This is a genomic window from Streptomyces sp. NPDC003247 (assembly GCF_042888135.1).
In the GTDB taxonomy this organism is placed as follows: Bacteria; Actinomycetota; Actinomycetes; order Streptomycetales; family Streptomycetaceae; genus Streptomyces.
Genome location: NZ_JBIAPF010000018.1, coordinates 57,672 through 164,657 on the forward strand (window position 1 = coordinate 57,672; position 106,986 = coordinate 164,657).

At 72.8% G+C, this 106,986-nt stretch carries 75 protein-coding genes and 3 pseudogenes (1 of these 78 cut by a window edge); 46 read left to right on the plus strand and 32 right to left on the minus strand.

From position 1 onward, the window contains the following. The 4 genes from ACFYWQ_RS39245 to ACFYWQ_RS39260 form a co-directional block, all read left to right on the plus strand. Nucleotides 1-4,042, plus strand: the 3' portion of a protein-coding gene (locus tag ACFYWQ_RS39245) for an amino acid adenylation domain-containing protein (protein ID WP_389524190.1). It extends 2,015 nt beyond the left edge of the window; 4,042 of the gene's 6,057 nt are visible here — the last part of the coding sequence; the start codon falls outside the window, past its left edge; it ends in the stop codon at nucleotides 4,040-4,042. A gap of 46 nt (nucleotides 4,043-4,088) precedes the next feature. Further along, nucleotides 4,089-4,853 (plus strand): thioesterase II family protein, encoded by a 765-nt coding sequence (locus ACFYWQ_RS39250; RefSeq protein ID WP_389524193.1) that lies wholly within the window; start codon nucleotides 4,089-4,091, stop codon nucleotides 4,851-4,853. A gap of 1 nt (nucleotide 4,854) precedes the next feature. After that, nucleotides 4,855-6,006: an LLM class flavin-dependent oxidoreductase gene (locus tag ACFYWQ_RS39255; protein WP_389524196.1), complete on the plus strand. Its 1,152-nt coding sequence runs from the start codon at nucleotides 4,855-4,857 to the stop codon at nucleotides 6,004-6,006. Between the two features lie 392 nt (nucleotides 6,007-6,398). Then, entirely contained in the window at nucleotides 6,399-7,913 is a 1,515-nt protein-coding gene (locus ACFYWQ_RS39260; protein ID WP_389524199.1) for an actin cross-linking domain-containing toxin, read from the plus strand. 144 nt (nucleotides 7,914-8,057) lie between these two features. On the opposite strand, the gene ACFYWQ_RS39265 is transcribed toward ACFYWQ_RS39260, so the two are convergent. After that, the gene (locus ACFYWQ_RS39265) at nucleotides 8,058-9,665 is read right to left on the minus strand and encodes a protein kinase (RefSeq protein WP_389524201.1); all 1,608 of its coding nucleotides are present in this window, start codon (nucleotides 9,663-9,665) and stop codon (nucleotides 8,058-8,060) included. Nucleotides 9,666-9,959: 294 nt separating this feature from the next. Between ACFYWQ_RS39265 and ACFYWQ_RS39270 the strand changes: the two are divergent. The 3 genes and pseudogenes from ACFYWQ_RS39270 to ACFYWQ_RS39280 all read left to right on the plus strand — a co-directional run. Continuing rightward, nucleotides 9,960-10,193: pseudogene (locus ACFYWQ_RS39270) on the plus strand (response regulator); the annotation flags it as partial. Nucleotides 10,194-10,318: 125 nt separating this feature from the next. After that, nucleotides 10,319-10,570 carry a winged helix-turn-helix domain-containing protein gene (locus ACFYWQ_RS39275; RefSeq protein ID WP_389524204.1) on the plus strand — a complete coding sequence of 84 codons (252 nt, stop codon included), beginning with the start codon at nucleotides 10,319-10,321 and terminating at the stop codon, nucleotides 10,568-10,570. Between the two features lie 29 nt (nucleotides 10,571-10,599). Further along, nucleotides 10,600-11,898 (plus strand): sensor histidine kinase, encoded by a 1,299-nt coding sequence (locus tag ACFYWQ_RS39280; protein ID WP_389524207.1) that lies wholly within the window; start codon nucleotides 10,600-10,602, stop codon nucleotides 11,896-11,898. Here ACFYWQ_RS39280 and ACFYWQ_RS39285 read toward each other — a convergent pair. Then, entirely contained in the window at nucleotides 11,804-13,321 is a 1,518-nt protein-coding gene (locus ACFYWQ_RS39285) for an aromatic amino acid ammonia-lyase (RefSeq protein ID WP_389524210.1), read from the minus strand. The two genes, ACFYWQ_RS39280 and ACFYWQ_RS39285, sit on opposite strands and share 95 nt — an antisense overlap. Nucleotides 13,322-13,384: 63 nt before the next feature. Here ACFYWQ_RS39285 and ACFYWQ_RS39290 point away from each other — a divergent pair, with 63 nt between their 5' ends. The 4 genes from ACFYWQ_RS39290 to ACFYWQ_RS39305 are packed head-to-tail and all read left to right on the plus strand — an operon-like array spanning nucleotide 13,385 to nucleotide 18,649. Beyond that, nucleotides 13,385-14,956, plus strand: a complete 1,572-nt coding sequence (locus ACFYWQ_RS39290) for an NAD(P)-binding domain-containing protein (RefSeq protein ID WP_389524213.1) — start codon at nucleotides 13,385-13,387, stop codon at nucleotides 14,954-14,956. Beyond that, nucleotides 14,953-16,023 carry an alpha-hydroxy acid oxidase gene (locus tag ACFYWQ_RS39295; RefSeq protein ID WP_389524215.1) on the plus strand — a complete coding sequence of 357 codons (1,071 nt, stop codon included), beginning with the start codon at nucleotides 14,953-14,955 and terminating at the stop codon, nucleotides 16,021-16,023. Before ACFYWQ_RS39290 ends, ACFYWQ_RS39295 begins: the two co-directional genes overlap by 4 nt. Beyond that, on the plus strand, nucleotides 16,020-17,387 hold the full coding sequence (locus ACFYWQ_RS39300) for a cytochrome P450 (RefSeq protein ID WP_389524217.1): 1,368 nt from the start codon (nucleotides 16,020-16,022) through the stop codon (nucleotides 17,385-17,387). Before ACFYWQ_RS39295 ends, ACFYWQ_RS39300 begins: the two co-directional genes overlap by 4 nt. Further along, a complete protein-coding gene (locus ACFYWQ_RS39305) occupies nucleotides 17,384-18,649 on the plus strand; it encodes a cation:proton antiporter (protein ID WP_389524221.1) in 1,266 nt (421 codons plus the stop codon). The genes ACFYWQ_RS39300 and ACFYWQ_RS39305 overlap by 4 nt, the downstream gene beginning before the upstream one ends. 122 nt (nucleotides 18,650-18,771) lie before the next feature. Here ACFYWQ_RS39305 and ACFYWQ_RS39310 read toward each other — a convergent pair whose 3' ends face one another. Next, nucleotides 18,772-20,247 (minus strand): class I adenylate-forming enzyme family protein, encoded by a 1,476-nt coding sequence (locus tag ACFYWQ_RS39310; RefSeq protein ID WP_389524225.1) that lies wholly within the window; start codon nucleotides 20,245-20,247, stop codon nucleotides 18,772-18,774. Next, the gene (locus ACFYWQ_RS39315; protein ID WP_389524228.1) at nucleotides 20,240-21,784 is read right to left on the minus strand and encodes an NAD(P)-binding domain-containing protein; all 1,545 of its coding nucleotides are present in this window, start codon (nucleotides 21,782-21,784) and stop codon (nucleotides 20,240-20,242) included. Before ACFYWQ_RS39315 ends, ACFYWQ_RS39310 begins: the two co-directional genes overlap by 8 nt. 127 nt (nucleotides 21,785-21,911) lie before the next feature. Between ACFYWQ_RS39315 and ACFYWQ_RS39320 the strand changes: the two are divergent. After that, nucleotides 21,912-21,992: pseudogene (locus tag ACFYWQ_RS39320) on the plus strand (TetR family transcriptional regulator); the annotation flags it as partial. Nucleotides 21,993-22,082: 90 nt separating this feature from the next. Here ACFYWQ_RS39320 and ACFYWQ_RS39325 read toward each other — a convergent pair. Then, nucleotides 22,083-22,919 carry a prephenate dehydratase gene (locus tag ACFYWQ_RS39325; protein ID WP_389524230.1) on the minus strand — a complete coding sequence of 279 codons (837 nt, stop codon included), beginning with the start codon at nucleotides 22,917-22,919 and terminating at the stop codon, nucleotides 22,083-22,085. A gap of 610 nt (nucleotides 22,920-23,529) precedes the next feature. On the opposite strand from ACFYWQ_RS39325, the gene ACFYWQ_RS39330 reads away from it, so the two are divergent. After that, nucleotides 23,530-24,762 carry a cytochrome P450 gene (locus tag ACFYWQ_RS39330; RefSeq protein WP_389524232.1) on the plus strand — a complete coding sequence of 411 codons (1,233 nt, stop codon included), beginning with the start codon at nucleotides 23,530-23,532 and terminating at the stop codon, nucleotides 24,760-24,762. Nucleotides 24,763-25,125: 363 nt separating this feature from the next. Here ACFYWQ_RS39330 and ACFYWQ_RS39335 read toward each other — a convergent pair whose 3' ends face one another. The 9 genes from ACFYWQ_RS39335 to ACFYWQ_RS39375 all read right to left on the minus strand — a co-directional run bounded on the left by ACFYWQ_RS39335 (nucleotide 25,126) and on the right by ACFYWQ_RS39375 (nucleotide 44,223). Beyond that, entirely contained in the window at nucleotides 25,126-29,790 is a 4,665-nt protein-coding gene (locus tag ACFYWQ_RS39335) for a hypothetical protein (protein ID WP_389524235.1), read from the minus strand. A gap of 14 nt (nucleotides 29,791-29,804) precedes the next feature. Then, on the minus strand, nucleotides 29,805-30,239 hold the full coding sequence (locus ACFYWQ_RS39340) for a hypothetical protein (RefSeq protein WP_389524238.1): 435 nt from the start codon (nucleotides 30,237-30,239) through the stop codon (nucleotides 29,805-29,807). Nucleotides 30,240-30,367: 128 nt separating this feature from the next. After that, a complete protein-coding gene (locus ACFYWQ_RS39345) occupies nucleotides 30,368-34,552 on the minus strand; it encodes a trypsin-like peptidase domain-containing protein (RefSeq protein WP_389524240.1) in 4,185 nt (1,394 codons plus the stop codon). Nucleotides 34,553-34,563: 11 nt separating this feature from the next. Then, nucleotides 34,564-34,893, minus strand: coding sequence for a hypothetical protein (locus tag ACFYWQ_RS39350; RefSeq protein ID WP_389524243.1), 330 nt, complete (start codon nucleotides 34,891-34,893; stop codon nucleotides 34,564-34,566). Nucleotides 34,894-35,471: 578 nt separating this feature from the next. Next, a complete protein-coding gene (locus tag ACFYWQ_RS39355) occupies nucleotides 35,472-36,677 on the minus strand; it encodes an MFS transporter (protein ID WP_389524246.1) in 1,206 nt (401 codons plus the stop codon). Nucleotides 36,678-37,154: 477 nt separating this feature from the next. Then, nucleotides 37,155-38,546 carry a GH1 family beta-glucosidase gene (locus tag ACFYWQ_RS39360; protein ID WP_389524248.1) on the minus strand — a complete coding sequence of 464 codons (1,392 nt, stop codon included), beginning with the start codon at nucleotides 38,544-38,546 and terminating at the stop codon, nucleotides 37,155-37,157. Nucleotides 38,547-38,768: 222 nt separating this feature from the next. Continuing rightward, the gene (locus ACFYWQ_RS39365; RefSeq protein WP_389524251.1) at nucleotides 38,769-39,812 is read right to left on the minus strand and encodes an NAD(P)-dependent alcohol dehydrogenase; all 1,044 of its coding nucleotides are present in this window, start codon (nucleotides 39,810-39,812) and stop codon (nucleotides 38,769-38,771) included. Between the two features lie 100 nt (nucleotides 39,813-39,912). After that, nucleotides 39,913-41,994, minus strand: coding sequence for an aldo/keto reductase (locus ACFYWQ_RS39370; protein ID WP_389524254.1), 2,082 nt, complete (start codon nucleotides 41,992-41,994; stop codon nucleotides 39,913-39,915). 312 nt (nucleotides 41,995-42,306) lie between these two features. Next, entirely contained in the window at nucleotides 42,307-44,223 is a 1,917-nt protein-coding gene (locus ACFYWQ_RS39375; RefSeq protein WP_389524256.1) for a glycosyltransferase, read from the minus strand. An 845-nt stretch (nucleotides 44,224-45,068) separates the two neighbouring features. On the opposite strand from ACFYWQ_RS39375, the gene ACFYWQ_RS39380 reads away from it, so the two are divergent. The 8 genes from ACFYWQ_RS39380 (at nucleotide 45,069) to ACFYWQ_RS39415 (ending at nucleotide 53,376) form a co-directional block, all read left to right on the plus strand. After that, nucleotides 45,069-45,428 (plus strand): hypothetical protein, encoded by a 360-nt coding sequence (locus ACFYWQ_RS39380; RefSeq protein ID WP_389524259.1) that lies wholly within the window; start codon nucleotides 45,069-45,071, stop codon nucleotides 45,426-45,428. Nucleotides 45,429-45,627: 199 nt separating this feature from the next. After that, nucleotides 45,628-46,842 (plus strand): sedoheptulose 7-phosphate cyclase, encoded by a 1,215-nt coding sequence (locus ACFYWQ_RS39385; RefSeq protein ID WP_389524262.1) that lies wholly within the window; start codon nucleotides 45,628-45,630, stop codon nucleotides 46,840-46,842. Nucleotide 46,843: 1 nt separating this feature from the next. Then, entirely contained in the window at nucleotides 46,844-47,962 is a 1,119-nt protein-coding gene (locus ACFYWQ_RS39390) for a glucose-1-phosphate adenylyltransferase family protein (RefSeq protein ID WP_389524264.1), read from the plus strand. Beyond that, on the plus strand, nucleotides 47,959-49,023 hold the full coding sequence (locus ACFYWQ_RS39395; protein WP_389524267.1) for an ROK family protein: 1,065 nt from the start codon (nucleotides 47,959-47,961) through the stop codon (nucleotides 49,021-49,023). The genes ACFYWQ_RS39390 and ACFYWQ_RS39395 overlap by 4 nt, the downstream gene beginning before the upstream one ends. After that, nucleotides 49,020-49,946: an SDR family oxidoreductase gene (locus tag ACFYWQ_RS39400; RefSeq protein ID WP_389524270.1), complete on the plus strand. Its 927-nt coding sequence runs from the start codon at nucleotides 49,020-49,022 to the stop codon at nucleotides 49,944-49,946. Before ACFYWQ_RS39395 ends, ACFYWQ_RS39400 begins: the two co-directional genes overlap by 4 nt. After that, complete coding sequence (locus tag ACFYWQ_RS39405) at nucleotides 49,943-51,106, plus strand: VOC family protein (RefSeq protein WP_389524274.1); 1,164 nt, start codon at nucleotides 49,943-49,945, stop codon at nucleotides 51,104-51,106. Before ACFYWQ_RS39400 ends, ACFYWQ_RS39405 begins: the two co-directional genes overlap by 4 nt. Before the next feature lie 58 nt (nucleotides 51,107-51,164). Then, nucleotides 51,165-52,415: a glycosyltransferase gene (locus ACFYWQ_RS39410; RefSeq protein ID WP_389524277.1), complete on the plus strand. Its 1,251-nt coding sequence runs from the start codon at nucleotides 51,165-51,167 to the stop codon at nucleotides 52,413-52,415. After that, complete coding sequence (locus ACFYWQ_RS39415; RefSeq protein WP_389524281.1) at nucleotides 52,405-53,376, plus strand: isopenicillin N synthase family dioxygenase; 972 nt, start codon at nucleotides 52,405-52,407, stop codon at nucleotides 53,374-53,376. The genes ACFYWQ_RS39410 and ACFYWQ_RS39415 overlap by 11 nt, the downstream gene beginning before the upstream one ends. A gap of 268 nt (nucleotides 53,377-53,644) precedes the next feature. Here ACFYWQ_RS39415 and ACFYWQ_RS39420 read toward each other — a convergent pair whose 3' ends face one another. Beyond that, the gene (locus ACFYWQ_RS39420; RefSeq protein WP_389524284.1) at nucleotides 53,645-54,280 is read right to left on the minus strand and encodes a ScbR family autoregulator-binding transcription factor; all 636 of its coding nucleotides are present in this window, start codon (nucleotides 54,278-54,280) and stop codon (nucleotides 53,645-53,647) included. A 167-nt stretch (nucleotides 54,281-54,447) separates the two neighbouring features. On the opposite strand from ACFYWQ_RS39420, the gene ACFYWQ_RS39425 reads away from it, so the two are divergent. The 16 genes and pseudogenes from ACFYWQ_RS39425 (at nucleotide 54,448) to ACFYWQ_RS39500 (ending at nucleotide 72,171) form a co-directional block, all read left to right on the plus strand. Continuing rightward, nucleotides 54,448-55,446, plus strand: coding sequence for a ScbA/BarX family gamma-butyrolactone biosynthesis protein (locus ACFYWQ_RS39425; protein WP_389524287.1), 999 nt, complete (start codon nucleotides 54,448-54,450; stop codon nucleotides 55,444-55,446). A gap of 17 nt (nucleotides 55,447-55,463) precedes the next feature. Next, nucleotides 55,464-55,721 (plus strand): annotated as a pseudogene (locus ACFYWQ_RS39430) (NAD-dependent epimerase/dehydratase family protein); the annotation flags it as partial. A 28-nt stretch (nucleotides 55,722-55,749) separates the two neighbouring features. Beyond that, the gene (locus ACFYWQ_RS39435; protein ID WP_389524402.1) at nucleotides 55,750-55,947 is read left to right on the plus strand and encodes a hypothetical protein; all 198 of its coding nucleotides are present in this window, start codon (nucleotides 55,750-55,752) and stop codon (nucleotides 55,945-55,947) included. Between the two features lie 275 nt (nucleotides 55,948-56,222). Continuing rightward, the gene (locus ACFYWQ_RS39440; RefSeq protein WP_389524290.1) at nucleotides 56,223-57,158 is read left to right on the plus strand and encodes a hydroxyacid dehydrogenase; all 936 of its coding nucleotides are present in this window, start codon (nucleotides 56,223-56,225) and stop codon (nucleotides 57,156-57,158) included. Nucleotides 57,159-57,187: 29 nt separating this feature from the next. Continuing rightward, on the plus strand, nucleotides 57,188-58,627 hold the full coding sequence (locus tag ACFYWQ_RS39445; RefSeq protein ID WP_389524293.1) for a M20/M25/M40 family metallo-hydrolase: 1,440 nt from the start codon (nucleotides 57,188-57,190) through the stop codon (nucleotides 58,625-58,627). Continuing rightward, the gene (sbnA, locus tag ACFYWQ_RS39450) at nucleotides 58,624-59,604 is read left to right on the plus strand and encodes a 2,3-diaminopropionate biosynthesis protein SbnA (protein WP_389524295.1); all 981 of its coding nucleotides are present in this window, start codon (nucleotides 58,624-58,626) and stop codon (nucleotides 59,602-59,604) included. The genes ACFYWQ_RS39445 and sbnA overlap by 4 nt, the downstream gene beginning before the upstream one ends. A 50-nt stretch (nucleotides 59,605-59,654) precedes the next feature. After that, the gene (sbnB, locus tag ACFYWQ_RS39455) at nucleotides 59,655-60,662 is read left to right on the plus strand and encodes a 2,3-diaminopropionate biosynthesis protein SbnB (RefSeq protein WP_389524299.1); all 1,008 of its coding nucleotides are present in this window, start codon (nucleotides 59,655-59,657) and stop codon (nucleotides 60,660-60,662) included. Nucleotides 60,663-60,703: 41 nt separating this feature from the next. Beyond that, a complete protein-coding gene (locus tag ACFYWQ_RS39460) occupies nucleotides 60,704-61,966 on the plus strand; it encodes a hypothetical protein (RefSeq protein WP_389524301.1) in 1,263 nt (420 codons plus the stop codon). Nucleotides 61,967-61,969: 3 nt separating this feature from the next. After that, nucleotides 61,970-63,772: an asparagine synthase (glutamine-hydrolyzing) gene (asnB, locus tag ACFYWQ_RS39465; protein WP_389524303.1), complete on the plus strand. Its 1,803-nt coding sequence runs from the start codon at nucleotides 61,970-61,972 to the stop codon at nucleotides 63,770-63,772. A 245-nt stretch (nucleotides 63,773-64,017) separates the two neighbouring features. Beyond that, nucleotides 64,018-65,022, plus strand: a complete 1,005-nt coding sequence (locus tag ACFYWQ_RS39470; RefSeq protein ID WP_389524306.1) for an aspartyl/asparaginyl beta-hydroxylase domain-containing protein — start codon at nucleotides 64,018-64,020, stop codon at nucleotides 65,020-65,022. Between the two features lie 56 nt (nucleotides 65,023-65,078). Continuing rightward, nucleotides 65,079-66,464: an acetyl-CoA carboxylase biotin carboxylase subunit family protein gene (locus ACFYWQ_RS39475; RefSeq protein ID WP_389524309.1), complete on the plus strand. Its 1,386-nt coding sequence runs from the start codon at nucleotides 65,079-65,081 to the stop codon at nucleotides 66,462-66,464. Further along, nucleotides 66,461-67,768 (plus strand): DUF1116 domain-containing protein, encoded by a 1,308-nt coding sequence (locus tag ACFYWQ_RS39480; RefSeq protein WP_389524311.1) that lies wholly within the window; start codon nucleotides 66,461-66,463, stop codon nucleotides 67,766-67,768. Before ACFYWQ_RS39475 ends, ACFYWQ_RS39480 begins: the two co-directional genes overlap by 4 nt. A 13-nt stretch (nucleotides 67,769-67,781) precedes the next feature. Continuing rightward, entirely contained in the window at nucleotides 67,782-69,056 is a 1,275-nt protein-coding gene (locus ACFYWQ_RS39485) for an MFS transporter (protein ID WP_389524314.1), read from the plus strand. A gap of 75 nt (nucleotides 69,057-69,131) precedes the next feature. Beyond that, nucleotides 69,132-70,169: a GntG family PLP-dependent aldolase gene (locus ACFYWQ_RS39490; RefSeq protein ID WP_389524317.1), complete on the plus strand. Its 1,038-nt coding sequence runs from the start codon at nucleotides 69,132-69,134 to the stop codon at nucleotides 70,167-70,169. Nucleotides 70,170-70,437: 268 nt separating this feature from the next. Further along, complete coding sequence (locus ACFYWQ_RS39495; RefSeq protein ID WP_389524320.1) at nucleotides 70,438-71,517, plus strand: DMT family transporter; 1,080 nt, start codon at nucleotides 70,438-70,440, stop codon at nucleotides 71,515-71,517. 6 nt (nucleotides 71,518-71,523) lie between these two features. Then, nucleotides 71,524-72,171: a ScbR family autoregulator-binding transcription factor gene (locus ACFYWQ_RS39500; protein ID WP_389524322.1), complete on the plus strand. Its 648-nt coding sequence runs from the start codon at nucleotides 71,524-71,526 to the stop codon at nucleotides 72,169-72,171. Between the two features lie 130 nt (nucleotides 72,172-72,301). Here ACFYWQ_RS39500 and ACFYWQ_RS39505 read toward each other — a convergent pair whose 3' ends face one another. Beyond that, nucleotides 72,302-73,138, minus strand: coding sequence for an alpha/beta fold hydrolase (locus ACFYWQ_RS39505; RefSeq protein ID WP_389524325.1), 837 nt, complete (start codon nucleotides 73,136-73,138; stop codon nucleotides 72,302-72,304). Between the two features lie 284 nt (nucleotides 73,139-73,422). Between ACFYWQ_RS39505 and ACFYWQ_RS39510 the strand changes: the two genes are divergently transcribed. Continuing rightward, nucleotides 73,423-74,604, plus strand: coding sequence for a spore photoproduct lyase family protein (locus ACFYWQ_RS39510; RefSeq protein ID WP_389524328.1), 1,182 nt, complete (start codon nucleotides 73,423-73,425; stop codon nucleotides 74,602-74,604). Nucleotides 74,605-74,701: 97 nt separating this feature from the next. Here the strand turns inward: ACFYWQ_RS39510 and ACFYWQ_RS39515 are convergent, their stop codons facing one another. Together ACFYWQ_RS39515 and ACFYWQ_RS39520 are read right to left on the minus strand one after the other, a co-directional pair. After that, on the minus strand, nucleotides 74,702-75,961 hold the full coding sequence (locus ACFYWQ_RS39515; RefSeq protein WP_389524331.1) for an MFS transporter: 1,260 nt from the start codon (nucleotides 75,959-75,961) through the stop codon (nucleotides 74,702-74,704). Between the two features lie 186 nt (nucleotides 75,962-76,147). Next, a complete protein-coding gene (locus ACFYWQ_RS39520; protein ID WP_389524334.1) occupies nucleotides 76,148-76,990 on the minus strand; it encodes an IclR family transcriptional regulator in 843 nt (280 codons plus the stop codon). A gap of 196 nt (nucleotides 76,991-77,186) precedes the next feature. Here ACFYWQ_RS39520 and ACFYWQ_RS39525 point away from each other — a divergent pair, with 196 nt between their 5' ends. Further along, nucleotides 77,187-79,628, plus strand: a complete 2,442-nt coding sequence (locus ACFYWQ_RS39525; protein ID WP_389524337.1) for a SpoIIE family protein phosphatase — start codon at nucleotides 77,187-77,189, stop codon at nucleotides 79,626-79,628. A gap of 143 nt (nucleotides 79,629-79,771) precedes the next feature. Here the strand turns inward: ACFYWQ_RS39525 and ACFYWQ_RS39530 are convergent, their stop codons facing one another. The 7 genes from ACFYWQ_RS39530 to ACFYWQ_RS39560 all read right to left on the minus strand — a co-directional run bounded on the left by ACFYWQ_RS39530 (nucleotide 79,772) and on the right by ACFYWQ_RS39560 (nucleotide 88,577). Continuing rightward, nucleotides 79,772-80,998 carry a lactonase family protein gene (locus tag ACFYWQ_RS39530; protein WP_389524340.1) on the minus strand — a complete coding sequence of 409 codons (1,227 nt, stop codon included), beginning with the start codon at nucleotides 80,996-80,998 and terminating at the stop codon, nucleotides 79,772-79,774. Continuing rightward, complete coding sequence (locus ACFYWQ_RS39535; protein ID WP_389524343.1) at nucleotides 80,995-82,119, minus strand: hypothetical protein; 1,125 nt, start codon at nucleotides 82,117-82,119, stop codon at nucleotides 80,995-80,997. The genes ACFYWQ_RS39530 and ACFYWQ_RS39535 overlap by 4 nt, the downstream gene beginning before the upstream one ends. Then, on the minus strand, nucleotides 82,119-82,586 hold the full coding sequence (locus ACFYWQ_RS39540; protein ID WP_389524346.1) for a DUF6379 domain-containing protein: 468 nt from the start codon (nucleotides 82,584-82,586) through the stop codon (nucleotides 82,119-82,121). Before ACFYWQ_RS39540 ends, ACFYWQ_RS39535 begins: the two co-directional genes overlap by 1 nt. Nucleotides 82,587-82,614: 28 nt before the next feature. Then, nucleotides 82,615-84,159: a GMC oxidoreductase gene (locus ACFYWQ_RS39545; RefSeq protein ID WP_389524348.1), complete on the minus strand. Its 1,545-nt coding sequence runs from the start codon at nucleotides 84,157-84,159 to the stop codon at nucleotides 82,615-82,617. Nucleotides 84,160-84,514: 355 nt separating this feature from the next. After that, the gene (locus ACFYWQ_RS39550; protein ID WP_389524350.1) at nucleotides 84,515-85,897 is read right to left on the minus strand and encodes an MFS transporter; all 1,383 of its coding nucleotides are present in this window, start codon (nucleotides 85,895-85,897) and stop codon (nucleotides 84,515-84,517) included. Nucleotides 85,898-86,210: 313 nt separating this feature from the next. Then, nucleotides 86,211-87,467: an ROK family transcriptional regulator gene (locus ACFYWQ_RS39555; protein WP_389524353.1), complete on the minus strand. Its 1,257-nt coding sequence runs from the start codon at nucleotides 87,465-87,467 to the stop codon at nucleotides 86,211-86,213. Nucleotides 87,468-87,551: 84 nt separating this feature from the next. Continuing rightward, nucleotides 87,552-88,577, minus strand: a complete 1,026-nt coding sequence (locus tag ACFYWQ_RS39560) for a sugar phosphate isomerase/epimerase family protein (RefSeq protein ID WP_389524356.1) — start codon at nucleotides 88,575-88,577, stop codon at nucleotides 87,552-87,554. 135 nt (nucleotides 88,578-88,712) lie between these two features. On the opposite strand from ACFYWQ_RS39560, the gene ACFYWQ_RS39565 reads away from it, so the two are divergent. After that, a complete protein-coding gene (locus ACFYWQ_RS39565; RefSeq protein ID WP_389524358.1) occupies nucleotides 88,713-89,813 on the plus strand; it encodes a Gfo/Idh/MocA family protein in 1,101 nt (366 codons plus the stop codon). A gap of 48 nt (nucleotides 89,814-89,861) precedes the next feature. Here ACFYWQ_RS39565 and ACFYWQ_RS39570 read toward each other — a convergent pair whose 3' ends face one another. Continuing rightward, complete coding sequence (locus tag ACFYWQ_RS39570; protein ID WP_389524361.1) at nucleotides 89,862-91,190, minus strand: ROK family protein; 1,329 nt, start codon at nucleotides 91,188-91,190, stop codon at nucleotides 89,862-89,864. Nucleotides 91,191-91,392: 202 nt separating this feature from the next. On the opposite strand from ACFYWQ_RS39570, the gene ACFYWQ_RS39575 reads away from it, so the two are divergent. Further along, nucleotides 91,393-92,211, plus strand: coding sequence for an IclR family transcriptional regulator (locus tag ACFYWQ_RS39575; protein WP_389524364.1), 819 nt, complete (start codon nucleotides 91,393-91,395; stop codon nucleotides 92,209-92,211). A 75-nt stretch (nucleotides 92,212-92,286) separates the two neighbouring features. On the opposite strand, the gene ACFYWQ_RS39580 is transcribed toward ACFYWQ_RS39575, so the two are convergent. Together ACFYWQ_RS39580 and ACFYWQ_RS39585 are read right to left on the minus strand one after the other, a co-directional pair. Further along, nucleotides 92,287-93,414 carry a Rieske 2Fe-2S domain-containing protein gene (locus ACFYWQ_RS39580; protein WP_389524366.1) on the minus strand — a complete coding sequence of 376 codons (1,128 nt, stop codon included), beginning with the start codon at nucleotides 93,412-93,414 and terminating at the stop codon, nucleotides 92,287-92,289. Between the two features lie 6 nt (nucleotides 93,415-93,420). After that, complete coding sequence (locus ACFYWQ_RS39585; protein ID WP_389524369.1) at nucleotides 93,421-94,410, minus strand: PDR/VanB family oxidoreductase; 990 nt, start codon at nucleotides 94,408-94,410, stop codon at nucleotides 93,421-93,423. Between the two features lie 340 nt (nucleotides 94,411-94,750). On the opposite strand from ACFYWQ_RS39585, the gene ACFYWQ_RS39590 reads away from it, so the two are divergent. Beyond that, nucleotides 94,751-95,236: a hypothetical protein gene (locus tag ACFYWQ_RS39590; protein ID WP_389524372.1), complete on the plus strand. Its 486-nt coding sequence runs from the start codon at nucleotides 94,751-94,753 to the stop codon at nucleotides 95,234-95,236. A gap of 40 nt (nucleotides 95,237-95,276) precedes the next feature. Here ACFYWQ_RS39590 and ACFYWQ_RS39595 read toward each other — a convergent pair whose 3' ends face one another. The 4 genes from ACFYWQ_RS39595 to ACFYWQ_RS39610 all read right to left on the minus strand — a co-directional run bounded on the left by ACFYWQ_RS39595 (nucleotide 95,277) and on the right by ACFYWQ_RS39610 (nucleotide 101,965). After that, nucleotides 95,277-95,888 carry a GNAT family N-acetyltransferase gene (locus ACFYWQ_RS39595; RefSeq protein ID WP_389524375.1) on the minus strand — a complete coding sequence of 204 codons (612 nt, stop codon included), beginning with the start codon at nucleotides 95,886-95,888 and terminating at the stop codon, nucleotides 95,277-95,279. A gap of 72 nt (nucleotides 95,889-95,960) precedes the next feature. After that, nucleotides 95,961-97,670 (minus strand): thiamine pyrophosphate-binding protein, encoded by a 1,710-nt coding sequence (locus ACFYWQ_RS39600; RefSeq protein WP_389524378.1) that lies wholly within the window; start codon nucleotides 97,668-97,670, stop codon nucleotides 95,961-95,963. Between the two features lie 46 nt (nucleotides 97,671-97,716). Continuing rightward, complete coding sequence (locus tag ACFYWQ_RS39605) at nucleotides 97,717-99,090, minus strand: hypothetical protein (protein WP_389524380.1); 1,374 nt, start codon at nucleotides 99,088-99,090, stop codon at nucleotides 97,717-97,719. 13 nt (nucleotides 99,091-99,103) lie between these two features. Continuing rightward, a complete protein-coding gene (locus ACFYWQ_RS39610; protein WP_389524382.1) occupies nucleotides 99,104-101,965 on the minus strand; it encodes a peroxidase family protein in 2,862 nt (953 codons plus the stop codon). Between the two features lie 399 nt (nucleotides 101,966-102,364). On the opposite strand from ACFYWQ_RS39610, the gene ACFYWQ_RS39615 reads away from it, so the two are divergent. The 4 genes from ACFYWQ_RS39615 to ACFYWQ_RS39630 all read left to right on the plus strand — a co-directional run bounded on the left by ACFYWQ_RS39615 (nucleotide 102,365) and on the right by ACFYWQ_RS39630 (nucleotide 106,911). Further along, on the plus strand, nucleotides 102,365-103,486 hold the full coding sequence (locus tag ACFYWQ_RS39615) for a sulfite oxidase (RefSeq protein ID WP_389524385.1): 1,122 nt from the start codon (nucleotides 102,365-102,367) through the stop codon (nucleotides 103,484-103,486). 169 nt (nucleotides 103,487-103,655) lie between these two features. After that, entirely contained in the window at nucleotides 103,656-104,612 is a 957-nt protein-coding gene (locus ACFYWQ_RS39620) for a GlxA family transcriptional regulator (protein WP_389524387.1), read from the plus strand. Between the two features lie 107 nt (nucleotides 104,613-104,719). Beyond that, on the plus strand, nucleotides 104,720-105,718 hold the full coding sequence (gene gap, locus ACFYWQ_RS39625; RefSeq protein ID WP_389524390.1) for a type I glyceraldehyde-3-phosphate dehydrogenase: 999 nt from the start codon (nucleotides 104,720-104,722) through the stop codon (nucleotides 105,716-105,718). 509 nt (nucleotides 105,719-106,227) lie between these two features. After that, the gene (locus ACFYWQ_RS39630) at nucleotides 106,228-106,911 is read left to right on the plus strand and encodes a helix-turn-helix transcriptional regulator (RefSeq protein WP_389524393.1); all 684 of its coding nucleotides are present in this window, start codon (nucleotides 106,228-106,230) and stop codon (nucleotides 106,909-106,911) included. Nucleotides 106,912-106,986 lie beyond the last annotated feature (75 nt).

Sequence of the window (106,986 nt, forward strand, 5' to 3'; positions counted from 1 at the left end):
CGTGCTGCCGCACGAGGACGGCTCGGCCCGGCTGGCGCTGACCGCCCACCAGGCCGTCGCGGACGACCACTCGCTGCGGCTCCTCGCCCGGCAGCTCCTCGGCGACACCCCCGGACCCAGCAGCTTCAGCACCTGGCACGAGCGGATACCGGAAGACGCGCGGCGCGCGGACATCGAGGCACGCGCCGCCGTGCTCAGCCCTCCGGCCGAGCCCCTGCGCCTGCCCGAACGGCGTCGGCGCGACGCCGTCCACGTCTACGAGGAGGCCACGGCCGGCTTCTCGGTCCCGGCGGACACAGCGGTCGGCACCCTCGCCGAAGGGCTCGGCGTGGCCCCCGCCGACGTGCTGCTGGCCGCCTTCACCGCCGTCCTCGGCTGGTACACCGGACAGACCGACCTGGTGCTGGGGCTGACCCACCCGGGACGCCACGACGCCGACCGCGACATCGTCGGCCCCCTGTCCAACCTGCTGCCGCTCCGCTTCGAGGCGCGGCCGGACGTCACCTTCGACCGGCTGGCGACGGCGGTCGCGGCCGAGCGCGCGCACGCCCAGCGGCACGGGCTCGCGCAGTTCGACGAGCTGGTGCGCCGGATCGACCCGGTCAAGGACATGAGCCGCACCGCCCTGTTCGACGTGCTCGTCACGGTCCTCGACGGAACCGGGCCGCGGGAGGAGACCGGCCTCGCGGGCGGCTACGGCAAGTACGACCTCCACCTCGTGCTGCGCGCGGAAGACGGCGGCCACCGGGGCGTCCTCGTCTTCAACGGCCGCTACTTCGACCACGACCAGATCGCCGCCCTCGCGGAGCACTTCACGACGGTCCTGCGGCAGCTCGCGAAGCAACCGCACACCGCGCTCGGCGACCTGGACCCGCTGACCGACGACGAACGCCACACCCAACTGGCGGTCTGGAACGCGACCGACGCCGCGTACCCGGAGACCACCGTCCACGAACTGGTCCGGCAGGCCGCCGGGCGCCGGCCCGAGGCCGTGGCGCTGACGCACGAAGGCACGCAGATCACCTACGGACAGCTCCTCGCCCGGTCCCGGCGGCTCGCGAAGGTCCTCCTCGAACGGGGCGTGGAGCCGGGCGAACTCGTCGCCCTGCTGCTGCCGCGAGGGCCACGGCAGATCGAAGCCATCCTCGCCGTGCTGTTCGCTGGGGCCGCGTACCTGCCGGTCGACCCGGCGGGCCCGCGGGAACGGGCGGCCTTCATCCTCGACGACTCCGGAGCCCGGTTCGCGGTGACCCCGGACGGCGCCGGCATCCCGGGGTTCTCGGGGACCGCCGTCGCCGCCGACGCCGAACCCGGCACCGACCGCGACCTGCCTCCGGTGGCCGCCGACGCGCCCGCCTACTGCATCTACACCTCCGGCACCACCGGAAAGCCGAAGGGTGTGGTGATCACCCACCGGAACCTGGTGCGGCTCGTCACCAACGAGCGCTTCCCGTTCGTGTTCGGACCGAGCGACGTGTGGACGATGTTCCACTCCTACGCCTTCGACTTCTCGGTCTGGGAGGTCTTCGGCGCACTCGTGCACGGCGGCAGGCTGGTGCTCGTGACCGAGGAGCAGACCCGCGACCCGGAGCAGTTCTGGGCGCTGCTGCAACGCGAAGGGGTCACCGTACTCAACCAGACCCCGAGCGCGTTCAGCCGGATCGCGGACCGGGAACCGGCGACGCCCACGGGGCTCAACCGGCTGCGCTACGTGATCTTCGGAGGCGAGGCCCTGCGCCCGGCGGTGCTGGGTGACTGGCTGGAACGCCGTCCCCATGTGCGGCTGGTGAACATGTACGGCATCACCGAGACCACGGTGCACGCCAGCGTCCACACCGTGACCCGGGCGGACGTCGACGCGGACGCCGCTGTCATCGGCCGGCCGATCCCCACCACCCGGCTGCTGCTCCTGGACCGGCTGACGGGCCGTCGGCTGCTGCCGGCCGGCGCGGTCGGTGAGATCCACGTCGGCGGCGACGGAGTCGCGGGCGGCTACGCCAGCAGGCCCGAGCTGACCGCGCAGCGGTTCGTCGAGTCGCCGTTCGGCGACGGGACGCTGTTCCGCAGCGGCGATCTGGCCCGGTACCGACCGGACGGAGCGCTGGAATTCGTCGGCCGGGCCGACGACCAGGTGCAGCTTCGCGGATACCGCGTCGAACCCGGCGAGGTGCGCGCCGCGCTGCTCGAACACCCGCAGGTCCACGACGCCGCGGTGCTGTCCGAGCCGGACCGCCTCGTCGGAGTCGTGGCCACCACCGCCCCGCTCACCCGGCGCGACCTCTACGACCACCTGCTCGCCAAGGTGCCCGGCTACATGATCCCGGGAGAGTTCCGCACCGTCGCGGAGATCCCGTTGACGCCCAACGGAAAAGTGGACAAGGAAGCGCTGCGCCGCCGACCGGGGACACCCCCGGCCGAACCGGCGGCCACGGGACCGGTCGCCACCGGGAGCGGCACGGCGGCGGTCCTCGGGCAGCTGTGGTCGGAGCTGCTCGGTGTCTCCTCGGTGAAACCCGACGACTCGTTCTTCGCGCTGGGCGGGCACTCGATGAACGCGGTCTCGCTGATCGCACGGATCCAGCAGCACTACGGTGTGAAGCTGCCGATGCGCGCCTTGTTCGAGCACCCCCGCCTGGGTGACCTCGCCGCGCTCGTCGACCGCGAGCTCGGCGACGGCGCGTCCGCTGTCACTCCGGGCGCGGCGCCGGCCGCCGACCGACTGCCGTCGGCCGGCCCGTTGCAGCGACAGCTCTGGCTCGCGGAGCAGGTCGAGAAGCGCTCCCGCAACACGGTCCTGCTGTCCTGGAAGGCCGAGGGGCCACTCGGCCTGGCGGTGCTGAACCGTGCGCTGGCCGAGCTGGTCGCGGGGCACGAGATCCTGCGCACCGCGTTCGTGACGGACGGCGGCGCGCTGCGCCAGGTCGTCCGGGAGCCGTGGCGGCCCCGTATCGAGCTGGTGTCCGTCGCCGACCCCGCCGAGCCGGACGAGGAACTGGCCCAATGGCTCGAAGAGAGCGCGGCGCAACCCTTCGACCTGGAGTCCGGGCGTCTGCTGCGGTTCGCCGTAGCGGACCTCGGGGCGCACGCGCACGCGCTGCTGGTGTGCGCACACCACCTCGTCATCGACGGGGAATCGGTCCCGACGCTGCTGTCGGAGCTCGACCGCTACTACCGTGCCGTCGCGGACGGAGTACCCGCCGAGCCGCCGCGCACGCAGTACCGGGAGTTCGTGGCAGCCGGGGAAGCGGCCCGCGGGGGCGAGCGGCAGCGCCGTGACCTCGACTTCTGGGGTGAACGGCTCGACGGCGCCCGGAGCACGGTCGAGTTCCCCGAGCCGCCGGCGGCGCCCGAGCCGGACGGGGCGGTCACGGTGCCGTTGCCGGCCGGCCTGGGACAGCGGCTGCGGCACCTCCAGACCCGCCACTCGGTGTCCTGGTTCATGGTGGTGGGCGCGGCGCTGGTGACCGCTCTGCACCGCTGGACCGGCCAGACGAGTCTGACGGTGGGCGTCCCCGCCGTCCCACCGGACCGGGGCGCTTTCCCGGACCTGCTCGGGCCCTCCCTCAACACCGTCGTGCTGCGGTCCGACGTGACCGCGAACAGCTCGCTCGGCGACGTACTGGCCGCGGTGAGGACCGAGACGCTCGACGCGTTCGTTCACGCCGAGGCCCCGTTCGAGGACGTCCTGGAGCGGCTGGCCCCGGTGCGGCAGCCAGGACGCTCGCCCTACACCGATGTCACGCTGAACATGAATCTGCGCAGCGACCGCACGGCGGAGCTGGGAGGAACGCGTCTGCGGCCGGTCTTCCTCGACCGGCTCGGTGCCAGGGAGGCCAAGACGGGCATCACCCTGACCGTGGCCGAAGAGGACGGTGAGCTGGCCGCCGTGCTGTCCTACCAGGGGACGCGGGTCTCGGCGCAGCAGGCGGGCGTGCTGGCCGCGGCGGTCGGCGACGTGCTCGTCGGCCTGGCGGACGCCCCGGAGCGGGCACTGGCCGACACCGTGGTCCGGCACCGGCCGGGAAAGGGAGCCGCGAGGTGACGCGGGTGTGCCGCGCAACCCGGCCTTCGGGGAAACGGGACGAGCCATGAGCGGACCACGAAGCGGCTGGACCATCGGAAAGCCCCTGGCGGACCGCCCTCTCGTCACCCTGTACTGCTTCCCGCACTCGGGCGCGATCGCCAGCGAGTTCGTCCGGTGGGGCGCGGAGCTCCCGGGGGTGGAGGTCTACGGCATCTGCGCGCCGGGACGGGGTCCCCGCTCGCGCGAGCGGGGACCGGACACCATCGGAGAGTTCGTCAGGGATCTGGTGGACGAGACCGAGTTCGCCGAGCCGGCCGTGTTCTTCGGACACAGTCTCGGCGCCCTGACCGCGTTCGAGACGATCAGAGAACTGCGCGCCCGCGGGAAGCCGCTGCCCCGCAAGCTCATCGCCTCGGCCCACGCCGCCCCGCAGCTCGGGCGCACGGCCACCGGGCTCGCGGGCCTCACCGACCCGCGGCTCATGGCGGAGGTCGAGGCCCGCTACGGCGCGCTGCCCCCGCACGTGACGACCAACCCCGAACTGACCGCCCTGGTCATGCAGACGTTCCGCGCCGACCTGCGGCTGCTCGACTCCTACCGTCACGAACCCGGTGATCCGCTCCCGGTGCCCCTGGAGGTCTTCGGGGGCGAACAGGACACCTCGGTGCCGCCCGATGCCCTCCTGGCCTGGCGGGACCAGACGGCCGGGGAGTTCACCGCCCGGTGGTTCACCGGGGACCACTTCTACTTCCGGCACGATCCGGAACCGGTGTACGCGGCGCTCCGGAACTCGCTGCTCCGACTCCTCCCATCGAAAGCGGGCCGTTGACATGACGACCGACGCCCAGATCCGCCTCCACTGGTACCTGCCGAGCGCCGGGGAGACCCGGCAGTTCCGGCAGGGCGGCACCAACGTCGTACTGCCCGACCGGGACTCCGCCGGACCCGGGGGCTTCCGCGCACCGACCCTGTCCTACCTGACGGAGATCGCCCTGGCGGTGGAGGAGGCCGGGTGCACGTCGGTACTCGTCCCGACCGGGTCCTCCTGTGAGGATCCCTGGATCGTGTCGTCCGTGCTCCTGGCGCACACCCGCACCCTCCGGTTCCTGGTGGCGCTGCACCCCCGCACCCAGCACCCGCTGCTGACCGCGCATCACGCGGCGACCTTCCAGCGGCTCGCCGGCCACGGCCGTCTGGCGCTGAACGTGGTGACCGGTGAACCGGGGTGGGAGGCACGCCGTTACGGCGACCACGGCGACAAGGCCGTGCAGTACGCCCGCACCGAGGAGTTCCTGCGGATCGTCCGGCCGCTGCTGGCGGGTGAGTCGGTCGATCACACCGGGGAGTACTTCGCGACGCGGGACGCCTCCGTGACGGCTCCGGGGCGCGACCTGCCCGCGGAGCCGCCGGAGATCTGGTTCGGCGGGTCCTCGGAGTACGCCCGGCCGGTCGCCGCCCGGCACGCCGACGTCTATCTGAGCTGGCTCGAACCGCTGGACATGATCGCGGAGAAGATCAAGTGGCTGGCCGAGGCGGTGCCCGAGGGCCGGTCGGCGCCGCGGTTCGGCCTGCGCGCCTGGCTGCTCAGCCGGGACACCGCCGAGCAGGCGTTCGCGGACGCCGAGCGGCATCTCGCCGGCATCGACCCGGCCCACGCCGCGCAGGCCCGCGCGCTGCTGGGCGCCCGTGGCTCGGTCGGCCAGGCCAGGGGCCAGAGCCTCCTCGAAGGAGCCGGCATCGAGGACCTGGACAGTCTCCACGTGGCGCCCAATCTCTGGGGCGGTTTCGGGCTCCTGGCCGGAGGCTCGGCGCTGGCGTTCGTAGGCAGTCACTCGGAGGTCGCCGACCGGCTGGAGGAGTACCGCGAGATCGGCGTGAGCGAGTTCATCCTCTCCGGGTTCCCGAACCTGGAGGAGGCCCACTGGCTCTCGGACGGCCTGGCACCGGAGTTGCGGAGGCGGGGGCTGCTGGCATCGGGGTGAGTTTCCGTGCGGAACGGGCGCATCCTTCGCCGTCCGCACCGGAGGAACGGCTCGGCTCAGCCGTCTCCTGACGCGGCCAGCACCCTGCGCCCCGTCCGTGCGCCGCCCCCGTGGCGCCTGGCCGGGAAGGCGTTCCTCGCCTCGATCCAGGTGTCCGGGGCGGCCTGAGCGGGACACCGCACCCGAGGACTGCCCTCCGGGTGCGGCAGTCTGCCCCCGGTCCTGCCCCCGCGGCCCTTCCCGGTGTGCGGGGAGGACGTCAGACTGCGCCTCGGTGCTCGTTTGTCGTCGGGCACGATGACCGGAACGACCTGGAGCACTCCTTGCGACCGCACGAGCTGAGTCCCGACCGTTCTCACCGGGCGCCGCGCAACGTACCCGTGCCGCCCCCCGTGCGCACGTCCGCCGGACCCGCCCGGCCGGACGGGCCGGCCGCCGCCGGTCACCACACCCCCGGTTCGGTCAGGACGCTCCAGGACGCCGCGGGCAACCGTGCGGTGACCGCCGCTCTGGGAGCGGGCGGCCGGACCGGCATGCCCGTGCAGCGGGTGGCCGCACCGGCGTTCGGCAAGAGCTTCGCCGGGTCCTCCATCGGCTCCGAGAGCGAACTGAGCGGTTTCGTCTGTGCGCTGCCGGTGAACGCCAGCCGGACGTTCGCGGTCGTCCGGTCCGAGGACGGCCGGCCCCTCGTCCAGGTCACCAAGGACATGAGCCAGGGCCCGTACCCCAACCCGAACAACCTGCCGATGGCCAAGACCGGGCAGTGGCAGATCCACACCGTCGAACTGGTCACCTATCCCTCGCTCATGGAGAAAGGGCAGGTCCAGGAGCGCAACGACGCGGTGCAGTTCCTGCTCGACGTCTTCCGCGCGCACACCGCCTCGCACAGCCACGAGCCGCTGAAGGCGCAGACCAGCGAGGGCGGCCGGTACAAGCTGGAGGTGACCGGCGCCAAGCACATCGTCGCGGCCGGCACCGGCATGAACGCCGAGGAGCAGGGGTCGGTGCGGATGCCGCCCGGCGGCCAGCAGCTCACCATGGGAGTCGCCGCCAAGGACTTCGGTACCGGGGCCGGCCGCGCGCCCGGGGACGGCGAGGAGCTGAAACTGCTGGAGAGCGCGCCCTGGTACCGGCGTGAGCTGGCCGCCGAGGCGGCCCAGCGGATACCGGAACTGTCCGGGCGGCCCGACGACCCGGCCGCCGTGGCCCGCGTCTACGCCTATCTGGCGTCCATCATCGACTTCACCGCCCATCTGCTGGCCAAGTACCGCCTGCCCATGGAGGGATACGAGCCCCAGGGGGCCCCGGAGGCGTTCGGACTCACCGATCCCAAGGTGAAGAACGAGTGGCAGATCCTGCCGCGCACCCGGCCGAAGAACATGCTGGACACCCTGCAAGGCAGTAGCCGGAGTGCCGCGATGGAGTTGCTGCGCACCATGCAGTCGCGCGGCGGCGACGAGCAGGCGTGGAAGGCCGCGCGGCAGTACATCTTCATCGGCGGCGGCGAGGTCGCCGGCCACGGCATCAACGACGCCAAGGTCACCTCCACGGAAGACGGCGTGGAGACCGAGCACCCCGCGGCGCTGTTCGAGTTCCGTACCGTTCCCGACAAGCTGAAGGACTACGTCCCGCAGCAGCGGCAGGCCGAGGCGCAGGTCTCCGACCCGCTGGCGGAGTTCGGCACCCGGCGGGGCGAGGCCGTGCGGGCCGTCACGGCGTCCGTCAGCTCTCCGGGCAACATGGAGGCGTTCGCCGAGTGGTTCCGCGAGCAGTACCCGCAGCACCACGGCAAGCCGACGGCCCGGCTGCTGAGCCTGGCCACGGCACTCCAGAAGTCCCAGTGGCTCAGGACCGTCAGGCCCGAGCAATGGCAGGAGATCCAGAGCCGCTTCCGCCCCTCCGCCTAGTTCCGACGGCCTTGCCCGCGGGGCGGACACGCACGGCAGCGAAGCGGGACCGCGCCTCTCCTCGCGAGCACTGCCGCCAGGTGAGGGAACTGAACGCCTCCTGCCCGAGGCCGGTCGTGGGCGCCGGGAAGGTGACGACAGGCGTCAGAGCTGTCGTGCCCAGTGCTGGGACGGCTCGTCGGAGCAGGTCGTCGTCAGCAGGCCGCCGAGGGGGTCCAGGTCGAGGCAGCCGTGTTCGCTGCGGAGGCTGCCGCCCGGGCCGGTACGCCACCGGCGGCCGATGTCCTGGGCACAGCCGCCCACGGAGACGTCGAGGCCGAGGCCGTAGGAGTGCAGGCACTGGCCGCTCTGCCGGTTGACGAGCTTGAAGGTGCCGTCCGGGGCGCTCCGGAGGGTCCATACGGCTCCCGGGTCCGCGCAGTCCTCGTCGTCGGCGTCACCGAAGACCTCGACGAGGCAGCCGCCGCTGTCGCCGTTGCGGTAGCGGAAACTGCCGGAGCCGGAGCCGGTGGTCGCCGGGGCCGGGGACGTCGCCGGCCCGGTGTCGTCGCCCCCGCTCCTGTCCTCGTCCGTCGCCTCGTCCCCGCCGGGTCGCTCCCCCGGGGACGCGGTGCCCGACGGGCTGCCGCCCGCCGCCGAGGCGGAGGGTGCCGCCCCCGCCCGGCCCTCCGGGGCCGAACCGTCCGGCAGATAGCGGACGGCGAGGACCGTCCCGCCCACCACGACGGCAACGGCGGCGAGCAGGACGCGGGTACGGCGGCGCCGCGCCGGCCGCCGAGGTGGGTCCGACTGCTCCGCCGCTCGGTCGCCCAGCCGGCGCGTCGGTACGTCGGCCTCCTGTACGCGAGCCGCGAAGGCGGCCCGCTCCGAGAGGCGTTCGGTGACGGCCCGCGGCCACACGGGAGGGCCGGACGGGGCGTACGCCGCGGCGCGTTCGACGAGTTCCGCGGCGGTGGGGCGGCTCTCGGGATCCTTGTCGAGGCAGGCCGCGACGGTCTCGGCGAGGTCCGGTTCCAGTTCCCGCAGCGGCTCCAGGTCGGGCTCCTCGTGGACGATGCGGTACAGCACGCCGTGCCCCGAGTCGTCGCCGAACGGGGGCCGGCCGCACGCGGCGTAGGCGATCATCGAGCCGAGGGCGAACACGTCGGTGGCGCCACTCGACCGGCCTGCCGCCGAGGCCTGTTCGGGTGCCATGTAGGCGGGCGTGCCCACGACCATGCCGGTCCGGGTCAGCCGGCTCTGCTCGGCGGCCCTGGCGATGCCGAAGTCGATGAGGGTGACGCCGTCCAGGGTCAGCATGACATTGGACGGCTTGAGATCGCGGTGCACCATGTCCAGCGCGTGCACCTCGGCCAGGCCCGCCGCGAGCTCCCGCAGCAGCAGCCACAGGACAGGGGCGGGCAGCGGACCGCCGTTCAGGTCGAGGGCCGCGCCCAGGGTGAGGCCGGGCACGTATGCCGTGGCCAGCCACGGGGGCCGGGCGGTGCGGTCGCCGGCGCACAGCGGCGCGGTGATCCGTTCGGGCAGCCGGGCGAGGTTGTCCAGCTCGTGTCCGAAGCGGCGCAGGAAGTCTTCGTCCTGGCCGACGGCGGAAGCCGACAGCTGTTTGACGGCAACGTAGCGGCCCTCGTACACCCCGAGGTACACCTGTCCCATGCCGCCGGCACCGAGCCGGCCCACCAGCGGTATCGGCCCGATCCGGCGCGGAGCGTCCGCCTCCAGCGGCCCGGCCCCGCTCCCCCTCAGATCCACCGCGCCCCCGCAGGATCGGAACCATTCTTCCTCGCAAGGTACTCCACAACTGATCCGGAATCAGCCGAGGAGCCCTACGGGCCGGGAGCGGCGACCGAACGGCACCCGGCCCGTGCCGTCGGCGCGGTTTCCGGCCACGACGAGTTCACGCCCCTCCCGCTCCCCTCAACTCTCCTGTCACTCTGGTGAGTTGAGGCGGTTCACGGGGACGAGGGGAGCGGGGCAGTGGCGCACGGGCGTACGCGGGACCGTCGGCGGCTGCTGCTGGTCGAGGACGACCAGGAGCTCGTGACGATGCTCTCCGAGGTACTGGGCGAGGAGGGTTACGCGGTCGACGTCGCGACCGACGGCCAGCGGGGCCTGCATCTCGGCCTCACCCGGCAGTACGACGTCGTCGTCCTCGACCGGCGTCTGCCGGTGCTGGACGGCCTGGACCTGCTGGGCCGGCTCCGCTCCCGGGCGCTGCGCACCCCGGTGCTGCTGCTGACGGCGATGGGCACCCTGCACGACCGGGTGGACGGGCTCGACGCCGGCGCGGACGACTACCTGGTCAAACCGTTCGAACTCGAGGAACTCATCGCCCGGTTACGGGCGTTGTGCCGGCGGGCGCTGGAGGTCACCGACGTCCTGAGATCGGCTCGGGCCACCTGTACGTGGCGCGCAGGGAGGTCGAGCTGGCCGACGGCGAGCGGATCGCCCTCGCCGCCCGGGAGTTCGCGCTGCTGTGGCTGCTCGCCTCGCGCCCCGACCTCGTGTACTCGCGGACGGAACTGCGCCGGACGGTGTTCCAGGAGGCGCCGGCGTCGTCCATCGTCGACACCTACGTCTACTACCTGCGGCGCAAGCTGGGCCGGCAGGTGGTGTACACGGTCCGCGGACTCGGTTACCGGCTGGGGGCGTTGTGAGGTCGTCGGCCCACGCGGAGTGGTCGGCGGTGCGCCGGGCACGGCTGCGGATCACCGTGATCACCGGGGTGGTCATCACGCTGCTGGTCACGGTCGTCGGCGCCGTCGCGGACCAGGTGATGACGCACGCGCAGCACGAGCAGGTGTGGCGGGAGCTGCGCTACGGCGCCGCGCGCGGCGACCCGTCGAGCCCGCCGGTGTGCACCTGGCTGTACACGCCGGGCGGGACTCCCCTGGTGAACGCCCCGGCCGGGTTCCCGGTGCGCGCCGACCTGGTGCGGGTGCACCGCACCCACGAGCCCATGGAGCGCACCCTGCGCCGGGACGGCACGGTCTACCTGGTGCGCACGCAGGTCAGGGCGGACGGGACCGTGGTGCAGGCGGTGTTCGACATGCGTTTCCAGCTGGCCGACCGCACGCACCTGTGGTTCGCGCTGGGCGTGGCCGAGGCGGTGGGGCTGCTCGCCGCCGCCGTCGCGGGATGGGTCCTCGGTCGCCTGTCGGTGGCACCGTTGGCCGAGGCGCTCTGCCGGCAGCGCCGGTTCGTCACGGACGCCAGTCACGAACTGCGCACGCCGATCACCCAGGTGTACACGCGGGCGCAGGTGCTGTCGCGGCAGGCGGTCGCCGAGGATCTGCCGGCCCCGCACCGCGAGGGGCTGACCCGGCTGGTCGGTTCGGTCGGCCGGCTCGGCGAGGTGCTCGACGACCTGCTGCTGTCCGCGAGCCTCACGGCGGGCCCGGCGCGGCCGTCGGAACGCCGGCCGGTCGACCTGGTCGCGCTGGCCCGGTCGGTGGTGGCCGAGGAGTCGGACCGGACCCGGGACCGCCGCCTGGACGTCGACGTCGACGGTCCCCCGCACCCCCTGTTCGTCGACGGCATCGAGTCCGCGCTGCGCCGTGCCGTCGGTGAGCTGCTGTCCAACGCGATCAGCCACACCCCGGAAGGCGGACGGATCGAGGTGGTCCTCGCGCAGGTCGGCGCCATGGTCTGGCTGACCGTGACGGACACCGGTCCCGGCTTCGATCCGACGGAGACGGAACGGCTGTTCGAGCGGTTCCACCGGAGCGGCGGCGGAGGCCGGTACGGGCTGGGTCTGGCGCTGTTGCGGGAAGTCGTCACCGGGCACGGGGGCACCGTCGTCGCCGTCGGCCGTCCCGGGCAGGGTGCCCGCTTCACCATCCGGCTCCCGCGGTGGACCGCCCCGTCCGACGCGGGCCCGGCCCGTCCGGTCAGGACGGGTCGAGCGTGGCGAGCAGGCGTGCCGCGGCGCGCACGTCCGCGTCCAGTGGGCGGTCGGGCTCGACCGGGGGGATCGCGTCGATGAGGGCGTCGAGGAGTGCGCCGCACCGGGGGGCGGTGGGGCGGCGGGCTCCGGCGTGGACGGCCTGGCGCAGGCCGAGGGCGAGCGACCCGCACAGCAGGCCGAGCAGTTCCGCCGTGTCGTAGGAGCGCAGGGCCGCCTGGGTGCCGAACGGGACGACGTCCTGGTTGTGCAGGTTCGTCGGCAGGCTCTGCATGGCGGCGGGGGCGGCGGCGCGGCGGATCTCGGCGACGAAGGCGGTGGTGGCCAGTTGCACGCCCTGGAGGCCGTGCTGGGTGCCCGGGGTGGTGGTGAGCATGGGCGGGAGGCCGCCGTTGCGCGCCGGGTCCACCAGCAGGTCGAGCTGGCGTTCGGCGAGGTTGCCCAGCTGGGCGGTGACGGAGGCGAGCAGGTCGGCGGCGAACGCCGCGGGCTGCCCGAAGAAGTTCCCGCCGTGCACCGCCTTGCCCTCTCCCGCCCTGTCCCCGGCGGCGTGGTCGGGGAAGAACAGCGGGTTGTCGCTGACGCCGCCGAGGTCCGCGGCGACCACGCCGTCGACGTAGCGCAGGGCGTCCTCCGCCGCGCCGAGCAGTTGGGGGGCGCAGCGGATGCTGTAGGGCTCTTGCAGGGGCCGGGTGCCGGAGGGCGTGGTGCGGGCGAGCGTGCGCCGCATGCGCGCGCCGACGTCGATCGCGCCGGGGTGGCCGTAGGCGCGCAGCAGGTCCGCGTCGAGGAAGCCGGGGTCGCAGCCGAGGAGGTCGGTCAGCAGGCAGGTGAGGGCCGTGAGTGAGCGGTGGGCGGCGCGCACGCGGTCGTGGGCCAGGGCGGTGGCCGCGGTGGTGACGGAGGTGCCGTTGACGAGGGCGAGCGCGTCCCGGCCGCCGAGCACGAGGGGGCGCAGTCCGGCGGCGGTCAGGGCGTCGGCGGCCGGCATGCGGCGGCCGTCGGCGTAGGCGTGTCCCCGGCCGCGCAGCGCCTGTGTGGCGTAGGCGAGCGGGATGAGGTCGCCGCTGGCGCCGACGGAGCCGTAGCGGGGGACGGCGGGCGTGAACGTCGTGGCGAACGTGGCGGCGAGCCGGTCGACGACGTCGGCGGACACCCCGGAGAGGCCCTGGGCGAGGGACCAGGTGCGCAGCAGGAGGGCGGCGCGTGTGATCTCGTGCGGCAGGTCCGGGCCCTGGCCGGCGCCGAGGTGGGCCAGGGTGTTGTCGCACTGGTCGGCCTCGTCGGCGCGGCCGGGGTATCCGGCGAGCGCGCCGAAGCCCGTGGTGGCGCCGTAGATCGGGCGGTCGTCGCCGTGGCGCAGGGCGTGGAAGAGGCGGCGGCCCCGGTCGACGCGGGCACGGGCCTCGTCGTCCACGTGGACGGTGAGCGGTGCCGCCGCGCGGCGCAGGGCGGCGGGGTCCAGGGGGCCGGTGAGAAGGACGCTGTCCGTGGTGGTGGGCACGACCGGAGAACGTAGGCGGGCAATCTCAGAGCGCTCTGAATTGGGGTGGATAGCTTCCGCCCCATGGCGCACGACTATCTGATCATCGGAGCGGGGCCCGCGGGACTTCAGCTCGCCGCCTTCCTGGAGCGTGACGGTGCCGACTACGTCGTCCTGGAGCGCGGCGGCGGTCCCGGCACGTTCTTCACCCGGTTCCCGCGGCACCGCCGGCTCATCTCCATCAACAAGGTGCACACCGGGTACGAGGATCCGGAGCTGCGGCTGCGGATGGACTGGAACTCGCTGCTGAGCGACGACCCGGAGCTGCTGTTCACCCGCTACAGCCGCCGCTACTTCCCGCCGGCCGACGACATGGTCTGCTACCTGTCGGACTTCGCCGCCCGGACCGGGGCGCGCGTGCGGTACGACACCGCCGTGGAGCGGGTCTCCCGCGACGCCGACGGCTTCACCGTCACCGACCGGACCGGCACGGTGTGGCGGGCCCGGCGCCTGGTGGTCGCCACCGGGGTGTCCCTGCCGAACCTGCCGTGCGTCCCGGGGATCGAACTGGCCGAGCGCTACGACACGTTCGACCCCGACCCGGAGTCCTTCACCGGCCAGCGGGTGCTCGTCATCGGGCGGGGCAACTCCGCCTTCGAGACGGCCGACGCCCTGATGGAGACGGCGTCGGTCATCCACCTGGTCGGCTCGGGCTCCCTGCGGCTGGCGTGGCAGTCGCACTACGTCGGACACCTGCGCGCGGTCAACAACAACTTCCTCGACAGCTACCAGCTGAAGTCGCAGAACGCGCTCCTCGACGGGCGGGTGCTCGCCGTCCGGCGCGAGGGCGACGGCTTCACCGTGCCCGTGGCGTTCGAGCGGGTCGACGAGGTGGTCAAGGACCTCCGCTACGACCGGGTGATCGTCGCCACCGGCTTCCGGTTCGACGCCTCGCTCTTCGACGGCACCTGCACACCGTCCCTGATCGTCGACGGCCGCTTCCCGGCCGTGACGCCCGTCGGCGAGTCGGTCGACGTGCCCGGCCTGTACTTCGCCGGAACCCTCACCCAGGGCCGCGACTTCAAGAAGGCCACGACCGGCTTCATCCACGGCTTCCGCTACTCGGTCCGCGCCCTGTACCGGGCGCTGCGGCAGCTGCACCACGGTGAGCCCTGGCCGCGGACGGACCTCGGAGACGATCCCGAGCGGGCCGTCGACGCGGTCATCACCCGCGTCAACCGGTCCTCCGCGCTGTGGCAGCAGTTCGCCGTCCTCGGCGACCTCCTGCTCGTCGCCCCCGACGGCACCCTGAGCTACGCCGAGGAGGTTCCCGTCGCCCACGTGCCGCACGCCGTGCGCGCCGGGGACTTCGGGCCGGTGGACGCCCACGCGGTGATCACCCTGGAGTACGGGGCGGACCACGACCGGGTCGACCCCTTCGACGTCACCGCGGGCCGCACGTCACAGCAGGACGTGCGGGGCCTCGACGGCCGCTATCTGCATCCGGTGGTGCGCTGGTACCGGGCCGGTGCGTTCGTCGCCGAACACCACCTCACGGAGAACCTGGAGAACGAGTGGGACAGCGAGGAGGTCCACCGGGCGCCGCTGCGCGCGTTCCTCGCCGCCCGGCTCGCTCCGGCCCCGGTGGCACCGTGACGCTCGGCCGGCTGCACGACGCGGCGCGCGGGATCCTCGACCCGGCGCACTACGACTACGTGGCGGGCGGGGCGGGCCGGGAACGCGTCCTCGCCGACAACGAGCGGGCCTTCGACCGGTACGCGCTGCTGCCGAGGGTGCTGCGCGGCAGCGAGGCGCGGGACACCTCCGTCGACCTGCCGGGCGCCCGCCGGGCGGCGCCGGTGATCGTCGCGCCGACCGCGTTCCACCGGCTGGTGCACCCGGGCGGCGAGCGCGCCACGGCCCGTGCCGCCGCCGCCGAGGGCGCCGTGCTGGTGACGGGGGCGGCCGCGACCACGGCCGTCGCCGACGTCGTCGCGGCGGCGCGCGAGGCGGCCCCAAACCCGGCGGTGTGGTTCCAGCTGTACCCGCACCCCCGCCGGGAGGTCACCGTGGCGCTCGTGCGGCGCGCCGAGGACGCGGGCTGCACGGCCCTCGTGGTCACCGTCGACTCGCCGGTGTTCGGCCGGCACACCCGGGACCTGCGCAACGGGTTCACCGACCTGCCGCCCGGATACGCGGCCGAGAACATGCGCGACCTGCCCGGCGCCCCGCCGGGCGGCCTGACCGACATCCCGATGTCCCCGGCCGTCTCCTGGCGGGACATCGACGAGATCCTCCGCGTGACCGCGCTTCCCGTGCTGCTCAAGGGAGTTCTGCACCCGCAGGACGCGCGACTGGCCGTCGGGCACGGTACGGCCGGGGTGATCGTCTCCAACCACGGCGGCCGCCAGTGCGACGCCGTCCCGGCGGCCGTGGACTGTCTGCCCGCGGTCGTCGACGCGGTCGGGGACCGGGTGCCGGTGCTGCTGGACGGCGGGATACGCCGGGGCAGCGACGTCGCCGTCGCCCGCGCGCTGGGCGCGACGGCCGTCGGTGTGGGGCGCCCGGTGGTGTGGGGCCTGGCCGCCGAGGGTGAGGCCGGGGTCCGGCGGGTCCTGGCGACGCTGCGCGAGGAGTACGACCACACGCTCGCGCTGTGCGGGGGGCGCCACAACGCCGACCTCACCAGGGACATGGTGGTCCGCAAGGACGGGACGTGGTGAGCGGCGGGCCGCGAGCGGACACGTGGTGGCTGCCGCGCACCGTGGTGGCGCTGCGCGTACGCGTCTTCGAGAAGGTCAACGGCGACCGGACGGTGACCCTGCCCAACGCCCGTCACGGACCGGAGGTGTTCGAGCGGGTCTACGCCCACCCGGCCGCGGACGGGCGCAGCGCCGGGGCGGGCCTGTCCGACCTGTTCTGGTACTGGCTGGCGCCGGGACCGGAGGTGCACCAGGAGCACCTGGAGCCCGGCGAGCGCTACGAGGACGTGGCCGCGACGACCCGGCAGGTCCTCGCCGGGAGCTCACCCGAGCTCGCGGCGGCGGCCGGGCGCGCCGTCGCACGCACCCTGGACACCGTGCCGGACACGCGGATCAGCCTCGTACGGCTGCGCGACCTGGTGATGCCCGCGTGGGCCGAGTTCTGCTACGAGCTGGTGTTCCGGGAGCCCTGCCCGCCGCACGCCCGGGACCTGATCAGCGCTCACGCCGACGACGTGGTCAGCGCCCTGAAGTGCACCGCCCTGCGCCATCCGCGGCGCCGGGCCCGGCTGACGGCGTACCTGAGCGACCGGGTCGCGGCCGGCGAGGTGCCGCACCGGCTGCCGGCCTCGCTGTCCCTGCCGGAGCAGGTGCACTACTTGCAGGGGACCTTCTTCAACACGGCCGTGGTCCAGTTGTCCGAGGCGACCGCGCACCTCCTGCTCGCCCTGGCCCGCCACCCGCGGGTGCAGCACCGGCTGTCTGCGGATCCGCGGGACGACCGCTACCTGACGCAGGTGCTCGACGAGACGATGCGCCGGTACCCGCTGTTCGGCATCGCGCACCGCATCACCACGGGCCCGATACCGCTCGACGAGGACACGGTGCTGCCGGCCGGCTCCGTGGTGTGCTTCAGCTACCCCGACTACCACGCGACGGGCCACGACCGGCCCGACGTGTTCGATCCGGACCGCTGGAGCGCCCTGTCCGCCAAGGACGCCCACCACATCCCGTTCGGCATGGCGGCGAACCGTCCCTGCCCGGCGTGGCGCCTGTCGCCGCTGGTGCTGCGCGCCGCCGTCCGGGAGGTGCTGCGCCGCTTCCGGCTGGACTCGACGGTCTCGCACACCCGGTCCATCCCGCACCGCGCGCCCTGTCTCCTGATCCCCCGCGACCTGCCGCCCCGGCCCCGCCGTCTCGCCGTGCTGCGGAGGTTCCTGCGCCGGCGGGACGCGGTGGAGGACGTCACGCGAGGTGTGCGGCAGCTGGTGCTCGGCACGGTCATGGTGCTGCACGCCCGCCACCAGCGGCTCGCGACACGTCATTTCGCAGAGCATCCGGCCGGGCGCTGCCCGGTCCCCCACCCGGAGGGAAACAGCAGATGAGCGCCACGGACCTCGCACCAGCGTTCTTCCTCGCCGTCGTCGTCATCCTGGTCGTCTGCCGGGCCGTGAGCCGGCTGCTGCACCTGGTCGGGCAACCGCCGGTCGTCGGTGAGATGCTCGCGGGCGTGGTGCTGGGCCCGTCGGTGCTCGGCGCCCTGCTGCCCGGCGTCGAGTCGGGTCTCTTCCCCCAGGAGCTGCGGCCGGTCCTCTACGTCGTGGGGCAGATCGGTCTCGTCGTGTTCATGTTCCACGTCGGCTGGGACTTCCGGGTGGACCGGCTGCGCGGTGTCGCCCGGCCCGCGGGGCTGGTCTCCGCGGCCGGCGTACTGGTGCCGGTCGCGCTGGGCGTGGTGCTGATCGTCGCCGTCGGCGAGCGCACCGGGACCCTGGCCCCGGACGTCCCGATGGCGGTGTCGGCCCTGTTCGTCGGGGTCGCGCTGGCGGTGACGGCGTTCCCGATGCTGGCCCGGATCATCGCCGAACGGGGCCTGACCGGCACCCGGTTCGGATCGCTCTCGCTCGGCGCGGGCGCCGTCGACGACGCGGTCGCCTGGGTGCTGCTCGCGGGTGTGTTCAGCATCGCCGGCGGCAGTGCCGGACTGGTGTCGGTCGCCGTCGCGGGCGGCTTCGGTCTCGTCGCGGTGATGGCGGTCGTCGTACGGCTGCGGGGCCGGACCGCGTCGCTGGCCGACCGGGCGGCACCGGAGAGCCTGCTGCCGGTGCTGGTCGGCGCGCTGTTCCTGGTGGCCTGGTACGCGGACGAGATCGGCCTGTACGCCGTGTTCGGCGCGTTCAGTCTGGGTCTGGTGTTCCCGCGGTCAGGGCAGCTCGACCACACGGTGGAGACGCTGAAGCCGGTCGGCACGGTGTTCCTGCCCCTGTTCTTCACCTACTCGGGGCTGAACACGGACTTCACGCTGCTGGGCTCCGGGCCGGTGCTGCTGTTCACGGCGGGGTGCGTGGTGGTCGCGGTCGCCGGGAAGTTCGGTGCCTGCTGGCTGGCCGCACGCGTCGCCGGCGAGCCGAACCGGGTGGCGCTGCGGGTCGGCGCGCTGATGAACGCGCGGGGCCTGATGCAGCTCATCGCGCTCAATCTCGGTCTGGCGGCGGGGATCGTGACCCAGGCGATGTTCAGTGCCCTGGTCGTGGTCGCCATCGTCACCACGGTCATGGCGACACCGCTGCTGGCGCTGATCGACCGGCGGGAGCGGACGCGGGACGGGGAGCCGCGCCGGACGGTCGCGGCGGCCGAGGCCCACTGACTCCGCCCGGCCCCCACCGCCGTCGTGCGCGGGGCGGTGGGGGCCGGGCGGGTCAGCCGGTGCGCGGGGCGGTGAGGCCGGGCAGGCCGGCCGGGTGCGCGGGACCGTGAGGGCCGGGCGGGTCAGCCGGGGGGCCGCGCCTCGGCTGCGAGCCGCCGTTTGTCGGGTTTCCCGGCGGGTGTGAGCGGCACCTCCCCGATGAGGGTGAGCCGGGTCGGCGCGCACGCCTCGCCCAGGTGCGCCGACACCAGGGCGCGCAGTGCGCCGAGGTCCGGGGTGCGACCGGCGGTGGGCACCGCGAAGGCGTGGACCGTCTCCCCGGTGCTGTCGTCGGGAACGGCGACGACGTAGGCCTCGGCGACCGCCGGATGGGTGGCGAGGACCCGCTCGACGGCGCCGGCGTAGTACAGGTTGGCGTTGACGATGATCACGTCGCGGGTGCGTCCGGTGAGCCACAGCCGCCCCTCGGCGTCGAGGCGGCCGAGGTCGCGGGTGCGCACCCAGCCGTCGGTGAACACCTCGGCGGTGAGAGCGGGTTCCCGCCAGTAGCCGGAGCTCTGCGAGGGGGTCCGGACGAACAGTTCGCCGTCGGTGCCGGGCGGGACGGGCCGTCCGGAGGCGTCCCGGACCTCCACCTCGACCGGCGGCACGCCCAGCGACCCGGGTGGGTCGCCGGGGGCGGCCATGGAGATCATGCCGGTCTCGGTCTGGCCGTAGCCGTGGAAGACGACCGGCCCGAGCACGTCGAGGGCTTCGCGCAGCCGCCCCGGTTCCAGCGGGGAGCCGGACACCATCAGCGCGCGCAGGTGACCGAGGTCCACGGGTGACGCGCGCCGGCTCGCCACGAGGTGCGTCAGCCGGGCCACGGTGATGACGCTCGCGGTGGCCCGGTGCCGTACCAGGGCGTCGGGGAAGGCCGGCGGGTCGGCGGTGACGAGGGTGCCGCCGGCGGCGAGCGCGAGCAGGCCGTACTCCATCATCACCTGGCTGGCCAGGGTGCCGAACACCAGGAACCGGTCCAGGCGCGCGGCCAGGTCCCGTACGACGGGCGGCCAGTCGTCCGGCCGGAGCGTCCAGGCCGCGGTCAGCGCCGCGTAGGTCTGGGCGCACGCCTTGGGCACGCCGGTGCTGCCGCTGGTGTGGATGAGCCGGGCGACGTCGCTCGGCCGGGCCGAGACCCGCGGCCGGACGCCGTCGTCCGCCGCCGCCAGCAGGCCGTCGAGTGGCAGGACGCGTCCGGGCCGTCGGGTGTCCGGGGCGTCGGCGGGCGGGCCCGGGGGCCCGTCGGTGACGCGGAAGGCGGTGTCCGCGAGCAGGTGCTCGCGCTGACGCGCGGTCAGGCCCGGGCGCACCCCGACCACGCGGGCGCCGACCGCGTGGGCCGCGATGGTCGCGGCGAACGCCTCGGGGCTGACCCCCGGCAGCAGGGCGACGCCGTCGCCGGGGCGGACGCCGTGCTGCCGCAGGCCGTTCGCCGCACGCCGTACCGCCGCCAGGAGCCCGGCGCCGGAGACCTGCCGTCCGGCGTGTTCGAAGACCGGACGGTCCCCCGCCGCCTCCAGGAGGTCCAGTACGCCACCGGGGAACGGCTCAGCCAAGGCAGGCCCGCACGAACGCGGTGAGCGGCCGCTGGTGGACCTCCGGGATGTTCCACTCGTTCTCCAGGTTCTCCGCCAGGTGATGGGTGCCGGCGAGGACTCCGTCGCGGTAGTGGCGGACGACGGGGTGGAGATAGGTGGAGTCCATGGCGTGCTCGACGTCGTTCTCCCTGACCCGTGGCACGGAGACGTCGAACGGGTCGACGTGGTCGTGGTCGGGCCCGTACTCCAGGTCGACGACGAACCGGTGTTCGGCGGGGCCGAGGCCGCCGTCGGTGACGTGGGCGAGCGGGACCTCCTCCCGGTACAGGGCCCGGTCGCCGTCCACCTCGACCACGTCGCCGAGGAACCCGAACTGCTGCCAGAGGGCGGACGAGCGGTTGACGCGGGCGACGACGGCGTCGGCGATCGCCTCCGGTGCCCGGCCGACCGGCCGGGCCGGCCACGGTGTGCCGTGGTGGCGGGCGCCGAGGATGTGGTGCAGGGCGCGTACGCCGTAGCGGAAGCCGTGGATGAAGCCGTTGGTGGACTGCTTGAAGTCCCGCTGTTGGGTGAGGGTGCCGGCGAAGTACAGGCCCGGTACGTTCACCGACTCGAAGGCGGAGGTCTGCTCGGGGAACCGCTCGTCGATGACGAGCGCGGGGCGGCACGTCTCGTCGAAGACGTCCGCGTCGAAGCGGAAGCCGGTGCACACGATGATCCGGTCGTAGTGGAGCTCCCGCAGCCGTTCCGTGGTGCGGGCGTAGCGGAACACGACCCGGAACCGGCCGTCGTCGGTCTTCTCGACGCTCTCCACGGTGCCGTCCAGGACGGCGTTCTGCGATTTGAGCTGGTAGCTGTCCAGGAAGTTGTTGTTGACGGCGCGCAGGTGCCCGACGAAGTGGGTCTTCCAGGCCATCCTGAGCGAGTGCGGGCCGGCGACGTGGATGACCGCGGCCTTCGCCAGGAGGGCGTCGGCGGTCTCGAACGCGGAGTTGCCCTTGCCGACGATCAGCACCCGCCGGCCGGTGAAGCCCGCCGGATCGGGGTCGAAGTCGTCGTAGCGGTCGGCGAGTTCGATGCCGGGGATGCGCGGCTCGTTGAGCCGGGAGACGCCGGTCGCCACGACGAGCCGTCTGGCCCGCCAGGTGCGCCCACTGCCGTCGAGGACGGTGAAGCCCTCGTCCGACCGGGAGACGCGGACGGCCTCCGTACCGTACTCGACGCGCACGCCGGTGTGCTCCGCGAAGTCGGCCAGGTAGCGCACCAGGTCGTCGGCGCGGGGGAAGTAGTCCTCGCTGTACCGGCCGAACAGCAGCCGCGGGTCGTCGCTGAGCAGGGAGTTCCAGTCCATGCGGAGGTTGAGTTCCGGGTCGGTGTATCCGGTGTTGACCTTGTTGATCGATATCAACTGCCGATGCCGGGGGTAGCGGGTGAAGAACGTTCCCGGTCCGCTCCCCCGCTCCAGGACGACGTAGTCGCGTCCGTCGCGTTCCAGCAGAGCGGCGAGCTGAAGTCCGGCCGGCCCGGCCCCGATGATCAGGTAATCGCGCACCATGGACGGGACGCTAGTGGCGCGATCTCAGAAGGCTCTGAGACGGGACGAGGGGGCCTCGGACGACCGCTTGTCACCGTCGGCCCGGCGTCGCAGGCCGTCCGGGGGGGGCACACCGTGATGGGCGGGCGTGGACCGGCGCACCGTCCACCGGCGCTTCGCCTCCCGTGAAGAACTCCTCGCCGCCGTCCACGAAGCCCGCCTGACAGCCGCCGGCGTCGTCGTCGGCACCTTCCTGAACGGCCTCGGCACGTCGTCAGGCGCCGACGGCCGGAGGCCTCCCCGCCCGGACGGTGACCGTTCAGGGCTTCAGCCGGTGCGGATGTGCCGGGTACACGCCCAGGACGCGCACTTCGGTGGAGAAGAACCGCAGCTCGTGCAGGGCGAGGGCGACGGGCTGCCGGTCGGGGTGCCCCTCGATCTCGACGTAGAAGCGGCTGGCGTTGAGCCCCGCGCCCATCTGGTAGCTCTCGATCTTCGTGAGGTTCACGCCACTGGTGGCGAACCCGCCGAGCGCCTTGTAGAGCGCGCTGGGGATGTTGCGCACGCAGAAGAACAGGCTCGTCATCGTCGGCTCCCCCGTGTCCGGGCCCAGGGCGGCGTCCCTGGACAGCACGACGAAGCGCGTGGTGTTGTCCGGGTCGTCCTCGACGCCGGAGCGCAGCACGTCGAGGCCGTGGAGCCCGGCCGCGGCGGGCGGGGCGAGCGCCGCGTGCCGCGGATCGCCCAGCTCGGCCACCTCGCGCGCCGCCCCGGCCGTGTCGTCGGTGACGAGGGTGCGCCAGCCGCCCTCCCGCAGCAGCTTGCGGCACTGCCCCAGGGCGTGCACGTGACTGCGTACGCACTCCACCCCGTCCAGGGTCGCGCCGGGCGCTCCCATCAGGTCGAAGCGGATGGGGAGGAAGTACTCGGCGATGATGAACAGCCCCGACTCCGGCAGGAGGTGATGGACGTCCGCGACGCGTCCGGCAGCGGAGTTGTCCACGGGGATCACGGCGACGTCGGCGGTGCCGAGCGTCACCGCGTCCAAGGCCTGCTCGAAACTCGTGCAGGGCACCTCCCCGCACCCGGGGTACAGGGCGTGCGCGGCGGTCGCCGAGTTCGATCCGGGTTCACCCTGATATGCGACGGTCGTCACCGGGTCAAAGCCTTCCTGGGGGAGGTCCTGTCGTCGGGCGGCGGAAACTCCATCACGTACCGCGCCTGAAGAAGTATCGGTGCACCTGCCTCGCCCGCACTCACCGGGGTGACGGCCGCCGTCCCGTACGACCCGGCGCCCCTCCCCCGGGCACCACGGCACGAAGACGGGAACCCTGACCGGCCACACCCCCCGGCACACACAAGTAACCACCTTGACGGGTGACGAGGCAGATCGTTCGCGGGACCCCTGCGGGCCAGGTGATCCGCGTCCGGGTCCTGGTCGCCCGGACCGCCGCCACCGGCCGCCGATGATCCGGAGGATCGGCCGGGGGCCGCGTCCCGCCACTCGTTCACCCGCCTCCTCGGCGGCACGCGGCACGCCCGGAGGTGCTGCGCGTACCGACGGTCTGCCACAGTGACAACCGAAGTGTCCGGCGCCGGAGGGGCGTGCGGTGCACGCGCCCCTCCGGCGTGTTGCGTCCGTACACCGGCCGGCCTGAATCCGCACGGCAACCGGCTCGTTCTCATGACGACGATCTGACCGCGCCCTCCGGTGCCGTCCGGGCACGCCCGGGACGGCACGGGACCGCCGACTCGGGAGACACACCATGAAATCCAAGGAGCAATGCCCCTACCAGGACGGCAGGGTGGTCATCGACACCGCCTTCAAGGCGGACTCCCCGGCGCTGTACGCCCGGCTGCGGGAACTGGGCCCCGTTCACCCGGCCGAGTTCCACCTCGGTCTGCGGGGATGGGTGATCGTCGGGTACGACCTGGCCCGGGAGGCGCTGACCCACCCGGCGCTGCTCAAGGACGCCACACCCGCCGCCGAGGCGCTCACCGCCGCCGGGTACGTCCTGCACCGGCCCGGGATCGGCCTAGGCGCCCAGATGATGGAGGCCGACCCACCCGAACACTCCCGTCTGCGCCGCCTGGCCTCGGCCGCCTTCACCCCGCGCCGCACGGCCGAACTGGCGCCTCGCATCGAGCAGATCGCCCACGACCTGATCGACGCGCTGCCGCCGTCGGGCACGATCGACCTCGTCGAAGCCTTCAACACGCCGCTGCCCGCCACGGTCATCGCCGAACTCCTCGGCATCCCCGAAGAACACCGTCCGGACTTCAGCCGCTGGTCGGGGCAGGCGCTCCAAGTGGCCTCGCCCGACCACCGGCCGGCGCTGGCCGGTCTGCACGGGTTGCTGGCCGATCTGGTCGCCGGCAAACGCGACCGTCCCCAGGACGACCTGCTGTCGGCTCTGGTCGCCGTACGCGACGAGGAGGACGGTCGGCTCTCCGAGGAGGAACTGGTGGGCACCGCCCTGATGCTGGTCGTCGCGGGCCACGAAAGCACGGTCAACCTGCTGGGCAACGCCGTACTGGCCCTGCTGCGGCACCCCGATCAGCTTCGGCTGCTCCGCGAGCGGCCCGGCCTGATGCCCGGCGCGGTGGAGGAGTTCCTGCGGTACGACACCTCCGTCGAGCGCTCCACCAGCCGTTACGCGGCGGAGGACCTGGAGTTGGGCGGGGTGTCCGTCCCCCGGGGCAGCCTGGTGGTCGTCGCTCTCGGTTCCGCCGGGCACGACGCCCCCCAGGCCGAGGGCGACGACCCCACCGTCCTCGACGTGACCCGGTCCGGCGCCCGTCATCTGGCCTTCGGTCACGGCATCCACTACTGCCTGGGGGCCCCGCTCGCCCGGCTGGAGACGGCCATCGCCCTGCGTACCCTGCTGTCCCGCCTCCCCGAACTGGAACTGGCCGCCCCGGTGGACTCGCTGGACTGGATCGGCTCCGGCATCATCCGAGGCGTACTGTCGCTCCCGGTGCGCTACCGCCGCGGCTGAGGGCCTCCGGTCCCGGGCGGAAGCACGCGGCCGCGGCGCGAAGAGCGCCGCGCGCCGCCCGTGCGGCGGCGACCACCCGGCGGGCCGAGGAGGCGCCCCTGCTCTCGCTCGGCCTGCCGCCGGAACCGGACCCGGACGAACCCGGCCGGACGGCCGTCCGTGCGGCAGCGCCGCCGCCTGGCGCCGACGCTGCCGCTGGCCGACCCGCCTCAGGCAGATACGGCACGACGAGTGCGTGCCCCTTCAGCTGCCGTCTCCCGACGGGCCGATCCGCTCCGCTGTAGGACCACTCCCAGACGCCGTCGGCGGTGACGAGGTCGGCTCCGGACGTCGTGGGCGCGCGGTCGGCGGCGCGGTGCCGTCTCATTCCCCGGGGCAGGTCCGTTCCTGGGGCAGGCCGTCCGCGTACCGGTCCCATTCCGCGTCGGTGAGTCCGTGTCCCGTCACGGCGCAGGCCGCCCTGATCGGGTCGTCGACGACGGCCACGGCGTGCCGTACGTCCCAGTGGACGAGCTGCGCCGGGCGCACCTTCTCCGCCGCCCCGGAGGGGTCGAGTTCGGTCGTCACGTCACCCGCGGTGATCAGCCTGCGCCGGTCGGGGGTGAAGAGGACGAGATCCCCCATCGTCTCCCCGTCGCCCGTCATCGAGGCGAGGGGGAGCGGGCGGGCGGCGTCGGTGATGTCCCACAGCAGGGTTCTGTCGCTCTCGCCCCAGGTGGACGCGGCGAGCATCGTGCCGGTGGAGTCGAAGGCGACGGCAGCGGCCTTGCCGATGTTCCCGCCGACCGAGCCCAGCGGCCGGGGCCGCGCCGTCGTACGCGTCGGCTCGGTGATGCCGTACAGCGTGATCTGCTCGCTCGCGTCCGCCAGTGCGAGGCGGCGGCCGTCCGGGCTGAACTCCACGGTCACGCCGGGGACTTCGCGGGCGCCGAGGGCGACGAGGCGCCGGGGGCGCGAGGGGCTGCTGATGTCCCACAGCGACGTGCCCTGCTTCTCCGTCGCCACGGCCAGAGTGGGGCCGACCGGGCTGAACGTCATGGCGTTGACCTGGCTGAGGGGGAGCCGGGTCAGTCGGCGCAGAGCACCGCGACGGCCGACGTCCCAGAGTTCCATCTCCTCGTAGGGCCCCTCGAAGTCGTCGCCCGCCACCGCCAGTGCGCGGCCGTCGGCACTGAACGCGAGGGTGAGGACGGCGCCCCCGGTCGTGGCGGTGTCCAGCAGGCGCGGGTCATCGGGGGCGGTGATGTCCCAGAGCCGGATCGTTCCCGTCGGGGAGCCGGTGGCCAGCAGGCGTACGTCACGGCTGAACGCGGCCGTGGAGACGTCCTCGGTGTCGAGGGACGACAACCGCCTGGGGGCCGTCGGCCGTGTCGCGTCCCAGAGTTCGGCCGGCAGCATCGGGCCGTCCAGGTCGTGCTCGTCGTACGCCTGTGTGAGGGTCAGCAGGTCCCGGTCGGGGGTGAACGCCGCGGCCGGTACTCGGCTGTCCGGTGCGGACGTCGAGGCGTCCCGGCGCGGAGCGAGGCTGTCGGCGAGCTCCCACACCGCGGCCCGGCCGTCGTCGGAGGCCGTGGCGATCGTACGGCCGTCCGGTGCGAAGGCGACCGACGTGACAGCGTCCCTGTGATCGGTGAAGCGGGTCAGGAGGCGGGGGTAGAACGGCTCGTGGACGTCCCACAACTGGGCCGTTCCGTCGGTGCCGACCGTGGCCAGCCGCCGGCCGTCCCGGCTGAAGGCCACGCCTCGTACGGGACCGGCGTGCTCGGAAAGCGTGGCCAGGGGCTGCTGGTCCTCGGTGTCGACGAGTTGCGCGATGCTCCACAGGCCCACGCCGTTGTCGCTGGTGGCGGCCGCGAGGGTGTCTCCGTCGGCGGCGACCGCCACCGAGAACACCTCGGTCTGCGCGGTCCCGCGGATCGGTACGAAGCCCACGTCGACGGGGTGCGAGCGGTCGGTGAGGGACCAGATCGTGGGCGCCGGGCCCGCGCCGTCGACCACGGCGGTGCGGCCGTCCGGGCTGAACGCCACCCCGTGGACCGGGCCGCTGCTGCCGCCCTTCAGCACACTCAGCCGGCGCGGCGACTCCGGCTTCGTCACGTCCCACAGCACCGCGTCGGTCCCCGCCCCACCGGTGAGCAGCGAACGGCGGTCCGGGCTGAAGGCGACGGCTTCCACCCCGCGGGTGAGTCCCCGGAGTTCGGCGAGGCGGCGCGGACGGGCGGGATCGGCCACGTCCCACAGGGTGACGGTGCGGTCCTGGCTCCCGACGGCGAGGGTGCGTCCGTCCGGGCTGAATCCCACGGCGGTCAGCGCGGCCTTCTGCCGGGGCAGCCGGGCGATCCGGTGGGGGTGGGTCCGGTCGGCCGCGGCCCCGGCTCCGACCGTCCTGGGCGCGTTCCACAGGATGACCGTGCGATCGGTGCTCGCCGTGGCGAGGACGCGTCCGTCCGGCCGGTACGCGATCGATTCGACGGGGCCCGTGTGGCCGGTGAGGAACGTGACGCGATGGCGCTCCACGAGCGTGGAGACCAGCCCGGTCCGGCCCTCGGGGGTGGGGAAGAGCCGCTGGGCGGCCGCGCCGAACCGCAGGGCGTCGTCCGCCTGTGTGTCGCGCAGGGCGTCCGCGTGCAGGACGAGACTGCGGGCGACCGACCTGCGCTGCTGGTCCTCGGCTCGTTCACGCTGCTCCGTCGCGCTGTTCCACAGTGCGGCGAACGTGCCGGAAGCGGCCAGCAGTACGCACAGCACGATGCTGAGGTACCTGCGCGTGCGTCGCCTTTTCCGGTGGCCGGCCGACACGCTTGCTTCGAGGAAGGCGCGGGTGGTGGTGTCGAGGGGGATGGCCGGAGGGGTGTCGGAGGTCAGCCATGGCCGGACGCCGACCAGCCGGTCTCCCGTGTACAGGTAGGCGGCGCCGCGTCCATGGCGCAGCCAGAGGGCGGCGTCCTCGGTGAGCTGCTGGTGGACGGGGAGTTCGTGCCGCGCGTCCCGGATCCATGTGTTCAGTCGCGGCCAGGTGTGCAGCAGGGCGTCGTGGGAGATCTGTGCGCTGTCGCGGTCCACGGTGACCAGGCGGGCGCGGGCCAGACGGTCCAGGACCCGGGCATCGGGGGCGGACCGGCGCGGTGGCGCGTCCGCCCCGGATCCCGCTGCGCGTACGGCGTCGCTCCCGTCGCCGTCCCGCTGTCCCGGCGTGCGCCCGGGTGGCTCCTGCGCCGTGCCGCCCACGTCGGTGGTGCGCAGTGGACGCCGTACCACCTCGCCACCGCTGGTGATCTCCACCATCCGCAGGAGCAGGGGGCGCAGCGCCGCCCGCTCCGGTTCGTCCAGGTCGGCGTACAACCGTTCCGTGGCCGTGGCCACGGACTGCCAGATGCCGCCGGTGGCCTGATAGCCGGCGAGGGTGAGGACGGCGCCGTCCCGGGCGAGCCAGGTCTCGCGCAGGGCGTGGGCCAGGAAGGGAAGGGCCGTGTCGGGCGCGGTCTCCGGTGACACCGCGGCGTGTCCCCGGCCCGTGGTGTCCCGCTCCCGGAGGTCGTGCAGGAGCCGTTGGACCAGGCCGGTCTCCAGGGTGAGGCCGACACGGCGGGCGGGCTCTTCGATCGCCGTGCGCAGGGACTCGGTGGACATGGGGGTGAGGGAGACCTGTCCGCGGGCGAGGGCCCGGGCGAGCGGAGCCTCGGCGAGACAGCTGCCGTAGTGATCGGCGCGGACGCCGATGACGACACGGGGACGTCGCAGTCGTACGGCTGTCTCGGATTCCGGGGCCGGGCCGCAGAGCAGGCGGATGAACCGTCGGCGTTCCCCGGGATCGGCGGCTCGGGCGAAGATCTCCTCGAACTGGTCGACCACGAGGAGCCCGCACGGCGGCCGGTCGTTCCGAGGCGGGGGGAAGCACCCCTCGGTGAGGTCGGCGAGCACGTCGTCGAAGGGACGGTCGACGGCCTCCGACCACCGCCGCGCCAACGCCTGAAGCGGTTTCGCTCCGGGCGCGGGGAGCAGCAGGACGGGCCAGGGTGCGGAGGGGGTGGTGCCGGCTTCGTGCCGCAGCTGCAACTCGGCCAGCAGGCCGGCCCGCAGGAGGGAGGACTTCCCGACACCCGACGGCCCCACCAGCACCACGGGATCGGCGGCGCGGGCCCGGCACACCCGTGTCACCAGGTCCGCGACCACGTCGTCGCGGCCGGTGAAGTGCATGTGGTCCTCGGCCGCGAAGGGTTTCATACCGGGATAGGGACACGGCACGTCCGCGGGCGGCGTCCGGAGGGGCTCGGCGGCTGTGGGATAGGCGCGGTTCGCGGCGACGACGAGGCGGCCGAGCGTGCCCTCGCTCCACTGGCGGGGGGTCACCGGCCCGTCGGCGAAGGACCGTACGAGGGCGTCGTGCAGGTCGTCGAGGGTCAGCACGCGCGGCCCGCCGGGATCGCCGTCGCGCAGCAGTTCCAGCAGCCGGCCGCTGAAGAGGGTGTGCCGTGCGCCCAGGGGCGCGAAGGACGCGGCGAAGTGGGAAGCGGAGGTCAGCAGGAAGCTGCCGTCGGGCCGGGCCGTGGCGAAGGGGTCCGCGGTGCGCCGGCCCCGCGGCGCACCGGCACGGCCGGAGAAGCAGCAGTCGAGGATGACGGCGCTGCCGCCGACCGCTCTGCCGAGCAGGTCCTGGACGGTGCGGTAGGGCACGGCGTGGGAGATGCTCTGCGCGTGGCGGCTGCCGTGCGTGGCCAGGTGGAGATCGTCCTTGGGGCCGAGCAGACCATGGCCGACGTAGTAGAAGAGGACGGGGCCGTCGGCGTGTTCGACGGTGTTCTCCAGCACCGTCACGACATCCGGCGGTGAGGCGTCGGCCGGCAGCCGGAGGATGCGCTCCGGTGTCATCCGGCAGGCGTCCGCCAGGAGCGACTGGAGGTCGTCGAGCGTGGTGTCGACTCCGGGCAGTCCGGGCAGCCGGGAGCCTTCGACGTGGTGCCCGGTGCCGACCAGTACGGCGTACGCGCCCGGCGAAGCGAGGCCGAGTTCCCGCGGCTCCCTGTCCACGGGCCGATCCGCGGTCACTCGGGAGGCCGGGGGTCAGGGCCGGAGGTGCCGGTCGGCTCCTCCGGCGGCGGCGGGGACATCAGGTCGGCGGTCAACCGCCGTGCCAGCTCGGCGGTCTGAGCGGCGTCCATGCCCTTGACGTGCGTGGAGACGATGGTGACCTCCCGGCCGTCGGCCTGCCGGACGGTGATCGTCTGGCTGCCCCTGCGGGTCTGGGCCCAGGCCACCACCGCGCCGGCGAACGCCGCCGCCACGCCGCCGGGTGCGAGGAGCGCGAGCAGGGCGTCGGTGGCCGCTCCCATCTCCCCCGGAGGGGGCGTCGCAGCCGTCCGCCGACGGGTCCGGCCGCGTAACTCGGGCTGCTCGTCCAGCCATTGCCGCAGCAGCTCGCACGGGTCCGCTCCGTCGCGCCGGGCGTCGTCGTCCCGCACGGTGATGGTGATCCGCACACTTCCCCCCGCACCTGTGACCAACCGTGTACACATCGTAGCCAAGAGGGCCGAACTCCGCCGGGGAGACGGGGCGTTGGGGCGTGAGCGGTGGCCGGGGCGGGCGGCGGCCTGTTCCCGTCCGCCGCTCAGCAGACCCGGTCGGAGGAGTCGTCGACGTGGTAGAGGCGTTTCTCCTCCTCGGTGAGATCCCGGCCCACGGAACGGCAGATGCTGTTCATGGCTTCCTTCGGGGAGGGCAGTGTGACGTTCCACAGGCGCACCACTCCGTAGGCGCTGCCGGCGGCGAGCGTGCGGCCGTCCGGGCTCAGCGCGACGGACCACACGGTGCCCGACTCGTTCACGGTGCGTCGGGTTCTGCTCGTGGCGACGTCCCACAGGCGGACGGTGCCGTCGAAGCTGCCGGTCGCGAGCGTGCGGCCGTCGTGACTGAGCGACAGCTGCGTGATGACACCGGTATGGCCGCTCAGGTAGGCGCGGACGCGGCCGGTCCCGACGTCCCACAGGCGCACCGTGCCGTCGATGCTGCCCGCGGCGAGCGTCGACCCGTCGGGACCGAACGCCAGGCTGTTCACGGATGATCCGGTGTGACCGTCCAGCTCGCCCTGCGGCCGGGCGGGGGTGTCGAGGTCCCACAGACGTACGACGGCGTCGTCGCCGCTCGCGGCCACCGTCCGTCCGTCGGGGGAGAACGCCAGGGCGTTGACGGTGCCGTGGCCGCCGCCCAGCAGTACCCGGCTGCCGCCGCTCGTCGCGTCGGCCAGCAGTACCCGGTCGTCCTTGCCACCCGTGTCCGGTGCGATCCGCGTGGCGATCGTACGGCCGTCGGGGCTGAAGGCGAGGGGGCCCATCAGTGTCGTGGGGAGCGGCACCGTGGCGCGTGTCCGCCCGGTGGCCGCGTCCCGCAGGGTGATCTTTCCCGGAACGCTCGTGGCCAGGACGTCGCCGGCGGGACCGAAGGCCAGGCGCGGCGCCTCGTTCTCCGTGAAGGAGTACAGAGGGGTTCCGTCGTCCGCCCGGCGCACGCGGACGGTCCGGTTCCAGTCCGCCGTGGCGAGGAGGCGGCCGTCCGGGCTGTAGGCGAGGGCGTCGACCGGGCCCTCGTGGTCGCTCAGGGTGGAGCGGGGCCGTCCCGTGCCGGTGGCCCACAGCCGGGTGGATCCGTCGCTGCTTCCCACGGCGGTGACCAGGGTGTCGCCGTCGGGGCTGAGCTCGGCGTCCGAGACGGGCCGGCCGACGGTCACCGTGGTGCGGGTTCGGCCCGTCGTCGCGTCACGCAGGCGCACGGTGCCGTCGTTCCCGGTGGTGATCATGGTGTTGTCGGACGCGTGGAGGGAGATGGACCACACCACACCGGTGTGGTCGGTGACCGTGGCCAGCGCGTCTCCGGACGCCAGGTTCCACAGCTGCACCGCTCCGGTTCCGTCGCCCGTGACCAGTGTCCGGCCGTCCGGGCCGAAGGAGACCGCCGTGACGGGGGCGTTCCCGGTGATACGGCCGGTTTCCTGCCTGTCGGCGGTGTTCCACACGCGGGCGGTCTTGTCGTGGCTGCCGGAGACGAGCTGCTTGCCGTCCGGGCCGAAGGCCAGTGTGGTGACCGGTCCGGTGTGTCCCTTCAGCTCGGCCACCACCGAGCCGGAGGATCCGTCGCGGAGACGGACGGTGCCGCTGCTGCCAGCGTCGGCCAGGAACCGTCCGTCGGGGCTGAACGCCACCGCCTGGACGAGGCCCCCGGGCTTGCCGGTCCTGACCAGGTGTCCGGTCTCCACCTCCCACCAGCGCACCGTGCCGTCGTGGCTTCCCGTCACCAGGGTGCCGCCGTCCGGGCTGAACGCCATCGCCCACACGGCCTGCCGGTGACCGGAGAGCTTGGCGCGCGGCCGGCGGGTGACGGGGTCCCACAACTGGACGGTGCCGTTCCAGCCGCCCGTGGCCAGCGTGCGGCCGTCGGGACTGAAGGCCACCGACGCGGCCCCTTCGCCCGGGAGGGCTCGACGCGCGGGGAGGGCGGCCGCGGCGTAGAGACTCGAGACGGCGTCGTCCGTTCTGCCGGTCCGGTACGCCTTCACCGCCAGCAGCCCGGCGAGGTCGGGGTCGGTGCCGATGAGCGACTCCGACCGGGCGGCGAGCTGCCGGGAGAGGGCTTCCTGTCGGGCGGTGACGGCCGCCTGGCGTTGCCAGAGGGCGCCGCCCGCCGCGAGCAGCGCCAGGACCAGGGCCGTCGCCAGTACGGCGTTGAACCTGCGGGTGCGCCGCAGGGCCGCCTGCTGCTGCCGGTGGCTCGCGGCGAGGAAGGAGGCCGCGAGGGCCGGCAGGGCGCGCCGCCGGGCCCAGTCGAGTCCCTCGGCCAGGTCCGTACCGTGCAGGAGGTCGTCCGGCCGGGAGGTCCGGTCCCAGCGTCTGCGCTGTCCGTCGGACCGGAGCAGCCACTGCTGGAACTGCCGGTCTTCCGCGACCCATCGCCGCAGCAGGGCCCAGTCCCGGGTGAGGGTGTCGTGGACGAGTTCCGCCATCAGCCCGCCCGGCGACGGCGCCGGTTCACGGGCGTAGGTGGTGATGATCCGGTGGCGGATCAGCGAGGCGATGACGGTGTCGGTGCTGTCGAAGTCCGGGGGTGGCGGGTGCGCGGAGCCCGGGTCGCCGCCCGCCGCGCCGACCGCGAGTTCGCGCAGTTCGTGCAGGGGGACCGACTGGCGGGAGGCGGGGACGTGCCGCTCGGGGTCGGCGGGCCGGACCAGAGCGGTGAGGACGCGCCGGGCTATGTCGCGGTGTTCCGGGCCGAGCCCGTCGACCGCCGCGTTGCACCAGGTGGTCAGGGCTCCGGCGATGCGGCCGACCCGTTCGTACTCGTGGTGCAGCAGCCTGCCCTGCGCGCGGCGTTCCCACAGCTGTCGCAGGACGAGTTCCAGGGGGGCCAGCATGGTGACCGGGGTGGACAGGCTCCCGGCGTGGCTGTGGTCCGCGGCCAGCACGTCGGAGACGAGCCGCTCCACCAGGCCCTCTTCGAAGGAGACGCCCGCGGCCCGGGCCGGAGCCGTGATCACCTCGTCCAGGTCCTGCCGGCTCAGCGTGGCGGGTACGTTGAGCAGTGCGGTGGTCTTCAGCAACTCCGGTGCGCTGCGCGCCAGCTGGGGATAGAAGTCGTCCCGGGCGATCAGGACCACGCTCAACGGTGCGAACGAGCCCAGTGCCTCGGCCAGTGTCTTCAGCGCGGTGGCGGCGGACCCGGGAGCCACGCCGCCGGTCCGCTCGTCGGGCGGGCGGGTGAAGAGTTCCTCGAACTGGTCCACCACCAGCAGGACGCGCCGGTGTCCGGGGGCGGCCTCCAGCCGGCGGTGCACCGCGGCGGCCAGTCCGTCGTCGCGCGCGCCGGGCAGCCCCGCGCGCTCGATCTCTGCCCTCAGGTCCTGTCCCGGCCTCGGGACCAGGACCGGGAGCCAGCGGTCACTGCCCGGCAGACAGCCGTCGGCGAGGGCGGGGAGGACTCCGGCCCGGATCAGAGACGACTTGCCCGACCCGGAGGGCCCGAGCAGCAGGAGTCCCCGTTCCGCGCCGGCCAGGCCGGTGAGCACCTCGTTGACGGCGGTGTCCCGGCCGTGGAAGAGAGCGGTGTGTTCCTCGGTGAAGGGTTCGAGCCCTCGGTAGGGACAGGTGTCGTTCTCGACCAGTTCGGGCCACACCTCACGCAGTACCTGCGCGGGGGTGGCGTAGCTGATGCCCTGGCTGCGCAGGTGCGCGTCGGGAGCGGTGATCGCCGTCACCATGCCGACGACGAGACCGGTCACGTCATCGACGAGCGGGCCGCCGCTGAATCCCTGCGTGAGGTCGTTGGACGCGGTGAGCTGGAGCAGTACGCCGGTCCCGTCCCCGGGGTCCGCGAGCAGCCGGCCGGCCACCGCGTGACCGTAGTGACCCGCGTCCGGCGCCGAGTCGGGGAAGCCGAAGGAGTGCACGGCGTGGCCGTGACAGCCGTCGGCCGAGCCGAGTGCCGCCACCGTGGTGCCCGCCGGTACGGCGGGCAGCCGGACGACCGCGACGTCCTCCTCGTGCGGCTCCCGCCAGTGCTCCGCCAGTACCGTGCCCTCGACGGACGGCGCCCCCGGCACCCGGGGAAAGCTCAGCGTCACCTGGTGTCCCGGGGCGCTTCCCGCGGCGCGCACGACGTGCGCGCAGGTGATCAGGGCGTCCCGGCCGACCATGAATCCGGCACCGGCCACCGTGCCGTCCGTGGCGACGACCTGGGCCACCGCGCACTGGATGCCGGACCGATCGGCGCGACCGGCGCTCTCGTCACCCTCGTTCCTGAAAGGCATGTCCGTCCCGTTCAGGTCGTGGGCTCGCCGGTCCCCGCGGCCCAGGAGACCGTGGCCGTCCGGGGGGAGGCCGTCCGGCTCCTGGCGATGACGGTGCCCGCCCGCGCGGAGAGGCCGACCCCGGATGCGAGCCGGGCGTGGTCCGGCCCCGCCTGGCGCAGTTGGTCGGGCGCGGTGCGGGCCATGCCCGTCGCCGGGATCGGTGTGGTGTGCGGGTTCTGCGGCAGTTCCCGGATGCCGTCACCGAGGCGTGACGCCTTGAGCGGTCCGCCGGCCGCGTCGGCGGCCTCCTCCAGGACGCGGCCCCCGCCGTCCGGCACGATGCGCGCAAGACTCCCCATAGGTCCCCCTCGTAGCGCACGGCCCGGGACGGTTCCCCGTGCCGTGCCCCGAACGTAATAGCCGCATCGCGCAGGAGAGGGGGATGACCGGGACTGCCGGAGAACCGGCTCCATAACTGCACCGAGCACAAGGAGTCGAAAGCGCGGTGATCGGATTCGGAGCATTCCGCGGGCCCGGGCGTGGCCCCCGCAGACCCGACGGAGTCCCCTCAGGGTGCTCGGCAACGGCCGGCGAGGGCTCCTCGGTCAGCGGCCTCCGGAGGGGATCCGGGGCGCGGGAGGGCGCCGTGCACCCGCGATCAGGCCGATCAGGGTGGTGAGCGCCGTGCAGACGACGATGGTGACGGCCGGTGTGGTGGCGTCGATGAGGCCGGCCGTCAGGAGGGCGGCGGCGCCGTAGCCGAGGCCGCCCGCGGCGTAGGAGCCGGCGCGGCGGCCGCCGACCCGGGAGCGGCGTCCGCCGACCCGTGCGCGGCGGGAGCGGACGCCGTACGGCGATGAACCCGCCGCCGACGACCGGTGTACCGGCCTGCGGCCGCAGGGCAGGAGGGGGGAAGCCGGGGCGCGGGTGCGGCGCTTCAGGTGCCGTCGTCGGCCCGGGGCTCGGAGGACCCGGCCGTGCGGGCGGCGACGACCATGACGACGACGGACGTCGCGGCGATACCCGCGCCGACGTAGAGCGGCGCCGCGTAGCCGAGGCCCGCGGCGATGGCCAGGCCTCCGAGCCAGGCGCCCAGGGCGTTGCCGACGTTGGACGCGGACACGTTGGCACTGGCGGCCAGGGCCGCCCCGTGGGCGAAGTCGGTGACGCGCGTGATCATGCCGGGCACGCTGGCGAACCCGCACACCCCCATGAGGAACACCAGAATCACCGACGCGGTGGGGCTGCCGGCCAGCAGCCCGAACACGGCGAGGGTGACGGTCAGTCCGACCAGGGCGAGGACCAGGGCGCGGTCCCGGTCACGGTCCGCCGCTCGCCCGCCGATCAGATTCCCGACGACCAGGCCGACGCCGTACACCATCAGCAGCCAGGCGACGTCCGCCGAGGAGAAGCCGCCGACCTCGGTGAACGTGTAGGCGATGTAGCTGAAGGCGCCGAACATCCCGCCGTAGCTGAGCGCGGTGGCCGTCAGCGTCAGCCACACCTGCCAGGACCGGAACGCGCGGAACTGGGCCCGCAGGTCACCGGGCGGTGCCGGTTCCGGCCCTCCCGGCACGGCCGACGGCTGTACCTGGCCCGCCCAGCCGGGGACGAAGGCGACGATGCCCGCCAACGCCAGCACGCCGATCGCGGTGACCGCCCAGAAGGCCGCCCGCCAGCCCCAGCGTTCACCGACGAACGCCCCGAACGGGACGCCGAGCACGTTCGCGACCGTCAGGCCGGCGAACATGACCGCCACCGCGCGGGACTTCTTCTCCGGCACGACCAGGCTCCGGGCGACCAGCGAGCCGATACCGAAGAACGAGCCGTGGCACAGCGCCGCGACGATCCGCCCGAGCAGCATCACCTGATAGGTCGTCGCGACCGCGGACAGCAGGTTGCCGATGACGAACAACGCCACCAGACCGACCAGGATCTGCTTCCGGGGCAGTCGGGTGGTGGCCGCGGTCAGCAGGATCGCGCCGATCGCGACGCTCAGCGCGTATCCGGATATCAGCCAGCCCGCGGCCGCCTCGGACACCGCGAAACTCGTCGCCACCTGCGGCAGCAGCCCGGCGATCAGGAACTCGGTCAAGCCGATGCCGAACCCGCCGAGTGCCAGGGCGATGAGGCCACTGGGCATCCGCCGCTGTTCGCTCGCGTGCCCGTCTAAAGCAATTCTGAGGTTGCCGTCTGTCATATGTCTGCTGTGGCCTTTCCAATGGATTACGGGCACGGCGATCCCCGGTTTTCGGCTCTGCCGGAAACCGGCCCGGGATGCGTGCGTCCCTCCTCACCCGAGACGGGCGGGCCGGTCCATGGACGGAAATCGGCGGGACGCCGGAGCGGAATGGGAATGGGGGGACGCCGAGGACGCTTGCGACTCGCCCACCCTACCCGGACGAGATCGACTGCGACACCGTGCCGGGACATTCGGTCCCGGCCGTCGCGCGGAGCCCGTCCGGCCGCCCGAACGGCATCCCGCCGTGGCGGGGGGCCCGGTCTCCCGTCGCCCCCCTCTGGCCCCCTGATCGGCGACGACGGCCACAACAGCGCCGGAAATCAAGCGGGTTGCATCGGCGCTGTTCCGCCGGTGAGCCCCCGCACCGGGCCGCCGCGGCTAGCCTCCGCGCTGGGCGCGCATCATGTCCCGGTACCAGTAGTAGCTTGCCTTCGGAATCCGCCGCAGATCCTCATAATCGACGTAGACCAGGCCGAACCTCTTGGCATATCCGTAGGCCCATTCGAAGTTGTCCAGGAGAGACCAGCAGAAGTAGCCACGGACGTCCACCCCCTTCGCCATGGCGGTCCGCAGTGCTGTCAGATGCGCGGCGATGAATGCGATGCGTTCGGGGTCGGACACCGCGCCCGTGGCATCGATCTCGTCGCGGTACGCCGCGCCGTTCTCGGTGATGTAGATCGGGGGCAGTTCACCGTATTCCTCGTCGAGTCGGCGCAACAACCCGGACATTCCCTCCGGTTCCACCGGCCAGCCCATGGCGGTGCGCGGCAGTTCCGGGGGCACCACGTACTCGACGTCGATCTCGGCCGCCGACCGGTGTGCCGGGTCCGGGTCCGCCGTCGGCGCGGACTTGGCCCAGGCCGGGCAGTAGAAGTTCACCCCGAGGAAATCCAGGGGCTGGCGGATCAGGGCGAGGTCGTCCGCTCGGCGGAAGCCGAAATCGCTGATCTCCGACCAGACCTCGCGTTCCGATGCCGGCCACACGCCACCCAGGATCGGATCGGTGAACACACGGTTGTGGAGGAGGTCGAGCCGCTCGGCGGCGGACCGGTCGGCCGGGTCCGCCGAGGCCGGTCGGACGTCACTGAGGTTGAGGGTGATGCCGAACCGCTCCTCGCCCCGCCGCTGCGCCCTCATCGCCTGCACGGCGAGACCGTGCCCGACCATCAGATGGTGTGCGGCCGCCAGCGCGCCGTGCCCCTCCCGGACACCGGGGGCGTGTTCGCCGATGGCCATTCCGAGGAACGCGCTGCAGAAGGGCTCGTTGAGGGTCGTCCACCGGGTGACACGGTCGCCCAGCGCGTCGTGCACCAGCGCGGCGTAGTCGGCGAAGCGCCGGGCGGTGTCCCGGTTGCGCCAGCCTCCCCTCTCCTCCAGGGCCTGCGGCAGGTCCCAGTGGTAGAGCGTCAGCCAGGGTTCCACTCCCGCGTCGAGGAGCTCGTCGACCAGACGCCCGTAGAAGTCCAGCCCCCGGTGCTCCGCCGGTCCCCGGCCCTCCGGTTGGATCCTGGGCCACGCCACCGAGAACCGGTAGGACCCCACACCGAGGTCGCGCAGCAGAGCGACGTCCTCGGGGAACCGGTGGTAGTGGTCACACGCGACGTCGCCGTTGTCCCCCCGGGCGACGTTTCCCGGAGCATGGGAGAAGACGTCCCAGATGGACCGGCCGCGACCGTCCTCGTGCACGGCACCCTCGATCTGGTAGGCAGCCGTCGACACACCCCACTCGAAATCGTCCGGGAACTTCTGGACATCAGTTTCCGATGACACCTTCCAGACCTTCCTGTGAGAAAGACGAGAACCGTCACGCGCACGATCAGAGCGGACACCCTCCGCGGACCGGACCCGTCCGGGTCCCGCCGGGAACTCCAATCCGTGGAACCGCGGGCCGTGGAACCGACGGAGTGCGACGGTTCCGGCCCGGAACCGTCCTCACCCCTGACCCCGGTGGCCCTGGCGACGGCGGCCCTGGCGACGGTCAGGGCCGCCGGTTCACTCGCCGATCGTCGTGGTGTCGATGACGAAGCGGTACCGCACGTCGCCGTCGCGCACTCGACGGTAGGCGGAATCGATCGTCCTGGCGTCCGTGACCTCCACGTCCGCGCAGATGCCGTGCTCCGCGCAGAACCGGAGCATGTCCTGGGTCTCGGCCAATCCTCCGATCATCGACCCGGCGATCACTTTGTTGCCCGAGATGAGCGAGAACGGTTCGCAGCTGATCGGTCCCACCGGGGCTCCGATGTTCACGATGACACCCCCGGGCCGGAGCAGGGCGAGGTAGTCGTCCATCGGGAGCGGTGCCGAGACGGTGTTCAGCACCAGGTCGAACCGGCTCCGGGACCCTCCGAGGGCGGACTTCGCATCGGCCGCAAGGACGTCCGCGGCGCCCAGCCGGCGGGCGTCCGCACGCTTCCCGGGGCCGCGGCTGATCGCGGTGACCTCGGCCCCCATCGCCGCCGCCATCCTCACCGCCAGGTGCCCCAGACCGCCGATGCCGACGACGGCGACGTTCCGGCCGGCGACCGGGCCCCACCGCCGCAGCGGCGAGTACACCGTGACCCCGGCGCACAGCAGCGGGGCGGCGCTGCTGAGGTCGAGCGCGTCGGGGATGCCGTGGACGAACGGCTCCCGGACGACGATGCTGCGGCTGTACCCCCCGTGGGTCACCGCGCCGTCGTACCCCCGCGAGCTGTAGGTTTCGACGACCCCCTCGACGCAGAACTGCTGGCTGCCGTCGAGGCAGTACGCGCAGGTCCCGCAGGAGTCGACCATCACGCCGACGCCGACGCGATCACCCACCCGGTACGCCGAGACGTCCTCGCCCACCGCGCCGACGACACCGCAGATCTCGTGTCCGGGCACCATCGGGAAGATTCCGTTCGCCCAGTCCCCGTGCACCCGGTGCAGGTCGCTGTGGCAGATCCCGGTGAAGGCGATGTCGACGCGCACGTCGTCAGGGCGCAGATCGCGCCGGGTGAGGGTGACGGGGACGAAGGGGCCGCCCGCGACGTCGACGGCCAGAGCGGGCGTCCTCATCCCCGCGCCTCCCCCACCGGGCCGGGCCGGCGGGCCCGGAGGCCGGGGCCCCCGGCCGCCTCGGCCGGCCGGCCGCGGGACGGCCCCGCGTGACCGCCGGTCACGGCCGGTCGCCGCGCAGCCATGCGACCTGCTCGGGGGAGAGGTCGATCTCGACGGCCCTGAAGCCGGCCCGCGACTCGTCGAGCTTCTTCGGCCCGTACAGGGCGAAGGTCGGGAACGGCTGGTGCAGTACGTAGGCCATGGCGATGGCCGAGGGCGAGACACCGTAGTCGCGGGCCAGTTTCTCGGCCCGCCGCTTGCGCTCGAAGTTCTCGGTGCCGTAGAAGCACCGCACCAGCACTTCGTCGGAGAGATCCGCGGGGTCGGCGCGCTCGAAGAAGTTGCGGGAGCGGGCCGACCAGGCGAACAGGGGCAGCTGCCGTTCGGTCAGCCAGCGCATCGACTCCGCGTCGCACACGTCCAGGCAACCGGGCCACGGCAGGTCGGCGGGTTCGGCGAGGCCGAAGTAGTTGCTGAGCATCGAGAAGCCGCGCTTGCCGTTGGCCCGGGCCCAGGCGTCCGCCTCGGCCACCCGTCGTACCGACCAGTTCGAGCCGCCGAAGACCCGGATGAGGCCGGCGTCCGCGTGCTGGTTGAGGACGTCGACGAACTCACCGGCCGGTATGTCCTCGTTGTCGCGGTGCAGCAGGTAGATGTCGAGGTGGTCCGTCCCCTGCCTCTCCAGCGACTCGACGAGCTGACGGCTCACCGCCTCCGGGGTGCAGTCCGGCGCGTGTCCGCCCTTGCCGATCACCACGACGTCGTCGCGGATGCCGCGGGCGGCGATCCACCGGCCCAGTTGACGCTCGGCCTGCCCGTCGAGGTAGAAGTGGGCCGTCTCGAACACGTTGCCGCCGAGGGTGACGTAGTGGTCGAACAGCGCGGACGCCGTGAGGAGATCGGGCTGGTGGTCGCACCCCATGACGATCCGTGAGAGAGGCTTGTCCAGGCCTTCGATCCGGCCGGTGCCGGCGCTGTCCCCCGCGGGGGCCGCCGCGGGGACACGCAGCGGCAGCGCGGACACCGTCGGGATCACCGCGTCGTCCCGCTCGAACGGGTAGCGGACCCCGATCGCCGCGCGCCACCGGTCGAGCGTGGCGGCGTTGCCCAGGGAGTCGGCGTTGCTGACCTGCTCCGGCTCCGGGCCGTCGATGCTCTCGGCGAAGGCGTCCATCTGGAGGGCGTACGCCCCCGGCGCGGGGAAGTCCCGCTCCTCCGGTACGTGTCCGACACGGCGGATGACGACCCGGGGACTCGGCGAGAGCGCCCACGGGTCGAGCAGCTCGATCGTGCCCTTCGACCCCACGATCTGCACGGTGTTGTTGTCGACCATCCGCACGCCCGTCCGGACGGAGGCCGTCACCCCGTTGCCGAAGCGCAGCTGCGCGATGGCCCACTCGTCGACGCCGTCGCCGCTGAGGCTGCCGTCGGCGGTGAGGCTCACCGGCTCCAGGAAGTCGACGCCGGCCGCGGCACCCGCGACGGCGCGCACCATCGACACCGGGTAGCAGCCGACGTCGAGGATCCCGCCGCCGGCGAGGTGCGGATCGAACAGCCGCCCTTCGAGTCCCCCGGCGTCCGGGATGATCAGGTCGGCGGTGACGATGGTGGCCGCCTTCGGGTCGCTGGGCACGTAGAACGCGAACCCCGCGTCGATGTGGCGCACCTCCCCGACCGCGCCGCCGCGCACGAGTTCACGGACGGCGGCCATCTGCGGGTGGAACCGGAACATGATGGCCTCGACCAGGCGGACCCCGGCGTGCTGCGCGGCGTCCACGACGGCCATCGCCTGCACGTGGTTGACGGTCAGCGGCTTCTCGCACAGGACGTGCTTGCCCGCGGCGATGGCCCGCATGGCCAGCTGGGCGTGGGTGGTGTGGACCGTCGCGATGTAGACCGCGTCCACCTCGTCGGAGGTCAGCACCTCGTCCTCGGTGCCGCAGATCAGGTCGCCCTCGTAGAGGTGGCCGACCTCGTCCGCGAGGACGCGGGCCTGAGCGGGGTCGCGGTCGCCGATGGCGCGCAGCGCGCACCGCCGGCTGTCCGGCAGCTGTTTCAGGAAGCGGCGGGCCATGTTCCCGGACCCGATGACCGCCAGACGCAGCTTGGCCGGCTCTGCTTCGTGTGTGATCGCAGGCATATCCATCCTCGAATCGTCGTGCGCGGCAGGGTGCGGGGAGAGACTGCTCGGCGAGCTGGTGACGTGCGTCGCGAGCGCCTAGGTCCTGTCGTCGAACTCCCGTCGTCCGCCCGAAGGGCGGGCCCGGCGGCGTCAGGTGCGAGCTCTGGGGGTCCCCCGGCCGAAGGCTGGGGGAGTGCCGGGCCCTGGCCCGCGTACTGGATGTGCTTGGGTCAGGGCCCGGTGCGGCGAGAGGGGGCACCGCCCACGCCGTTCAGGCAGTGGGGGAGCGTGCATGGCGTCGCCAGGCAGGCGGGAGTTCGACGACAGGGCCTAGGACACGGCCAGTTCGGTCCAGGCCGACCCGCCGTCGTACCGGGTGGTCAGCAGGGCGAGGCTCGACGTGCCCCGGTGCGGGACGTCCCCCGCGAAGGAGCCGTCCGGCCGGCGGTCCAGCGCCACGACCTCCGGCGGAGCGCCGGGCGAGCCGGGGATCACGACCTCGACCTGCGCGGCTCCGGTGTCGTCCCACCGGACGGAGACGTGGTCCGACGTGCGTACGGCCGTTCCGCGTCCGTGCGGACCGGGTGTGTCGGCGGAGGGCTCGGGGAACGACGTGCCCAGCGCGGTCGCGGGGTCCTCGCCGCGCAGGCAGGCGTCGAACAGCAGGAGGAATCGTTTCGCCACGGCGGTCCAGGTGAACTGGCGCGCCACCGCCACGGCGTTCGCGCGCAGGGCGGAGACACGCTCGGGGTCGTTCTCGATCAGCTTCACCAGATGGCGCAGGCCCTCGTACACCTCGTCGGTCAGCAGTGGGTCGTCGGCCCGGAAGGATCGCCGGACCGCGAGACCGGTGGCTCCCGGTGACGCAATGTCGAACGCGTGCCGGAAGTGCGCCATCCCCCGCTGGGCCGTGGCCACCGGGATCGCTCCGGCCGACATGGCCTCGCCCATCGCCATCAGGAACGTGTCCAGTTCGAACTTGGAGGGGAACACCGACAGATCGCTCGCGAGGGCCCAGTCCATCAGCTCCGTCGTCGTCCTCGCCTCGGTCCGGACCCGGACGAGGTCGGGGTGGCGGGACGCCAGGTCGGCGAGGTCGGGGTCGTCGAGCGGCAGCGCGGTCAGGCAGTGCAGAAGCACGTTGCAGCGCGTGCCGTCGTCCAGGAGGCGCGCGACGGCCCGGAACACCTCCTTCTGTCCCTTGTGCTGCACCGTGTAGCGTCCGGCGTGGTAGATGGTCGGCAGGCCGGGGTCCAGTCCGAGCCCGCGCAGCGTCCGCCGGCGCCGGTCGTCGGTGCGCTCGACGGTCAGCCACTCGTCGCCGATGGCACAGCCGCACACGGCGAGACGGGACGTGTGCGTGCGCAGTTCCCGCGCGACGGCCAGTTCCCCGAAGAGCTGCTCGAACGGGGTCCCGCCCTGGGTGAGCAGGTGCTGCATCTGTCCCTCGGAGAGGAAGTCCATCGCCGCGACCGCCCGGAGCACGAGGGCGAGCGTGCTGACGCGGTCCGCCGCCGGCTCCGTGGCGCTGTCGGCGTAGAGCCCGGTGCGCGGCAGGTACGCGCGCATGGCCCGGTGCAGGGGGGAGTCCAACGGGGGATCGTCGAGCCCGTCGGTCACCGAGGGGTCGGCGCCCAGGTGTTCGAGGACCGCCCGGACTTCCGGCTCGTACACCTTCTGGTTGACCGGGTGGTTGGTCTGCACCGTCGACACCACCGTGAGTCCGCTGCCGGCGAGCGCGGCGGGCAGCAGGTAGTGGTAGCGGGGCTCGTGCAGGTGGACGACCGTGCCCGGCGCCTCCCGGTCCGCCAGGTAGCGGGCGGCGGCGATCTGGAAGACCAGCGGCTTCAGGAAGCCCATGTCCTCGCCCTCGAGCTCCGCCGGAGGGTAGAGGGCGTCCGGGTACAGGTCGAGCAGGCCGCCGCTGAGGAAGACGATGGGGATCCCGTCCACCGTGATCCGTGAGGCGCGGACGGAGACGCGGAGCGGAAGGGTCGCGGGGTGGCCGCTCCGGACGCGGGGGTCCAGCGGGACCGGTACCTCCTCGTCGATCTCCCAGTGCAGGTCTTCGACCGGATGTGTCGCTGCCAGGGACTCGAGGAGACCGTGGGCGGGAGTGACCGCACTGACGTCATGGCCGGCGTCCCGGAACTTCCGGACCAGGTTCCAGAGGTAGACCGACGTACCTGCTCTGACGAGGCTGTCGTCGAAGCCGGTGAACTCGTAGTGGCACTCAACAATCCGCAAGCGATCGGTCCTGTTCCTCGTGGGTGGATGACACCGCATCGGCTGTGCGGGCGCACGACCGGCGGCGTCGGACTCAGGTGCGGTGCAGACACGGCGGTGCGGCCGTCGTCCGCCGGGCCGGAGCGACCCGGCGCGGGCCGCGGGGCCGTCGGCCGACACGGTGGTGGGACGGCGAGGTGACGTCCGTGGCCGGGGAACTGCGATACGTCCCTCTGGACGAGGGCATCGCGCTCGAGCTCCGGCGGAGTCAGGAGTTCGGGATACCCGTACGGCTTCCCCGGACCGGGTCCGGGTTCGGTGCGGTCCCCGTACGGGAACCGGCGATGCGCGTCGGCTGGGTGCCTTCCGCGTTCCGGACGGCGAGTGAAGGCGACAGGATGCGTTGGGTTGTGGGGGCTCTAAAATTCAAGTCCGAACATTAGCGAACAGTCAAGAGGTGTAGTGCCCAAGTTTCCGCCAGGGGTCTGAGCAGCACCGGCATCACGTCCCACGCACGTGCGCTGCGCGCCCCGCCCCGGTGAGCCGCGGAAGGCACGGCGTGGGAACAAGTCAGCCATTCTCCGGACGGCGCGTCACCGGCTCCCTTTTCCGAGACGTACTGGCGACGGGGTGGAAGCGAGTGACTCGGGATGCCCGCACACCATGGCCGACTGACCGGAACCCGGCGGTCCGACCCTTGACCGTTCCCTGATGTTCGGTCTTGAATCGGCCATACCCCAAGATCAAACGCATCTGATCACCACGACCCGCCGTTCGGGCCGCGGAAGGCCCGCGGCCGGCGCGTCGACGCCCCTTTTCCGTACCTTGGGCAGCAGCGACCCAGGTGAGCCCCTGGGGAGGGCAGCTTGACCAGATACTTCCTGGCCGTTCACACACGGCCCACGCCAGGCAGGGAGACCGAGTACCACCGCTGGTACGACGACTTCCACCTCGATGAGGTGCTACAGGTTCCGGACTTCGTCACCGCCGAGCGCCATGTCCTCGTCCAGAGCGAAGGAGCGCAACTCCTCGGCCCCGGAAGTCACCTCGCAGTGTTCACCATCACCTCGGACGACATCGATGCCACCATGACGGCGTTCCGCCACGCGCAGAAGTCGATGGCGCGGCCCGCGTGTCTCGATGCCGACAGCGTCGCCCTGTCCTGGTGGCGCCCCCTCGGGAGCCGTACGGCCTCGTCCTCTCCCCTGGTCCCTGACAGCGCGTAGCTCCTCTCCGGCTCCGCCGGGCGCGTCACCGAGTTCGCCACGCCCTGCCGGCCGCCGTTCGCCGTGGAGCGGTGCGGGCCGGGCAACCCACCGGCACCGAGGTGTGGCACCGCCATGTCCCGGTGCGAGGGAAAGGTTTGACGACATGACGGTTCACCCAGAACTGACCTCAGAGACGTTACGTCCCGGCCCGCACACCGTGCAGGAGCCCCCGCGCCACGGGGGGCGGCCACGACACACCTGGCAGGTCAGCACGAGCAAGGCGGTCACCTACGACGTCGTCCTGAGCCCGGGTCTGCTCGACCCGTCCAATCCGGCACTGGCCACGGCGGGCGTCCCCGAGGAGGCACGGCCCGGACGCCGTCTCGTCGTGGTCGACGCCACCGTGCACGCGCTGTACGGCGCACGGATCGGCGCGTACTTCACCCAGCAGGACGTCGAGCACGAGCTGTGCGTCGTCGACGCGCACGAGTCCGTGAAGAGCATGGAGACGGTCTTCGAGATCGTCGCCTCGATGGACGCCTTCGGGATATCCCGTCGGCGGGAGCCGGTCATCGCCGTCGGCGGCGGCGTCCTGACCGACCTGGTCGGCCTGGCCGCGAGCCTGTACCGCCGGTCGACCCCCTATCTGCGCGTACCCACCACCCTCATCGGCATGGTGGACGCGGGGATCGGCGCCAAGACCGGCGTCAACTTCCGCCAGCACAAGAACCGCCTGGGGACGTACCACCCCTCCGCCGTCACCCTGGTCGACCGGGAGTTCCTCACCACGCTGAGCCCCCGGCACCTGCGGAACGGGCTCGCCGAGATCCTCAAGATGGCCATGGTCAAGGACGCGGTGCTGTTCGAGCTGCTGGAGGCCCACGGTCCGCGCCTCGTCGACGAGCTCATGCAGTCGGCGGGCTCCGCCGACGGCGGGCAGGTGGCCGAGGAAGTGGTGGCCCGGGCCATCCAGAGCATGCTCGAAGAACTCGAACCCAACCTCTGGGAGCACCAGTTGCAGAGGCTGGTCGACTTCGGGCACTCGTTCTCACCCGCGATGGAGATGGCGGCGCTGCCCGAGTTGCTGCACGGCGAGGCCGTCAGCATCGACATGGCGTTCAGCTCCGTGCTCGCGCACCGGCGGGGACTGCTCGACCGCGACGACCTGACCCGCATCCTGCGCGTCATGGACCGTCTGGGACTGCCGGTCCGGCACCCCGTGTGCGCGCCGGAACTCCTCGCGCGAGGGCTCGCCGACACCGTGAGGCACCGCGACGGCGAGCAACTCCTGCCGCTGCCCGACGGGATAGGCCGCGCCTGCTTCGTCAACGACGTCAGCCGCGGGGAACTGGACGGGGCCCTGGCCATGCTGCTGGACCTCGGCGGGGACGCCGACGCGCTGGCCGCGGCCTCCGGAAAGCGGGGAGCGTGACATGGACGGCGTACGCGCGGTTCTCCTGGCCGGCGGCGAAGGCCGCCGCATGGGCCCCCTCGGCCGGAACCGGCTGAAGCCGCTGGTGCCCTTCGGCGGCACCAGCCGGCTGATCGACTTCAGCCTCGCCAACCTCCGCCGCTCCGGCTTCCGCGAGGCGCTGCTGCTGTCGCAGTACGAGGAGCGGCTGCTCATGGACGACCTGCACACCGTGTGGAACGGCAGCCCGCAGGACTTCCGTGTCCACTTCGGGCCGTACGACGAGGCGTACCGGAAAGCCCCCGGGACGGTCCCGCAGTCGCTGCCCGACCGCACCTGGCCGCGCGAACGCGGCACGGCCGACGCGCTGATCAGGAAGGCGGACCACGTCTTCGGCGAGGACCCGTCGGAGGTGCTGGTGCTGCACGCCGACCACGTCTACCGGTTCGACTACGGCGACATGATCCGCCGGCACCGGGCCGACCGGGCCGCCCTGACCGTGTCGTACCAGCGCATCGAACGCCGGTACGTACACCTGTTCGGCATGGTGGACTTCGACCCCGCCGGGAACCTCTCCGGATTCGTCGAGAAGCCGGCCGAGCCGACCAGCGATCTGGTGTTCGCCGCCTTCTGCGTCTTCGACGCGCGGACGCTGCGCCGCTACCTGGAGCGACTGGACGGGACGGACTGGCAGCACGACATCAGCCGCGACGTCATCCCGGCCATGCTGGCCGCGGGCGAGCGGATCCGGGGGTACGAGGTCACCGGCTACTGGGAGGACATCGGAACCGTCGACCGCTATCACCGGGCCCACCTCGGCCTGTTGAACGAGCACCCGACGATGGGCCTGGCCGAACTGCCGCTCACCGTCCGCCCCTCGGTGGCACGCCGGTACGTCACGAGCGAGGGAGCCGTCCGCTCCAGCATCGTCCCCGCCGACCTCGTCAACGCCGGCCGGGTGGAGCGGAGCGTCGTGTATCCCGGGGTCACCGTCGGGGCCGGGGCGAGCGTGCGGGACTGCGTGCTGCTGCCCGGGACGGTGGTCCCCGAGGGCGCGCGGCTGGAGTCGGCCATCCTCCTGGAGGACGGCACCGTGCAGCAGTGCGACCCGGTTCCGGTCCTCGGAGGTGTCGCCTCATGACGGTGGCGGTCCCGGCGACGGGCGGTCCCCGCGCGTACGTCGTCGCCGATCTCGGCGGTACGACGCTGCGGATCGGCCGGATCTCCCCAGGGGCGGACGCACCCGAGTCGGTCCGCCGTACGACCACGGAAGGCCTGCACCGCTACCGCGAGTTGCCCGCCCAGGAGCTCCAGGGCATGGTCGTGGAGCAGCTCGGCCGGGAGCTGGAGGCGTACCTGGGCTCCCCGGAGGGTGCGGGGGCGAGCGCGGTGGGGGTGGCGTTCGCCGGTCCGATGACCAAGGACGGCACCGTGCTGGCCGGCCCCACGCTGTGGGGAGGGAGCGCGGAACCCCTGCCCATCGCGGGCATCCTCACCCGGCGGCTCGGCGTGCCGGTCGTCGTCGCCAACGACATCACGGCGGCCGCCTGGCGCTACGCGAGCGCCGAGCGGGACCCCTTCTGTCTGATCACCGTCAGCTCGGGCATCGGGCACAAGGTGTTCCGCAACGGCGAGGTGCTGGTCTCGGATTCCGGGCACGGCGGCGAGATCGGCCACTGGCGCGTCGACCCCGGTGCGGACGCCCTGCCCTGCGAGTGCGGCGGCCGGGGCCACCTCGGCGGGATGGCGTCCGGCCGCGGCGTGCTGCTGGCCGCCCGCCGGGCCGCGGAGGCCGCCCCGGAGAGCTTCCGGCGCTGCGCGCTCGCCGGACCCGCGGGCGGCGACCCGGCCCGCATCACCAACGAGGACCTGGCCCGTGCCGTCCGCACCGGCGACGCGTTCGCGACACAGGTGCTGCGCGATTGCCTGGTCCCCCTGGCCCTCGCCGTCAACTGCATCTTCACGGCGATCGGCGTACGGCGCTATCTGTTCATCGGCGGCTTCGCGGTGGCGGTCGGGCCCCGGTTCGTCAGCCTGCTGGGAGAGGAGCTGACGAAACTGGGCTGCTTCGGGCTCGCCGAGGAGGAGATACCCGGCATGCTCGCGCTGGGCGCCGCGGACGACGACCACGGCCTCATCGGCATGGCACGGATGCTGACGGAGACCCTGGCCGTCGGCGCGGGCACCGGAGGGGGCGTATGAGGACCCTCGTCGTCGGCAGCGGATTCGTCGGCCGTGCCCTGGCCCGGCGCCTGGCCGGGTCGGGCGACGAGGCGGTCCTCGCGTCGCGGACGCCTCCCGTGCCGTACGGCGACGGCGAGGTGCGGGACTGGATCGCTCTGGACATCACCGAGGACGGAGCCTTCGGCCGCGCGCTGGAGCACACGGGCGCGGACACCGTCGTCCTCGTGCACGGCCCCTCGGACGTGACCTGGTGCGAGGAACACCCCGAGGAGGCGATGCACGGGCACGCCGAGGCCGCCGCGCAGGTGGTGCGGGCGGCCGGGGGCCGGCGCGTCGTCTTCGTCTCCACGGACAACGTCTTCGACGGGAACGCCGAGGCGCCGCCCGACGAGTCCGTCCCGCCCCGCCCCGCCAACGCCTACGGACGCGCCAAGCACGCCGCCGAACGCATCCTGGCCGAACTGCCGTCCGTCACCCTGCTGCGCGTCAGTCTGATCTACGGGTGGGAGCCCGCCGACAGCCTGAAGTGGCTCAATTTCTTCGCCGCCTGCGTGCACCGCCTCCGGGCCGGCGAGCCGGTGACCGCACCGGTCGACCAGTGGACCACCCCCGTGCTCCTCGACGACGTGGTCGAGGTGACCCGTGCCCTCGCCAGGGCGGAGGCACCGCCCCGGCTGCTCCATCTCGGCGGCCCGGACCGGATCTCCCGGGCCGGCTGGGCGGCCGTCATCGCCGAGCAGCTGGGCGCCTCGCCCGACCTGGTGGTGGCGGAGCCCCGGGCGAACGGCCGCTACGCCGGCCGCCCCGCCTCCACCTGCCTGTCCAGCGGGGTGCTCGCGGCACACCCGGCGACGGCGGGGCTGGCTCCGCGGCCGGTCCGCGAGGGCAGCCGTCTCCTGATCGACCGGCACATCCGCCCGACCCCGAGGAGCACCGTGTGACTGCGAACGCCAGCGCGTCCGGCGGCGCACCGGCCGTCGGGCCGCCGCCGCGGACCGCCGCCCCGCGGGGCGTGCCGGGTGCCCGCCGGGTCGATCACCTGGCCCTCACGGTGCCGGACCTCGACCGTGCGATCGACTTCACGGTGCGGGTGCTGGGGGGCGAACTCGTCTACCGTCTGCCCCCGTTGGCCCACGACGACGACTGGATGCGCACCCACCTCGACGTCCATCCGCGGGCCGCCGCGGAGATCGCCCTGGTACGCCTCGGGCCGACCACGAACCTGGAGCTCTTCGCCTACCGGTCGCCCGGCCACCGTGCCGTTCCGCCTCGACCGCACGACGTGGGCAGCGTGCACCTGGGCCTGTACGTGACGGACGTGGACACCGCCGTCTCGGCCCTGCGGGACCGCGGGCCGTGGCGCCCCTACGGGCCGGTGCGGACCGTTCCCGAGGGGTTGCCGCAAGCGGGCAGCCGGTGGGTCAGGGTGACCACGCCCTGGGGCATGCCCCTCGAACTGCGCTCGGTGCCGGCCGCACCGCCGTCCGAACGGCACGGCCCGGCACGCCGCTTCGGTCCGTGCGCACGGTGGCACAACCGCGACGACGGATCGGGGACGGCCGACCCGCTGCCCGGTGCGCGCAATGTCGACCACTGGGCCTGCACGGTGGCGGACCTCGACGAAGCGCAGCGCTTCTTCACCGAGGTGCTGGGCGCCGAGCTCGTCCACCGCACGACGGCCGACCTCACCGACCCGGGCCTCGCCGCGGCCCTGGGTGTGCCGCAGGGCGGCACCCTGCACCGAGCGGCCCTGCGCATGGGCCCCACCGACAACGTCGAACTCAACTGCTTCCCCGGCTCGCCCGGCGCGCGCCGGCACTGGCCCCGCAACAGCGACGTGGGCGGCAACCACCTGGCGCTGTACGTGGACGACGTCGACGCGGCGGCCGCGTATCTGGCCGCACAGCCGGGATGCACGGTGCTCGGCGCCCCCGAGACCATCCCGGACGGCCCCCTGGCCGGCGACCGCTGGGTGTACGTCCGTACCGGAATCGGACTGTACGTCGAGGTGGTGCGCATGCCCGACGGAAGCCTGCCCTACGAGCGCGGCACCGCCGCCCGGCGCCGGGCGGCCGGCGGTGAGCGGTGGTGGGAGCGCTGAGAGCCGCCCCGCGCGGGGCCCCGACACCCCATCCACCCGCCGACCGGAAGGACGCCCCGTGGCATCGCTGACCCCCACTGATCCGGACATCCTGGCCGCGGCCGTCGTCACCACGCTGGCCGTCCACTTCGACCCGCAGGCCCGCGAGGCCAGCATCTTCTACTGGGAACGCGCGCTGTCCTACCGCGAGGCGGTGGCGGAAGGGGCCGAACAGCTCGGGGACGAGACCGTGACCCGCCTGGTCGGTGCCCTGCGGGCGCGCCCGGCCGACCCGTCCGTGCACCTCGCCCTGCGGACGCGGCTGCTCCAGCTCGCCGGCGGCGGTGACGGACCGGCGGCTCTCGACACGCTCTTCGAGCGGGCCTGGGAGGCGGAGTCCAACTCGCGCCTGGGCTATCACCTGGGCCGGCACTTCGGCGGCACGGAACAGCCGACGGTCGGGCTGGAACGGCTCGGCACGCTGCCGGCCGGCGACGGGCTCCGCCCCGGCGACTCCCCCCGGGTCCTGGTCGTGGTGCCCTTCCGCGACCGCGGGCCGGGGCTGCGCCTGCGCAACCTGCTGGCCTGCCTGACGGCCCTGCGGGACCAGTCCGTACCGCGCGCCTCCTACCAGGTGACGGTGGTGGAGACGGACGACGCCCCGCGCTGGCGCGACACCGTCGTGCCCCGCACGGACCACTACCTCTTCGCGCACAAGTCCGACAGCTTCAACAAGTCCTGGGCGGTGAACGTCGGGGTGGTAAACACTCCGGGCCGGGCGGAGATCATCTGCATCCTGGACGCGGACGCCCTGGTCGACCGCGACTTCATCGCCCGCAACGTCGCCCGCTTCCACTCCCCCGGCACCATGGGGCACCTCAGCTACCGCGACATGTGGTGTCTGGACGAGTCCGCCACCTCCTGGGCGATCGAGGAACGGCTCTGGCGGGGTGCCGCCGCGCTGGACCCGGACCGTCTGCGGGCCTTCGTCCTGCGGCGACCGCCCGGGTGCTGCGTCTGGGTCCGCACGAGTGCCTTCCACCGGATCGGCGGGATGGACGAACGCTTCGAGGGCTGGGGAGGCGAGGACAACGACTTCGCCTACCGCATGGACATCAACTCGGCGTTCGACCACTACCACGATCCCCTGCTGCACATGTACCACCCGTCCTCCGCGGTGCTGCGCGAGGACGGCGAACTGGTCAACGCCCACATACCGGCGTTGAGCTGGGGGCCCTCCTCGACCCCCATCGGCGACGTCCACCGGTTCGCGCGGACTTCCGCGACCGGACACCGGCACGAACGAAGGGAAGACAGCCATGTCTCGTGACATCCCCGTTCTCGACCTGAGCGAGTGGAGGACAGCGGACGCGGCGCGCCGCTCGGAGATCGGTGCGGCGCTGGACGCCGCCCTGCGCGAAACCGGCGCCTTCCTCCTGCGCGGACACGGCGTTCCGAAGGAACTCACCGACCGCATGCGCACACAGGGACGGGCGTTCTTCGACCTGCCCGGCGAGGTGAAGCAGCAGTACGCCGTCGGCCGCCCCTACGACAACGGCTGGCGGGGCCTGGGCGCGCTCGACGTCGGCGCCGTCGACGGGCAGGCCGGCACGCCCGACCTCCACGAGGCGTACCACGTCGGGCCCTCCCACACCACCGGCGACCCGGCGTACGACGCGACGTACTACCCGCGCAACAAGTGGCCCGCGGAACAGCCCGGGCTCCAGGAGACGGCTCTGGAGTACACCGGGCACATGACGCGGGTCGCCCACGAGGTGCTCGACGTCCTCGCGTCCGTCCTGGGCCTGCCGGAGGACTTCTTCACCTCCAGGTCCCAGCGGGCGACGTGGACCCAGAACGTCAACTGGTACCCCTCGCTCCGGGCCGTCGGCGGCGTGCGGGAGGGACAGATGCGGGTCGGTCCGCACACCGACTTCGGCACGCTGAGCCTGCTCGACCGCCAGCAGGGGGTCGGCGGGCTGGAAGTCTGGAACGAGGAGGACGGCTGGTTCAAGCCGCCCTTCGAACCGGACACCCTGGTCGTCAACCTGGGCGACCTGATGCATCTCTGGACGGACGGCCGCTGGCGCTCCCTGCGGCACCGTGTGCTCGCGCCCAGCGACACGGCCCCGGACGAGGAACTGGTCTCCCTGGTCTACTTCTTCGAGACCGACCCCGACACGGAGGTCGTCCCGCTGGCCGCTCCGGTGGGCGGCGGCGAGGAGATGGGTGCGGTCATCGCCGGCGAGTCGATCCTGGAGAAGGTCGGTGCCAGTCTGACGCTGGGGTGAGTCCTGGCCGGACTCCGTCGGGTCGCTCTGGTTCCCGGGCTCCGGCCGGTGGCGGTGTCGTCCGCCACCGGCCGGCTGTCCGTCGTCCACCGGACCGACCGGCCCTGGTACGACACGTCCGTTCCTCGACGTCGTACGTCTCGGGTCACTGACGGGGTCATGGAGTCCAAGACCTGCTAAGGCGCCGTGCCCCTTACGCTGACATCGATGTCCTCGTGGCGGGCCGCACGCCTCCCCCGTTTCCTCGGCAGCCCACCCGCGCGCACGGTCAGGCCCCGTCGGGCCGGCCGGGTCCCGGGGTCCCGGCCGGCCGCACCGTGCGCAGGGCCTCGGGCGTCGCGATGCCGGGAAGGATCTGCTGCCACCAGCGGGTCAGGCGATCGTGGAGGTCACGGCGGCCGCTCACGACGTGGGAGAGCATCTGGATCCCGGTGAAGGAGCCCACCACGCTCGCCGCCACGTCCTCGGGAACCAGGTCCTCACGGAGTTCACCGGCGCCCTGGGCGCGCGCCAGTTCCCGGCCGAAGATCCGCAGCCACCAGTCGTAGGGGTCGGCGTCGTTGACCTGGAAGGTGCCCCGCTCCACCGTGAGCCGTATGCTCGCGCGGAACAGGACGTCCGTGCGCAGCCGATGGGCCAGGTCGTGGGTGAGGTCGACGACCTGCTGCATCGGTGACGCGGCGCGGCCGCTGGTCCCGATCGGGATCTCGGTCTGCACGGCCATCACCCCCCGCGCGATGTCCTCCTTGGACGCGAAGTGGAAGTACATCGCGCCTTTGGTGACGCCGCTGCGTTCCTGGATCTCGTTGATGCTCGCCGCGGCGTAGCCCCTCTCGTCGAAGACCTGGGCCGCACCGACCAGGAGTCTGCGCCGCGTTTCGATCGCCCGTTCCTGCCGCGCCATGATGTCGTCCTTGTTTCCGAATGATGACAGGATCGTGTCGACCCTGACGGCTGAACCAAAAACAAACCGTACGTTGGGTATTGTATGGCGTCCTGACCTTGCAAGCACGTACATCCGCACTGCTGAGCGCCACCTTCGGGAAACCGTGCCCACAGGAGCCATGTGACATGTCGGTCGACTTATCCCCCTCCCCCCTCTCCCCCGCGTCCGCCACCTCGCGCCCGCGCCCCCTCTCCTTCGAACGGACCGCGCCGCGCGATCTCGTGCACCGGCGCGCCGTCGGCGAGGTCCTGCTGACCGACTGGCTGCGCCTCGGTCCGCACCGCTTCAAGGTGGGAGCCCAGTGGCCGCGCGGCCACGGCTTCCACCGCCCGGTCGGCGACCGCTGGCACGACCCGCTGCTCGCCACCGAGAGCATCCGGCAGACGTCCTCCCTGATCAGCCACGTCTTCTACGACCTGCCCCATGACCACCCGAGCTTGATGACGGAGCTGAGCATCGACCTCCTGCCGGACGCCCTGCTCCTGGACGACCGGCCGGTCGACGTGGAGCTGACCGTCGACTGCGCCGATGTCACCCTCCAGGGGAGCCGTCTGTCGGGCATGACGATGAACGTCGGGCTCGCCCGGGGGCCGGTGCACCTGGGCAGTGGCCGGATGACGTTCCACTGCATGCGCCGCTCCGTCTACCGGCGGCTGCGGGGCGCCCACGCCGAGGTGCCCGCCGACCTGCCCGAGCAGCCCGCGCCCCTGCCGCCGCACGAGGTCGGCCGGACCGTCGAGGCCGACGTGGTGCTCGGCCGCCCGCCGGCCGGCCACGGCACGGCGGATCCTCACGACGGCGTCTGGCCGCTGCGCGTCAACCGGGCGCACCCGACCCTGTTCGACCACCCCACCGACCACGTGCCCGGAATGCTGCTGCTGGAGGCCGCGCGGCAGGCGGCGCAACGCCTGGCGGGCCCCCGCGCGGTCCTGGTGCCCACGATGGCCAACCACTTCCACCGGTACGTGGAGTTCGACACCCCCTGCCTCGTCCGGGCCCGGCTGTCCGGACCAGGAGCCGACGGGCACGAGGTGCGGGTGACCGCCGAACAGAACGGCGCCGTCGTCTACGCGTGCGTCCTCACCGCCCGGCCCGCGCCCACCTCCGCGGAGGAGCCCACGTGAACCGTCCGCGGGTTCTCGTGACCGGCGCGTCCGGGTTCGTCGGCAGCGTGGTCGTCCCGCTCCTCCAGGCCTCGGGCGTGCGGGTGCGGGTGCCGGCCCACCGGAGTCCGGTGGCGCGGGGGCCGCGCGTCGAGATCGCCCACGGCGACCTCACGGCCCCCGCGACCCTGCGGGGCGTCTGCCGGGACGTGGACCGCGTGCTGCACCTCGCCTCCTGCACCGGCAAGGACGAGGAGCGGTGCGTCGCGGTCGACACCGACGGCGCACGCCACCTCGTGGCCGAGGCCGGCCGGCCGGGCGGGCGTGGGCGGGTTCGTCCAGCTGAGCACCGCGGCCGTCCACGGCAACGGACCGTTCCGGAAGACGGCCGAGGGCGCGGTGGAGCCCCGCCCCCTCTCGCCGGTCAGCCGCAGCCGCCTGTCCGGCGAGCGGTTCGTGCTCGGGGCGGGCGGCGCGGTGCTGCGCCCGTACCTCGTCTACGGCAGGGGCGACCGGCCCTGACGGGCGAAGCCCCGGCGTCGCGCGGGCTCCCGAGCCCGGCGACGCCGGGGCCGCCCGCGCCCGGCCCTCCCCTATCCGACCGCTGCCGTCCGCTGCCGTCCGCCGTCGGCCACTGCCGCGCGCCCGCTACCGGAACCGCCGGCGGGTGACCCAGGACACACCGAGCCGCGGTTGCCCTCAAAACAAACCGAACGTTAGGGTTCTTTCAGAAACAAACCAAACGTTTGGATTTCAAGTTCGCTCCGCGGCCCCGACGCCTCCTCAAGGAGAGATCCGTGCCCTCACCGATCGTGATCGTGAGTGACGCACTGCCCGGCGACACCGTCACCGCCCTCCAGGCCGCCTGCGACGTCCGGCAGGTCGACGGCCGTGACCGCCCGGCCCTGTTCGCCGCGTTGCCCGACGCGGACGCCCTGATCGTCCGCAGCGGAACACGGGTCGACGCCGAGGTGCTCGACCGGGCGCCGCGCCTGCGCGTCGTCGCACGCGCCGGCGCCGGCCTCGACAACGTGGACACCGCCACCGCCCGGGCACGCGGCATCACCGTGGTCAACGCCCCCGACTCCAACACCGTGAGCGTCGCCGAACTCACCGTGGGACTCGTCGTCGCCTCGGCGCGCCACATCACGGCTGCGGCACGCTCCCTCGCCGACGGCGAGTGGCGCCGGTCCGACTTCACCGGCACGGAGCTGGCGGGCCGCACCCTGGGCATCGTCGGCTACGGCCGCGTCGGCCGCCAGGTCGCGCGCCGGCTGGCCGCCTTCGACATGCGCATCCTCGTCCACGACCCGTACGCGGACACCTCCGGCGACGGCGTGCGGGCCACCGGCCTCGACGAACTGCTCCTGACGAGCGACGTCGTCACCCTCCACCTGCCGAAGTCCCCCGCCACCACGGGACTCATCGGCGCCCGGGAGCTGTCCCTGATGAAGCCGACCGCGTACCTGGTCAACACCGCCCGCGGCGGCATCGTCGACGAGACCGCCCTGACCCGCGCCCTGCGCGAGGGCCGGCCGGCCGGTGCGGCGCTGGACGTCCACACCACCGAACCCCCGGGTCCCTCACCGCTGCTGGCCCTGCCGAACGTCCTCGGTCTGCCGCACCTCGGCGCCGGCACGTACGACGCCCAGCTGCGGGCCGGACAGGAGGCCGTCCGCAAGGTCCTCGCGGAGCTGGCCCCGCTCCTCGCTCCCGCATCCACCGCCGCCTGAGCGACCGCACCCGCACGCCGGAGACCACCATGTCTGCTCCCCCCTTAGCCGCGACCGTGCGCTCCCTGATGCCCAGGGCCCATGACGATCTCGCCGAACTGGTCGCGCTGCGCACCGTCGTCGGGCTCTCGCCCCCGGACCAGTTCCGCCGCGCGGCCCGCCGGATCGCCGCCCTGCTCACCGACGCGGGCCTCCCCGAGATCCGGCTGCTCCCCGCAGACGACGGCACCGAGACCGTCTACGCCCGCCGCCCCGGACCGCCCGGCGCGCCGTCCGTCGTGCTCTACGCCCACTACGACGTCGTCTCCGCGCAGGACGAGACCGCCTGGCGCACCCCTCCGTTCGAGCTGACCGAACGCGACGGACGCTGGTACGGCCGCGGCAGCGCGGACTGCAAGGGCAACGTCGTCATGCACCTCACGGCGCTGCGCGCCCTCCAGGACGCCCTGCCCCACGAGCCGTTCCCCGAGCTCGACGTGGTGGTCCTCGCCGACGGAAGCGAGGAGCCCGGCGACGGCAGCCTGGAGAAGCTGCTGCGCGCGCACCCCGGCCTCCTCGCACCGGACGCCGTCGTCGTCGCGGACACCGGGAACGCCGCCCCGGGCGTCCCGACCGTCACCACCTCCCTGCGCGGCATGGCCGTGGCGGAGATCACGCTCTCCACACTGTCGAGGCCGCTGCACTCGGGCCAGTTCGGCGGGCCCGCGCCCGACGCGCTGACCGCTCTGATCCGCCTCCTGGCCACCCTGCACGACAGCCGGGGCACACCTCGCGTACCGGCTCCGGACACCGGCCGGGCGGCCGCGTACGCGCTCCCGGGCGACGGCGCCGCGTACCCCGAGGCCGACTTCCGCGCCGACGCCGGCGTCCTGGACGGGGTCGACCTCATCGGCGTCGGAACCGTCGCCGACCGGCTGTGGACCCTGCCGTCCGTCACCGTGCTCGCCGTACAGTCGCCGCCCCTCGACGACGCCGTACCCGCGCTGCTGCCGTCGGCGAAGGCGCTGGTCAGCGTGCGCACTCCGCCCGGTGCGGACGTCTCGGCGGTGCACGAGGAGCTGGCCGGCCATCTGCGGGAGCGGGCTCCCTGGGGCGCGCGCCTCGACATCCGGCGCGTCACCAGCGGCCCGTCCTTCCGCGCGGACACCGACGGAACCGCCCACGCCGTGATGCGCGACGCCCTGCGGGACGCCTTCGGCGTCCCGTCCCGGGAGGTGGGAGCCGGCGGCTCCATCGCCGTCTGCTCCGCCTTCAGCACGCTCTACCCCGACGCCGAGATCATCCTGTGCGGCGTCGAGGACCCGCCGTCGAACATCCACGGCGTCGACGAGAGCGTGAGCCCCGCGGAGATCGCCGCCCTGGCCCACGCCGAGGCCCTCTTCCTGCGCCGGCTGGCCGCCGTCCGGGCGGAGGGCGGTACCGACGGCGCCGCCCGCACTCCGTCGACCGGCAGGCAGGAGAACCGATGATCTACCAGCGTGCCTGTGACATCGTCACCGACGACGTCTTCCTGGAGCTCGACGGCGTCCTGCCGGACAGCCGCCTCTTCCTGAAGCTGGAGGGGATGAACCCGGCCGGGTCGGTGAAGCTGAAGTCCGCGCTCGGCATGGTGGAGGACGCCGAACGCAGGGGTGTGCTCTGGCCCGGCGGCCGGATCGTGGAGTCCTCCTCCGGCAGCCTCGGCATCGCCCTGGCCGTCATCGCCGCCGCCCGCGGCTACCACTTCACCTGCGTGACCGACCCGAACGTCTCCCCCCAGAGCCTGGCCCTGATCCGCTCCCTCGGGGCCGAGGTGGTCCGCGTCACGCGGCGCGACCGCAACGGCGGCTACCTGGGCACCCGGATCGCCCGCATCCACGAGATGACCGAGGCCGACCCGGGCCTGGTGTGGCTCAACCAGTACGCCAACCCGGCCAACGCGCAGGCTCACGCGCGGCGGACCGCCACCTCGGTCCTGAAGAACATCGGGCACGTCGACGTGCTGCTGGTCGGCGCCGGCACCACCGGCACGCTCATGGGCTGCACACGGCACTTCCGGGCGTTCTCGCCGTGGACGAGGATCGTCGCGGTGGACACCACCGGGTCGGTCACCTTCGGCGGCCCTCCCGGCCCCCGCCACATTCCCGGCCTCGGCACCAGCCGCCGCCCCGAACTGTGCCGGCCCGACCGGGTGGACGAGGTCGTCCTCGTCGACGAGCCCGACGCCGTCCGCATGTGCCGGCGCCTGGCCCGCGAACACGGGCTGCCGGCCGGAGGATCCACCGGATCGGTGGTCGCGGCCCTGGAGGCGATCGCCGACCGGATCCCCGCGGGCTCGCGCGTCGTGGCGCTCTCCCCCGACATGGGTGACCGCTACGTCAAGACGATCTACGACGACAGGTGGGTGGCCGACACCTTCGGCGCCGACGTGCTCGACGACCCGCGTACGCGCCCCGTCGCCGTATGACCGGCCGCCGACTCCCTCCCACCGACGACACAGAGAAACGGGAATCCCGCATGTTCGACTTCCACGTGGTGGGCGGCACCGCCCTGCGCGCCCTCATCGACGTCTCCCGCCCCGACATCGTCGAGACGGTGCGTTCCGCCTACCTCACCCACGACGCCGGTGACTCGGTCAACCCCAACAGCTACTTCCTGCGCTTCCCGCGGAAGCCGGACGCCCGCATCATCGCGCTGCCCGCCCACCTCGGCGGCGACCACGGCGTCTCCGGGATCAAGTGGATCGCCAGCTACCCCCGCAACATCGAGCGGAACATCCCGCGCGCCTCCGCCACACTGCTCCTCAACGACCACGAGACGGGCTATCCCTTCGCCTGCCTGGAGGCCTCCCAGATCAGCGCCGCCCGCACCGCCGCGTCCGCCGTCCTGGGCGCCCAGGAACTCACCGGAGGCCGCCACGCGGACCGCATCTGCCTGGTGGGCGCCGGGATCATCGCGCGCAACATCGCTGAGTTCTTCGCCGCGCAGTCGTGGTCGGTGAACCGCTTCGTCGTCCACGACCGGGAAGCCGCCTACGCCGCCGCCCTCACCCGGCACATCACCGCCCTCGGGTACCGGGCGGAGCAGGAGGACTCCTTCGAACGCGCCACGGCCGACGCCGACGTCGTCGTCTTCGCCACCACGGCGGCGCGGCCCTGGGTCACCCGGACCGACGCCTTCGCCGCCGGGCAGACCGTCCTCAACATCTCCCTGCGGGACCTCGGACCGGACCTCGTCGCCGGCGCGCAGAACATCCTCGACGACGTCGACCACTGCCTGACCGCCGACACCTCACCGCACCTGGCCGAACAGCGGCTCGGACACCGCGACTTCGTCGCCGGCACCCTCGCACAGGTGCTGCGCGGCGACGTCACGCCGGCGGCCGACCGGCCGCGGATCTTCTCGCCGTTCGGGCTCGGCGTCCTCGATCTCGCGGTGGGACAGCGCCTCTACCAGCAGGCGATCGAGAAGGGGCTCGCGGTCCCGGTGCCCGACTTCTTCGGCGAGACGCAGCGCTGGAGCTGACGCACGCGCTCACCCACCCGCCTGACGAAAGGCCCCCCGTCATGCCGCACACCACCACCGCCCTCCGGGCCCACGCCCCCGCCCGCGAGGCGGAACTGGCCGCCCTCGCGGCCGGCCACGCCCGGCGCTTCCCCTGGTACCGCGACCTGCTCCTGCGCCGCGGCGCCCTGGGCTCCGGAGACCTCTCCGATCTCCCCCTCGTCGACACCGGCCTGCTCGGCGCGCACTACTACACCGCGGAGCACCCGCACTTACCGGACGCCTCCGCCTACCACACCTCGGGAACCTCCGGCGGACAGCGCAAGCGCATCCTCTACTCGCCCGCCGACGACGACGCGTACGTGGACCAGCGCCGTGCCCTGTTCGGGGAGTTCACCAAGTCGGTGCCGCGCGGCGCCGTCGCGGTCGCCGACCTCGGCACCGGTCACGCGGCCGCCTCGGCACGGCGCGTCTTCGTCGAACTCGGCTTCCAGGCCCACGACATCGACTTCACCCGGCCCGTGGACGAGCACGTGCTGAAGCTCAACGCGTGGCGCCCCGAGGTGTTCTTCACCATGCCGATGATCCTCGACCGGCTCCTCCAGGCCCGTCCCGGCCTGGAGATCCAGCCGCGGAAGATCATGGTCGTGGGCGATGTCGCGCCCCCCGCCTGGCGTGCCCACGTCGCCGAGCGGTTCGGCCTGCGCCACGAGGACGTCCTGGACGTGTTCGGTTCCATAGAGATCGGCGCCATCGCCCACTCGTGCGAGCGGACCGGCCTCTACCACTTCCACGACCACATCCTGCCCGAGGTCCTGCCCCCCGGGGAGCCGGCCCGTCTCACCGAGGACGACCGGGTCCCGTCCCGGCAGGAGGGCAGCGGAGCGCTGCTGCTCACCTCCTTCACCCGCGCCTACTTCCCCGCGGTCCGCTATGTGACCGGCGACGCCGTCACCGGACTGCGCCGCATCCGCCACGAGGGCCGCGAGGTGTTCGCCTTCGAACGCATCGACGGAAGGCTCTCCGGCGACTTCAAGCACGGCGAGCGGATCAGCCACCACGACCTGACCCAGATCATGGCCGAGGTGTTCCCCGGCCGCCCCTTCGAGGCGGCCGACGACAACGGCCTGGTCATCCGGGTCGTCGCGGAAGGGGTCGGCGAGAACCAGGTCGCCGCGGTCCGCGCGGCCGTGCACCGGCAGGCCCCGGACGTCGCCCAGATGATCGCGTCGGGCCTGGTCGGGCCGGTGCGGGTGACCGCCGTCGCGCCGGACGGGCTGACGTCCGGCCACGCCAAGCGCCGACTCGACCTCAAGGAGGGCTGACCGGTGTGCGGGATCGCCGGATCGATGTCCCTGGGACACGCTCCCGTGCACGCTCCCTACCCCCTGGCCGCCTGCGCCGCCATGGCGCACCGCGGTCCCGACGAGACGGGGTCCTACGCCTCGGCCCGGGCGGCCCTGGCCATGTGCCGGCTGAAGGTCATCGGCCTGCACGACGGCTCCCAGCCCGTCGTCAGTGACGACGGCAGCGTCGTGTGCGTCCTCAACGGCGAGATCTACAACCACCAGCAGCTGCGCGCGTTCCTCGCCGCCCGCGGCCGGCCGGTGCGCGGCGGCAGCGACGCGCAGGTACTGCCGCACCTGTACCAGGAGCTCGGGGAGCACTTCGTCGAACGGCTGCACGGCATGTTCGCCGTGGCCGTGTACGACATCCGCCGGCGCCGTCTCGTGCTGGCCACCGACCGGGTCGGCAAGAAGCCCCTGTTCTACGCGACGCCCGCCGACGGCGGGGTGGCGTTCGCCTCGGAACTTCCCGCACTGATGCTGCACCCCGGCATCAGCCGGGACACCGACCCCGTCGCCGTCGACCAGTACCTGAGCTACCGGGTGGTTCCCGCGCCGCACACCGTCTACCGGCAGGTGCGCAGGCTGGAGCCGGCGACGACCCTGGTCTTCGAGCCGGGCCGGCCCGAACGCCGCCGCGTGTACTGGCGGTTCGCGTTCACCGGCGAACTGACCGACGCGCCGCAGGACGAGATCGACGACCGGATCGACGCGCTGCTCCAGCAGGCCGTGCACGACCGGCTGGAGTCGGAGGTGCCGCTCGGCGCGATGCTCAGCGGCGGACTCGACTCCAGTCTGGTGGTCGCGATGGCCACCCGGCAGCTGGGCCGGCCGATCCACACGTTCTCCGTCGGGTTCGAGCACGCCGCGTTCGACGAGTCGGCGCACGCCCACGCCGTGGCCGAGCACTGCGGCACCCACCACCACGTGTACCGGGTCGGCGCCTCCGACGCGAGGGAGGCCGTCGACACCATCCTCACCCACATGGGCGAGCCGTACGCGTTCCCGTCCGCGATCGCGGCGTCGTGCATGTACAAGCTGGCCGCACAGCACGTCACCGTGGTGCTGACCGGCGACGGGTCCGACGAGATCTTCTGCGGCTACGGCCGCTACCGGCGCCTGCGCGACCAGGGCGACGGCGGCGACCTCGCCGACCGCTACGAGCGCGTCCTCGTCGACGGCGTACCCCACGCGCTCAAGAACCGGCTGTACACGGACGGCTTCGCCGCGCGGATCCCGGGGCACCCGCACAACTACCTCCGGGCCCGGTTCGACCGCACGGACCCCTCCGGCGCGGACCTGGACCGCGCCATGCAGGTCGACAGCGGGTTCTGGCTGTCCGACGCGCAGTTGGTGAAGATCGACCGGATGTCGATGGCGCACTCCGTCGAACCCCGCAGTCCGTTGCTCGACCACCGGCTCATCGACTACGTCACGCGCATCCCGGCGGCCCGCAAGCTCGTCGGCGCGCAGGAGAAGGCGCCGCTCAAGCGCGTCGCCGCCCGCTACCTGCCCCGGCAGGTCCTCGAACGCCGCAAGCAGGAGCTGGCCGTGCCCCTGGAGAGCTGGCTCGGCACCCGGCTGCGCTCCACCATCACGGACACCCTGCTGTCCGAACCCTCCCTGGACCGCGGGTACTTCCGCCCGGACGCGCTGCGCTCCGTGGTCGGGGAGTTCCGCCCGGAGCACAGCTACGCCCTGTGGACGCTCTACATGCTGGAGCGCTGGCACCGCCTCCAGGAGGACAGCACGGCCCGCGAGGCGACCGCCGTCGCCCATGCCTGAGCCGGGCACGTCCCCGCCGGTCCCCGCAGACCGACCGCCCGTCCGTACCCCGCCGGTCCCGCAGACCTCCACCCGCCCATGACCCGCCCGTCCCGCAGCCCCCCGCCCGTCCATAACCCGCCCCTCCCGCAGCCCCCCGCCCGTCCATAACCCGCCCCTCCCGCAGACCACCCGCCCGTCCATGACCCGCCCCTCCCGCAGACCACCCGCCCGTCCGTACGCAGTCACCAGCGAAGGAAGCCTCCATGTCATCGTCGTCAGCCTCCACTTCGCTCCACATCCCGCCCATGCCGGCCGAGGGCGTCCGGCTGAAGCCCGCCTTCGACGCCGACCGTCTGCTGCGGGAGCTCACCTCCGTGCGCGAGCACACCTGGGACCAGCAGCGCGTCTACTCCGAGGACGGCGTCGGCGCCGCCACCGAGGTCGACTGGCGGTGCCTGGCGCTGCGCAGCCCCGGCGGCGACGGTGACCGCACGGACCCCGGCGGCCCCGGCCCGCGGGACTTCGCGGACACCGCCTGGCTCGACCGCATCCCCTACGTCCGTGAGGTGCTGGAGTCCATTCCGGCCCCCCTGCACGCCGTGCGGTTCATGGCGCTCGGCCCCGACACCGTCGGCATCGACCACACCGACCCCAAGTACGGGCCGCGCTGGGGCGTCGCACGGCTGCACGTGCCGGTGGTCACCAACCCGGACGCCGTCCTCTTCCTCGACGGCGTGGAGCACCGGTGGCAGCCGGGAGACTTCTGGTTCGGCGACTTCAGCCGCACCCACCGCGTGCAGAACACCGGGACCGAGCACCGTGTGCACCTGGTCATCGACGTCCTGGTCACCCCCGGGCTGGCGTCCCTGTTCCCGGAGGACTGGCAGCGGTACTTCCGCGACGGCGAGGTGCTCTTCAACCGCCAGGAGGTGCCGCAGACCGCGGAGGACCGGCGGCGGCTGCACACCCGCTTCCCCGTCCCCACGACATTCCACCTGTGGGAGGACGACACTCCGCTCTCCGCCGACCTGCCCCGGGAGACGGCGGCTCTGGACGAGGACGGCGACCGGCTGGTCCTCCGGCTGCCCGGCGACCGCGTCTTCGCCCTGGTGCACCTCGGTGACGACGAGTACCGCCTCGCCGGCTGGAGCGAGGAGCGCACGCTCCAGGTCTTCCCCGACGGCCCCGACCCCAGGGTCGTCCTGCGCACCCGTGAGGGCGGCCGGGTCGACGAACTGACCGTGGCCGCCGAGCGCCTCGCCGCCTGATCCACCGCCGTGCGGGGCGCGGCCCGCCCGCGCCCCGCACCCGACCGAGGGACACCATGACCACCTTCCGCGACAGCGGCGCCCGGTCCGCGGCGGACGCCGTCGGCGCCCGCCGGCCCGCCGTCATCGTCATCACCGACCTGGTCGTGCTCGCCAAGCACCTGCGCCTTCTGGACGCAGCCGAACAGCGCGCCCTGAGGCCGCTGTTCGTCTTCGGACCCGAGACGCCCGGCGACGCGCTCGCCGCGCACCGGAGCGACCCGGAGCACCCGCTCTCCCGCCTCGCCGACGAGGATGTCCTGCACGTCGCGGACACCTCGCTCGACACCCTGCTGCGCGGTGTCGCGCCCTGGCTGCGCGACCGCCCGGTGCGCGCGGTGCTGAACGTCGGTGAGGTGTTCGTGGAGGCCGCCGGAGCCCTCGCCGAGACCCTGGGGCTGCCCGGTCCCGGCACGCACGCGGCCCGGGTCTGCCGCAACAAGCTGCTGCAACGGCTGGCCGCCCCCGCCCTGGCACCCCGCTGGATGCTGCTGGACCCGGCCCGCGCCGCGGCGGTGCGGGACTGGGACGCCTTCCCCGCCGTCCTCAAGCCGGCCGGGCGGATGTCCAGTTCGGGTGTGCGCGCGGTCGCCGGACCGGACGCCGTCCCCCCGCTCCTCGCCGGGTACGGTCCCGACGAACTGCTGCTGCTGGAGGAACGGATCACCGGCCGCGAGTTCTCCGTGGAGACGCTGGTGCGGGACGGCGCCGTGCTCTGGGCGGGCATCACGGCGAAGGACACCAACGAGTCCGGCACCTCGTTCTTCACCGAGACCGGCCACACCTCTCCGGCGCCGCACCTCACCCCGGCCCAGGAGAGGCTGCTGCTCGACGCCAACGCCGCGTTCCTGCGCGCCGTCCGGTTCTGCACCGGGATGAGCCACGCCGAGTTCCGGCTGACCCCCGGGGACCGGGTGGTGCTGATGGAGGCCGCCGCGCGTCCGCCCGGCGACGCCATCACCCGCCTGTGGCGGCTGGCCACCGGCATGGACCTGGACGCCGCCCTGCTGGACCTCGCGCTCGGGACCCGGCCGCCCACCGCACCGCCGCGCCGCCGCGCCCGGCAGGTCTACCTCGACCATCCCCGGGGCCTGCTGGCGGACGTGACCGCCGAGGACGTACCGGTCCACTGGGTGAGCGAACGGGGCCGGTGGCCCGACCTGCCGCCCGTCGCCGAGGACGCCCCGCCCCGGGTCCACACGGTCATGGTGAGCAGGCACCGCGGCGACCTGCTCGGCGACCAGTCCGACTCCCAGGGCCGGTCGGTCTCCGTCGTCCTGGACGGCCCCCTCGACGCCGACCTCGACGCCGTCGCGCACGACGCCGTCCGGGACGTGACGATCCACGCCGTGCACCCCTCCCCCGCCGAGCCCTCCGAGCCCTCCGAGGAGGCCCTGCGATGACCGGCCGCGCGACCGTGCCCGACGCCGCGCGCACGGCACGCGACGCGGCCAACGCGCGGGCGGTGGCCCGCCTCACCGGGGCCCGCCCCGTCCTGGAGACCATCGCCCCGGCCGGCGAGGTCGTCCCCGGCATGACCGCCCGGACGGTCCTCGTCTCCGGACCCCCGATGCCGTGGGAGCGGTACGAAGGCGGTCAGCGCCGTGCCGTCGTCGGCGCCGCGCTCTACGAAGGGCTGGCCCGCGACGAGGCCGAGGCCGAGGCGCTGCTCGCCGACGGCACGATCGCGGTGCGCCCCTCGCACGACCACGCGACCGTCGGGTCGCTCACCGGTGTGTGCACCGCCTCGATGCCGGTCGTCGTCGTCCGGGACGAGTCGTCCGGACGGCGGGCGTTCTGCCGGATGAACGAGGGCGCCGACCGGGCCTCGCTCACCTTCGGGGTCTGGGACGACGGAGTCGGCGCCCGGCTGCGGCAGGTCAGCGAGGTGGTGTCGCCCGCTCTCGCCGAGGTCCTGGAGCACCTGGGCGGCATCGCCCTCACCCCGCTCGTCCGCCGGGCCCTGGCCATGGGCGACGACCTGCACAGCCGGCACAAGGCCGCCGGGGCGCTGCTGCGCGCCACGGTGCTGGACGCCGTACTGGACCTGTCCGGCGGCGGGGTCGCGGAGCGCCACCGGGCCCTCGCCGCCTATCTGCGCTCGGCCGAGTACCTCTTCCTGCACCTGGTGATGGCGGCCGCCAAGGCCGCGGCGGACGGCGCGTCCGGCGTCGCCGGCAGCACGCTCGTCACGGCGATGAACCTCAACGAGAAGCAGTTCGGCCTGCGGGTCTCCGGTCTGGGTGACCGATGGTTCACCGCACCCCTCCCGCCCGTGTCGACCCTGCGCGGCCGGCTGTACGACGGCTGGACCACCGACGACCTGGCGTACGTGGGCGGCGAGAGCCTGATCACGGAGACGGTCGGTCTCGGCGGCATGGCGGCCGCGGCCGCCATGCCGCTCCAGGACCACTCCGCCGGCACCCCGCGGGAGATGATCCGGCTCACCGAGCGCATGTACCGGATCACCCTGCGGGAGCATCCCGAGTACCGCATCCCCGCCCTCGCCTACCGCGGCGTGCCGTGCGGCATCGACGTGCTGCGCGTCGCCGGGACCGGCATCGTCCCGGCGGTCCATCTCGGCGCGACGCTGCGCGACGGCGGCCACGCGGGTGCCGTCCTGTTCCTCCCCCCGCTGGAGCCCTTCCAGCGGGCCGCGGAGCTGCTGTCCGCGGCGCCGCCCGCCCCCTCACCCCTCCCCGTATGACCCGGAGACCTTCGTGACACCCTCGCCCCCTTCCCGTCAGGACACCGACGCGTCCCCCTCCCGTCAGGACACCGGCACGGCGCGCACCGCCGCCGACCCGGACGGCGGCGGCCCGGCCGGGTCGCCCGCCCTCCTCGGCCCGGTCCGCAGCTGGCTCGCCGTCGTCGCCGTGGGCATGGGCGTCTTCGCCTTCACCACCACCGAGATGGTCCCGATCGGGCTGCTGCCGGCCATGAGCCGGGACCTGGACGTCTCCGAGGGCACCGTCGGCCTCTCGGTGACCCTGTACGGCGCCATCGCCGGTGTCTTCGCGCCCGTGCTGACCGTGGCGACCCGGCGGCTCGACCGCCGGCTGCTGCTCCTGCTGGTTCTCTGCGTCTTCGTCGCGGGCAACGCCTTCACCGCGCTGTCGTCGTCCTACTCCGTCCTGATGGTCTCGCGGCTGCTGACGGGTTTCGCCCACGGTGTGATGTGGTCGATCGCCGCGAGCATCGCCATCCGGCTGGTGCCGCCGGCCCAAGCCGTCCGGGCCACGGCGGTCGTCTTCAGCGGCATCTCCATCGCCTCCGTGGTGGGCGTGCCGTTCGGCACGTTCATCGGCGGCCTGTCCACCTGGCGCACCGCGTTCTGGGCGATCGCCGGGGCCGGCGTCCTGGTGCTCGCCGCGGCGGCCCTGCTGCTGCCTCCCCTCGCCCCTCGCGCCGTGGTGCGCCTGGCGGAGCTGCCCCGCCTGCTGCGGCACGGCAACCTCCGGATCGCCACGCTCGTCACGGCGGCCATGGTGATCGGCCACTTCGCCGCGTACACCTATGTGGCGCCCTTCCTCGAACAGGACGCGGGCATCCCGTCCGGCTGGGTCAGCGGCCTGCTGCTGCTGTACGGCGTGGCGGGGGTCGTCGGCAATTTCGCGGGCGGCGCGGCGGCGGCGCGCGCGCTGCGGGCCACCACGCTCACCTGCGTCCTCCTGCTCGCCGCGGCGGTCGTCCTGCTGGTGGTGAACGGCCGGTGGCATCCCGGCACGGTGGTCCTGCTGCTGCTGTGGGGCATCACGTACACAGCGCTGCCGGTGTGCCTTCAGACCCTGGTCTTCGCCAGCGCCCCGCAGGCGCCCGAAGCCGCGACCTCGCTCTACATCTGCGCCTTCAACGTCTCCATCGCGCTGGGCGCGCTGGTCGGCGGATGGTTCGTGGACGCGTCCGGCCCGTCCTCGGTCATGTTCCTCGGTGCCGGGTTCAGCGTGCTGGCCGCCCTGCTGATGACCCGGTACCGCGTCACGCCGGCGCGGTAGCCGCCCGCGCGGCCGGCACCCTCCTCGCCGGTGCCGGCCGCCGGCCCGGCCGGCACCCCCTTTCCGGAGGCTTTGATGACACCACCACTCCCGGCCGGACCGCCGGTCGACCTGCGGTCCGACACCGTCACCCGTCCCGACGCGCGGATGCGCGAGGCGATGGCCCGTGCCGAGGTCGGTGACGACGTCCTCGACGGCGATCCCACCATGCGGGCGCTGGAGGAGGAGGTCGCGGCGCTCCTCGGCGCCGAGGACGCCGTGTGGGTGCCCAGCGGATCGATGGGCAACCTGATCGCGCTGTGCGTGCACCTCGAACGCGGCGACCGCTTCCTGGCCCCGGACCGCGCGCACGTCCTGGACCAGGAGGTCGGCACGGCCGCGTGGCTGGCCGGGGGCATGCCGCGCGCGCTGCCCTGGACGGCCGGCCCCGGGGCGACGAGCCCGTCCGACGTCACCCGGGCGGTCGCCCGCGGCGGGCCGTACTTCGCGCTGCGGGACCGGCTGCTGTGCCTGGAGAACACCCACAACGCGGCGGGCGGTACGGTCACCACGCCGCGGGAGCACCGCGGGCTGGCCGACGCCGCTCATGCCGCCGGGCTGCTGGTGCACCTCGACGGCGCCCGCCTGTGGAACGCGTCGGTCGCCCTCGGTGTGCCACCGGCGGACCTGGCCGACGGCGCCGACACCGTGCAGGTCTGTCTGAGCAAGGGGCTGGGCGCGCCGGTGGGTTCGGTGCTGGCGGGCGACACGCGGTTCGTGCGGGAGGCGCGCAGGGTCCGCAAGATGCTCGGGGGCGGCGTCCGGCAGGGCGGAGTGCTGGCGGCGGCCGGTCTCGTCGCCCTGGAGCGCGTCGACCGTCTCGCCGAGGACCATGAGCACGCCCGGTTGCTCGCGGCCGGGCTGGCCGACCGCGGGTGGAAGACCGACACCCCGCAGACCAACATCGTGCTGCTGCCGGTCGACGACCCGCCGCACACCGTCTCCGTGCTCGCCGGGCACGGTGTCCTCACCGTGCCCACGGACACCGGCGTCCGCATGATCACCCACTGTGACGTGTCGCGCCGCGACATCCTGCGGGCCGTGGAGGTCTTCCCCCCGCCCCCGCCCGGGTGAGCGGCGTTCCCCGACACACCGACGCGTCGGCCGGGGGCGCGCCGCGGCCTGGCCGCGCCGGGCCCGTCGGCGCCGGGGAGCCGGGCGGCCCGACGCGGGAGTGCGTCCGGCGGTCCGGTGCCGGACGCCTGATGCCTGATGCCCGATGCCTGGCGCCGTCAGGGCGTCGCGCCGACGCCCGCTGCCGACAGGGCGGGCGTCGGCCGGGCCGCCGACGCCCTCGAACCGCCTGTGAGCTGCCCGCCGATCTTCTCCACCGGGAGGACCCATGCCGTTACCGCGTACGCCGCGCAGCCGGACCCGTCCGACCGACCCGGCGCCCCCGCCCCTCACCCCGGCCGAGCCGGCGCTCCCGGCGGGCGCGGTCGCGCGGTCCGGGTCCCTGCCCCTGGCCGGGGCCGTCGCCGGAGGGGCCGCTCTGGCCCTGGAGTCGGTGGTCAACGGCAGGCTCGGTGGACACGCCGGGTCCGTGGCGGCGGCGGCCTGGTCGAACACCCTCAGCCTGTGCGTCACGGCGGTGGCCGCCTTGTTCCTGGCGGGACTGCGGCCCGCGTTCGCCGCCCTGGCCGCCGCGCTGCGGTCCCGCACACTCCGGCCGTGGCACTGCCTGGGCGGGGCGGCGGGCGGCAGCATGGTGCTGACGCAGGCGCTGACCGCCGCCGAACTCGGCCCGGCCTCCTACACGCTGGCGCTGGTCTCGGGCCAGACCCTGTGCGGGGTGGTGGTGGATCATCTCGGCGTGGGTCCGGGCGCCGCGCGCCGTGCCACCCGGCGCCGGCTGGCGGGCGGGCTGCTCGCCGTGGGCGCCGTGGCGCTCCCGGTGCTGGCCGCGCCGGACACGGGCCGCACGCTCGCGCTCGCCGTCCTGCCGTTCCTGGCCGGCTGTGCCCTGTCCTGGCAGATGGCGGTGAACGGCAGGGTGGACGAGGCCGCCGGGAAGCACCCGTACCCGGCGGTCCTGCTCAGCTTCGCCACCGGCACCGCCCTGATGGTCGCCGCCGTGGCGGTACTGGCGGTGTTCTCGCGGCTGCCCGAGCCGCGCTCCGGCCCGCCGTGGCACTACACGGGCGGTCTGCTCGGCTGTGTCGTGGTGCTGTCGGCCGTGCTGACGGTGCGCCGCATCGGCGTCCTGGCCGCGGGGCTCGGCATGATCAGTGGCCAGGTCCTCGGTTCGCTCGCCCTGGGACCGCTGTTGGGAGAACCGCCGGCGCACCAGGGCACGGCGGCGGCCGGAGCGGTGCTGCTGGTCGGCGCGGCCGTGCTGGCGGCCCCGGCCGGTGCCCGGCTCCGACCCGCTTCCCTCCCCCCGCTCGGGACCGACCACGCGCTCGGCGGGAGGGAGAACTGACCTGCTGTGGGACGACAGCAACGCTCCGTCCGCTCACGCGACGCCATCGTGCGGGCCGCGGCACGGGTGATCGACCGGTACGGACTCAGGGCCGCGACCCTGTCCAGGGTGAGCGCGGACGCCGGACTCTCCAAGGGCGCGGTCTACTTCCACTTCGCCGACAAGGACGCGCTGGCCTCGGCTCTGGAGGCGCGGGCGGCGCGAGCGCTGGACGGGCTCGCCGCCGCACGGACGCGTGAGGCGGGGCCGGCGCTGACGGCGCTGGTGGAGACGACTCGTGAACTGGCCGACCTGCTCTGCCGCGATGTCGTCGTGCGGGCCGGGTTCCAGGTCAGCTGCGACCGCGCCGAGGGCGGTGTTCCGGTCCTGCGCCGCCGGCTGGTCGCCCTCCTGGTGCGGCTGCTGGAAGAAGCCCGGCGCGACGGAAGCCTCGCGCCGGACGTCGCGGTCGAGGACGTCGTCGCCACCGTCCTCGCGGTCACCGTCGGCGTACAGATCCTCTCCCGGCAGCCGGGCGCCGGGCAGCAGGTGTCCGGGGTGCTGGAGCACTTCTGGCACGCGACGCTGCCGGGCCTGACACCCGCACTCCCGGCGCCGACGCCGCACGACCGCCGCGAGGCGGGCGGTGGCGGAGCGGGCGGTCCAGCCGGCTGACGGGCAGGAGCACACGGATACCGACGCCTTCGGCAACCGCGGCCGCGGGGCAACGGGACGACAGGCCGCACCGCCCCCCTCACACCACGCACACCCTCACACCAGGCGCACGGTCACGGCAGGCGCACCCTCACGACGGGCAGGCGTCCGCGTCGCGGCTGTCGGTCCGGTGGAGCGCCAGCCCGATGTGGCGGGCCAGGCCTTCCGGGTCCTGCGCGTGCGCGAGGTGGCCCTGCCCCGGCATGACGACGACACGGGCGCGGGGCAGAGCCGACGCGATCTCGGCGAAGACGTCGCCGTAGGGCGGGACGCCTTCGTTCTCGGCGCCGAGCAGCAAGGTGACGGGCAGGTCGAGGGTGCCGAAGGACCGCAGGTCGACGGGGTGCTCGTCGAGGGCCGTCAGCTCCCGGGCCAGCGGGGCGGCCAGCGGCCGGAGAACCGCCCAGGCGGCGCTCCGGCGCAGCCGTGCCACGTGTTCCTCGGAGAATCCCGACACGTCCCGGTTCACGATCTCCACCGCGCGGTCCAGGTCGTCGGCCTCCGCGGCCTCCCGCAGGGCGTCCAGCGCCCCGCGCCCGAAGGGGCGTACGACCGGTTCGTAGAGGATGAGCGAACGGACCGTCCGGGTGCGTCGCGCCGCGGTCTCCAGCGCGACGAGCCCGCCGAAGCTCCAGCCGAACAGGTCCACCCCCCGCTCCGCGCCCTCGACGGCGACGACCTCGTCGAGGACACGGTCGAGGTCGTCGATCTCGGTGCGCAGGGAGTAGTCCGCGCCGAGCGCGCCGCTGGGCCTGCGCCCGCGCCGGTTCAGCACGTAGACCGGTCCGGCCACGTCCAGCGCGTCCACGACCGGCTGCCACGCGGCGGCGTCGGCCATGACCCCCGGCACGATCAGCAAGGGCCTGCCGGAACCGTCACGCCGGGTGAGAGCGAGCGGGACGCCCTCGCGTGTCACGTACGTCAGCACGATGCGGTACCTCCTGAACGAGCCCGGTGCCCGCGAACGGGCGTCGACGGCTTGGACAACGACGCGGCCCGGCGGAGGGAACGGCGTGTTCCGGCGGGCCCGCGGGGGCCGGGGGCCGGGGGGCCGGGGGGCCGGGGGGACCGGGGGGACCGGGGGGACCGGGGGCATCCGGCCTCCGTGCGGGCCGCGGTCGTGCGGGCACGCGGCGCGCACGCCGCCGCCTCGTACAGTGGGGGACGGGGGCGCGTCCCGTACCTCCTCGCACCACGTGTACCGGAGCACTCATGAACCACCCGTCCACCACCCCGGACGACGGCTCCGGCACGCTCTTCGGACTCGACGCCCTCGGGCCGGGGCCGGGGCCGGCCGCGGCCGGTGCGGGCCCGTTCTTCCGGGACTCCGCCGCGGCCCGCCGTCTGCTGCCCGTACGGGAGATCCACGCCGAGCCCGCGGCGGCAGCCTCCCCGCGCGGCCGGCAGGTCATCGCCCGGTTCCCCGAGGCCCGGGTGATCACGGTGGACTCCCACTGGCGCATCCCCGGACTGCACGGCAACGAGGGCAACGTCGAGCGCTGGGTCCGCGTCAAGGGCGAGACGCTGGTCCTGGGCGAGCGCAAGACGCTCACCACGCGCCCCAACGGCCGGTCGGCGGACTGGATCGCCCCGGGCGCCTCCAACGGCTGCGCCATGGCCTGCGCCTACTGCTACGTACCGCGGCGCAAGGGGTACGCCAATCCCGTCACCGTCTTCACCAACGTCGAGCGGATCGTCGCCCACCTGGCCCGGCACATCGCGCGGCAGGGCCGCAAGCCCGAGCCGAACCAGTGCGACGCCGAGTCCTGGGTGTACGACATCGGCGAGAACGGCGACTGCTCGGTGGACGCCCTGATCTGCGACAACACCGCGGATCTCGTGCACGCCTTCCGGCAGTGGCCGACCGCGAAGGCGTCGTTCGCCACCAAGTTCGTCAACCCCGACCTGCTCCGTCTCGACCCGCGCGGCCGGACCCGGATCCGCTTCTCGCTGATGCCGCCGGACGACTCCCGGCTGCTGGACGTGCGCACCTCGTCCGTCGCCGAGCGCGTCGCCGCCGCCGCGGACTTCCTGGACGCCGGCTACGAGGTGCACTTCAACCTCTCCCCCGTGGTCGTCCGCCCCGGCTGGCAGGACGCCTGGGCCGAGCTGCTGCGGCACCTCGACGACGTCCTGCCGTCACGGGTGAAGCGTCAGGCCGCCGCCGAGGTGATCATGCTCACGCACAACCGGGAGCTGCACGAGGTCAACCTCGGCTGGCACCCGCGCGCCGAGGAGGTCCTGTGGCGGCCGGAACTCCAGCAGGCCAAGCGCTCGGAGAACGGCGCCCTCAACATCCGCTACCGCACCGAGGTCAAGGCCGAGGCGGTCGACGCCCTCCGTGCCCTGATCCGTCTCCACGCGCCCTGGCTGCACGTCCGGTACGCGTTCTGAGCCCGCCCCGGTCGAGGGCGCCGATGCTGTGCCGGGGCGCCCTCCGGTCCCTGCGGCGAGCGGCCCCGCCGCCGTACCCCGGACGTGCGTCGGACCGTCAGCCGCGACGCGCCGGGATCGCCAGCAGTGCCCCGGCGCACACGAGCGCGGCCGCGGCGAACACGTAGAACACGGTGGTCGGCCCCATCGCGGCGTCCAGGATCCAGCCGCCCAGCACCGGTGCCACGATCGCACCGCCACGTCCGAAGCCGGAGACACAGCCCAGCGCCGTGGCGCGGGCCGAGGCCGGGTAGCTGGACGCGACCCAGTCGTTGAGCATCGTCAGCGCCGACTGGGCGCCGACTCCGGCGAGGGCGGTGACGCCGAGGATCACGGCCGTGCCGCCGCCCTGCGACAGGCCCAGTACGGCGAGCGCGGCGAGCACGGCGCTTCCGGCGGTGACCAGTCGCGGTCCGATCCGGTCGGCGAGGACCGCGAGCGCGAACGAGCCGACGACGGCACCGAGGTTGAGGACCAGCGTGAAGCGCAGGGCCGAGCCGAGCGGATAGTCCATCTCGCGCATCAGCTGGGTGAGCCACGTGTTCAGCCCGTACCAGGCGAGCAGGACCGCGAAGTTGGCCACGGTGAACAGGACCGTGTACCGGGCGTACGTCCTGGAGAGCACGGTCCGGACACCGGCCGCCTCGCCGTCGTGCCGCCCGCCGCCGGCCGCCTCGTCGACGGCCGCGGCGGCGGGCAGCGGCCGGGAATCCGGCAGCAGGAAGTACGCGGCGGCGACCACGAGCGCCGACAGGGCGCCGCCGACGCCGAAGAGGCCGCGCCAGCCCAGGGTCTCCCCCCACGTGGTGGCGGTCAGCGCGGACAGGACACCGCCGACGGGGATGCCGGCGAGGACCACGGTCGCCACCAGCGCGGAACGGCCGCGCGGCGCGTATTCCTTGCTCAGCGCGACACAGGACGGCATCACACCGCCCATGCCGACGCCGGCGAGCAGCCGGAACAGGCCGAACTGCCAGGGCTCCGCGGCGAGCGCGCACGCCACCGTGAACACGGTGAAGACGGAGCCCGCGGCCACCAGCAGGCGGCGCCTGCCGAGCCGGTCGGCGAGCGTGCCGCAGACCAGGGCGCCGATGAGCATGCCCACGTAGGCCAGGCTGCCGAGGGTGCCCGCGAGGGACTTGTCGAGTCCCAGTGCGTCGTCGCCGAGCATCGCGGGCAGCGCCACGCCGTAGACGATGAGGTCGAAGCCCTCCACGGTGATCGCCGCCGTACACAGGGCGATGACCGCCCAGGCCGGCGCCGGTGAGCGCGAAGGGGTGGAGGAGTGGGTGGCGGGAGCCTGAGCGTCGGTGGTCATGCGGCCACATCCTGTCGGGGGAGGCAGAGGAATCCGCAGGGCGCGGTGAGCGCGCTCCGGTGTCCCTCCGGAGCCGCGCGGGCGACCTGTCGATGACCGGGATGGAATCAGCGCGGTTACGCAGAGAGCAACCAGTCATGACCTCCGGTTCCGCAGAGCGGAACTACTCGCGCCCGGAGTCCTGCGTCACAGGGCGGCCTCCATGCGCCGTACCGCCTCCAGCAGCACCACCGCCGCCTCGTCCAGGCGCGTCCGCGTGAAGCGCAGGGAGGGGGCCGACACCGTGAGCGCGGCGACGGCGCGCCCGCCGGGCTCGCGGACGGCGGCGCCCACCGCCGAGAGACCCCGCTCGGTGTCGCCGACGTTGATCGCGTAGCCCCGGCGGCGTACCGCGGCGAGCCGCCGGTGCAGCGCCTCGGGGTCCGTCTCCTCGCCCTGGTCGCCCTTCGCCCCGTAGATCTCGGCGAGTTCGGCCACGTTCAGGTCGGCGAGCAGCGCCTTGCCGCCGGAGGCGAGATGCGCGGGCAGCACGGCACCCGCGCGGCTGCCGACGCGCAGCGCGTGCGTGCCTTCGATGCTGCGCAGGAAGCGCGCCTCGGCCCCGGAGCGCACCACGAGGTGCACGGTTTCGCCCAGTTTGCCGTTGAGCCACAGCATGTGGGGACGGGCGGTCTCGACGAGTTCGTACTCGGAGTGCCGCGACATGCCGAGGCGGTAGAGGGCGGGCCCCGGCCGGTACGCCTTGTCGGCACCCTGGACCGCGAAACCGCGGCCGCGCAGGGTGGCGAGCAGCCGGTGCGCGGTGGAGCGGGCGACGCCGAGCCGGTCGGCCGCGTCACTGAGCCGGAGGCGGCCGTCCTCCCGGAGCAGGAGCAGCAGCGTCAGGGCGTTCTCGACGGATTCCAGGCCGGGGCCGTGCCCCGCACCGGAGGTCTTCGGCACGCCGGTGGCCGCGTCGGTCGAAGCGGAGGCGACCGGACCCGCTTCCGTGCCGTTCGACGTGTCTGCCTGTGCCCGTGAGTTCCTCATGGAGGAATTTTAGGCCGCCAAGTGTTCCGCGCAGAGAAAAATTTCTTCCCGTGCCCGGGGAGCGAGCAGGCTCCATGCCGCGGCGCGGCGCAGTGGGTACGGGCGGGCATACTCCCGGCCGCGTTCCGCGCATACGGCGTCGCCTGTGTCAATATCATGGGCAGGTAGGGCGGCGCCACGGAATGGGCTGATACCGATGAGCGGACCCGGAGTCGCCGGAGGCCTCGGCGCAGCAGCGGAGAGCCGGCCGTGCGAACCGCACCCGGCGACGGCGGTGGTGGACGGCACCGGCACGATCTCCCTGTGGAGCCCGCAGGCGGAGGCGCTGCTCGGATATCCGGCGGCAGAGGTCTGCGGCACGCCCGCGGTGGATCTGCTGGCCGTCCCGAAGAGCTGGGACGCGGTGGTGGCCTCCGGCGAGCGGCACGGAGCCGCCGGGGGCTGGGACGGTGTGCTGGCCTTGAAGCATCGCGACGGACACGAGCTGCGGGTCGCGCTGTACGTGCGCCCGCTGCTGGGCCGGGAGGGGCAGGCCGGCTGGTCGGTCGGCGCCGCCGACGCCCGGCAGGTGGAGCGGGAGGAAGTCGACCGGGCGATCCTCAAGGCACTGTTCACGCAGTCCCCCATCCCGATCACCGTCATGGACGGCGACCTGCGGTACCGATGGGTGAACGCCGCGACAGCGCGGTCGGTCGCCGTTCCCGCCGAGGGGCTCATCGGCCGGCGCATCGGCGAGAGGGAACCGGATTTCGACGTCGAGACCATCGAGCGGGTGCTGCGCCATGTGCGGGACACCGGCGAGCCGGTGCTCGACTTCCAGGTGCGCGGCCGCCTCGCGTCGGATCCGGGCCGCGAGCGCGTGGCGTCCGGTTCCTCCTTCCGGCTGACCGACCCGGCCGGCCGTCTCCTGGGCATGTGCCAGACGTACGTCGACGTGACCGACGGGTACCGGGCCCGCCGGCGGCTGGAACTGCTGACCGAGGCCGGTGGGCGCATCGGCACCACGCTGGACGTGGAGCGCACCGCGCAGGACCTGGTGGACGTCCTCGTGCCCGCTTTCGGGGACATGGCGTGGGTGGAGCTCGCCGAGGCCGTACTCGAGGGAGACGAACCGCCCAAGGTGCTCGGCGGCGGAAGACTGCACTGGCGCCGGACCGCCATGGCCTCGGCCACCGGCACGTGGCCCGCCGGTCTTCTCCGGCCCGGCACACCCGTCCCCCTGCTGCCGGACACGCCCACTCTGCGCAGGATCCAGCACGGCGAGACCACGGTGAGCGGCCGCGAGGAGTTCATCACCCAGCTCAGCGACCCACGGCTGCGCGAGCTGTTGGTCCCCGAGGGCGGGCATTCGACGGCACTGGCGCCGTTGTTCGCGCGCGGTCTCGTACTCGGCGTGGTGACGGTCTGGCGCACCGAGCGGGCCGATGTCTTCGACCAGGAGGATGCCGAGCTGCTCAGCGAGATCGCTTCCAGGGCGGCACTGAGCGTGGACAACGCCCGCCGCTACACCCGCGAGCACCGCGCGGCCGTCGCCCTCCAGCAACGCCTGCTCCCCGCGGCCACCACCAGTACCGCCGCGGTGCGGACCGCCGGCTTCTACCGGCCCGCCGGCGGCGGCGCCGAGATCAGTGGCGACTGGTTCGACGTCATCGCTCTCCCCTCCCTGCGGGTCGCCCTCGTCGTCGGGGACGTCGCCGGCCACGGCCTGCACGCCACCGCCACCATGGGCCGGCTGCGCACCGCGATCCGCACCCTGGCCGACCTCGAACTCGATCCCACCGAGCTCCTCACCCACCTCGACGATCTGGTGCAGCGCCTCGCGGCCGAGGGGCAGCCCCACGGGGACGCCATCGGCGCCACGTGTCTGTACGCCGTCTACGATCCGGTCACCCGCCACTGCGCCATGGCCACCGCCGGACACCCACCGCCCGTCGTGGTCCGTCCCGACCGCACGATCCAGGTCGTCGACGTCTCGCCCGGGCCGCCCCTGGGCGTGGGCGGCATGCCGTTCGAGACCGCCGTCATCGACCTGGACCCCGACAACGTCCTCGCCCTTTACACCGACGGCCTCCTCTACCGTGACACCCACGACGTCGACGCCGGGCTACGGTGGCTGACCGACAACCTCGCCACGCTCTCCGGACCCGAACGCGACCTGAGCGCCATCGGCCGCACTCTTCTCAGGGGCCTCGAAGAACACCCTCGCGACGACGACATCGCCCTGCTCCTGGCCCGCACCCACGCGCTCCCCGCGGATTCCACCGCGAGCTGGGAGTTCCCCGCCGATCCAGCGGTCGTCGCCGACGCCCGGGAGGCCGTCACCCGCCGGCTGACCGACTGGGGGCTCGACGAGCTGGCCTTCAGCACCGAGCTGATCGTCAGCGAACTGGTCACCAACGCCCTCCGCCACGCCGGCGGCCCGATCGGTCTGCGGCTGATCCGCGAGAACGTGCTGATCTGCGAGGTCACCGACCCCAGCAACACCCAGCCTCGTCTGCGCCGCGCCCGTTGGAGCGACGAAGGAGGGCGCGGCCTGTTCCTCGTCGCCCAGCTCACCACCCGCTGGGGCAGCCGCTACGGCCGGCACGGAAAGACCATCTGGGCCGAACAGCCCCTCGCCCCCCATCCGGGGCTGTGACGTCGACGCCTCGCACGCCGGTCCGTCTGCCCGACCGGATGACCGAACCCTCCGGCGCGCAGCTCGTCGGAACGTCGCACCGGCAGGTCGTCCCCGCCCGCGGAGGCATCGCTGTTCCGCGGGCGGGGACGGGATCCGTCCCGTCAGCCGGGCAGTTCCGCGAACGCCACGAAGGCGGGTTGGGGAACGTGTGTCTCCGTCAGCGGGGACAGCGCCCCGCTGCCCGCGTCGACCGCGTACGAGCGCACGAGGTCGGCCGGCCGGTCGGCGACGAGCAGGAACGAGCCCGACGGGTCGAAGGTGAAGCTGCGGGCCGCCAGCCCCGGGTGGACCGAGGGAGCGAGCGGCACGTGCCCGGCCCGGGTGAGGCCGCCGTCCCGTTCCACGCGGAACCAGACGACCGAGTCCTCCCCGCGGTTGTTGACGTACACGAAGCCGCCGTCGGGATGGACCCGGACCTCGGCGGGCTCGTTCACACCCTCGTGACCGGGCAGCACGGTGGACACCTGGGCCAGGGCACGCAGTTCGCCCGAGGACGGGTCGAACGCGTACGAGGCGAGCTCGGAGGAGAACTCGTAGGTGACGTAGGCGCGGTCGCCGCCGGGGCCGAAGGCGATGTGCCGCGGGCCGGTCTCCGGCGGGAGCTGGTAGGTGTGGGCGAGCCGGAGCGTCTCGCCCAGCCGGTGGACCAGGATGCGGTCCGTGCCCTTGTCGGCGACGAGGACGTGGGCGCCGGACGGGTCGATGACCGCGCAGTGGGCGTGCGCCCCGGACTGGGCGTGCCCTCCGGCCTGGGGGGAGAAGTTCGGGTCCTTGCCGTGGCCCTCCATGACGTGCACGTCGCGCAGGGCGGCGAGCCGGCCGTCGTCGGCCAGGCCGAACAGGAGCACGGTCGAGTCGTCGTAGAGGTACTCCGTCCGCCAGCTCCCGTCGTCGGCGCGGACGACGTGCTCGACGTGCTCGAAGTCCCCGTGGTTGGCCGTGACCAGCACGCCCCTGCGCTCGTCGAGCGCGAGGTGGGTCGGCCGGGGGCCGGGCGCGGCCAGCCAGTTCAGCGGGGTGAGGCTGCCGTCGCGCTCGGACACCGACAGGGCGTGCACGGCGGCGGGCGGCTCCACCGGGCCCCTGCCGTCGGTCTTGCGCTCGTCGACGGCGTACAGCGTCCGCGTCGACGGGGCGTAGACGAGGTAGCCGGCTTCCCGTGGCTCGGTGACCCGGCTCAGCGGTGTGAGCCTGCGCCCGTCCCGGCTGACGTCGAGTGCGGTGATGCCGCCTGCCTCGGTGTCGGAGTCGCTGCCGTAGGTGCCGATGTACGCGATGAGGCGGTGGCCCGGGCGGGCCGGGGCGGCCTCGGTCTGTTCCGTGTTCATGCGGCCAGCAGCCTCCGCAGCATCTCCTGGTGGCGGCGGACCTGGTCCACCTCGTCCATCAGGTCCTCCCGGCCACGGTCCTGGAAGTAGCGCTGGCCCTCGTACTCGGAGTTGATGTACCCGTCGAAGCCTCCGGCCCTGAGCGCGCCGATCGCCGCCTCGTAGTCGATGGAGATCTCCTGGTACTGCCCGGGTGCGCCGGGAACCGGGGACATGTTGTTGAACTTGCCGTGGACGTGGATGACGTGGGGGGCCAGCTCGCGGAGCGTGTCGGCGGAGGTCCGGGAGAGCATCAGGGCCTCCGCGACGGTGCGGTGGTCGATCTCCCGGGGATCCTGGACGCGCTCCTCGGTGTACCGCTCGACGCCTTCGAAGACCTCGGCGAACTCCGCCTCGCACTCCCCGGTGGACAGGAAGCGGTTGAAGTCGGAGCGCAGGTTGCCGGCGGTGTGGCGGGCGATCGCCGTCAGGTCGAAGGGCGCCTCGCCCCGCCGGATGCGCAGGGCGAGCTCCACCGACGCCTCGGACGCCGCGGGCTGCGCTCCCCTCCGCTCCAGCCAGGCCAGCAGGACCTCCGAGGGCCGGAATCCGAAGATGCCCAGGTCGGGGACGATACCGAGGTGCTTGGTCCCGGTGTCCTCCACGACGTCCAGGATCTCGCCGACCTCGCGGCCCTCCAGGTTCATGGGCTGGTGGATCTCCTTGCCGAGCCGGATGTCCAGGGACTCGGCGAGCGGCAGCGCGGAGACGAGGATCTCGACGGGCACCACGGACAGCACCCGCACGTTGGCGAAGCCGAGGGACTTCGCCAGCCGGATGTCGTGCCGCAGCCGGTCGGCGCACTCCTCGTAGGACATCACGTGGTCGCGGAACTGAAGGACGTCCATGCCGACGTCCATGGCGACGGGCCGGGTGCCGTACGTCTCCATCCACGTGAACCACCGGCGGCGGAAGTCGTCGCCCGGTTCCGGGTAGCGCAGGGACATCTCGTCGATCAGTTCGATGCCGTCGGCGCCGCCGAGGTTCCGGCCGACCTCGCGGATCTGGTCCTCCAGGTCCAGCTCCTTGAAGAACTGGGACTGCTGGTAGCTGTACAGCGATACGCCGCGCTGGATGGCCATCAGTTCTCCTCCGGCTCGGTGAGGGCGAGGGTGTACGACATGATCTCGGGGGTCTTGTCCGATCCGGCTCCGGAGCCGGGCCTGGGCGGGGTCCTCACCCATGCCTCGTCGGTGGGCAGGTAGCCGTAGGCGGCCAGGACGGACTGCTGGAAGCGCACGGTGTGCTCGCCGGGGGTGAGGCCGCCGGGAGCGGCGACGTGCAGGATCGCCTCGTCGTCGTAGTCCCAGTGCTCGTGCACGGCCGTGCGGATCTCGTCGAAGGTCCGGGGCGGCTTGCCGTTGATCTCGAAGGCCTGTGCGCCGGTGGGGTATTCGGTCCCGTCGACCTCGATGTAGTAGCCGTTGTGCAGCGACAGGTAGCAGCCGCGGTAGTTCGCGTGGCGGACGGCGAGGGTGAAGCCGACGGTCCTGCCGTCGCGCACCTCGTTCCGCAGGCTGTCGGGGCGGATCAGAAAGTTCTCGAACATTCCTCGTACCAGTCGTGATCGTGGGTGGTCAGAGCCGGCCGGCCAGGTCGCGGGCGCCGAGGACGGACAGCGCGACGTTGGTGAGCGTGGGGTTGCAGGCGGCGGGCGTGGGGATGGTTCCGTTGCCCCCGAGGTAGACCGTGTCCGTTCCCCAGACCCGCAGGGAGGGGTCGACGACGCTGGTCGTGTCGTCGGTGCCGAGTCGGGTGGTGCCCTGGTAGTGCAGGGACGCTCCGTGCGGCATCACGGCGGGCTCCAGCCCGTTGACCGGTTCGCCGAGCAGCTCCCCCATGCGCCTGGCCTCGGCGACGGCCTGTGCGAGACGTTCCTGATCGGCGGGGGTGAACGTGTAGTGGATCCTGATGGACGGCATCCCGAAGTGGTCGAGGGTGGTGTCGTCGAACTCCACGTGGTCCTCGAACCTGACGTCGGCCTTGCCCATGAAGACCGAGCACTCCACCACCGATCCCGGCCACGCCTCGAAGCTCTCGTCGACCGGGACGGGAGAGGCGTCCCACTGGGTGACCTGGCCGTGGAACGGGAAGGACGGCTCGCTGTAGGGCACCCAGCTGACGCCGGCCAGTAGGTCGACGGCGCCTTCGCTGGTCTTGCGCACCCCCTGCGCCGCGGCCCGGAGCGACGGGTCCAGCTGGATGGTGCTGGTGGTCATCGTGTGCTCGTTGAGGTAGTGCCCGAGTGCGGCCGGGCGGATGCCCGACGCGCTGAGCAGCTGCGGCGATCGCAGCGAGTCCGCCGCGACGACGACGAACCTCGCGCCGACCTCGTACTCCCGGTCCTCACGGCGGTCGTGCAGCAGCACGCCGTCGGCCCGGCCGTCGCGGGTCAGGATGCGCCGGGCGACCGTCTCGGAACGCAGTTCGAAGTCGGGCCGGGCCGCCCCGAGCAGGTCGCCCAGAAGGGCGCCGGGGCCGGTCCAGTAGCGCTCGCCGTTCGGGCGTACGTCCATGGCGAGCGGCATGGGCTGGACCACCCGGTCGGCGGGGCGGCCGATGTCGTAGTGGGCGCCGATCAGTTGGCGGACCTCGGCACCGAGGGGGGCGTTCTCGAAGGCGCTCTGGGTGACCTGGAGGAGACGGCGCGCCGCCTTCAGCCCGGAGTCGAACAGGTCGGGGTCGAGGTCCTTGGACACCTCCGCCCGGTCGGGCCACGGGGAGGCGCCCGACCAGTGGGCGCCCATGCCGCCGACGTTGCTGGACAGGGCGGCCGCCGGGAACCCCGTCTCACCGTCGGCGGGGGCCGACGGGTCGAGCAGCCAGGTCCCGGGGCGCGCCGCGACCTCGGCCGACCGGCCGCGCGAGGGGGACAGGGCGCGGGCGACCCGCTCCTCGTAGTCGGCCGGCTCGGCGTCCGGCCCCTGGGAGGCGAACTGGGCGGCGACTCGCTCCCGGGGGTCCTTGATGGTGCGCACGTGGCGGCCGGGCGGGTCGGACACGACCGGCCCGGACTCGACCATCAGGACTCGGGCGGTGGGCCGCGCCTCCTTGACGGTCCGGGCGTAGGTCGCTCCCGCGGGCCCGCTGCCGACGATCACCACGTCGAACGTGTCACGCATGGTTGTCTTCACAGTCCTTCAGCTCTCTCGGTGCTCCGATGTGTCCGTCCGGTCGCCGGGGCGACGGGACGGCCGGGGGCGGTGGCCGTCGGCCGGAGCGTGGGCTCCGGCCGGTGGCCGCCGGCGCTCCCGGTCGGGCCCCGCACCTCGCGCAGGCCGAGCCGCCGGCTGCGCGCCCACGCGCCGTGGAACAGCCTGAGGGGCGCGTGCGAGCTGTCGAGGAGCAGTGGAGCCCGGCCCTCCCCTCGGGAAGGCGCCTGCGACGGGCACCCCATGGACTCCACCTCCTCGTTTCTTCCTGTGCTGTCGTGCGCCGATGCCGTCACCGGCGCGGCGTCGGGTGCGGCCGGTGTCCTCAGGCTTCGAGGACGGCGGGTTCCTGCTTGCGGGGGTGACGGAAGAGGACGGCCCACACCAGCGCGGCCAGGAACGCCGAACCGATGGGCAGCGCCCAGATCGCGGTCCAGTCGGCGGGCGTGCTGTGCGCCTGGGCGCCGACGGTCGCGTCGTAGATCTTCCCGGAGGCGAACGCCCCGATGAACTGGCCGAAGCCGGAGACCACCAGGATGAGCATGCTCTGCGCCTGGGCGGTCAGTTCGACGGGTGCCGCCTGGCCGATGTACATGGCCGCCAGGACGAGGAAGAAGTCCTGGCAGATGCCCTGGAGCACGATGGCGGTGATCGCGGTCCAGTGGCCGCCGTCGGCGGCCTGGGCGAACAGGGCGAAGCGCACGGCCCACATGCACATGCCGGCGAACAGCGCCCACTTCATCCCGACGTGCTTGAGCACGAACGGAATGGTCACGATGAACGCGACCTCGGACGCCTGGCCGAGGGAGAGTGTGCCGGCGACGTTGGAGAAGCCCAGGGCGCCCAGGTACGCGGAGGCGTAGGTGTTGTAGACGCCGAGCGAGACCGAGGTGAGCAGGGCACACACCATGAGCACGGCGTAGTTGCGGTGCCGCATGAGCCGGAACGCCTTGGCGCCGACCAGGTCGCCGGGCGAGAAGCGGACCCCCTTGGCCGGTGGCGGTGTGGCGGGGAGCGTGAAGGAGTACAGGCCCAGGGCGAAGCTGAAGACCGCGGTGACGTAGAAGAGGCCGACCGACGAGGAGAGGCCCATCCACCCCACGAGAGCCCCGGCGACCACCCAGCCGACCGTGCCGAAGACCCGGACGTAGGGGAACCGCCGCTGGTTCGCTCCCAGGTGCCGGAAGGCGATCGCGTTGGTGAGGCCGAGCGTGGGCTGGAAGAACAGCATGTAGACGAAGACCAGGCCGAGCACCAGGTTGCCGCTGCCCGCCTGCACGGCGGCCGGCAGGAACAGCATGACCGCGCCACCCAGCAGGTGGGCGAGGCCGAGGGTCTTCTGCGAGGCCATGAAGCGGTCGCCCAGGGCGCCGAGGAGCATCGGCGAGACGATGGCCGCGACCGCGGCCAGGCTGAAGGCGGTGCCGATGACGGTCGGCAGCCCGTTCGTCGCCAGGACCAGGCCGACCGTGGCGAACCAGGAGCCGAAGACGGCGAATTCGAGCAGCATCATGACGACGAGCTGCACGAACACCGTGGTGTCGCCGTTGCCCGGGCCGGCCTGAGCCGCCGCGGTACGAGCGGGCCCGGTCGCGGACTCGGCCGCAGAACCGGCCGCGGGCCCGGCCGCGGACCCGGCGGGCTCGGAGGAGTCGGGGGAGGCGGTTGTCGGCTCTGTCCGGCCCGCGTTCGTCGGTTGACTTCTCATCATTGAGATCCTTTGAACCGTTCGAGTTCTGAACGTTCTGCACCTGTGCCGGGCATCGCCCATGCCGACTGCCAGGTGGTCTTCGGTGATCAGTGCTCGGAGGGGTGCTGTGACTCCCGGGGCCCGATGGCCCGGGGCAAGGCGCACAACCGCTGCCACACCGTGCTTCGGGGGTGATTTCCTGACCGGAATCGATCAGTTCGCGGCGGCTCGCGTCATACAGATAGACGTCCTGCTGGGCGGGCGACGGAAGCGCGGAAAGCGTTCCGAACCGCCCTCGACCTCGGTCATCGTATAATTCTGGGTTTGTTTGTCAACGATTTTGCGTACGATCATTCGAGTTCCGAATGATTCGTCGGCTCCGGGCCCATGCGGGGAGGGTGCTGGCGCCTTGCCCGGTCTCGGTGAGCACCAGGGCCAGGCCGCCGAACAGGGCCGCGTCGTCGCCGAGCGCGGCCGGCAGGAACCGGATCGCGGGGGACACGGCCTTGAGGCTCTGGACCTCGACGGAGGACACGAGGCTGTCGAAGACCAGCGGCCCGGCCTCTCCGAGCGTCCCTCCGACGGCGACCACGCCGGGGGCCATGAGCTTCGCGGTGTTGGCGAAGGCGCGCCCGAGGTGGCGGCCCGCCTCGTACAGGACGCGGCGGCAGGCCGGATCGCCGCGGCGTGCGCTGTCGATGACCCCGCGCAGGGAGGTGTGGGTGCTGCCCGACGCTTCGAGGGCGAGCAGGATCGAACGTTCGGAGACGAACGTGGTCAGGCAGCCGCGGCTGCCGCAGAAGCAGACCGGGCCGGCCGGCTCCAGCACCAGGTGTCCGACCTCGCCCGCCAGGCCGTCGCCGCCCCGGTAGATCCTTCCGTCGATCACCAGGCCGCCGCCGACGCCGGCGGAGCACATGACGTACAGGAAGTCCGCCGACCCCTGCCCCGCGCCCCAGGTCCACTCGGCCAGTGCGGCGAGGTTGGCGTCGTTCTCGGCGTACACGGGCACGCCGAGCGCCTCCCCCAGGGTCTCGGCCACCACGACGTCCTGCCATGCGGGCAGTTGGAGACGCGCCCAGGAAGTGACGGCCCCCGTGGCCCGTGCGATGGGGGCCTGCATGCCCACCGCCACACCGGCGAGGTCCTCCGGCCGCAGCCCCGCACGCGAGGTCAGGGACCGCACCATGTCGACGACCAGGCCGGCGTCACCGCCCTCCTGCCCTTCCTCGAAGGTGACCGCGGCGTCGTACCGCGACCGGCCGCCGAAGTCGAAGAGGGCGACCCGCAAGGAGGTGACGTTCACCTGTACGGCCACCGCGGCGCCGTGGCTCGACACGAGGGCGACCAGGGACTCGCGGCCGTTGACCGGACGGGTCTCGGCCACGCCCTGCTCCCGCAGGGTCTTGACGATGCTGTTCACCGTCGCCGGGGACAGCCGGGTCCGGCGCGCCAGGGCGGCCTGCGAGGACGGGCCGCTCAGCCGCAGGGCCTCCAGCACCCGCTGCACGTTGCCCTGGCGGACTCCCGCGTGCGCCTTGGACGCGCGACCAGGTGCCGCGCCGTTGCCGTCCTTGCTCTGATCCACCGCACGACCATACGCCCGCCGCCCGTGCCCGTGCGCCGGGGCCGCCGGGTCCACGGGAGAGCCGCCGCCTCCCGCGGGCGGCGGTCACTGATTGCTGAACGCCGAGTCGAACGCCGCCTGCGGGAGCGGCCACAGCGCGGAGCGGATCCTGCCCACGGCCTCGGCCGCGCCGTGCAGCCGGTCCATGCCGGCGTCCTCCCACTCCACGGAGATGGGACCGTCGTAGCCGATGGCCGCCAGGGCGCGGAACGCGTCCTCCCAGGGGACGTCCCCGTGCCCGGTGGAGACGAAGTCCCAGCCCCGCCGCGGATCGCCCCAGGGCAGGTGGGAGCCGAGGATCCCGGCCCGGCCGTTCGGCGGGCGCAGGCGGGTGTCCTTGCAGTCGACGTGGTAGACGCGGTCGGCGAAGTCCGTGATGAAGCCGACCGGGTCGACGCCCTGCCACATCATGTGGGACGGGTCCCAGTTGAAACCGAAGGCGGAACGCCGGCCGATCGCTTCGAGGGCGCGCACGCTCGTCCAGTAGTCGTAGGCGATCTCGGACGGGTGGACCTCGTGGGCGAAGCGCACGCCCTCGGCGTCGAACACGTCGAGGATGGGGTTCCAGCGCCGTGCGAAGTCCTCGTACCCCTCGTCGATCACGGACTGGGGAACGGGCGGGAACATCGCCACGTACTTCCAGATCTTGGACCCGGTGAACCCCACGACGGTGTCGGCGCCGAGCCTGCGCGCGACCCGCGCGGCCCGCTTCATGTCCTCGGCCGCGCGCTGCCGCACCCCCTCCGCCTCGCCGTCGCCCCAGATCTCGGGGCGCAGGATCGCCTGGTGCCGGAAGTCGATCGGGTCGTCGCACACGGCCTGTCCGCCGAGGTGGTGGGAGATCGCCCAGACCTTCAGTCCGTACCGGTCCAGGATCTCCAGACGGCGGGCCAGGTAGTCGGGGTCGGCTTCGGCCCGGGCCAGGTCGAGGTGATCGCCGGAGGCCGCGATCTCCAGTCCGTCGTACCCCCATCCACCGGCCAGGCGGGCCACCTCCTCGAACGGCAGGTCCGCCCACTGGCCGGTGAAGAGGGTGACCGGCTGTCGGGCCGGTTGCGGGTTCAGGGTCATGTGTGGCCTCCTTGGCACTCGCGAGGACTTTAGCTTAATCTGAGCAAAAGTGAAGGCTCGTGCGATCTCTTGTCGCCTTCTTTTCGATCAATTCATGCGTTAGCTCCCTGGGGGAGCAGAGGGATGAGGTGTGCCATGAGCCCACTCCGCGTCGCTGTCATAGGGACCGGCTTCATGGGGGCGGTCCATGCGCGGTCCGCCGTCGCGGCGGGCGGGGAGGTCGTGGGCATCGTCGGATCGACGCCCGCGAAGGGCCGGCGCGCCGCCGCGGACCTCGGCGCCGGCCGCGGCTTCGACTCCATCGAGGACGTGCTGCGGTACGGGGTGGACGTGGTGCACGTGTGCACCCCCAACGCTACGCACGCCGCGTTCTGCCGCGCCGCCCTAACCGCCGGTGTGCCCGTCGTGTGCGAGAAGCCCCTGGCGACCGACGCCGCGACCGCCCGCGAGCTCGTCGAACTGGCGGCCGGACAAGGGGTGGCCACCGCCGTGCCGTTCGTGTACCGGTACTACGCCTCCGTGCGGGAGGCGCGCGCCCGGCTCGCGCGGCCGGAGCACCGGCCGCCGTGGCTCATCCACGGCAGCTATCTTCAGGACTGGCTCGCCGACGCGGAGGCCACCAACTGGCGTGTCGACCCGGCGGACGGTGGTGCCACGCGCGCGTTCGGGGACATCGGAGTCCACTGGTGCGACCTCGCCGAGTTCGTGACCGGTCAGCGGATCACCCGGGTGAACGCCTCCTTCGCGCGCGCCGTACCCGCCCGGCCGGCGGCGGACGGCACACCGCGGCCCGTCGCCACCGAGGACGGAGCGGTGGTCATGCTCCGGACCGATGCCGGGGCGGTCGGCTCGGTCGTGGTCAGCCAGGCCTCCGCCGGATACAAGAACGCGCTGTCGTTCTCCTTCGACGGGCCGGACGCCAGCTACGCGTTCCGCCAGGAGACCCCGGAGTCCCTGTGGATCGGCGGCCGGGACGGCAACCAGGTCCTGCTGCGGGATCCCGCCCGTCCCGGGGCCCCCACCGGCCGGTCGGCCGTCCTGCCCGCCGGACATCCGCAGGGTTACTACGAGTGCTTCGCCGACTTCACCGCCGACGCCTACGCGGCGATCGGCGGGGAGAAGGTGCCGGGCCTGCCGACCTTCGACGACGGACTGCGCGCGGCGCGGATCGCCGAAGCGGTCGTCGCCTCGGTGCGCAACGGCGGCTGGGTCGACGTCGCGACGGACGCGGCCTGACCCGTCCGGGCCGGGGACGACGCCCCGGCGGGGCGCGTTCCGGGGCGGTCAGGTCGGCCGGGCCTCCGCCCGGCCGGCGTCGGCCCGACCGGTCGCGCCTGGCGGGGGGACGTCGAGGTGGAAGGACCCGGAGGACTCGTCCTTGCGCGCACGCGCCCCGCGGGGGGTCCCGTGCGGCAGCCACTGGTCGAGCATCTCGGGCTGCAACAGCTCGTCGACGGCCAGTGCGGCCGCGCCGACGACGCCTTCGGAGCGGTCGGGGCCGACCTCGGCGATCACGAGCTCGTCGGTGGCCAACGGCAGGGACCGTCTGGCCACGACGTCGGCGACGGGGTCCCGGAACACGTCGCCCGCCTGCGCCAGCAGCCCGGCGAGGTAGACCGTCGACGGGTTGAAGACGCTGATGAGCGACGCCAGCTGCGCGCCGACCAGTTCGCCCGCCCTGGTGACGAGTTCGACGCTCACCGGGTCTCCGGCCCGGCAGCCGTCGAGCACGTCGGTGACGGCCAGAGGCGCCGGCGACCGCTCCAGCCGCTCGGCCAGGAAGGGGCTGCGCCCCGCCAGGGCCGCGGCGCGCGCGTCACGGGCGAGCGCCCACCCGCCCGCGAAGGCCTCCAGGCACCCGAACTGGCCGCACCGGCACCGATGCCGGGACTCCTCGGCGACGATGATGTGCCCGAGGTCGCCCGCGGCGCCCCGCGCTCCTCGGTGCAGCCGGCCCCTGGAGATCAGTCCCAGGCCGATCCCGGTGCTCGCCTTGACGAGCAGGACGTTGTCACCGGCGGACCCTCGTGTCGTGCTCCAGGCGCCCAGGGCCATCAGATTGGCGTCGTTGTCGACCCACGCCGGCACCTCGTAGTGCGCTTCCAGCCGGTCCCGGAGCGGGAAGCCGTGCCAGCCGGCCATGATCGGCGGCTGGACGGCGGTGCCGCGGGCGAAGTCGACCGGACCGGGAACACCTACGCACACACCCCACAGGCGGTCCGTCAGTTCCGGGGTCAGCAGCTGCGCGGACACCTCGAACAGCGTGGCCAGGGATGCCTCGGGGCCGGTTTCGATGTCCCAGGACGTACGCCGGCCGGCGAGGACGGTCCCGTCGAGATCGGTCACGGCCGCGTGCAGCTGGGTGGCGCCGAACACCATGCCGAGGACCACCCCGCGACCGGGTGCGATCCGCAGGACGCGGGAGGGCCGGCCTCCGGTGGAGGGCGCCGGTTCGCCCTCGGCCACGAGGCCGGCCCTGATCGCGTGGTCCACCCGCTGCGTGATGATCGTGCGGCCCAGCCCGGTACGGCGGCTGAGGTCGGGCCGGGTCACGGCCGCGCCGCTCCTGATCAGACTCAGGATCAACGAAAGCGTCTGGGTGTGGTCGGTCATGCAGCGCTGTCTCCATCGGCCGGGCCGAGACGCCACCGGCGGCCATCACGTGCAGACGTCCTGTCCGGTCGGCGCTTCCTCGGAGGGAGGACTCGGCATGGAGAGCTTATGGTGCTGTCGGCGCACGTCTCGACCGGCCGGGAGACGGGCCCGCGCGGGAGGAGGTCTCCGAGGGAGTCTTCCGGCATGCGAAGCTGACCGCATGGAAACGCCACCCGACCGCCTCGGCGAGATGCCGCCGCTGAGCGACCGTGCGACACCGGCCTACCCGATCGCCTCGGTGGAGAACACCCTGCGCATTCTCCTGCTGCTCAGCGAGCGCAGCCGCCTCGGCCTCGCGGACGTCGCCGCGGAACTGGGCATCGCCCGCTCCAGCGCGCACCGCCTCATGGCGATGCTGTCGTACTACGACTTCGTGCGCCAGGACCCCGACTCCCGGTCGTTCCGGCCCGGCGCCGCCCTGGTCGACGTCGGGCTGTCCGCCGTCCGCGCCCTCGACGTCCGGGTCCTGGCCAGGCCCCTCCTCACCGAGCTCGCCGCGTCCACGGAGATGACCGCCCACCTCGCCCTCCCCCGCGGCCGGGACGTCCTCTACGTCGACGGGGTCGAGAGCAGCCGCACCATCAGGGCCGCACTGCGCACCGGTGACACCCTGCCGGCCCATGTCACCGGTGTGGGCAAGGCGCTGCTGGCGACGATGACCGACGACCAGCTGCGCCAGCTGTACCGGGACGCGCCCCCGCGGGCGGTCACCGACAGGTCCGTCTCCAGCGTCGAGGGGCTGATCGAGGAGGTGCGAGCGGCGCGCGCGGCCGGATACGCCGTGAACCGCGGTGAGAGCGAGCCCGGCGTCTTCTCCCTCGGAGTGACGGTGAGCCTGCCCGAACCGGGCATGTTCGCCGGCCTGGGACTCGTCTGTCCGGAAGCCTCGGTCGAGCCCGGGTGGGAGTCGCGTGTCGTCGCGCAGCTGAAGACGGCGGCCGCCGAACTGGCGAAGGAGATGAGCGCCTACCGCTTCTGAGGCGGTTCCCGCGTCGGTGTTCCTGTGGACGCGAGCCGGATCCGTCAGGTCGACGCTCCCGGCCGTTGCGCGAGGTCACCCATGGTTCTCCCGGGCGGCGACGCGGTACATGATCCGGCGTGCCATCAGTCCCGGCTTGTCGGGGGCGAAGCTGAGGTCGATCTGGGGGTCGGCGTCGCTCTTGACGACCTCCATGATCCACTCCAGTGCTTCGACGTCTTCGGAGTAGGCCTGGGAGGACGCCTCGTGGAGGAACGTGTCGATGCCGGTGTCGCCGGGCTCGTAGTCCCGGGAGTTGAACCACCAGTAGTGGATGGCGGTGTTCGTCTCGGGCGTGAAGCAGTGGGTGATGTTGTAGCGGTAGTGGGACGGCTTGCCCGGGTCCGGCTCGTGGTCGATGATCTCGGCGAAGGCCACGTGCAGGGCCGGGGAGACGAACCTGGCCTCCGAGGTGCGGTCGACGCGCTTGTGCATGATGCCGGCGGGGACGCCGTAGACGGCCGGCGGAGGAGAGTCGCGCAGCTCGCGTCGGATGACGACCTGGTTGTTCTCGGTGGTGGCCCTCAGTTTGGAACGGGCGTACTCCGGTGTTCCCACGGTCTCGGGGTGGAGGAACGGGAAGTGGGTCTGGTCGATGAGGTTCTCGTGCATCGCCACGTAGTCGGAGTCGATGTGGTAGCGGCCTGAGACGGTGCCCCAGCGCGGGTCCGAGAGCCAGCCGGTGTCCGGGATGAGGGACTCGTCGGCCAGGTCGGGAGAGCCCATCCAGATCCAGGTCAGCGGTCCGCGGTCGGCGACCGGGTAGGTCCGGACGGTGACCGTGGAGGGGGTGGTGGACAGGGCCGGCATATGGGCACAGGCCCCGTCGGGCTCGAACTCCATGCCGTGGTAGCCGCAGACCATCCGGTCGCCGACGAGCTTGCCGCGCGCGAGGGGGAAGGACCGGTGCGGGCACCGGTTGCGCAGGGCGACGGGATCACCGGCTTCGGTGCGGTACAGGACGACGTCGGTGCCCAGGAGCTTGCGTGCCAGCGGCGTGCGCCCGATCTCGCTGCCCAGGCCTGCGACGTACCAGCAGTTGCGGATCAGCGGGGTGGCGTGGGTGGCGAACTGCCCGGGATCGTGGGGCTCCATGGCCGCGAAGACGGCCGCGTCGTGCGACAGGCCGTCGTCGGCCACGCCGGGCGTGAGGGTCTCGGTCATGACAGGTCACTTGCCGTTTCGGTCGAGGTGGATGTCGAGGTCGATGAGCCGGCCGGCCGCCCGTGAGCAGCACAGGGCCAGCTGGGTCGATGCGGTGCGCTCCCCCGCGGTGAGGTAGCTGTCGCGGTGGTCGATGCCGTCGTGCGGGTCGAGGACGTCGGTGACGCACAGGCCGCACTCCCCGCGCCGGCAGTCGGAGAGCGTGTCGACGCCCGCGGCTTCGAGAGCGTCGAGGATGGTGGTGCCGGCGCCGACGTGCACGGTCTCCCCGGTGCGCAGACGGACGTCGAAGTCGCCGTCACCCGGGTGGTGGGCGGCGTTGAAAACCTCGTAGCGGACACGGCACGGGTCCCAGCCGCGGACCCGTGCCGCCTCGCGCAGGGCGTCGATCATCGGAGCGGGGCCGCAGACGTAGGCCACGGTGCCGACCGGTTGGCCGGCGAGGACGGCGTCCAGGTCGGGCAGGCCGTCCCGGTCCGACTCGTGGATGCGGACCCGTTCCCCGCCGATCGCCCGCGCCTCCTCGACATAGGCCATGGCCTGTCGGGAGGTGCCGGCGTAGACCATCGAGCAGGACTGCCGCCGGGTGACCAGAGAGCGCAGCATCGGCAGGATCGGGGTGATGCCGATGCCTCCGGCCACCAGGAGGACGTGGGGGAGGTTCCTGCCGAGGCGGAAGGCTCCGATCGGGCGGGAGATCCGCAGCCGCGTCCCCCGGCGGACGTTGGCATGGAGGTGGGCGGAACCTCGGGCCCGGTCCTCGCGTTGCACGGCGATGCGCCAGAACGGCTCCCGCGCGGTGGGGAGGAGGGGGCCGACGACGGAGTAGTGGCGAAGGAACCGCCCCGTCTCCCCGCCGAAGCGGAGCTCGACATGGCTGCCGGCCTCGGCCATCGGCAGGGCGCCGCCATCGGCGGCTCCGATCGTGAACTCGACGATGCGGTCGGTGAGGTGACGGCGCGCCAGGACGACGGCGTCGAAGTACTTCTCGAACATCTGCAGGCCCCTCTACACACTGGGGAGCGGTGTGACCGGCCCGGCAGGGCGGGCGGGGTGGTGGCGCTGCCGCGCACCTCCCCGACCCGGTCCAGGAACCGCATCCGCGTCTACTCAGTAGAATGTCTTTCTGTTGGCCAGAACAGTAGGTCGTGCGCAACGGCCGACGCAAGAGCCGGAGGTGGAATCGTCGACGGTCGAGGATCACGAGTCGCCGTCCACGAGGAGGCGGTCACACCCGCGCCGGTGGGCGGCCCGCTGGGGCAGGCGGTGGACCCGAGGGAGGGTGCAGGGCGTGTGGCGCCCGCCGGGGCCCGGAGCGCTGCCATCCTCGACGTCCATGGATGTCAGCACCTTCTACGCCCTCTTCTCCACCACCTGCTTCGCCCTGGTCGGCCTGTGGTGGAACGTCGTCCAGAGCCACACCGACTGGATGCGCGACCCCGCCCTGCGCCGCGTCGTCGGCGGGATCTACCTGTCCTTCCTGCTGCCCGCCCTGATGGGCCTGTTCGCGCAGGTCGGCGGCACCGAGCAGCCGCAGATCTGGCGGACGGCCTTCATCGTCCTCTCCGTGATCGGCTGCGTGTGCACCCTGCGGCTGCTGGCCGGCGCACGCGGCGACCACCTCATCACCTGGCAGCAGGCCGCCGCCGCACTGCTCTACGCCCTGATCGCCGTCGTCGGCGCCTTCCCGGAACTCGCCGGCCATGCCGGACTGCGCCCCATCCAGACCGAGGCGCTCATGCTGATCCTCCTGATCACCTTGGCTCACGCCCTGGTCTGGCGGTACATGGCGGGAGAGGGCCGCGCCGACGAGGAGACCTGATGCGGCTGCGCGCGTGCCACGGAACCCTGGGCGAAGGCCGTCACCGGCCCGGCGACGGACACAGGTCGAGGATCATGTCGAGTGAGCGTGCGCCGTCGGCGCCGGTGAACGAGCCGACGGTCCGGAAGCCCTGCTTCTCGTAGTAGCGAACGGCGCGCGGGTTGTCGGCGAGGACGCCGCCCCACAGGATGATCCTCTTCTTGCCGAAGCACCGCGCGACGTCGGCGACGAGCGGGAAGACCCGTGTCCCCACCCCCTTCCCCTGGTGGTCGTCGGCCAGGGTCGGGCCGAAGCGGCAGTCCGTCGCCGCCAGGCGGATGCCTGCCGTGCGATAGCGGGCGACGTCCGACGGGTGCAGATCGAGGCTGAGTTCCAGGAGGCCGACGATCCTGCCGGTCGGCACCTCGTCGAGCACCAGCCTGAGCTTGTCGTGACGGGCGATCGCGTCACAGAGTTCCCGGGCGGCCTTGAGGTCGTACCCGTCGAACGTACTCAGTCGCCTCGACTCGGCGGACAGTCCCGTGAGGAAGGCGGCCAGATCGTCCGCGTCGTCGTGCGTGAGCGGGCGGAGGACGACATCCGAACCGTCCTCCAGGCTCACGGGCCGCGTCAGGACGAGCGGGTCCTCGGCGACCGCGGTCAAGGTGAGCATCCCAGCGACCCTCCGCTCTGCCTTCGGTGGCCCCGACCCTACGTCCAGCCGCCGCTGCGAGGACCCGGTCGATCAGTCGCGGAAGCGTTTCTCGACGGCTTCCACGAGGGCGTCGATCACGCCGTCGGGCGAGGGGCTGTAGTGGGGCACCGCCCAGCGTGTGATCTTCGCATCGATGAGGGTGGGCCGGCCGGAGGCGAGAGCCGCGCGGAACGCCTCCTCGAACTCGTCGAGCGTCTCCACGCGGTAGCCGTCGGCGCCGCACGCACGCGCGTACGCCGCGAAGTCCGGGTTCCGGAACTCGACCAGGGCGCTCTCCCGGTAGGTCACGAGCTGGAAGAGTTTGATCAGCTTGAACTCCTCGTCGTCGAAGATGACCCAGATGACGGGGATGTCGTTCTCGACGGCGGTCATCAGCTCGAAACCGGACAGCGAGTAGCACCCGTCGCCGCAGCCGACGACGACGGTCCGTTCCGGATGCGCGACCTTCAGGCCGATGGCCCCGTTGACGTGCCCGGCCATCGGCCCGAAGGAGCCGGCCTTGCGGAAGTTCTGTCCCTCCTCCAGCTCCACGTAGTAGCCGAGCCAGGCCAGGTGGGCGCCCGCGTCCGCGAGCAGGACGGCGTCCGGCGGCAGCATCCGGCCGATCGTCTGCGCGAGCCGGCCCGGATGGATCTTCCCGGTCAGCTGGGTGATGTGCCGGGCCTCGTAGTCCCGGCCGTCGACGTCGGCCGCCGGCACGTCGCCGACCACCTTCCTCTCCAGCGCCTCGACCAGGGCCTCCACCGCCGGGCGGGCGTCGCCGAGGAGTTCGTGGTCGGGCCGGTACGCCTTGCGGAACTCCGTCTCGGAGATGTTCACGTGGATGAGCAGCTTGTCCTTGAAGAGGTCTTCGCGGTAGTTGAACGTCGCGTGCTGGTTGAGGGAGTTTCCGATGCACAGCACGATGTCGGCCTCACGGAACGCCTTCCAGGCACTGGAGTGGCCGCTGTCCGCGAAGACGCCCACGGCGAGCGGGTGCCCCTCGGACACGATGCCCTTGCCGTCCAGCGTGGTGAGCAGAGGGATCTGGAACCGCTCGATCAATCGCTTGACCTGCGGTCCCGCTCCGCTGCGGACCGCGCCGAAGCCGACGAGGGCCACGATCCGTTTCCGCTCCGCCAGGGCGCCGGCCAGCACCGACGCGATCTCCTCCACGCGCGCCGGATCGGGCAGGACCGGTGCGACGTCGAGCCGGAGCGGCCGGAAGTTCGTCACCTCGACCCCGTGGTGGGTGAGGTCCTCGGGGACATGGATGTGCACGGGACCGGGTCTGCCCTCGAAGGCGATGTTGACCGCTTCCTCCAGGACGTCGCACGTGTCGTCGATGTCGGTGAGCAGGAAGGACTTCTTGGTGGTGGCCGCGAACATCGCCTGGGAGTCGGGCGTGCGGTTGAGGCCCGAGGTCTCGTTGAGCGATCCCCATCCCTGCCATGTCCGCGACGCGTATCCGGAGACGGCGAGGACCGGGTAGGAGTCGGACATCGCCACGGCCAGCCCGGAGAACAGGTTGAACGCACCGGGGCCGGCGGTCGCGAAGCAGAAGCCCAGCCGGTTGGTGTACATGGCGTAGCCGCAGGCCATGAAGGACGCGGCCTGCTCGTGTCGCGTGATGATCGGCCGGATCCGCCCGGAATGCTTCAGGGCCAGCATCAGGCCGGCGGCGTTCTCCCCGGCGCCGCCGAAGGCGGCCCGCACGCCGATGCCTTCCAGCCCCTTGACGATGGCTTCGTAGACCTGCATGGCGCTTCTCCTTCGGTGCGTGCTCGCGGGGTCCGCGGGAGGGCGGCTACCGGTCCCATCGCGCGGCGTGGCCGCGGTGGGCGTCGGTCAGGCCGCTGCGGAAGAACCGCTCGTAGTACTCGGATTCCAGGTGGTGCGTCTGCAACCAGATGCCGGGTACGTGGATGGCGTCGGTGTGTGCCGGGAAGCGCCCGTGGGTGGCGTGGACGTACACGCAGACGTCCCGCGCGCAGTCGATCACCCGCTGGTCGTACTCGCCTGCCTCTTCGAGGTAACGGGGTGCGTACCCGTCCTTGTAGATGCGGCCGAAGACCTCCTTGTCCTCGTAGATGCCGCCCTCGCCGAACTTGCCCTGCACCACCGCGTCGACGGCGGCCTCCATCGACGGGTAGTTGGGGGGACACGCGCCTTTGATGAGGTGTTCGCCGCCGGCCCGCAGTCCCACCGGGTGGGCGCGCAGGGTCGCGTACTTCGGCAGCGGCACCTGCCAGCGCAGGATGTCGGCGGGCCGGAAGCGCGGGGTGACGAAGTCGAAGCCCAGCATGCGTCCGTAGGCGCGGGAGAACTTCGGGTCGCCCAGCATGATCTGGGGGTTGATCGACGCGTGGATCCAGGCGCCGAGTCCCATGGCGTCCGCGACCAGCATCATGTTCTGCAGCAGCAGATCGGCTTCCACCTGGGTGCGCATCGGCCCCAGAGCGCCGAGCGGCAGCTTGAGGTCGGGGTTGAGGAAGCCGTTGCGCACCCATTTCCGCACCCCGGCCGGGCGGTAGAAGTTGCGGTCGTCGACGAACGTGGGCCGGGCTCCCTCGGGCTGGGTCAGCAGGTACATCAGCGCGTTGATGTACTGGTGGGAGAGGTCGACGACCGGCAGGAAGACCGTGGTGCCCCGGAGGTTGGACAGGAAGCGGTTGGAGTCGAGGTAGGCGGGAAAGTCGCGCATGCCCTCAACGACGTCCAGGCGGTGGTCCAGTACCCGTACCTTCGCCCGGCCGGCCCGCTCGATCAGCGTGTCGGGATCGAATCCCGACCGGGGAGACGGGGGCAGCTTCCTCAGGTAGTACGTCCCACTGTCGTTGATCATGAAGAAGTGGGTGCCCTGCGCGTTGTCGGGGCTGCCTGCCGTACGCCCCACCATGTTGAGGTTCGGCTTGGCCATGATGGGCTTGTGATCGCGCGGGTCCTCGAAGGGCCGGTCGGGCATGCTGAGTCCGGAGCAGCCGGTGAGGGCGATGAGCACAGCCTCTTCCAGCTCTCCCAGGGGCTGCGGCAGGTGGGGGGAGTCGTAGCTCATCGACCGGGCCGGGACGGACGCGCCTCTGCTGACACGGTGGGTGCGTCGTGCGAAGACGGTCTCCCAGAGCGACCGGGCCAGGAGGTCTTCGAGGCCGGCGTGCCCGGCTCTCTGCTGTACCGACATGTCCTGCTCCCGATCAGTCGTGGTCCGCGTCGCCGTGGTTGCGCACGGGCTGGACGGCGCGCCAGGGCGCGAAGGCGCTGGCCGTACGCGGGAGGAGGCTCGCCAGCTCGGGGCAGTGCCGCTGGATGACGCTCGTCATGCCGCCCCGTTCGATCCAGTCCATGCCCAGCGGTGTGTAGACCTCGGGCCTGAAGTCGACGGTGAGGAAGCGGTCGCTCTGGAGCCGGCGGCTGGCCATCAGGATGAAGACGCGGAAGGCGGTGTCGCTGAACCCGAAGCCGGTGGGGGGATTCTCGGCGAAGAGTCCCACCATGGTGTCGATGTCGTCGACCGAGCGGTACACGTCCTTCAGGCGGGCGACCGTCTCCGGGTCGTGGGAGAGGTCCTCGAACCGCCGGATGCGCGGCTTGTGCAGGCCGGTCAGGAAGTCGTTGTAGCGCGGGACGCCGCGGCGCCGGGTGCGCACCAGGTCGACCACCGACAGGTCGATCACCTCTCCGTCGCGCTCGAACGCCTGGAGGGCGCGGGGGAAGTTGTTCAGGGTGATCGCCCCGGGGTGGGCGATGCCCAGGGAGTAGAGCGTGTCCGCCAGACCGGTCTTGCGGATGAGCGGCTCCGCGGCGGCACCCTGAAGACCGTTGAACGCCAGGGTGTCGAGCCGGTGGCCGAACCGGTGGTCGACGATCTCGAAGTCGTCCGGGACGAGCGGGTGCAGCCGGTAGACGGTGGTGAACTCCTCCGTGAGGGAGTAGGGCGCACCGTGGTGATCGGGCAGGGTGCGGGGAATCCCGCCGAGGTCGTGCGCCTCGAAGAGCCATGTGCCCAGTTGGTCGAGCCAGGTCTTGGGCGGTCCCTGCCAGTTGGTCTTCAGGGCGATGTCGATCGCCTTGGTGGCGAGGATCGCCGGGGTCCACTCGACTGTGTGGATCTTGGCGATCAGCGCGGCGACGACAAGGCGCGCCGTGTGGTAGATGCGGTCCTCGTCCATGTGCGGGTACTCGTCGCGCAGTGCCCGGCAGACGGCGTTGTGCTCGCGGGCGAACAGCGTGGTCATCGCGCTGAGGCCGAGCCACCAACTGTCGCGGAAGCCCGTGACCGGGAGGCCGTTGCCGAGCGGGAGGTGTCCCTCCTCCAGCCGCAGTTCGGCGCGGCCGTCGGGCTCACGCAGGGACTTCGCGACCGATTCGGTGCTGCCGTAGATCTCCGAGCCGTCCCACCAGTGCGAGACGGCGCTCGCGAACGTCGGCGGCTGCCCGCCGCCGGGCTGGTACAGGGCCTTGTTCTCGGCGAAGCGCATCACCTTCTCCGGCGCTCCGCCGGGGGTGTTGCGCCAGGTCGTGCCGGGGGGCAGCGGCACCTCCACCGACCTCTCGCCGACCGGGTGACGCTGATGGTCGACCCAGTCGTGCACCTGGAACTGGATCCACGCGGCGGCGATGACGTTCAGCGACGTCGCGGGAATGAACGCGTCGCGGTGCAGCAGCTGCCTGCTGACGGTGACCGGGTTGGGCGTGTCGAACAGGTCCGGCCGGTGGACCGGCGGCATGTTGCGGCCGAAGGTGGCGCCGACGGCGCCCATCGCGGGTGCCGAGAGGTCGTTCCAGGAGCCGTCGTAGCTGCGCCGGGTCCGCAGGTCCTCGTCGATCGGGACCGGTGCGGGCCGGGCCGCGGGCGGTGCCTCGTGGAGATCGGTGTCGATGAGGTTGTGGCGGCGCAGCGTCTGGCGGAACGCCATGAGGTTGAGCAGGCCGGGCCGGGTGGGCAGCCGGTGCCACGGGACGAAGCGGTTGACGGCGCGGAAGACGGCCCGCAGCGGGAGCCCGAGCAGTGTGTTGCGCCGCGGCTCGTGGGGGACGAAGCGGTGGCCCAGCCGGTGAGCGCTGCTGGCCTCGTAGGCGACCTTGCGTGCCCGGTTGAGGTTGCCCAGGGGGCGGAAGGCGTCGGTGGTGTTCCACGGGTTGAACGCCAGCTGGTCGATCCGTGAGGCCACGGCACGCGCCGCGGCGGTGTCCACGTCCTGGCGCGGGATCGTCAGGGTCGCCACCGGCAGGACGGGGGCGTCCTCCTCCGTCCACTCGGCGGCGCCGTCCTCGATGGGCGTGCGCCTGCCGTCCGCGTAGCGCTGCACACACACGTCGAAGACGACGTCCGCCCGATGCAGCCGGCGCGCGAGCTCACGCCGCAGGTAGTCGGGGTCCGTACGGGACGGATCGGGGGCCGCGGGGGCTCCGGCGGCGGGGCGCAGCTGGTACCGGACCGGTCCGGCGTCGCCCCACAGGATCGCGCCGCGGCTCCAGTACGTCTCCAGTGCCAGGCTGCGCACCGGACGCCGGGCCGCCGTGGACACGTTGCGCCGCATGCGCGTGGCCGTGGACCAGCCGACGGCCAGGGGCAGCTTGACGAAGAACGCGAACGCCTTGCGGAGCCGGGAGTCCGCACCCGCCATGGCCTTCGCGAACGCGACGAACTCGCGCGCGTTGCGCGCGTGGGAGACCGGGAAGCTCGTCATCAGCAGATCGTGGATCTCGTCGGGACCGACTTCGACGCGCAGCGCCGCACCCCGCAGGTCGGGCGCGTGGTCGGGCTGACGGACGCCGCCGGCGTTGGACAGCCGGACCGTGACCGGATACTCGGCTCCGGGCCTGGCGAAACCCGTGCGCAACTCGGCGGGAAGATCGTCGCGGAACCTCAGTCGGGCGTTCTCCACCCCGAGGACCGCCTTGGCGTGGAAGGTCCGCTGGAGGGTGGCGGAGCCGCTGCGCTGCATCGACTTGAGCTGCACGCGCAGCAGGTCGTGTGCGAGCCGCTCGAAGATCAGGCGCTCGGCCTCCGCACTGCCGCCGACGTACCGCTCGTACTGCTGGTTATCGCGCATGCCTGAAACACTCACGGACGCCGGAGGCGCTGTCGCGTGGAGCAGGGCATACGGAGGATGCCGACCGGGTCGGCGGTCAGTGGCCGGCAAGAACCGCGCCGCGTCGGCCGCCGCTGCGCCGGCCGCCGCTGCGCCGCCCTCGCCACCTGCCGAGTCACCGGACGCTCCTGCGGCAGCCACAGGGAGCGGAGCTGCTCGTGGCCCTGCACGCGCCGCCCTGCTCGTGGCCCTGCACGCAAAGCCCCGCTCGTGGCACCCTGCACGCAAAGCCCCGCTCGTGGCACCCTGCGCGCACAGCCCTGCTCGCAGCCCAGGGCACCGCCTCGCGCTGCTTCTCCTTGCCGGTGCCCCCTGTCGGCTGCCGATGCAGGGACGGCACGGGAAGGGCACAATCGGGGCATGGGGCGTCGACTCGGCGACGTGAGCGCTCCCGCCCGTCTGGCCGCACCCGGCGAGGGCCTGGGGCAGGACGAGCTGGCGCTTGCCGCCCGGAACCACGGCATGCCCCTGGAGGCCATGCGCTACGACGTCACCCCGCCGGGCCTCCACTACCTCCTGACGCACTACGACATCCCCCATGTGCCGGACGCGTCCGCCTGGCGGCTGACCGTGAGCGGTCGCGTACGGCACGCGCTCAGCCTCTCGCCGTCGCGGCTGCGCACCTACCCCGCGGTCACCACGCGCGTGACGATGGAGTGCGCGGGCAACGGCAGGGCCTTGCTGAGGCCGAGGCCGGTGAGCCAGCCGTGGCTGGTCGAAGCCGTCGGCACGGCGGCATGGACGGGCGTGCCACTGCGGCTGCTCCTCGACGAGGCCGGGGTCGCGTCCGACGCGGTCGACGTCGTGTTCACCGGGGCGGACCACGGCGTGGAGCGCGGTGTCGAACAGGACTACCGGCGCAGTCTTCCCCTCGACGTCGCCGGCGGCGACGAGCCGACGGTCCTGGTGGCCTACGCGATGAACGGCGAACCCCTGCCGCCCCAGCACGGCAGCCCGCTGCGCCTGGTGGTGCCCGGCTGGTACGGGATGGCCCAGGTGAAGTGGCTGCGGGACATCACGGTCGTCGACACACCGTTCACCGGCTTCCAGCAGTCCGTGGCCTACCGGATCAGGCAGGTACCCGAGGAGGCGGGCGAGCCGGTCACCCGCATCGCTCCCCGGGCGCTGCTGATCCCGCCGGGCTTCCCCGACTTCATGTCCAGGACGCGGGTGGTCGCGCCCGGCCCGGTCCTCCTGGAAGGACGGGCCTGGTCGGGGCGCGCCCCGGTGACATCGGTGGAGGTGAGCACGGACGGCGGCGCGACGTGGAGTCCGGCCGAGCTGGAACCGGATCACCGGCACCGGTGGGCCTGGCGCCGGTGGTCCTTCCTGTGGTCCGCCGTCCCCGGCGACCATGTCCTGAGCACCCGTGCCCGCGACGCGGCGGGGAGCACCCAGCCGCTGGAACAGCCCTGGAACCGAGGCGGGTTCGCCAACAACCTCGTCCAGCAGGTGCCGGTGCTCTGCCCCGGCCCCCGCTGACAGCGCATGACCGCACAGCCCGCACAGCCCGCAGGGACCTGAGGTCGCGGTCTCCCCAGTACCGGTGGTGATCGGCGAGAACCTGACGAACGTCGGTCGTCCCTGCCCGCGCGATCTGTGTGCGCATGACACAAATCATGGCAGGGCCCTGCCCCAGTAACCTCTTCCTGTGCCAGTGTCCCGCCTGCATCGCGTCGCCGTCCTCGTGCTCGAAGGGGCGAAGCCGCTCGATGTCGGCATTCCCGCGCAGGTTTTCACGACCCGCGCGAGCATGCCGTACGAGGTGCGGGTGTGCGGGGCGACACCCGGTCCCGTGACCGGCGGCGACGGCCTCGCCTACTACGTCGCCCACGGCCTCGACGCGCTCGCGTGGGCCGACATCGTCTTCGTCCCCGGCTACCGGTTCCCGGACCGCGACGACCCGCCGCGGGCCGTCGTCGACGCACTGATCGCCGCCCATGACCGGGGCGGGCGGCTCGCCGCCATCTCGACGGGCGCCTTCGCGCTCGCCGCCACGGGCCTGCTCGACGGCAAGCGCGCCACGACGCACTGGCACTACACGCGGGCACTCGCGGCCAGGCATCCGCTCGTCCGGGTCGACGAGAACGTGCTGTTCGTCGACGAGGGCAGCGTGCTCACCTCGGCCGGCGCCGCCTCCGGCATCGACCTGTGCCTGCACATCCTGCGCGGCGGCCTCGGAGTGGCCGCGTCCAACCACGCGGCCCGGCGTCTGGTCGCGGCCCCCTACCGCAGCGGCGGCCAGGCCCAGTACGTGCCGCGCAGCGTCCCCGAGCCGCTCGGCGAGCGGTTCTCCGCCACCCGCGAGTGGGCGCTGCACCGGCTCGACGAGCCCCTCACCCTCGACATACTGGCGCGGCAGGCGGGGGTGTCGCCGCGCACGTTCTCCCGGCGCTTCGTCGAGGAGACCGGCTACACGCCGATGCAGTGGGTGATGCGCGCCCGCATCGACCTGTCCCGCGAACTGCTCGAGCGCTCGCAGCGCAGCGTCGAACAGATCGCCGCCGACGTCGGTCTCGGCACCGGCGCGAACCTGCGCCTGCACTTCCAGCGCATCCTCGGCACCACACCGAGCGAGTACCGGCGCACCTTCACCCGGGGCGAGTGACCCGCCCGGCACCGCGTGGCGGGATCCTTTTGAACCGTGGCGATCCCGCCACTGTCAGCGCCGCGAGCCGCGGGCGACCCTGGTGGCGAAGGGAAGGGACATCACTCATGACTCGCATCGCCATCAACGGATTCGGCCGCATCGGCCGCAATGTGCTGCGCGCACTGCTGGAGCGCGACAGCGCCCTCGAGATCGTCGCCGTCAACGACCTGACGGAGCCGGCCACTCTCGCCCGGCTGCTCGCCTACGACAGCACGGCCGGCCGGCTCGGGCGCCCGGTGACCGTCGACGGGGACGCCCTCGTCGTCGACGGCCGTCGGATCACGGTGCTGGCCGAGCGTGAACCGACGCAGCTGCCGTGGGCCGAACTCGGCGTCGACATCGTGCTGGAGGCCACCGGCCGGTTCACCTCGGCCAAGGCCGCCGGCGCGCACCTCGACGCGGACGCGAGGAAGGTACTCGTCAGCGCGCCGTCGGACGGCGCCGACGTCACGCTCGCGTTCGGGGTCAACACCGACGCCTACGACCCGGCCGTGCACACGATCGTCTCGAACGCCTCCTGCACCACCAACGCGCTCGCGCCGCTGGCCGCGGTCCTCGACGAACTCGCCGGTATCGAGCACGGGTTCATGACGACGGTGCACGCCTACACGCAGGAGCAGAACCTTCAGGACGGTCCGCACCGCGACGCCCGTCGCGCCCGGGCCGCCGGCGTCAACATCGTGCCGACCACGACCGGCGCCGCGAAGGCGATCGGCCTGGTGCTGCCGAACCTCGACGGCAAGCTGTCGGGCGACTCGATCCGCGTACCGGTGCCGGTGGGATCGATCGTCGAACTCAACACGACCGTCGCGCGTGACGTGACGCGCGACGACGTGCTGGCGGCGTACCGCGCCGCGGCGGAGGGGCCGCTGGCCGGCATCCTCGAATACTCGGACGACCCGCTCGTGTCGTCCGACATCACGGGCAATCCCGCCTCGTCGATCTTCGACTCGGCCCTCACCCGCGTCGACGGCCGCCACGTCAAGGTGGTCGCGTGGTACGACAACGAGTGGGGCTTCTCGAACCGTGTGATCGACACGCTGGAGTTCCTCGCCACCCACTGACCGGACGCCCACCCCGCCTTCGCCCAGGGCCTGGGCCAGCTCGGGCTCGGCGGAGTGCCGGCCGAGGCGTGGTCCAGCGTTGCCCGGCAGCGCGGTGTGGCACAGTATCCCGCCCCGGCAGCTCGAATTGCCGGGGACGGGACGCTGTTCATCACGGCGGCAGATCAGCCGAACCAGGCGATGCCCGGGGCGGGCAGTCGGCCGATCGCAGCGGCGCGGACGCTCTCGCCCGGGCAGCGTCCCGGCCGTTCCGCGGCGACCGGTTACGTCCCGCAATTGGCTTCCAGTCGGCGGGAGTCGAGCCGCCTTGGCCGGTTACCGCATGGTATGCCGTGCTCGTCGACAGGCGGCTTGCCTCATGCCGCAATGCACTTCCTCCCGTCACCGGACGTTCAAGCCGCTTCACATCTTCAGGTAGTTGAGTGAACAACCGCACTGCAGACGGAAGCGCCGTATACTCGATCAAGCCTGTGTGCGTTCGGCGATATCTTGACACCACGGGGGAAGCCATGACGACCATCACCGAACAGCAGCGCAAAGAACTTGCCGCTTTTCTACGGAGCCGACGGGAACGACTGACACCCGACGCTGTCGGCATCAAGTATTCCCATGGTCGTCGCCGCACTCCGGGCCTGCGCCGGGAGGAACTCGCCCAATTGGCCGGCGTCAGCGTGACGTGGTACACGTGGCTGGAACAGGGCCGTAGGATCAGGGTGTCCAACCAGGTTCTCGTCGGCCTCGCGCGCGCATTGCGGCTCGACACGACGGAGACCGCGCACCTGTTCCGGCTGGCCGGAGAAGTTCCGCCCACTCTTCACGCCCCATGTTCCCGAGAGCAGATTCCGGCCCAATATCTGACCTTCTTGGAATTTCAGGACCCGCTCCCCGCCTTCATCGTCAATCGACGTTTCGACGTGCTGGCCTGGAATCATGGGTTCTGCTCACTGTTCCCTCATTTCGAAGGGCTGGAGCGGGATCGTCGCAACACGCTCTCCATGATGTTCGAAGAGAACACGCGGAGCATGCACCCGAATTGGGAGCAGGACACTCTTGAAGCCGCCGCACTCTTCCGCGCCCAGGCCGCCGATCACCTCGTTCATCCCGCTTATGCACGGATGATCGGCGACCTCCAGGCCGCGCACCCGGAATTCAAGGAGCTGTGGGAGCGCCGCGAGCTAAGCGTTGTCCCGTAAATGATCTACGACATGCCGGTTGACCAGCATCGTTGCCTCTCATCTGGCGAGGGTGAGGTTGTGGAGGCGGGCGAT

What these genes read in the sequence shown, in the direction of transcription:
- ACFYWQ_RS39250 (WP_389524193.1), top strand. Translation starts at nt 4,089, where the DNA reads ATGAGCGGACCACGAAGCGGCTGGACCATCGGAAAGCCCCTGGCGGAC.
- ACFYWQ_RS39255 (WP_389524196.1), top strand. Translation starts at nt 4,855, where the DNA reads ATGACGACCGACGCCCAGATCCGCCTCCACTGGTACCTGCCGAGCGCC.
- ACFYWQ_RS39290 (WP_389524213.1), top strand. Translation starts at nt 13,385, where the DNA reads ATGGCGCACGACTATCTGATCATCGGAGCGGGGCCCGCGGGACTTCAG.
- ACFYWQ_RS39305 (WP_389524221.1), top strand. Translation starts at nt 17,384, where the DNA reads ATGAGCGCCACGGACCTCGCACCAGCGTTCTTCCTCGCCGTCGTCGTC.
- ACFYWQ_RS39315 (WP_389524228.1), bottom strand. Translation starts at nt 21,784, where the DNA reads ATGGTGCGCGATTACCTGATCATCGGGGCCGGGCCGGCCGGACTTCAG.
- ACFYWQ_RS39330 (WP_389524232.1), top strand. Translation starts at nt 23,530, where the DNA reads ATGAAATCCAAGGAGCAATGCCCCTACCAGGACGGCAGGGTGGTCATC.
- ACFYWQ_RS39345 (WP_389524240.1), bottom strand. Translation starts at nt 34,552, where the DNA reads ATGCCTTTCAGGAACGAGGGTGACGAGAGCGCCGGTCGCGCCGATCGG.
- ACFYWQ_RS39350 (WP_389524243.1), bottom strand. Translation starts at nt 34,893, where the DNA reads ATGGGGAGTCTTGCGCGCATCGTGCCGGACGGCGGGGGCCGCGTCCTG.
- ACFYWQ_RS39355 (WP_389524246.1), bottom strand. Translation starts at nt 36,677, where the DNA reads ATGCCCAGTGGCCTCATCGCCCTGGCACTCGGCGGGTTCGGCATCGGC.
- ACFYWQ_RS39365 (WP_389524251.1), bottom strand. Translation starts at nt 39,812, where the DNA reads ATGAGGACGCCCGCTCTGGCCGTCGACGTCGCGGGCGGCCCCTTCGTC.
- ACFYWQ_RS39370 (WP_389524254.1), bottom strand. Translation starts at nt 41,994, where the DNA reads ATGCCTGCGATCACACACGAAGCAGAGCCGGCCAAGCTGCGTCTGGCG.
- ACFYWQ_RS39390 (WP_389524264.1), top strand. Translation starts at nt 46,844, where the DNA reads ATGGACGGCGTACGCGCGGTTCTCCTGGCCGGCGGCGAAGGCCGCCGC.
- ACFYWQ_RS39395 (WP_389524267.1), top strand. Translation starts at nt 47,959, where the DNA reads ATGACGGTGGCGGTCCCGGCGACGGGCGGTCCCCGCGCGTACGTCGTC.
- ACFYWQ_RS39400 (WP_389524270.1), top strand. Translation starts at nt 49,020, where the DNA reads ATGAGGACCCTCGTCGTCGGCAGCGGATTCGTCGGCCGTGCCCTGGCC.
- ACFYWQ_RS39415 (WP_389524281.1), top strand. Translation starts at nt 52,405, where the DNA reads ATGTCTCGTGACATCCCCGTTCTCGACCTGAGCGAGTGGAGGACAGCG.
- ACFYWQ_RS39420 (WP_389524284.1), bottom strand. Translation starts at nt 54,280, where the DNA reads ATGGCGCGGCAGGAACGGGCGATCGAAACGCGGCGCAGACTCCTGGTC.
- ACFYWQ_RS39425 (WP_389524287.1), top strand. Translation starts at nt 54,448, where the DNA reads ATGTCGGTCGACTTATCCCCCTCCCCCCTCTCCCCCGCGTCCGCCACC.
- ACFYWQ_RS39445 (WP_389524293.1), top strand. Translation starts at nt 57,188, where the DNA reads ATGTCTGCTCCCCCCTTAGCCGCGACCGTGCGCTCCCTGATGCCCAGG.
- sbnA (WP_389524295.1), top strand. Translation starts at nt 58,624, where the DNA reads ATGATCTACCAGCGTGCCTGTGACATCGTCACCGACGACGTCTTCCTG.
- sbnB (WP_389524299.1), top strand. Translation starts at nt 59,655, where the DNA reads ATGTTCGACTTCCACGTGGTGGGCGGCACCGCCCTGCGCGCCCTCATC.
- ACFYWQ_RS39460 (WP_389524301.1), top strand. Translation starts at nt 60,704, where the DNA reads ATGCCGCACACCACCACCGCCCTCCGGGCCCACGCCCCCGCCCGCGAG.
- ACFYWQ_RS39470 (WP_389524306.1), top strand. Translation starts at nt 64,018, where the DNA reads ATGTCATCGTCGTCAGCCTCCACTTCGCTCCACATCCCGCCCATGCCG.
- ACFYWQ_RS39475 (WP_389524309.1), top strand. Translation starts at nt 65,079, where the DNA reads ATGACCACCTTCCGCGACAGCGGCGCCCGGTCCGCGGCGGACGCCGTC.
- ACFYWQ_RS39480 (WP_389524311.1), top strand. Translation starts at nt 66,461, where the DNA reads ATGACCGGCCGCGCGACCGTGCCCGACGCCGCGCGCACGGCACGCGAC.
- ACFYWQ_RS39490 (WP_389524317.1), top strand. Translation starts at nt 69,132, where the DNA reads ATGACACCACCACTCCCGGCCGGACCGCCGGTCGACCTGCGGTCCGAC.
- ACFYWQ_RS39495 (WP_389524320.1), top strand. Translation starts at nt 70,438, where the DNA reads ATGCCGTTACCGCGTACGCCGCGCAGCCGGACCCGTCCGACCGACCCG.
- ACFYWQ_RS39510 (WP_389524328.1), top strand. Translation starts at nt 73,423, where the DNA reads ATGAACCACCCGTCCACCACCCCGGACGACGGCTCCGGCACGCTCTTC.
- ACFYWQ_RS39515 (WP_389524331.1), bottom strand. Translation starts at nt 75,961, where the DNA reads ATGACCACCGACGCTCAGGCTCCCGCCACCCACTCCTCCACCCCTTCG.
- ACFYWQ_RS39520 (WP_389524334.1), bottom strand. Translation starts at nt 76,990, where the DNA reads ATGAGGAACTCACGGGCACAGGCAGACACGTCGAACGGCACGGAAGCG.
- ACFYWQ_RS39525 (WP_389524337.1), top strand. Translation starts at nt 77,187, where the DNA reads ATGAGCGGACCCGGAGTCGCCGGAGGCCTCGGCGCAGCAGCGGAGAGC.
- ACFYWQ_RS39530 (WP_389524340.1), bottom strand. Translation starts at nt 80,998, where the DNA reads ATGAACACGGAACAGACCGAGGCCGCCCCGGCCCGCCCGGGCCACCGC.
- ACFYWQ_RS39535 (WP_389524343.1), bottom strand. Translation starts at nt 82,119, where the DNA reads ATGGCCATCCAGCGCGGCGTATCGCTGTACAGCTACCAGCAGTCCCAG.
- ACFYWQ_RS39540 (WP_389524346.1), bottom strand. Translation starts at nt 82,586, where the DNA reads ATGTTCGAGAACTTTCTGATCCGCCCCGACAGCCTGCGGAACGAGGTG.
- ACFYWQ_RS39545 (WP_389524348.1), bottom strand. Translation starts at nt 84,159, where the DNA reads ATGCGTGACACGTTCGACGTGGTGATCGTCGGCAGCGGGCCCGCGGGA.
- ACFYWQ_RS39550 (WP_389524350.1), bottom strand. Translation starts at nt 85,897, where the DNA reads ATGAGAAGTCAACCGACGAACGCGGGCCGGACAGAGCCGACAACCGCC.
- ACFYWQ_RS39560 (WP_389524356.1), bottom strand. Translation starts at nt 88,577, where the DNA reads ATGACCCTGAACCCGCAACCGGCCCGACAGCCGGTCACCCTCTTCACC.
- ACFYWQ_RS39565 (WP_389524358.1), top strand. Translation starts at nt 88,713, where the DNA reads ATGAGCCCACTCCGCGTCGCTGTCATAGGGACCGGCTTCATGGGGGCG.
- ACFYWQ_RS39570 (WP_389524361.1), bottom strand. Translation starts at nt 91,190, where the DNA reads ATGACCGACCACACCCAGACGCTTTCGTTGATCCTGAGTCTGATCAGG.
- ACFYWQ_RS39575 (WP_389524364.1), top strand. Translation starts at nt 91,393, where the DNA reads ATGGAAACGCCACCCGACCGCCTCGGCGAGATGCCGCCGCTGAGCGAC.
- ACFYWQ_RS39580 (WP_389524366.1), bottom strand. Translation starts at nt 93,414, where the DNA reads ATGACCGAGACCCTCACGCCCGGCGTGGCCGACGACGGCCTGTCGCAC.
- ACFYWQ_RS39585 (WP_389524369.1), bottom strand. Translation starts at nt 94,410, where the DNA reads ATGTTCGAGAAGTACTTCGACGCCGTCGTCCTGGCGCGCCGTCACCTC.
- ACFYWQ_RS39590 (WP_389524372.1), top strand. Translation starts at nt 94,751, where the DNA reads ATGGATGTCAGCACCTTCTACGCCCTCTTCTCCACCACCTGCTTCGCC.
- ACFYWQ_RS39595 (WP_389524375.1), bottom strand. Translation starts at nt 95,888, where the DNA reads ATGCTCACCTTGACCGCGGTCGCCGAGGACCCGCTCGTCCTGACGCGG.
- ACFYWQ_RS39600 (WP_389524378.1), bottom strand. Translation starts at nt 97,670, where the DNA reads ATGCAGGTCTACGAAGCCATCGTCAAGGGGCTGGAAGGCATCGGCGTG.
- ACFYWQ_RS39605 (WP_389524380.1), bottom strand. Translation starts at nt 99,090, where the DNA reads ATGTCGGTACAGCAGAGAGCCGGGCACGCCGGCCTCGAAGACCTCCTG.
- ACFYWQ_RS39610 (WP_389524382.1), bottom strand. Translation starts at nt 101,965, where the DNA reads ATGCGCGATAACCAGCAGTACGAGCGGTACGTCGGCGGCAGTGCGGAG.
- ACFYWQ_RS39615 (WP_389524385.1), top strand. Translation starts at nt 102,365, where the DNA reads ATGGGGCGTCGACTCGGCGACGTGAGCGCTCCCGCCCGTCTGGCCGCA.
- gap (WP_389524390.1), top strand. Translation starts at nt 104,720, where the DNA reads ATGACTCGCATCGCCATCAACGGATTCGGCCGCATCGGCCGCAATGTG.
- ACFYWQ_RS39630 (WP_389524393.1), top strand. Translation starts at nt 106,228, where the DNA reads ATGACGACCATCACCGAACAGCAGCGCAAAGAACTTGCCGCTTTTCTA.